Genomic DNA, 115,343 nt, shown 5'->3' on the forward strand with positions numbered 1-115,343 from the left:
ATTCATTTACCATCGGGTGGGCAAATGGAATTAAATTATGAATCGGATGATTATGGCAAGGTGCAGAATAAGGATGCCATGCAAATGTTTAAAGTAGTGGGTAGTGGCGATAAAGATGGACTTACCGCAGAAAATGTTAGTAGTACTGATAATACATTGAAAAATTTAGGTGAATATATTTATGTCGAGTTAGACCATAAAATCGTAGATAAGACTTCCAATAGTAATAAATCTATCTCAGAAATTTTTTACAATCAGTATTTAAAATCAATTGGTGACGAAGGTAATCCCCTATATTTTCGATTTATGCTTAATATGGTGAATCCTAATCCTTTACCGGGGATTAATGGGACGGATAAATACGATTATGTTACGGGGTATACCAAGCTAAATCTAAATAAAAAAAAGAAGGACGATTGTGTTTTTAGTATAATTAATGGAAAACAATATGTGGCCATACCACTTGAATACGTAGGAAAAGGAGATGGTTTTAATGGTAAAGCAGAAGTAAATCCCATCCAAAAAGCCGGTTGGAATTTTGGAAGGCATAATTTGAATAGGTTGGTGTATAGTATGTATAATGAAGAGGACACTAAAAACCTAAAAGGAGTGGTTATGGAGCTTATTGGTATGTTTCCTACATTACTTGATATTTTTAAAAGTCCTAATGGCAAACTAAGGGAAACAGGAATTGCCAGTAAATTTGTTACGGGTAAATCGTGGATACGTTTAATGCAACCTGATGCCAAGAAATTGGGTGGTGGTAGCAGAGTAAAAGAGATCAGTATTTATGACCAATGGGACGTAATGACTGGACATAAAGATAATGAGGTTTATAAACAACATTATGGTCAAAAATATGCTTATAATACAGTCGACAGAAATGGGAATCCTACAGAAAATTCTTCAGGAGTAGCTACCTATGAACCTCTAGGATGTAAGGAAAATCCATTTGTAAAGCCTTTTTATGATGTTAATAAACCAGATTTATTACTAGGACCTGATTCTGATAATTATGTGGAAGAACCGTTTGGTGAATCTTTCTTTCCTGCTCCAAAAATCACATACAGTAGAGTGACTGTTAGTAATTTGTCTAGAAATAATAATGAAAATGTTTCAAATCCATTAATTATAAAAAAACATGCTACAGGTACAGTTGTAACAGAGTTTTACACATCTAGTGAATTTCCTACAATAGTGGATAGAACTGTGTTATCTGGAGGTCATAAATCATCATCTGCCCTTGCAAGTCTTGTAGGGTTGCAGGTGAAGGATAATTTAACCTGGTCTCAAGGGTACTCTATTCATACTAATGATATGGATGGTAAAATGAAAAACCAAAGGGTATATGGTGAAGGACAAAAAGAAGCAATATCCGGAGTAGACTATAATTATAATACTGTAGTCAAAAACGGTAATATAAATCAGGGGTTGCTAAACAATACCATACAAACAGTAGATTCCAAAGGTGCTATTTCTGAGAGGTTAGTTGGTGTTGACTATGATGTAATTAATGATTTTAGGGAAAGTAAGACTACAAGCACTTCAGGAGGAATTGCTTTTAATTTAGCAACTTTACCTTTTACTCTTGTTGTTATTGTTGTACCAACCATAATTCCTAGTTATTCAAAACACGAGAGCCAGATACGTACTGCTGTAACTACAAAGGTGATTCACACTTCAGGAATCCTTTCGGAGAAAGTGGCTTATGATCTAGGGTCAAAAGTTTCAACCAAAAACCTAGCTTGGGATGCTGAAACAGGAGATGTATTGCTTACCGAAACGGTGAATGAATACAATGATAAATACTTTAATTTTAATTTCCCAGCGTATTGGAGTTATGACGGAATGAGTCAGGCAGCCAAGAATATTGGTTTGGAATGGAACGTTGCCAAAACGGGAAACAATCAGTATCAGTTTACTGGAGCTTATAACGCATCAGATTACTTAATTGATGGTGACGAAGTGTATTTAAGTGGTATTGGAACTGATGGTAGAACCAAAAACGCACTTAAAGCTTGGGTAGTAAAAGTAAATGCAGCTACTTTCCAGTTGTTGGATAAAGATGGTTTATTAATTAAAGGGAATATTGTTAATACAGGAACCATAAAAGTAATTCGTTCCGGTCACCGCAACCTGCAAATGGCTTCGATGGCAAGTGTGACCTCTATGCGTAATCCGTTGTATGATTATGATGCTAATAATAAAATAACGACAGTAAAAAAGAATATAGGAGAAAACCCTTTCTTTTCCACCTCTGCGAGTGATCGAATTGTAAATGCTTCTGCGATTGAATACAATGATATTTGGCCTTCACAATGTGAGTGTAATTTGCCTAGAATGTTTTTTTCAAACGGTAAACTGCAATTTGAATACGAAAAAGACAATAGTCTGGACGAACAAGAAGATATTATCAAGCGTTCTTACAATCCATATTTGTACAACATCCTTGGAAACTGGAGAGCCAATAAGTCCTATGCCTACCTAACAGGAAGAAACTACACTATTGACCCAACACCTCGTAAAACAGGATATTTTGCAGATTTTGCACCTTTTTATATACTTACAGGAGGCAAATGGGGGATTACGGTCGATAATTATAAACGATGGACGTTTGCCTCACAGGTTACCCAATACAATCCTTATGGACAAGAGGTAGAGAATAAAGATGCTTTAAACCGTTATTCTGCCGCTTTGTATGGGTACAACAATCGTTTCCCTGTGGCAGTTGCTTCCAATACCAAATACAGTGAGCTGGCCTCGGATGGTTTTGAGGATTATGACTCTATTGCCTGTGCCAAACAATCTCATTTTGACTTTAAAGCGCAACTAAAAGTCAATGAAGTAAGTGTCTCTAACAAACAATCCCACACCGGAAGAAAAAGTTTGAAAGTAGAACCGAGTAAAAAAGCAGTATTAAAAAAACAAGTTGTTAGCTGTAACGCAGCGGGAGTAACCACTAAATAAGAAGTAAGACCAAGATGAAATTAAAATATACATTAGTTTTTAGTATTATAAGTTTTTTTATTACAACGGGGGTGTTTTCTCAGGAACTTTCTGATCAAGAGATTGGATTTGATGTAACTGCAACTAGTCTCATGCTTAAGGAGCATGGGGTAAAAGACCAGGATCTTGCTCGTGAGATTACTTTACAGCGGGAGATGCAACTATTCCAGTATGTAGAAATGAAAAAGGTTGAGAACGGTATTTTGCAGAAAATTATGGATGAGCAAAGTGCTCAGGTCAGTACAAGTCATGTTGCTAATACTGCAAAAACAACATTTGTTGATATCCCACTAACAGAGCGGGACGCACTTATTGCTTTTTACAACAGTACAGGAGGGCCAAATTGGACAAATACTCAAAGTAATAATAGGGTCTGGAATATCACTAATCCTAGCTCTGATGTATCGACATGGTATGGAGTTAGTGTAAGTAATGGACATATTGTCTCATTAAATCTTGATAGAAATAATCTAAAGGGAAAATTGTCAGATTTGAATGCTTTAACTTTCTTGAATTCTTTAAGCTTAAATGGTAATTATAATAATTTTGTTGGTAACAGTATGCCGTCTTGGTTTACAACAATGATTGGTTTAAACGTTTTAAGCATTCAGGGCTATGGTTTTACTGGACCAATACAAGATTTATCTGCCTTAATTAACCTTCAGTACTTGGATTTGATGGATAATAATTTTGGTGGAGGGACGGCAACTATGCCATCTTGGTTAACTGGGATGGTTAGTTTGAGAAACTTGAGCCTTGTTCGTTGTAAATTTATTGGACCATTACCCAACTTATCTACATTAACAAATTTAGAATACCTGGCTTTGGCTGGTAATACTTTTGGTGCTACCATGCCTTCTTGGTTCAATACCATGCTTAGTTTGAGATATTTGTTTCTTTCAAATTGTAATTTTACGGGAAAAATACCTGATCTGTCTCCATTAACTAATTTATTGTATTTAGAGTTAGGAAATGATTTTACTTTTGATATTCAACCTATGCCTTCTTGGATTAGTAAAATAGTTACGTTGCAATCTTTGTTTATTGGATATTGTAATCTTACAGGACCAATAGCGGATTTATCTAGATTAACAAATTTGAAATTCTTAACTTTATCTGGTAATAATTTTAATTCAATTATTCCTTCTGAGTTGTATAATTTAAAAAAGTTGGAAAATATTAGTTTGAATAGTTGTAATTTAAAAGGGGAAATTTCTGTTAATATAGGAAATTTAACAATGCTTAGATATCTAGCAATTTATAATAATAATTTAGAAGGTTCTGTCCCACTAGAAATTAACAAATTAAAAAACCTTAACGGCTTTTATTTACAAAATAATAAATTAAGCGGAGTTATACCCAATTTTACAGCTTTGCCGTTACAGCAATTTATGATTAATGATAATAAATTTCGTTTTCTAGATTTTGTAAATGAATTTTTGGCATACAAAGTAAAAATGCCAAATACTAATAATAATCCTTTTTACTACTCTCCCCAAGCTAAAATTAATACCCTAGAAACTATCACTAAACCATCTGGACAGCCAGTAGATCTCAAAATGTATGCTGAAGGTGATACACGCTATTTGTCAGATGACACCTATCAATGGTTCAAAAATGGTACTGCGATTGCTGGCGCAACCAGTCGTATATATACCATACCTAGCCTGCTGGCAACAGATGCTGCTACTTATTTATGTAGATCTTATCATGCTTCAAACCCAGACATGTCTCCATTAGTCTTAGAAAGAGAGCCAATTACACTAAAAGTAATTAATTGCACCCCAGTTGCAGGAACCCTCAAAGCATCTGCTGAGAGTCCACCTGTAAATGCTAGTGCTATATTTTCGTTAGAGACAGCAACAACAGGCTTAACCTATAAATGGACATTTTACGACGACACAAGTGGCACTATTGTAAAAGATGGTACTCAAACCGCTGCAACAGCATCACAATCCTATAGCGTACCTGGAAGCTATTTAGTAAGACTAGAGGTTACCGAGGCTAATGGTTGTACGACAAAGTTTGATAAAATAGTGAATGTAATTAATAGTTGTGTTGATTCCTATTCTCCAAATCGTAATGGCAGTATAAAAAGTCCTTATCCTTATGGAGATTATTCTGGTGTAATACTTAATAAATTAACCAATTTGTCATTTTACAGTTCGTCAGGAAGTACAAGCTTATCTTATCAATGGAATTTATTGGACTCTAATAATTTAGTAATAGCGTCTGGTAATCAAGCTATATTTCCTATTACTCTAACACTTGCAGGGGATTACAAAGTAACTTTGCGTGTTTCGGATGCTACGGGATGTTCTTCTTTTGTAAAAAATCTAAAGACTAGAGATGCCAATGCGTGTATTGTTCCTATTGACGAGCGTAATGGATATATCTCAGATGTTAATAATAGTAATAAACTTTTAGTTAATTCTGCAACTTCTATTGCACTTGTTCCTTCTGGTTACACTCCTTCTGGTTTTACCTATAAATGGGATTTTGTTAAACTAAATGGAGAGATAGTTCTTTCTGGTAATCAAGATACATTTTCTGTAACTCCTAATGAAATAGGGGATTATAAAATTAATTTGCAAATCAAGGATCCAAACGGTTGTACTACAGATTATACAAGAGATTATAAAGTTATGGATATATGTAGTTTTAGCGCGGATGATGAACAATTTTCGATTACTACATCAGATGAATATAATTTATCTAACACTTATTTTGTCCAAATAAATGAATCAAAAGATTTTTCCGCTAATGAGTATTCTGGAGCGAATATAGACAATTTTACTTTTAAATGGAGTTTGTTAAATCCGAGTGGAGAATTAGTAAGTACAAGTACAAATGATACATTTTCAGCAGCTTTTACGATTCCAGGTTATTATAGAATTGCATTAGAACTTATAAATAAAATCACTGGATGTAAAAGGCTTTCTGCTAAAGAAGTTGGTTGTTTAATAGGGAACAGTTGTACAGAATTGAATCCAAAATCAGTAGTGGTTAAAGATTTATTAAAAAATCTGATAAAAAAATTGCTTACAAGAACAATTAAAGGTGAAACAGACGCTCAAATCAATGCAAGTCCAACTTCTCCCGAATTTTTGGCACTTAAGCAGTATATAACAAAGGGTGTAGGAGATAATATATATAATTATAAATATTCAAAAAATGAAGTAAGTTCTGTTCGGCCATATGCAGAAACGATTGATTTTTCTTTCTCCCCAGATAGATTATCGGATATTCATCTTGACTTTTATTGGGGGATATCTAGTTATGCTACTTATGAATTAAGCGACGAGGAATTATCCAATAGATTGGATTATGATGTTTTTATTGATTTGACTCAGTATATATCGTCTAATGACTATCTTATTTCCTGTAGGGTAGATATGGGAGGGAAAAATGCACAATCTGCCGTACGTCCAAATGAATGTCGAGAAGAATCCGAAGTTCGCTATATTGATTTTTGCCCAACAGATTGTACTCTTGCAGAAGGAGCCCTAAAATCGACTCCACAAGTTCTAAATGCAAACGTAAATGCGAGTTTCTCTCTGGAAACGGTTGCAACAAATTTAACTTACGACTGGACTTTTTATAATTTAGACAATACTACAGCATTAGCTAAAGCGACAACTGCTCTTGCAACACAATCTTTCACTGCAGCAGGAAGATATCGCGTGGTCTTAAAGGTTAAGGATGACAAAGGTTGTGAGACTCCATTTGAAACTTTTACAACAGTGCTTCCAGCGTGTACACCTATAACAGGAGTTATTAAAATGAGTTCTGGAGTTACACCAACGCCAACACCAAATCCGACGCCAGTTCCAACACAATCGTATTGGTATCAAGCAGTGCATCCTATTAATCATTCTGGTACTGATTATGTAGTTTATATTGACGGCAATGGGATAAAACAAACCTATACATTAACTAGGACTGAATCTGGAGATAATGCTCCGTGTGCCGAAATTATTGCATCGAGTATAGTCAATCATTCAGGCGCAGTACCCTGTGTTTTGAGTTGCAATGAGTACGAAATTGCTGGAGGAACCAATGGTAGGACAGTATCTTTTACAAACTGCGATGGTATGAGCCAGACGGTTATTGTGCCAGCAGGAGATTCTTTACCAGTTTGCTCAAGAATGGTTATTGGCGGTGCAACTTTAATAGGTCCTTGTGATGCGGGTTCTGTGGTTACGCCAACGCCAACGCCAACCCCGACGCCTGCACCAACCGCACTAATTGGCTTCTCAAAAGTAGGTGTATCAGAAAGTTTTCCAGGTAATTTATACCCCAATGGTGGAAATTTCTTGTATGCTATAGGACACGCAGATATCCAATTGGATGGTTTAGGAATTGTAAAAGGGGATTCAGTTACAATAGAATTTCAATATTATTCTAGTTTTACACCAACTCATTATTATAATATAAGCTATCCAGGGATAAATAGCGCTTTTGTTCCATTACCACTTTACACACCTACAAGGATTACTATTGTTTATAATGGTATTGATAAAACTATTGGAATCAATCTTTTATCTCCATTTTCACAATTCTTAAAATCCAATAAATCTGGAACGGCATCGCTTAGTATTGTTTCTGTAAATGGTGCATCTATGCAAATTGATACAAATAATAATTCTTTACAATTAATATCTCCTGCAACAGCTGGTATTGGTGTTACTTTTAAAAAATAAATGAGACAAAATACGATTCTATTAAAAAAATACTCCCATAAAAATGGTAAACAATATTAAAATAAAGAAATACTGGATCCTTACTTTTTGTATGGTACTGTGTTCGTTGGCAACTTTTGCACAGGATTTGAGCGATCAACAAATTGGTTTTGATGTAGCTCGAGTAACCACATCACTAAAAGAACATGGCGTAAAAGACCAAGATCTTGTCCGTGAAATTGCAATGATGCGGGAGATGCAAAAGACCCAGTATACAGAAATGAAAAAAAGTGAAGAGGCTGTTTCACAAAAAATAAAATCGGAGCAAAATGCAAAAGGAACTAATAATCGTTCCCTTGCTGTTACTGATATTCCTGAAAATGAGAGAGCTGCACTTATTGCTTTATATAATAGTACTGGAGGAGATAATTGGACAAATAAAACTGGTTGGGACATTAACAATACTAATTCAGATGTATCAAAGTGGTTTGGGGTTTGGGTTAGCAATGGGCATGTTATAATGCTAAATTTATCTCAAAATAATTTACAAGGTTTCCTTCCTGATTTAAGTGCTTTATCGAATATTACAGGTATTTATTTTGGAAATAATAATTTTGAAAATACTAGTATTCCTTCATTTTTTAATTCCTTAATTAATTTAAAAAATTTGAATCTTTATAACTGTGGTTTTATAGGTGATATTCCTAATTTATCTTCTTTAAATAAGTTAGAATATTTTTATATAGATAATAATAAAGGGCTCACTCTTCATAGTTTTCCTTCATGGTTATTTAATTGTCTTAATTTGCAATTTATAGGTATGCATAATACTAATTTAACAGGTGTATTTCCGATGGAAATAACATATTTAACTCAACTTCGTGGACTTATGTTAGGTAGTAATAAATTAAATGGTCCTATACCTCCACAAATTGATAAATTAATTAAACTTGAACAACTTTTTTTAGGTTTTAGCAATCTAGAAGGTGATATTCCTCCTGAAATTGGAAATTTATCTAAGCTTACTCATCTATATTTAAACGGGAATAGATTTAGTGGTAAAATACCTATTCAAATTGGGCAATTAACCAATCTTAAAGTACTTTGGCTTCACCATAATTTTAATCTTGAGGGAAATATTCCAGATTTAACAAAATTAATTTCTTTGAAAGATTTATTGTTGTATAATAATAAATTCCGTTTTGTAGATTTTGCTACTGAATATTCTATATATAAAACACAAATAACAAATCATTTTATTTATTCTCCTCAGGAAAAAACAGATTTAGAAAAAACAGTTTCTGGTGTTTCGGGTGGACCTATAAAGCTATCAATGTGTGAGGATAACAGATATATTCCTAATGTTGATACTTTTCAGTGGTATAAGAACGGACAAATAATTACTGGTGCAACAGCCAGACAATATACTATTTCCAATTTATCAGCTGTAAATGCAGGAGATTATTATTGTGTTTCTAATAATCCTCAAATCACAGACCTTGTTTTGCAGAGGAACACTATCCATCTGAAAGTAATCAATTGCACCCCAAAAACTGGAGAACTAAAAATTTTGTCCGAAAAACTGATTGTTAATGAAACCGTTAATTTTTCGTTTCTGGAAATAGTGGCAGCAGTTGCTAATAAAACAAAAAGTAAAATAGCCGGTAAAGACAGTTTACCAACCACAAATTATACTTGGACCATAACAGATGAAACAGGTAAAGAGGTAAACAAACAGGTGAGTACATCAGCTGCTTATTCCTATGTTTTCAATACATCGGGTAAATATTTTGTAAAACTAGATATTGTGGATGTAAATGGTTGTCCAGCCAGTTTTACTAAAGAAGTTATTATAAAACCTGAGGTACAATGTCTCAACGAGAATATCTCCTTTTCATTTGAGACCACAGCTCCCAACTTAAGTTATGTTTGGACCAGTACCAAAGCTACTGGAGAAGTTGTAAATTCTTCAACGGCCAGTGCATCGAGTCTTTATAATGTATCGTTTTCAGTTCCAGGGGACTATTCCATTACAATGGTAGCAAAAGATACGGTAACACAATGTTTTGAAACGTTTACTAAAAAAGTGACTATAGAATCTTGTGCCCCTACCAATTGTATGGTTCATTTCAATTTCAATTTTAAAATTCCAGATACAGGCAAAGGCTTTGGGGGATTAGTTTTAAACTTAGATTCCAGAATGAATATTGCCAATGGCGTAGTAGATTTCTTGAAAGCCAAAAGAAATAAAAAGTTGTTTGCGACCACATTTGACATGACCAATAAAGGGGTAAATGCAGTTATAGTCAATAAAGAAATTACGGTAAGTCCAGGCGATGTCTACAAAGTAGGAACCGCCAATGAGATTTCTAATACTACACCAACGGTAATACGAATTCAAGACAACAGTTACAGTAATACTTTTTCGACTTTGATTAGTAGTGGTATTTTGAAGAACACTTCATTAAAAAAGGACGATCTTGATGTTTCGTTCTTCATTATTTCCGAAGATAACTTTACTTCTACACTCGATGGAGCCAAAAATGCTTACCAAGATTTATTGGCTTCTGGTAAAGCCAAAAAAATATTTTTTGTTTTGGTGAACGAAGGGAAGTTTAGCTATGTAAGAAATATTGCTGGAATAAATAGAAAAACTATTATTTCACCGATACAATTTTTAACTGAAATTATGGGTTCAATACCGGTTAATTATTCAGCGACAAATTCGATTTTAAATTCTGATTTTGTTCAATTTTCAAAAGCGGATATTGCCAATGTTGGGTTTAAAAAAGTACTTAGCGATTTCTTACAAAAAGGATATGATGATGTGTCATCAATGTGTGAGGATGTCGAATCCTGTACTAAGAAAAATGTGAATGCACCCGTACTTAAAGGTTTGTTTTTAACCTTGGCAAATAAGTTAAAAGATACTCCTGCCGGTGTGGATGCTAATATTTATGCAAGCAAAGAATTAGCTGCCTTATCACCATATACGGTTGAATTAAAACCAATAATTTATAATTTCATTAATACTAGTAGTACCATAAGTTTCTCCTTTTCGAGCACAAGTTCAGAAAATGATGTGCAGTTGCCAAAACCTCTTTCGGGTAGCATTTTGGATATCGATTTAAAAGAATATACAGATGCTGCTACTATTACACCTGTTAAAACTATTTTTAGTAATGGCAAAGTTGATGAGTTAAATGGATTTGTCAGAAATATTGATTTTTGTGTTGAGAAATTATCTTGTGTGTCTCACGTGGCACTTGTGATCGATGAATCAGGTTCAATTGATTTAACAGAAATTAATAAAATCAAAAAACAATTAAAAGGATTTGTTTACCAACAAGCTTTGACTAATGAAAAAATAGGGTCTAATATTTACATTTCATTAACTGGAATGTCTGATAGCGATGCTGATACCAGAACAGATTTTATTGAGCCGATTAAAGTTTCTACAGATCCATCCGTTTTAAATAAATTCTACACTTGGATCGATGATCTTGGAAAAAGAAATGGACAAACAGGAGTTAGTGCAGGATCAGATTATTGGAACAGTGGACTGAATAAAGCATTAAGTTATACATTGAAACCAAATGCAGTTATTATGATTGCAGATGGTTGTCAAACGGCAAATGCTACTCAACTTCAAACCACTATGAAGAATTTTAATAATGCTAAAGGAAGTAGCCCAGACTTACCGCATTTATATGTTATTGGTATTGAAAATGGTTTTTATGTAGATAAGCCATCAACTGGAAAAATTCTGGATCGTAACGAAGATCCAAATTATAATACGGCATTGCAAAAAAGAAGTTTGACTGCAAAAGTAGCAGCTAGATTAACTAAGTCTTTGCAGTATTTATTAGGATTTAGCGATACTGAGTTTCCGGTATCAAGTATAAGTGACTTTAAAAATGGAACTTATTTTGGTCATGATAACTTTAGCTTATTGGCTTCAGATGTAACCTATATTTCAGACAAAATAGCAGATAGTCAGATTGTATGTGGTGTTTCGGCTGTCAAGGATTTTTGCGATGATTGTTTTTCTTTCAAACCAGAACCGGATCATGAATATTTATTGAGTGCATGGGTTAAAGAGGAATCTTTTGTTCAAGTTAAGTCTTATACAAATTCTGCAATTAATATTGTGTTTTATAGACAAAAAGAGGCTTTAGACGTTCCAGGGCAAATAATAGCTACAATAGTTGCTGATCCATCAGGGGAAATTATCGATGGTTGGCAAAGAATTGTGAAAAAAATTAAAGTCCCACATGATGCTATAACAATTGGTTTTGTTTTAGATAACAAAAGTCCCAGTATTCCAGTTTATTTTGATGACATTAGAATTCATCCCCTAAATGGTAGCGTAAAGTCATTTGTGTATGACCCTGAAACTTTTAAACTGATGTCAGAATTGGACGAAAATAATTACAGTACTTTCTACGAGTATGATAACGAAGGCGGGTTAGTTCGTGTGAAAAAAGAAACTGCCAAAGGGGTTAAAACAATTCAGGAAACACGTTCAGGAAGCGTAATTAATACAGATAAATAAGGTATGTTTTGCAAAAAAATATTCAGTGTTTGGTTGGTGTTTTATTGTTGTTTTGGCCATGCACAAACGGTGAATGCCGTTTTTAAAAAATTAGGGCAGCAATACAGTGTTGCCAAGCCGCTTCAATATCAGTCAAAATATGTTTTGTATAAAGATTTTGATTCTAAAAAAATTGAGGAAAGTTATAAAGGTGTTTTTTATAAAAACAGTCAAAATGAAATCTATATGAAAATTGGGGAAACAGAAATTTTGAATTCCAAATCGGTAAATCTTAAGATTAGCCATCCGGAAAAAGCTATTGAGATTTCTAATCCGATCCCCACTTATTTTGGTGATTTTGATATGAAGCCTTTATTAGAATTGTGCAAAATTGATAAATTCATTGATTACAAGTCATATTGGGAAATAACAATGACTGCAAAGCCTTTTTCGAGTCTTCCCTATTCGAAAATCATAGTTAGAGTATCTAAAGCTTATTTTTTACAAAAACAGGTTTTTTATTACAACACAGCTACTAATTTTTCGCAGGATTTTAGAAAACCAGATGTGCATTATCCGAGATTAGAGGTGATTTATGCAAATTATAACAGAAATGCAATTAATGCTTCGGTTTTTAAAAACAGCACTTATTTTACTACTTCAGGTAAAGGTGGTATTGTTTTGTCCCAGAGGTTAAAGAAGTACGAGATTGTAGATCAAAGAAATAATTCCAATAATTAAAATAAAAAATAGATATATGTATATCAATAAAAGTATAATAGTATTTGTATTTACATTTTTTTCATTGTTTGCCTTTGGACAGCATGAAGAACCTGTAATTGATTCTAAATCTGGAAACAATTTAAAAGTTGGAGCAATATTAAAAGTTGTTGATTCTAAGTATAATGATTTAAATAAGCACGATTTATTTGCTTCTATAAATCCTAATGTGACCATTCATTTTGGATTTGATAATACTAATAAAGACGCCGCTGACTTTAAAGATGTTTATACTTGTACAATTGTGTTAAGCGTAACTTCTTCTTATGACAGTAAAGGAGATGGTATAAATCCAAAAACAGTATCACTTACTATCGTACATGATAATAGTTCGAAAGGTTTGGAGTTTAATGATTACGCCGTTTATAGTCTTCCAGGAATTCATAAAGCGGATGTTAAAGTAGTATCTATAACTTATTCTAAGCCTGTTCCTGCTTCAACGGCGTATTTAGCATTGAAATTCAATACAGAGCGTTACTATAATTTACAATTGAGTGGTTCAAACTCATCGGTATTGCCTATAAGTTATAAATTGGTTAAATATAGCGGGGTTAATGAGGTAATTGTCTCTAAAGTTAGTGACGGAGCCGAAGAGTTGGTGATTAATTGGACAAAAGACACCAAAGCTCCAGCAGTAGAGTATGAATTGGAATGGACTTGGATTGATAATTACAAAACGGATGGCGGTAAATTATTACCCAATGAAATTGCTTTAACCGAGCAGGATTTTAAATTAAACAGTACGAGAATACAAACTAAAGATCTTACCTATAGAATTCCTTTAGTGTTTTCTAATGGTTATTTGGTTTATAGAATTAGACCAGTTGGACGATTCCTTGACAACACCTCAAAGAATTATTATGGAGTATGGTCTTCAGGGATAGCAGATAAATATAAGCTAGTTAGTGATTGGCCGTATAGTGTAGAGATTAACCAAGCTCACGAATTAGGCGAAAAGAACTGGCAGTATCAAGCGTCTTTTGCCGAAGACGGTAAGAAGAAAGAAGTGGTAAGTTATTTTGACGGTTCTTTACGCAATCGTCAAACAGTAACCAAAGTAAATTCAAATAATAAAGCAATTGTTGGTGAGGTAATTTATGATACTCAGGGTAGAGCAGCGATAGAAGTACTGCCAACACCGATTGAGTCTTCTGGAATACGGTTTTATAATGATTTAAATACCAATGAAGCGGGATCATTATATTCTCATAAAGATTTTGATTGGGACAATGCTAGTGTAAAAGATTGTAACCCAATTCCAGTTCCTAAAATGTCCAATAAAGCTGGAGCTGGCAAATATTATTCTCCAAATAATGATCCACTGAAAAATTATCAGGATTTTGTCCCAGATGCTATTGGTTATCCTTTTTCTCAAGTAGTCTACACTCCTGATAATACGGGAAGAATTAAAAGTAAAGGAGGAGTAGGACTTGACCATCAAATAGGTTCAGGACATGAAATGCAATATTTTTATGGTCATCCCAAACAGGAAGAATTAAATCGTCTTTTTGGTTATAAAGTTGGCGATTATTCTCATTACAAAAAGAATACGGTTATTGATCCTAACGGGCAAGTGAGTGTGAGTTATTTGGATCCGCAAGGAAGAACTGTTGCAACGGCTCTTGCAGGCGATAATAAAGGAAATTTGGTTTCACTAGATGATGAAAAGAATCAAGCCTTGCACCTCATGACCACAACTGACTTATTATCAAATAATGATAAATATGTGTCTGGCGAGAATGGTGTTATTGAAGATGGAATTAAATTGAGTACTCCGATTACTGTAGTTAAAGAAGGAGACATTAAATTTGAATATTCTTTTGTTAAAACTAAAGGTGCCTATGCTGATTCTTGTTTAAATACTAAGTTTTATCCTTTTGTATATGACTGGTCTATTAGTTTAAAAAATGATTGTGCTTTGGAATTGCTTACAGGCAATAATCCAATAAGTTCAAAAATTGGTGCTTCTAGTTTAAATGGCACTAACGCAACTGAATTGAGTTTTAAGAATAAAGTCTTTAATGCCAAAGACGGAGCAAATTTTTTGAAGGTTGGTTCCTATCCTTTGAGTAAAGATCTGCGTATAGACCATGATGTTTTAGATGAATATGCTGAGGATTACATCGCAGAATTAAAAAAGAGTACAAAATGTTTGCCAGATCTCTCTTCATTAGAGGCCGAAATTACTGTGACCGATTGCAACATAACTTGTAAAAGTTGTGAAGAGTCGTTAGTGCGTGAAAATTTAACTACAGAAGAGTTTACAGCTTTTCAATTGTTACTTTCTGCAGAGCCAAATAAACTTGGTAATGTTGCTGCAAGAGAATCTTATATTGTTAAAGCGGAAGCGAATTATGTTGAAAAAAATATACTGACGGTTCTTGAACTTGAAAATTCAGAGCGACCAGATTATGAAAAACGTTTCAAAGCTCAATTCAGAAGTTTGCTTACGGGATGTAGAGATTTATGCGAGCAACCCATAAATGTGTGTGACCTTAATTTGGACATACTTTTAGGAGATGTTAGCCCGCATGGTCAGTACGGTTCTGTTGATGGAATTGAAACAGAAGATGAAAACGAAGATACTCCTTCAGCAAAAGTTATTGATCCATTAAGTCTTTTTAATGAGAACAATCAATTATTATACGGTGGTTATACAACAAATACCTATTTTGATGAGGATATAAAACAAAATGTAACAGAGAATATTTCTAACTACAATTGGAAAAAACCATTTGGTGGTTCCTACAAAGAAGAAGATGGTTCAGTATCAAAAATTAGAGTCAAACTAATTAGCGAAAATCTTGAACACCCAGAATTAAATATTTACGAGCCAGCTTTGGATGGTGTTATTTTGAAGGCATTGGATCGTGATCCTGAAAGTGATGATGTTAATGATTACTTGGTTCAGCCACAATATTTGCGTGATGTGGCTCAATTTATTACTATATGGAAAACCAGTTGGGCCAACTCATTAGTGCAGTACCATCCAGAATATCAATATTATGTTTATAATTCAAATTTGTGTACTAAAACAAATGGGGATGGGTTAAATTCTGACGGATTTGATGAGCAATTGCGTAATAAAGAGTTTTATGATGCTGATAAAAAACAGATTGACAACACTATCTTTAGTAGTACAGGTACATTAGCTCAATTGCTAACTATTGATAGTAACAATAACACTGGCGACCCCTTTTATAATTCTAAAAACGATAAAGAAACCGTAGCTGATTATAATGTTCGAAAAGCTTTAATGAAAGAAGCATTAGAAGTAAATTTTGACGGTATGGCTTTGCCATCAGGTAAAAAACTAAATATGCTTCAGGCTGCCTGTTACTTTGCTGCTTTCTCAAATGGAATTGCACCTGAATCTGCCTATTTTGATTTCATGAAACTTAATCAAGTGGATTTGTTAAAAACGATTGATAATTTTGGAAAAAACGGAAATATTGCAGAGTTAAATATAAAACAAAGAATATGGTCTAATTTTAGATCCTATTATACCGCTTTAAAAGAAAAAACCCGTACTGTTTTTTCTCATATTGATGCTATTAAAAACAATAATTATAATGATTGTATTGGGAACGCAGAGAGTAAAGATACTTTTGTGACTTTATTCAAAAAATATAGTGTAGTAAATTATGGAGAACTATTAAAACTTATTGATTCAATTCCAGAAAATCCAACTGTACCTGTTACAACCCCTGTGAGTACAGGTGTAGAATTAGCATGTTCTAATGTAACATCAGGTTTGTATAGGGATAAAGTAAAACGTTTTGTGCCTGCAGATTATGGATATGATTCCTCTATTGGTGACATGGAATTCTTGGCTGAGACTAAAGCAATTATAGAATCTAAAATGTATGTTGAAACGGGAAGATGTCCAATATCTTTCGATTTGGAAAATTTCCTAAAAGGACTCGTAGATACTACTATTCAAGATAAAGGGTTGTTAATTAATGGTTTTAATACTTCAAGTATGCCTTTTTTAACTTCAAGTATATTCAATGCTCAATTAAACCCTGGATTTAATTTGGAGGCATCCGCAAATATTCCGAAAATTACAGCACGTGAAGTTGGACGTACACTAAATATTGTTTTTACTCAGGATGGAAATGATATTTCTAGTCCAATTGAATTAAGTTTTGCAAAGAATTTATCAGACTATTATAATCCTTGCGGGGCAAAAGTTGATCCTCCAAAATGGGCGGATGTTACAGGATTTAAAAACTTTTATGCAGTGCCGGGTTCTTACAACAGTACTTCAAAGACATATAGATTTCGTATTGTTGCTATTATAAATAGAAAAGGAAGCGTGTCAAGTTGTACTACTCCAGAAGAAATACTTGTTGATGGAATCACAAAAGCAAATGTTTCAGACTGTTCTTCACTCATAATTGCTCCGTGTGATAAAAAACAAAAATTCAGTGATGCATTCAATCAATTAGTACTTCACTTACAAGCCAATGCTACTTTGAAAAGTGCAGATTTGAATATTTCAAGTGATGATACTTTTGTAAATGGATACTTGTATGAATATTTTGGAATCAAACAAGGAGATATTGTAAAATGGCATAATATTCCTGAGGGAGTTGACATTACCGTAAATGATGTAAAGCGTGTTTCAGTCAATCTTGGATCATACAGTTTAGGAAGAGATATAATAAAAAGTGTATTTATTAATGGTTTAGAATCAGGGAATAAAAGTACTTTATTAAGTGTAAGAATTAAAACCCGATTTTTTAGAAATAGCCAAATCACGGGTATAATCAGATCGGGTAGTGGTAATATGCCATTGTATTTCACCTGTTGTTCACCTTGTGGTGAAACCGATTATAATGGAGATGGATACGGAGATTTATGTGGTCCAGGTGGTCCAGGAAATTGCGGTACTGTTGATACGGATGGTGATGGTATTTTTGATTTGTGCGATACCTGCCCTACAATTCCAAATCCTAATAATGAACCTTGTGAAGCAAATCCTCCTTACACACGTGTCACTTCCTGTAATGTAGTGGCAAATGAAGAGCTTGCTTATGAGGATCGAGTAAAGGATATTCTAAATGATATGTTGGGTAATTTTAATTATACCATAAATGATGATGGGGATTTTTATAAAGCAGGGAATATTTCAGACTATTCACCTGTTAAAAATTTGGTTGATCAATCTAGGTTAGCTTCTCATTTTCAGGCTGAAAGAACACGTTATAGAGTAAATAATTTGAAGAGTGTTGTCATGGATCGCTATTCTGTTGTTATAGAGAATGGTTTGTTGAGTATTACTTTTGATGAAAATTCTGGAAGTGTAAACAATAAAAACTTCATCAATTTTTACGACGTAAATTTAAAGAACGCTAAAAAGATTAATTATATTGATGTAATAAGTGATTTGAGTTTTGTTATTAATTTTACAGATAACCAAGGTAAAATTGTGAATCAGACCGGTAGTGCAATATCGCATTATACCTTTGTAGAAATATCCAAATACGAAGCAAGAGCTATAGCAGTACCTTACTGTCAATTTGCCTCAGAGGTTTATCCTCCAAAATTAACAGCGAAGAATGCTTTGGCTGGATCTGGTGATATTTATGTTGCTATTTCACAAGATGGAAAAATTGATTACAACGATAATACTTCTCCCTCTTCTTTCATGAGCAAAAAATCTGCTTCCGGGAAGTTACTTACCATGCGTGACGCTATTCCAACTTCAATTCCAACTTCCAGTTGTTCCGATATTTGTATTCCGCCAACAGTAGCTCCGATTGTATGCGGTGATAAATGGGTAGCTTTTAAGTTAAATATGAAAGCACAGGTTCCTGATTATGAAATTCCGGATAATTTAGTAAAAGACGGAATCTTTTTCTGTGAAGCTAATTTTGGATACATCAGCGAAGAGTATAATTATTATTTGAATAAGTTCGGTATATCAAGTGTTACAAATCCATTGTTTTTAACCATTAGCGAATTTGGTTCTACTAAGTTGCATTATGGAAACAGTAAGACTCAATTGGTAGTTAATTACTATTTCAATTATTTGGAGGCTCAAACCAAAACACCAACTGAAGAAGCTTTGACTTGGCCACAATTTGCAGATAAATATGTTTTAGACAATAAAGAATGTGTTCCAGGTGTGATGGTTCCAACTTTTAGTTTAGAAGTTGAAAATCCTAGTACATTAACTCCATGTGAGTTATTGGCAGCGTCAATAAGAGCATCCAATAAACAACAACTGGAAGATTCATTTTATGCAGACAAAAAAGAAGAATTCATCCAAAACTATTTAAAAGAAGCACTAGAAGGGATAACAGAAACGTTGACCGAAACGTCTTTAGACAAAGAGTATCAGTATACTTTGTATTATTATGATCAAGCTGGGAATTTGATACAAACTGTACCTCCAGAAGGAGTTCACAGATTGACTCCCAACTCCAATACAACTATAAATACTGTTCGGGCAAAAAATAGGGAGAAAGAGGATTTAACTTTAGTTGATGGAGTTGCCGTTGTTCCAGCAAATACTTTGCAGACACAATACCGTTATAATTCGTTGAATCAGTTGGTATGGCAAAAAACGCCAGATGGCGGAGAAACGCAATTTGCTTATGATGCTTTGGGTAGAATTGTGACGTCTCAAAATGCAAAACAAAAAGCAGGAACCCAATTCAGTTATACCCGATATGATGAATTAGGCCGAATTACCGAAGCGGGTCAGATAAAAGCAACTACAGCCGTAAGTATTAATGATAATGGAAGGTTAGTATATGGTAATGTTGTGCCTGTTCCAGTTAATGCCAAAGAAGTGCCGGTTGATGCTATTGCAGATAAATTTCCATATAATATTGGAAAAGATACCCAACAAGTTACCAAAACGCTTTATGATACGCCTTTGGCCAATACAACGAGTTGGTTCACCTCTTATGGATCTGATAACAACCAAAAAAGAGTTACGGCTGTGATGTATTTTTCAGCAATGACTAGTAAGACTCTTTTGTCTGCTTATGATAATGCCATTTTATACGATTATGATGTGCATGGGAACGTAAAAGAATTATTGCACCATACCAACAACAGCAAGGACTTAAACACAATAAACCAGCAACTGAAAAAAGTGGTTTATGATTATGATTTAATAAGCGGAAACGTAAACAAAGTAACCTATCAGCCTGCAAAAACGGATCAGTTTATACACCGATATGAGTATGATGCCGATAATAGAATTAATCAGGTTTATACCAGTAAAGACAATATAATCTGGGAAAAAGAAGCCAATTATTTGTATTATGACCATGGACCATTGGCGCGTGTAGAAATTGGAGATAAGAAAGTACAAGGACTCGATTATATTTATACCTTGCAAGGTTGGCTCAAAGGTGTCAATTCAGAACAATTGAATACTGCTTATGATGCTGGGAAAGATGGACTGAATGTAGCCAAAGACGCCTTTGGTTTTGCCTTGAATTATTATACAGGAGATTATAGATCCAGAATTACAGGTTCGAATACTGCAAATGTGTTCAGTCTTAGTAAAGAAGGAAAAAATGAAGGCAATGCTAACTTATACAACGGAAACATCAAAGAGATGGTTACGTCATTGTTAGATGTTACTCAAATGCCAGTTCCTACACAGTTTAATCGTTATTCTTACGATCAGCTGAACCGTATTAAAGGAATGTCAAGCTTAAGTTTTAATTCTGCAAGCGGAATTACTGCCGGAAAGGATTCGTATGGTTCGAGTTATTCTTATGACAGAAACGGGAACTTGGTAAATCTGACACGATCTGGTTTAAATGACAAGTTTGCGATTTCTCCAATGGATGATTTGAAATATACTTACGCTAAAGATGCAAAAGGTCAAATAACGAATAATAAACTGGTCAGTGTAAACGATATATTAACAAATTCTGGGGATTTTGCAAATGATCTTGAAGGAATTAATAATTATACTTATGATCAAATAGGACAACTAGCTAAAGATTCAAAAGAAGATCTAAACATTAATTGGCGTGTTGATGGAAAAGTAAGTTCGGTAATTAAATATAAAGGAAAAGCCAATCAAACGACTATTAGTTTTGAATATGATGGTTTAGGAAACAGAACAGCTAAAAAAGTGGTGACTCCTACCAATACAAAAATCACCTATTATGAGCGTGATGCACAAGGTAATGTTTTGAGTACCTACGAGATGGAAACACCTTTGGGTCAGTCTCCTGTCTATTATCTTGTTGAACAAGAGATATACGGCAGCAGTCGTTTGGGTATCGAACAAGGCCGTAAAGTAATCACAAAAGATACTTTTGCCGCATTTGCTAAAAATGCAGAGGAATTAAATGCCTCAACGGCACGAAGTATCTCAAGCAAAGAAGCTACTGCGTCAACTGAAATTTCAGGTTTGAAGTTTAGCGGAACAAACAGTACGAGTTGGAATGCAGATAATTCAAAATTAAATTTATTTTCGGATGTGCCTCAAAGAACACAAATAATAGAGATTGCAACACATCTTAAAATTGATGATGTAATTTTTAAAGTCAATGAAGAAAGAAAAATTATTCAGTTACAAACTCAATATGAAAAAATCCCTGGATCAACACATGCTTGGGGTTCCTATTCTCAAAGTACTGCTAGTATTAAAGTGGTAAAAATAGATAATAACTATTATAAACCAATTTTAGAACTAAAAACACATAGGGTTTCTTATAGAAATAAGAAAAAAAATCATTTTATAAAGGATATTTCGATTATCACTACACAATATGTTTTGAAGAATGTAAATTCTTCTATTCCAGAAAAAGAATGGGACATAAAGTATACCGTTACCTTAAATACAGTGACTAAAAAATATGTGCCTACTTTGATTATAAATGGGAATGTTTATAATGATTTGAAAGAAGTAGCACTTCCTACGTATACAAGACATGAAGACTATCAAAAAGGGAACGATTTGCCTAAATCTGTAAATGAATTAGGAGCAACTGTTTTAGGAGTTCCGGCAGAAATGTGTGATTTCTCATATACTATTAACAACGGAGAAGATCCAGAAGATATTAAAGTGAATAATTTCTTGTTTGACGAAGGACCAGGTACAAGAATTGCCAAATCCACTACAGGTCTAGAAATGGCGTTGGGCAGTGTTGGATTTGCTGCTACCTATTGTGGTTCTTCTGAAGGAGATAAAGATGGAGATGGGGTAAAAGATGCTTTAGATAGTTGTCCAGAAATATTTAATCCTAAGCAAGAAGATACTAAAGAAATTGCACTTGGTTTTCCAGCAGATGGAATTGAGGATGCATGTGACAATTGTGATTATCCAAATAAAGATCAAACGGATACCGATGGAGATGGCCGAGGCGATGATGTGATTATTAATGGAGCAGTTAAACCATGCGATAATTGCAAATTAATTGCTAACTTTGATCAAAGCGATGTAGATAAAGATGGTATTGGTGATGTTTGTGACAACTGTTTAACGATTAATAACCCTGATCAAGCCGATGTTAATAAAAATGGCGTAGGAGATCTTTGTGAAGGCTTGGATCAAGGATCAGGTGTAGCGGCTGCAATTGGCGTGCCTAAAGAGTATTATCGTTTTGTAGGAGACAAACGTTATGAGCTTTCCAACCATTTAGGAAACGTGCTTTCTGTGATTTCAGATCGTTCTCTTGCTGATGCAAATGGCGGACTTACTCCTGACGTTCTTAGTTACTCAGATTACTATCCTTTTGGAATGCTAGTGCCAAACCCTGGAAAAGTGGTTACTCCTAATGATTATCGTTATGGGTTTAACGGCAAGGAGATGGATAATGAAATAAAAGGAAAGGGAACTCAATATGATTATGGTTTCAGAATCTATGATCCCAGAATTGGAAAATTTTTATCACAAGACCCATTATTTAAATCTTTTCCATGGTATACACCTTATCAATTTGCTGGAAATAAACCAATCGCAGCAATTGATTTGGATGGTTTAGAAGAAAGAATTGTTATTATGCATACAACAGTTTCGGGCAAAATTCGAAGAGAAGTTTTAGATGCTAAAACGCTACTAAAGACAACTGACTATGTTGGAGTAAAACATTCTGCCCTATATGAACCTATAAGTATTAAAGAATTTATGCAATACAAGAAACAATTTTGGGATGCATTTTCAAGCACTCCTGAATTATTTGCATCAGGGTATAAATCATATACTATAGGAGGAATGAATGCTGAGAAGTATAAAAATAGCGGATTTATAGGTTTAAATAGAGGGACACTTACTATCGGCTCTAGCGAGCTTGGAAGTACTATTTCGTATGACCCGACCCCTATAGATAGAACAACCCCTAGTAGTATGAAAATAATTAGGGAAGCACCGAATAATCCTGAAATGGCTAGAGGTATTAATACAGCAAAGAATTATGTAGCTGGGGTCAGTTTAGTTGTTTCAGGACCATCATTATTATTAGGAACGGCTGGTAAAGCTGGTTATGTAGGAGCCATTTATGATGTTGACCAATTAACAGGTGCGTCAGAAAAATTAACAGAAGGTCATCCTAAAGTTGCACTATTAATTGGAGTAGCTGAAATAATGGTTGATTTAGTTTCTTTAAAATCCGCTCCACTAGAAATTATCGATATGTTTAAAGGAACAAATAAAGCAACAGAAGTCGTTCCATCAACAATTGTAGGAGTAGCCGACACAATTGGTGACGTTGATTCTACAATTACCACACAACCAAACGAATAATAATATATGGAAAAAGTTTTGTTTATATATAAAAATAAGTTAGATGTTTTGTCTCTTTTTTTCTATGCTTTTATTGCTTTTTTATTAATTTCTTTTATTAATAATGATTTTGATTTTGAAATTTTATTTGGTGCGGAAATTTTTGCATTAGTTATGGTTTATTTAACTAGATATAATGCTGTTAATATAGATTTTCATGAAAAGTATATGTTGATAAAATTTTATATTCTAAAAAAGGAAATAATTATAAATTATAATCAAATTATTGAAATACGCGATTGTTATGATAGATATATTGGTTCAAATATTAGATTTAAAATTAAACATGTAGATAAGTTAATTGTCTTTAGAATAAAAACTTCTGATAATGAATTAAAAAAGTTTTTAAGATGTAAAGTATCTAGCTCTCCCAAGACTCCCTGAAGGCAGTTTTGCAAACCGTGTCCCCAACGATGAGCCATAAAGTTTACTTACAAAACAAAAAACTGCAACTCGAATTCATTTCCTGGTTGCAGTTTTTTATGTTTAAATACCAAAATAGTTTTTTTATCATTTAGATTATACACTCTTTATAAAGCTTTCGGACACATAACAAGCATCTGGATTCTGCTTATCATGTATTCTCAGCACCTTATCCAGCATCGTATCGTTTTTGCCAAATTCAATCACCGCATCAACAAAAACTCTCAAAGGCTCGGATATGTCGTCGCAACGATAGCGCGGATTTGCAATCCGTGCCCAGAAAGTAAAGCCACACAGCTTATCATTAAAATAAAAATAAAAACGACAACCCTCAAAAAGTTGTAGTTTTTCCATTATGAAAATCGTCATTTCTCAACTAAAATTGTATTTTTGAGGCAAAACCATTTCATGAAAAAGACGAGTCTCCTAATTCCTATGTTCAAACAGTTTATAAAAGAAACCGAAACAGGGAAACGGCTCAAAAAAAACGGTGAAAAGATAAAGCCGGGTTCCATACAGAACTACTATTATGTAATGAACAATCTGATTCAATTTTCTAGCGATGCCAAATTTGAATTACGCATTTGCGATGCTTCCAAACTGGACAAACGCGAACTCCAATCTGAAAAAAGTTATTGGAAAAAATTCTATCAAAAATTTACGGAATTCTTATATAAAAAAGGATGTCATGACAATTATGTTGGAGCAAATATCAAAGTGATTCGGGTGTTTTTTAACTATTTAAAAAACGACAAAGACCTCTTTACAGGTGATTTTCAGCGATTGTTTTATGTCCGCAAAGAAGAAATAGAGATTTTTGTACTTTCCCCTGAGCAACTCAAGTTCCTAATTCACGATAAAGAGTTTGAAGCTTCACTGATACCCAGCCACAGACGCATAAAGGATATTTTTGTTTTTGGCTGTACCACGGGATTACGTTATTCTGATATTTTTTTGCTGACCAATAAAAATTTTGAACAAATGGAAGGCGAATGGTACTTGAAACTCAAATCCAAAAAAACAAAAACATTCAGTTTTATCAAGCTCTCTGCCTATGCAGTTGCCATTTTCCTTCGGTATCAATCTCAGAGCAATAAGGCAACTCTTTTTGGCAATACCAGTTTGTTCAATTTTAACAAAAGTCTAAAACAAATAGGTGAACAGGCAGGTTATACCACTCCTATTGAAGTTTCTCGAGAGAAACAGGGAAAAACACAGCGCCTTACCAAAAAGACAGACACCTCCAAAAACCGGTTTTGTGACAAAATGAGTTCTCACATGATGCGTAGAACCGCTATAACGACCTTATTAATTTTGGGAATGCCAGAGCATCTTGTTCGTAAAATAAGCGGACACAGTAGCGCCAGCACTTCTTTTAATCGATACGTACATTACGCGCAAGCTTACATGGATAAAGAAATCGAAAAAGTACACAGTAAGTTGGAGAGTTATTAAATAAAAAAACTACAACCCGAAAATGAATTCGAGTTGTAGTTTTTTGTTTTTTAGATTAGCTGTGTGGCTTTACTGTGTGGGCACGGATTGCAAATCCGCGCTATCGTTGCGACGACAGATCCGCACCATCCTAGAGATTTACAAAGTAGTTTTTTAATCGCATTTTCTATGATCTGGTAAATCAAAATTTAAAATCATTGAATCTTTATCAAATCTTAAGCTTAAATATTGTTCATAACCATCAAATTTTGCTTTAAAGTAAAGAGCAACTAATTTACTATTGACAAGTTTTACTCCTGTAAAAATAATATCACAAACCTCCATAAACTCAATACTTCCTTTTTTATTTTTTACAAGATCTTGCACATAGATTTTCTTTTGTAGTTTATTAACAGACGTAAGTGTTTTGAACTTAAATTTATCTGAAAAATAAATCTTCTGTATGTATTTACTTTTTTTTATGAAAACATAAGTACTATCTATTTTATAGTCAACTGTATCGCCTACGAATTCTTCAGGTAAAGTATGATATCTTATTTTCTTGTCCTTTTTTATAATATCAAATACACTCCTTGAACAATAATCTTCACCTCCAATGTTTACACGATCTATTTGACCTTGCATAAAAAATGGAAATAATAAAAAAAACATTAAATTCTTAAGGCTTTTTAGCCTGAACTGGTTTTGCAACACTTCTTTCTTTTTCATACTCTCTTTGTTCAAGTTCTACTTCGACTGGAGCTTTCTTACCGTGCTCTTCAATCTGCATTGCTTTTGCTTTTTCAACAGCATCTCCAAATCTTATCATTTCATTATTAGAATAAGCTTTTATACTTTTCAAATCATCGTATAAATCAGGTGTTTCAACCTTTTGCACTTGAGAAGGATCAACAATTCCATAACATCCGAAAGTCCCTCCCAATATCGGTTTACCATCTGGTGTTTCATACCAGCCACTAACATGAAATTTGCAATACTTTGCGAAATCACCTTTTCTTGTTGCTTCAGGACCTAAATCACTCATAATATTACCTTTGACAATATAAGAATTTAATCGTTCTGACAGAGGTGAAAATATCGGAGATATTGTATATGAAGGCAAACCAGAACCATGATCGTTTGATTTTGAACTTTCGATTATTAATTTCCTACTATCTGCCTGATCTGATGAATGATTTGACAAAATAAAATTTCCTTTTTTATTAGTTCCAATTTCAATAAATCCATCTCTTGTTGCATTAAACTTTCCAATCTCGGTTTCAACACCTTGTCCATTGGTATACAATACTTGAACTTCATATACCTTAACTTTCAAACTTGTAAAAATATTTGAGACTCCATATATTGCAACTTTAGTATAACCAACTTCGACGTCTGTCACTTTAATTTTAGGTTCTTGTCCTTCTATTTCAGTAGCATCTATGACTCTATTTCCGCTAAATGCATAAGAAGAATAATAAGGATATTTTCTAAATAATGGATCAACACTAAAAAACCTTCCCACCCTCGGGTCATGCATCCTAAAGGTATAATTCAACGAATTTCCTTCGCCTTTGAGCTCGTTATCTTTCTCCTGTCCTTGGAAGCCATAACGATAATCATTAGGAGTAACCACTTTTCCAGGGTTTGGCACTAGCATTCCAAAAGGATAGTAATCCAATCGTTAGTTTGGTCAATGAATACAGGGGTTGATTTGTGTAAGAACGCATGTTAAAAATGCGTTTTAAGGCAATTTTCGCCTTTCAAAAGTACAAAAAAAGAGCAGGTTATTTGTCTAAAATAATCAATTTTGTATCGTTGGTCTGCAATTTATGAACACCCTGCTCTGCGATTCTGAAAGCTTTCGGAACCCGACTTCGAAATTTTTTAAATTTTCTTGTAAGATGTAAATCTAGTAAAAGTCTCCCGACTTTTGCTATGAATTTTTTTAAGAATTAAAAATAGTTCAGAGATTTTAAAAATAAACGATGATAGAACACAAATTTTATTTGGTAAAAGAAATAGGGTTCAGAACATCACAATTGGGCTTTTAAGAACATTTTTTAAAAAAAGTGCAAGTCGGGAAACTTTACATCGCGGGGAAAATGCGATGAAAAAAAATGAAAAGAGTGTAGCTGCTATTAAAATTTTAGGGCAATTTTTTTATCGGGTTGGTAGAGAATTTCAGTAAGATAGGATTTTATTGTTTTTTTAACCCGTTGGGTGAAATTATTTTTTACCACATAGAAACATAGAATTTATACTTTTTAAAAGAAAGAAAGAGACGTTTTACTATTCACATAGCTATTCTATGTGTGAAATAGTGCTATTTCTATTTATTCTTTGCGTATTTAGCATTAATCTATGATTCTATGTGGTTAATTTTTTATTTTATTTGAATTTCACCCAACGGGTTTTTTTAATTTGCTTTGAACTGTTTTAGATATAATAGTATAGTTCGTAAAACGGTCTTCTTAGTTAGCGCAATGCTAAAAAAAAACAGCTGCAATATTCTTTCTGTTTGATTTTTTTATGGTTCAATACAGAGGTTATAATTTATTTTGCAGCAAAAAATACATTTTTTTATAATGCAGCAATATTTACGGTAACGGATTGAGTACATAAAGAGTTTGAAACTTGATTTGAAGTGAAAGGAGTTTTATTAAAAGTTGAAAGTTGATAAATTGATTTGAAAAAAAGTAAAAACTTCTTTTTCTCCGCTCGATAAATGTTGTGTTTGAAAACGTTCAAAAATAGTAATCCTTCAAAAGTCGGCACCATTCGGAAACAAAAAACCCTTAAACAATTGATGTTTAAGGGTTTGTTCTTGTAGCGAAGACGGGAGTTGAACCCGTGACCTCAGGGTTATGAATCCTGCGCTCTAACCGACTGAGCTACCTCGCCATATTTGGGATATTTTCTATCCCTGAATGCGGGTGCAAATATAAAACAATAATTAGAGTTTGCAAGTAAAAAATAACTAAAAAAAATTTTTTTTGAAAACGTTTTTTTTTTGAAGTAATAATCTATATATTTCGCAAAAATTAAACGATATTCATGGATCTAAAAGTGCGTTACGAAATCGAATTCCCCATAAATTCCTCCCCTCAATTATTGTATCAATATATTTCAACTCCATCTGGCCTGTCAGAATGGTTTGCAGATAATGTAAATTCACGGGGTGAGTTTTTTACATTTATTTGGAACGACTCCGAAGAAAAAGCGAGGCTTGCTTCCAAAAAATCTGGTGAGAAAGTCAAATTTAAATGGGTTGATGACAGCAATAAGGATACGGAGTATTTTTTTGAATTGAATATTTTAGTGGATGAACTAACAAAGGATGTTTCTCTAATGGTGGTTGATTTTGCTCAAAAAGACGAAATTGAAGAAGCTACGCAACTATGGGAAAACCAGATTTCAGATTTGAAGCATGTGATTGGTTCAGTCTAGTAAAACTGCATTTTATAACTTATATTTGTCACGCTTTTTAGCGTGACTTTTTTTTTAAAATAGATATGATAAATTTTAATGGAACAATAGTATCTGAGGATACAAATATAGTAGTGCAAAACCGTGGATTTTTATATGGGGATGCCGTTTTTGAAACAGTTAAAATATTGAATTCTAAAATCTTATTCTTAGAAGATCATTATTTCAGGTTGATGTCTTCAATGCGGGTTGTCAGGATGGAAATTCCGATGAATTTTACAATGGAATACCTAGAAGAACAAATTCTGACTTTAGTGAAAGAGAGCGGTCTGGAATCGTCTTCTCGGGCAAGAATCACGGTTTATAGAAACGATGGAGGATATTATATGCCAAAAAACAATACAGTTTCGTTTGTAATTCATGCCGACTCGCTTGAAAACACTGTATATTCATTTGACAGTAAAGAATATGAAGTTGACTTATACAAGGATTTTTACGTTACAAAACATTTATTGTCATCAATAAAAACCACAAACCGATTGATCAATGTCACTGCCAGCATTTATGCAAGTGAAAACGGATTGGATAATTGTATTTTATTAAACGACAGCAAAAATGTAGTAGAGGCCTTACAGGGAAATATCTTCATGCTGGCGGGCAACAAACTTATTACACCTCCTATTTCTGAAGGATGTTTGAACGGAGTGATGAGAAAACAGATTTTGGGATTGGCCAAAAAAATAGAAAACATAGAAGTGGTTGAAGAAATAATTTCTCCATTTGATCTTCAAAAAGCAGATGAATTGTTTATAACAAATGTAATCAAAGGAATACAGCCTATTACCAGATATCGAAAGAAAGAGTTTTCGACAGAATTGTCCAGGAGTTTAGTGTTGAAATTAAATGATTAAGTGAATTAGTTTAAATAAGGATTTTCGGGAGCGTTTGACCAGATGAGATACTCACCGCCAAGTTCCATGATTTGTTCTTTCCAAAAATGAGTAGTTGATTTACCAATTATTTTATTTTCATAATTATTTCTGGTAATAATCCAGGAATTGCCTTCCATTTCTTTTTCAAGTTGGTGTTCTTCCCAACCGGTGTAGCCCAAAAAGAAACGAATATTTTCCTTTTTTATCTGGCCATTATTGATGAGATCTTTGGTTGATTCAAAATCACCACCCCAATAGATCCCATTTGAAATTTCAATGCTGTTGGGTATCAATTCGGGGATATTATGAATAAAATAGAGGTTGTCTTGTTCTACAGGACCACCATTGTAAATTTTGAAAGTGGCTTTAATTTCTGGTATTAAATCGTTTATGGAATATTTCAGTGGTTTGTTGATGATGAAACCTACTGATCCATCTGCGTTATGATCTGCTAAAAGTATTACGGATCTATTAAATGACAAATCGCCAATGATAGAAGGCTCTGCAATAAGTAAATATCCTTTTTTTAATTTTTCTGAAATCATAAGGCTATATTTTTTATTAAATTTAATGAAAAAAAAATAAAATAACCAAATTAAATCGTTGAAAAGCAAAAAAAAACCTTCCAGTTGGAAGGTTTAATTATATGAGTTAAACTATTAATTAGTTTACTGCTCCTTCTAAATCTGCTCCAGCTTTGAATTTCACAACATTTTTTGCAGCGATTTGAATAGTTTTTCCAGTTTGAGGATTTCTTCCGTCTCTAGCAGCTCTAGCAGAAACAGACCATGATCCGAAACCTACTAAAGATACTTTACCACCTTTTTTCAAAGTTCCACCTACATTTCCTAAAAATGATTCTAATGCCAATTTTGCAGCAGCTTTTGTAATTCCTGCATCAGCAGCGATAGCGTCGATTAATTCTGATTTGTTCATAATAATTTGATGTTAATTGTTGGTTAAAATAATTGTTAATAGAACAAAATTAACAGGAAATGCGGTCTTTGCAAGTATTTTGTGAAATTTTAACGAGTTTTGTTGATAACTTACTTTTATTGTTCATAAAGCAGGGTAAAATCCCCGCAAAAAAAGAACTTAACTCCCGTTTTTATTGGTCTTAATACGCTTTTGCATTTTCAGAAAAAGCTATTCCGTTCAATAATTCATTTGCATTCATTTTCTTTTTCCCAGGGAATTGCAAACTCAGTATTTGAATATAACCCTTTTCTACTGCTACTTTTATTTCTTTTTTGGTGCAAATTAATTGACCAATTGGATGGGAATGTTCTTCGAAAATGATTTTAGATTCGTAGATTTTTACATTCCAGTCTTCATTTTTATCATTAAAGAAGCACCAAGCTGCTGGATAAGGACATAATCCCCGAATGAGATTATTAATTTCCAAGGCAGATTTTGTCCAGTCAATTTTGCAATTTTCCTTATTTAGTTTGTAGGCCGTTTTTATGTCTGGAGATTCGTTTTGAATTGTAGTGGCTACTTTACCGTCTTCTATCAATCTAAGGGTGTCTATAACAGTGCCACTTCCTAAATGCATTAAACGGTCGTGAAGCTGTCCTGCATTTTCAGAAGCTTCAATAGCTATTTCTGCATTCAGGATCATAGCGCCGGTATCTATTTTATCATCGATAAAAAAAGTAGTTACTCCGGTTTTTGTTTCTCCATTTATTATTGCCCAATTAATTGGTGCTGCCCCTCTATAATTTGGCAATAATGAAGCGTGAAGGTTGAAAGTGCCCAACGAAGGCATTTCCCAAACTACTTTTGGTAACATCCTAAAAGCCACAACTATTTGCAAATTGGCATTTAACGATTTCAATTCGGCAAGAAAATTTTCGTCTTTTAGATTTGTGGGTTGCAAAAGTTTCAAATTATTTTCCAAGGCATAGTCCTTAACCGCCGAGTACTTTATTTTTTGCCCACGGCCTGCTGGTTTATCTGCTGCGGTAATGACTCCGACTATTTCGTAATCGTTTTTGATGATGGTATCAAGGATGCCAACAGCAAATTCAGGAGTTCCCATAAATATGATTCGTAACTTTTCCATTATTTTTTTAAGGTGTATTTATTGTTTTTTTGAATGATTACAATATCATTTTCTAATAATTCTTGCAATGCAAAGATAATATCGTCTGAAGAATCTTTGATCTTAATTTGAATTTCTCTTGAACTTAATTCTTCGGTTTGCAATAAGGCAACAATTTTTTTATAAAGAACAGCGCTATTTTTTTGGTATTGGTTTTGGTGATACAATAAGAACAAATGCCACAATCTGTTTTTGTTTTTTCTCCAAAATAGGCCAATATCATTTTGCTTTTGCAAGTGTTCTTGTCTTTTATATAATGCAATACCGATTGCAGTTGCTCTTTTTTTAATTGATTTTGTCTTTCCAGATATTTAGAAACTCTGCTGATTGTTCTTTCATCTTCCCGAATTTCATTAAAAATCAAAGTGGCATCATTGTCTTTAGAGTGGTAATCAATAATGTCTTTCTCTCTTAATTTGTTTAAAACGGTTTGAACCTCGGTTTCTGTATGATTCGCTTTTTTGGCAATCAGTTGAATGTTAAAAGAGGTTTGCATTTCGTAAATACCAGGATATGTCCTTAAAATTGCCAAAATAATTTCTTCATCGTTAGGGTTTAAACTGGTGTATCGAATGACTTCTTTTGACGAAATTAAAAATTGTAAAGTAATTTTCTCTGAAAATTCCTGAGATAAGGAAATAACCCCCTGACCGTCCAAAAACCGCAAGGCATTGTAGGTTTTCAGCGTCGGAAAACCATATTTTAAACAAAAATGATGCAAATTAAAAGGAAACTGTTCGTCAATTCCTTCTCCATAAGCAATCTGAAAATAATTGCAAAGTTTGACATACATGCTATTCAGAAAAGCTTTGTCGGGAAGAACTTGTATAAATTGGTTTTCGGTCTGAATAATATCAGAAGGACTTGTCAATAAAACAGCAAAAGCTTTTTCTCCGTTTCTGCCGGCACGTCCTGCTTCCTGATAATAATTTTCAATGTTTTCTGGAAGTTGTACGTGAATTACCGTTTTTACATTGGCTTTATCAATCCCCATTCCAAAAGCATTGGTGGCCACAATAACCTGAACCTTTTCATCCATCCACAACTGCATGTTTTTGTCTTTTTCTCTAGAAGAAAGTCCACCGTGGTAGTACGTTGCCTTAAAACCCAATGCTTGTAATTGACTGGCAATATTCAAACATGATTTTCTGTTTCTAACATATATAATGGAAGGTTCTGGATTTTTTTTAAGGATTTGCTCTATCCTGAAAATTTTATCTTCTACTTCAAAAACCATATAGGCAATGTTATCTCTTGCAAATGATTTTTCAAATTGTTTGGGATTGTGCATTCCCAATTCGGCAATAATATCTTCTTTTACTTTTGGAGTTGCCGTTGCTGTCAGCGCCAAAAAAGGAACTTTTGGGAAATGTTCTTTTAGGTTTGATATCTTTAAATATGCAGGCCGAAAATCATGTCCCCACTGCGAAACGCAATGTGCTTCGTCTATCGTTATTAAATTTATAGGAAGATTTTTGATACGTTCCAAAATCCAATCCGATTGTAAACGCTCTGGAGAGACATACAAAAATTTATAATTTCCAAATTGACAATTGTCCAATAAGTCAATCATTTCGTCAGATTTTATTCCTCCTGTCAATGCAATCGCTTTGATATTCAGTTTCTGCAAATTGGTCACTTGATCTTTCATTAAAGCGACAAGAGGCGAAATCACCAAGCATATTCCATCTTTCATTATTGCAGGAACTTGAAAGCACACCGATTTTCCTCCTCCAGTAGGCATCAGCGCAAAAGTATCCTGGCCACTTAAAACCGAATCAATAATTTCTTTTTGAAGGGATCTAAATGTGTCGTGTTTCCAATATTTTTTAAGAATGGCTAATGCTGCTGGCATTATTTCTGATTTAGATTTTTAATAATTTTGCAATTTTGAATTTCAAAAATTGGCTAAATTTTATCTAATATATAAAGAATTCTGTTATCTACACTATCTTTTGGCACTTCAATTAGTGTATAGCCATATTTTTGATACGTTTCTGTAAGGTGTTTGTAAATGGTTTTTGCCTGTTCAAAATTTTCATAACGCTCACTATCGCTTTCGTAAATTTCCTCCCAAGGCGGAAGAATAAAAATTTTATTGTACTTATTTTGGCGACAAGCCAAGTCAAAATGTTCGGGATACGAATCACCAATATAATCCAAATACGCCACAACATCGGGAATCCCACGATCTATAAAAACAAATCGATGTGTCTCACTCAGAGCATTTTCAAATTGCTTGATTCGCCCATCAAGAAGCATCTGGCTAAACAGTAACGGGTCTTCCAGAAACAATTGCTCAATCCCCTGTTTTTGAGCCTCAAGAGTCACTTCGCGAGAGATTTCGGGATAACAGCAATAGCCTTGGGTTACCAAACTATTGATAATAGAACTTTTTCCTGTACCGGGACCACCAATAATAACAATAATTTCTTTCTGCACTTTTCTCAATTAAACGGCGAAATTACTTAAACTTATCGTTATTTAAAAGAGATTATATAGGAATTAAGCAGAAGATTCAGGAGCGAATGATAGTTTTTTCCAGTAAGCAAGATACCTGCTGTACACTTCAATCTCCTCTCGTTTGGTCACGAGAGGAGGATTTTCATTTCCATCAGGGCTAAAGGAAAGGCATAGAGTGTTTTGGGTTTATTGTAAAAAAAAGAACGCATAAACAGTTGAAAATACAGCGTTCAACTTCAAATTTGATAAATCTTAAATCCAAGATTATAATTCCTAAATCTAAAATCTAAAATCTAAAATCTAAACCGTATATTTGCGTTTATTTTAATTTTAGTATGGATAAAGATAAAGAAAAGGAAACCGCAGAATTTTACGAAAGATTGAAGGTAGAATTAGACAATAGTAATTCATGGCCTGCAGAATATTTGTTTAAATTCATAGTTCCCACAACCGAAGAAAATATCAAAAAAGTCGAAGAAGCTTTTGATTGCATGGGAGCGGTAATAAAAACAACAAAATCAAAAACCGGAAAATTTACCAGTATATCAGTAGATTTGTTGGTCAAAGATTCTCAAGAAATAATTGATAAGTATCAAGAAGTATCTACAATAGAAGGTATAGTTTCTCTATAATTATGGTCGAAAAATATAAAAAAGAAATCGCAAATGATGTTGTTTTCAATCTAGAATATAATTCTGAAAGAGCACATTTAATCATTCCGGAATATGGTCGTCATTTACAAAAATTGATTGACCAAGCTACTATTATTGAAGATGATGTAGAACGCAACAAAGCTGCAAAATACATTATACAAGTAATGGGCAGTTTGAATCCTCATCTTCGGGATGTCCCTGATTTTCAACACAAATTGTGGGATCAACTATTCATCATGTCCGATTTTAAATTGGTGGCAACTTCGCCATATCCAATACCTTCCAGAGAAGTTTTGCAACTCAAACCGGATATTTTAAAATACCCTCAAAATTTTCCAAAATACAGGTATTACGGTAATAATATCAAATACATGATTGATGTTGCCAACAAATGGGAGGAGGGCGAAATGAAAAATGCATTGGTAAAAGTTATTGCCAATCACATGAAAAAATCCTATTTGAGTTGGAACAAAGACACTGTAAAAGACGATGTTATTTTCGAACATCTTTACGAGTTGTCAGACGGAAAATTGAATTTAATTCAAAGCAGTGAGGAATTATTGAACACTACTGATTTGTTGCGAACAAACAAAAGGATTTCAAACAAAATTACTCCTGCAGGACAACCGAAAATTCAAAGCAATAAAAATACCAAAACGGGAAAACCAAAACCGTTTATCAAGAAATAATTTATTTAAAAAGAAGCTAAGAGACTAAGATTCTAAGTTGCTGAAGTGTTGAACTAAAGTTCATAGAAATCTTAGAATGTTAGAATCTCAGAAATTTAGAATCTCAGAAACTCAGAACCTTAAAATAAACACATGGGAATTTTTAAAATTGAAGGAGGCATTCGTCTAAAAGGTGATATCACACCGCAAGGAGCCAAAAACGAAGCATTACAAATTTTGTGTGCAGTACTTTTGACGCCAGAGAAAGTAACAATCAATAATATTCCCGATATTATTGATATCAATAAACTGATAACACTGTTAGGAAATCTGGGTGTGAAAATTGAAAAAATTGGTTCTGGCTCTTATACTTTTCAGGCTGATGAAGTAAATGTTGGTTACCTAGAAACTGAAGCGTTCAAGAAAGAAGGAGGTTCGCTTCGTGGTTCAATTATGATTGTGGGACCATTATTGGCCCGTTTTGGTAAAGGATACATTCCAAAACCAGGAGGTGACAAAATTGGACGTAGAAGATTAGATACCCACTTTGAAGGATTTATTAACCTTGGAGCCAAATTTAGATACAACAGAGAAGATCATTTTTATGGAGTAGAGGCTCCTGATGGCCTTGTTGGAGCCGATATGTTACTTGACGAAGCATCGGTAACAGGAACTGCAAATATTGTAATGGCGGCCGTTTTAGCCAAAGGTAGAACTACGGTTTACAATGCAGCGTGCGAACCGTATTTGCAACAGCTTTGTAAAATGTTAAACTCAATGGGAGCCAAAATTACGGGTGTTGGTTCCAACTTATTAGCCATAGAAGGAGTTGAAAAATTAGGAGGATGCGAACACAGAATCCTTCCCGATATGATCGAAATAGGTTCTTGGATTGGTCTTGCGGCCATGACAAGAAGCGAAATTACAATCAAAGATGTAAGTTGGGACAATCTAGGGGTTATCCCAAGTACCTTTAGAAAATTAGGAATCACTCTCGAAAGAAGAGGCGACGATATTTATATTCCGGCACACAATGATGGATATGAAGTAAGAACAGACATTGATGGTTCTATACTAACAATAGCCGATGCACCTTGGCCAGGATTTACTCCCGATTTATTGAGTATTGTTTTGGTTGTAGCCACTCAAGCCAAAGGAGATGTTTTGATTCACCAAAAAATGTTTGAAAGCCGTTTGTTCTTTGTTGATAAATTGATTGATATGGGTGCAAAAATCATGTTATGTGATCCACACAGGGCTGTAGTAATTGGACATGATTTTAAATCAGTTCTAAAAGCAACCACTATGTCTTCACCAGATATTCGTGCGGGAATTTCATTATTAATTGCAGCACTTTCAGCAAAAGGAACCAGTATAATTCAAAATATTGAACAAATCGACCGTGGATACGAACGTATTGATGAGCGATTAAGAGCTATAGGAGCCAATATCGTTCGAGAAAAACAATAAATAATCAATTTTTAAAATCGCTTAAATAAATTTAATTTTCACTCGAAAACAGTTTATTTAAGCGATTTTTAGTACAATAAAGGGAAACATGAGAGATAAAGCCAACGAGTTAACAGCAATAAAAGCTACCTATTTTAGTATTATCGGGAATACTTCTATGGCAATTATAAAAGGATTAGCTGGTTTTTTTGGAAATTCTTACGCATTAATTGCCGATGCCATAGAATCAACTACCGATATTTTTGCTTCCTTTTTGGTTTTATTTGGTATAAAATACTCCAATAGACCAGCAGATGAGAATCATCCTTACGGACATGGTCGTGCAGAACCGTTAATTACCTTTTTGGTAGTTGGTTTTTTAATTACTTCAGCAACAATTATTGGGTATGAAAGCATTATAAACATTCAAACACCTCATAATTTACCAAAATCATGGACACTTTATATACTGGGAGCTATCATCGTTTGGAAAGAATACTCCTTTCGATTAGTAATGAAAAGAAGCAAAGAAACCAATAGTTCTTCTCTCAAAGCCGATGCATGGCACCATAGAAGCGACGCATTAACATCTGTGGCAGCATTTATTGGAATTTCTATAGCTTTGATTTTAGGGAAAGGTTATGAATCTGCAGATGATTGGGCCGCACTTTTTGCTGCCGGATTTATTTTATATAATAGTTACCTTATTTTTAGACCGGCATTGGGTGAAATCATGGATGAACATTTGTATGATGATTTGGTCGAAGAAATTAGAAAAGTATCTCAGCATGTTGAAGGTGTAATTGATACTGAAAAATGTTTTATCCGAAAAGCTGGAATGAAATATCATGTTGATCTACATGCTCGGGTAAGTGGCACCATATCGGTGAAAGAAGGTCACGATATCTCGCATAGACTCAAAGATGCTTTACAAGAAGAAATTCCGGAATTAGGACAAGTTTTAATTCATATTGAGCCTAATTAAAAGAAAATGCAAGCCAAAAGCAAAACCAATACAATTAAAAAGAGTATTGGTTTTTTTATTAGTATGAACCCAGATTTAATTCAAAAATTTCAGGCCAACAATCACCCCATCATTTTGATATCCATTTTGGTAGGAACGAACATAATCCAGACGGAACATCTTGAATTTCCCAAAACCAAGATTGTCTAATCCTACACTGTATTCGGCATACGGACTTGTCTTAGGAACAGCCAATAAATGATAGCCAATAACCAGTGTAGATTGCAACTTGTTTAAGAGTGGTATTTTATTCATAATATAGCCTTTGTCATTGTGTTCTGTATGCAGTTCAAAATAGCTGTTGTTGGTACTATTAGAATAATAAGGCATTAAATTAAATACATTCAAATACCGATCAGAAAGCCCGATATAAGTTTGGTTCCCGTTAAAATGTTTGTAATCTACAAAGGCAATATTGTCTGCATTAAAGAATTTGCCTCCCATCATATTCAAGGCTAGAGTGCCTTTGTTTCCTGCCTTTACTTCATAAAAGATTCGGGCATCTATTTTGTCATACTCATACTGTTTTTCGCTTGCAGCAAATCCTTTTTCAATTCCTAAATACAAAGTGGGGAATTTGTCATCTGGAATATTAAATTTACCGTCGGGGCGTGTCCAATATTTTTGACCAAAATTAATTTTTGCATTTAAGGAGCCTCTCACAATAGAATAAGCATCAAAAGCGGCTGTCGTATAATCATTTGGCGCCAACGGATTATTGGAAGTATACAATTTACTTTTCTTAGAAAAACTGTAATCAGTAGTATTGAATAAAGGTTTGTTTTCGGAATAATCCACTTTGGCATCCAGGAATATGCCGTTTGTAATTTCTCTTTTATATAAAAATGTTGCAAAATTGCGCTGATACAATTTCATATAATTGTCTTTGAAAAACAAAGTAAATGCCGAGTTCAAAATTCCGCCAATAGGATTGGAACTGTTGTATTGCGCAATGCTGCTTCCTCCAGAAAGTTGTATTTCACTTTTATTTAGATTATTAAATTTGTGAATGAAACTACCCGTGACTCTAAATTTATCTTCCGAAAAGCCATAATCAAAATCAGCACCAAAACGGGTATATTTGCCATTTTCACGGTCGTTTTTTGTATAAGAAAAACCAGTTGTGATTTTCCAACCTTGTACAGTATTAAAATTAATACCCGTTAATACACCCTCATAATTGGCAGACCATTTTTGGAAAGTGTTCTTATAAGTATAACCGGTAATAATATCAAAAACACCGAATTTATTGCTCTTTTTATCAATTGAATCTTGATAAACTTGAGATTTTTTCTTGGTTTGTAAAATGTCTTTCTTACTATAATCTGTGGTTTCTTCAATAGTCAATGGGACTGGTCGAATGGTATTCCAGAACTCATCTCCTTTTTTGTTGGCATTTTCCTGAAAAGACAATACTTCTTTGGTAAATGTTTTTTTGTCAAATTTCGGTTCAAATTCAAAGTTGGAATACACATAGGTAAATTTCCCTGAAATATTAACGCCCATCATCCCTGCAGAAAAATCAATTGTTTGAGTGTTCTTTACCCATATTTTGGTGTTTGTATTGAAACTGAAGTTTTGTTTGATTGTCAGTAAAGTCAGAAAAGGATTTTGTATTTGTTCCCCTTTTATGTTTACATCAACAGCATAAATGGCCCAGCTGTCTTCTACAATATAAATGTAACCTTCAAAAGCGGGTTCTGTATTTCTTTTTGGGGTTACTTTTATTTTGTTGATTTGCTGGTTGTTGTCATCATAGAAAGAGCCTTCAAATTTGTATTTGTAATAATTGAAAGCATTGTCCGCGATTGGAGAAATTACATTAACATCAAATGTTAAATAATTGTCGTAAAAGTCAAAATTGGCCGAAGCTGCATTGTTGAAACTGAATCCATTATCATTTCCGCTAACTTTGGAGGCGATAATGGTTTCTTTCATTTTATCGGGTTTTTGAAAAGTGATTTTAGAAACCGTTTCAGATAAATAAAGAATACCACTTCTTGTAGAATCGAGAACTTCATCAAACATATCCAGTTTTTGCCCTAAAATCTTTTCTGGTGCATCTTTAATTCTAAAAATACCACGGGAATAAAAATCGGCTTTGTAGCGAGCGGTTTTTTCGATGTTCCCTTTTTTATTGGCAATAGCATTTCTTATAATTTTATTGGCAGGATTGTCTTTAGGATTAATCACAACTTCATTTAAAGAAAAACTTTCTTCAACCAATTTTATATCCAAATTATAAGGGAAAGCGTTTATTTCTATGGCTTTTTTTTGGGTTTTAAAACCTAAAAATTGAAACACAATCGTATGTTTTCCTAATTTTTTAGTGTTTAATTCAAAATATCCTTGTTCGTTGGAAGTGGTTCCATTATAGGTATTGTCTTCGTATATCGTTACCGAAGGTAATGGGTTTCCTTTTTCGTCGGTTATTTTACCTTTTATTTGTGCAAAACCAAAAAGGCCTGTTAATAAAAAAAAGAACAAAAAAGCATTTCTCATAATTAGGATTTTGATGTTTGACGCTATTTTGTAGGGGATGTTACATCAAAAAATGTAATGTTTTTTATAAACAATTGTTAAAATTGGTTTTATAAAAAGGATTGAATAGCTAAATCATAACTTTTCAGGCCAAAGCCTAGTATTACTCCTTTTGCATTTCCAGAAATATAAGATTGGTGTCTAAAGCTTTCGCGGGCATACGTATTTGAAATATGAACTTCAATTACTGGAGTGGTAATTGCTTTTATGGCATCTCCAATCCCAATAGATGTGTGGGTATAAGCTCCTGCATTGAGGATTATTCCATCATTTATATAGCCAAATTCTTGAATTTTTCCAATTAATTCTCCTTCAATATTGCTTTGATAATAAATGAAATTAACTTGGGGGAATTTGTTTTTTAAAAGCTCAAAATAATCTTCGAATGTTTGGTTTCCGTAAACTTCAGGTTCTCTTTTTCCCAAAAGGTTTAAATTCGGTCCATTTATGATGGCTATTTTCATAGGTGTTTTATTTTTTTAAGTTGTAAAAAACATGTTTCATTTGTATTTATTTATACGCGCAATAAATAAGGTGTCATGTTTATTTCGCAATTCTAGCTTTTGTAAAAATAAAAAAACGCTTCTTATTATTAGTCTTCTTTTTCTTTAAAATTTAATTATTTTCAAGGAATGAACATGTTTGTGTTTTATTGTTAAGAAAAAACACTTATTTATGAATGATTTTTAAATATATATATATAATTTTTTAATTTTTAATTGTTTAACTATAAGGTGTTTATGGGAGTATTTGTTTGGATATTTTAATGTTAAAATTCTCTATAATTAAGATTAATTTAAGTTTTGGTTAACGTAAAGTGATTAGTATTTCGTACATTTACGAGCGTATTAACAAACAAAAAACAAAAAAAATGAAAAAAATTATTTTATTACTGGTAACAGTATTTGCTTTTAGTTATGCAAATGCTCAGGATTCTGAAATGCGTAAAGCTACGTTCTCTAAAGGGGATATGTGGATTGAAGGTGGTATTAAACTTACTACTGGCGACAGCAGTGATGATTATTTTGCTTTTACACCAAAAGTGGGTTATTTTTTGGATAAAAGATTTGCAGTTGGAGGTGATTTTAACATTTCTTCTGTTTCTTATTTGCCCAATGCAAACAATTTAGACCAATCAAATTCTTATGGAATTGGAGTTTTTGCAAGATATTATTTCTTGAGTTTAGGTAATTTTAAGGCTTATGGTGAAGCTGGTTTAGGCTATAATCATACAAAGCTGGAATATCTAAACGGGACTACCAATATGAATAACGGAATCAAAGCTAATATTGATTTAGGTTTGAATTATTTTTTCACACCAAAGTGGGCGGCAACGTTTACTTTGGCCAATATTTTAAGCTATAATAATGCTAATCCGGAAAACGGACCAAATTCAAGTGATCTTGAGGTGAATATTAATTTGTTTAACAACATTTTTGCACAACCTCAATTTGGATTATTGTACAAATGGTAGTTTAAAAGCAAAAAAAAATGCTTCTTAATTTGAGGAGCATTTTTTTTGAAATAATTTTTATAATTTAAATAACAAAAAATCATAACATGAAAAAACAGATACTAACACTCATAACTATTTTAATTATTGCAGTTGGTAACGCTCAAGAAGCAAAATTTGGAGTAAAGGCGGGTTTGAATATAGCAACCCTTTCGGGAGATCGTTATCCGGATTCTCAAATTTTGCCTGGTTTTGTAATTGGTGGTTTTGCAGCTGTAAAACTTTCTGAGAAGTTTATTTTCCAACCCGAATTGCTTTTTTCTTTTCAGGGAACTGCTTATAGAAACTATTATGATCAAGGATATAATGATTATTATTCACAAGAGAATATGAATTTAAATTATCTTTTGATTCCTCTTATGGCAAAATGTTATGTGGCCAAAAAGTTTAGTTTGGAATTTGGCCCGCAGTTTGGTTTTTTATTAGCGGCCAGAACTAATTCTTTCAATTATACAACTATCGGAGATGGTGCTTATGATACCAATTCTGTAAATATAAAAGACCAATTCAAAACTTTTGATTTTGGACTGAACGTAGGAGCAGGATATGATTTTACAGATAAATGGGGAATAAATCTAAGGTATAATTTTGGCTTAAACAATATAGCTCAGAATGAAAACACAAATTATACTTCTAACAATCAGGTTTTATCTGTAACGGGCAGTTATAAATTCTAAGTATTGATTAGGTTAAATATCAAGCCTCCCATTTGGGAGGTTTTTTTATGCACAAAAAAGGTTTACTTTGTAGCTATGAATTGGCAATCGTATATAAAAAGTTATCAGTCTTATCTTAAGATTGAAAGAGGTTTATCAAAAAATACCATTGATAATTATTCTTTTGATATTGAGCGGTTATGCGTTTTTTTGGGAGAAAATGATATACAGGTTTCTCCTTTAGCTATTAAGGAAGAAGTTGTGCAACAATTTATTTATAGTGTGTCAAAGGAAGTAAATCCCAGATCGCAAGCCAGAATAATTTCAGGGTTAAAAAGTTTTTTTTCGTATTTGATATTTGAAGATTTAAGAAATGACAATCCCTTAGAATTAATAGAAGCTCCCAAAACCGGACGGAAATTACCCGATACATTGGCTGTGGAAGAAATTGATGCGCTTATTGCGGCAATTGATTTGAGTTCGAATGAAGGAGAACGAAATCGGGCTTTACTTGAAACTATGTATGGATGCGGACTTCGAGTTTCTGAACTTGTAGCTTTAAAAATATCAGATTTGTTTTTTGATGAAGGTTTTATCAAAATAACAGGAAAGGGAAACAAGCAACGATTTGTTCCCGTTGGGGATTTAACTCAAAAATATATTGAAATTTATAAAAATAACATTCGAATACATCTAAATATCCAAAAAGGATTTGAAGATACTTTGTTTCTTAATCGAAGAGGGAAACAATTGACTCGAGCTATGATTTTTACAATAATCAAAGATTTGGCAGTCAAAATAAATTTAAATAAAAGCATAAGTCCTCATACACTCAGGCATTCTTTTGCAACACATCTTTTAGAAAATGGCGCCGATTTGCGTTCCATTCAATTGATGCTCGGACACGAATCGATTACAACAACAGAAATATACGTTCATTTGGACAGAAGGTATTTGACAGAAGTGATAAATGCCTTTCATCCAAGGAAGTAAAAGATAATGTTGTCTGATTATTTGTCTTTTTTTTAAAATTAAATTAAATTTCTTTAGTGTTTTAACAGTAAGATTCAATATTTTTGTTCTAAACTTAGTTATTTCCACAATGATCTTTACAGCTAATAAAAATCCAAAAGACTTAAATAAATTATATGAAAGTTTAATTAAACAACTTCCGAATATAATTTTTCAGATACGAGTTGATACTCAACGGCAAATTGCAGTAGATTTTTTAAGCAAGCCAATAGAATTTTTAAATGAGTTTTCTTTTAATGAATTTCTGGAAGACTCCTATAAATTGTCAAATTATAAAATCTACGAACCGGATTTAAAATTTTTTATAGAATCGTATGAAAAAGCATTAACCAGTAATGAAAAATGGGAGATAGATTTTAGGCTTCTTTTGCCCGAAAGTGGATATAAGTGGCTACGAATTGATGCAACGCCTAAAAAAAATGAAAATGATGAAATTATTTTTTACGGTCTAATTTCTGATATTACGATTGTAAAAGAGCAAGAAATTAGAATAAGAGTTGCTGATGAAAGATATCATTTTGCGGTTCAAGCATCAGATAGAGGCGTTTGGGATTGGGACTTAATTACAAATAAAGTATATTATTCATCCGAATCCATGAAAATTCTGGAACTTACCGATTCAGATTTAGTCGCTGCTCCAGAAGAGTGGGATGAAAGAGTACACCCAGATGATAGAGAAGAGTATTATGGAAATATTAACTTGCATTTTGACAATAAAATTCCGTTTTATGAAACCTGTCATCGTGTTTTATGTTCTGGAAAGTATAAATGGATTCTGGATAGAGGTAAAGTTATTGAAAGGGATGTCGATGGAAAACCATTGCGTATCGTAGGAACCCACACAGATATTTCAGAACAAAAAGAAAAAGAAATTGAATTAGGAAAAATGCTTGAAATAGTAAATACCCAAAACAATAAGCTGTTGAATTTTGCCCATATTGTTTCACATAATTTACGAACGCATAGTGGGAATATAAAATCTTTATTGGATTTGCATAGGGAAACGCTTTTGTCGGATGCTGACACATTAACCAATATTCAAATTGTTTCGGATGAATTATTTTCGACCATTGAAAATTTAAATGATTTGGTTAGCATTTATGCCGAGAGAGAAAATAAAATGCAACAATTGAATATGAATAGTTTTATTGATAAAGTATTGGATGTTTTACGGGAATCCTTAAAACTAAAAGAAATTCAGGTTTTAAATTATGTTCCAAGTTCTATTCAGGTGGATTGTTTGCCCGCTTATTTAGAAAGTATATTGTTGAATCTGGTTACCAATGCAATTAAATATTCGGATCCCAAAAAAGAACCAAAAATCATTTTTACAACAGAAATAAATGAAAACTTTGTTGTTTTAAATGTGAAAGATAATGGTTTGGGGATTGATTTAAATATGCATAAGGATTCCATTTTTGGCTTGTATAAAACTTTTCACAAAAACAATGATGCTAGGGGAGTAGGCTTATATTTAACCAAAAATCAAATCGAAAATATGGGCGGAAAAATTGAAGTTGAAAGTACGTTAAATTTTGGAACGACCTTTAAGCTTTATTTTAAAAAAGGGTAATTAATTTCCAAAAATAAATAGTCAAAATAAAAATTCCAAATTCCAATTGTTAGATTCTAACTTTTGGAATTTGGAATTTTAGTATTTATAATTATTCACTAATAATTGAAAAAGTGAAAGTTATTTAGCAATATTTACCGCTCTGGTTTCTCTAATTACAGTAACTTTTACTTGACCAGGATAAGTCATCTCGGTTTGTATTTTTTGTGAAATTTCAAAAGATAAAGTAGCAGCATTGTCATCTGAAACTTTCTCACTTTCTACGATAACACGAAGTTCTCTACCGGCTTGAATTGCATAGGCATTTTTCACTCCATTGAATCCATAAGCCACTTCTTCAAGATCTTTTAAACGTTGAATGTAGGAGTCTAATACTTGTCTTCTTGCGCCAGGTCTAGCTCCCGAAATAGCATCACATACTTGAACAATAGGAGATAATAGTGATTTCATCTCTATCTCGTCGTGGTGAGCTCCAATGGCGTTACAAACTTCTTCTTTTTCACCAAATTTCTCAGCCCATTGCATTCCTAACAATGCGTGTGGTAAATCACTTTCGGCATCTGGAACTTTACCAATATCATGAAGTAATCCAGCTCTTTTGGCCAGTTTAACGTTCAATCCTAATTCAGCCGCCATAATTCCACAAAGTTTAGAAACTTCACGGGAGTGTTGTAATAAATTTTGTCCGTAAGAAGAACGGTATTTCATTCTACCAACGACTTTTATTAATTCAGGATGTAAACCATGAATTCCTAAATCGATTACTGTGCGCTTTCCAACTTCAATGATTTCATCATCAATTTGTTTGGTTGTTTTGGCAACTACTTCTTCAATACGAGCAGGGTGAATACGTCCGTCAGTTACTAATTTATGCAGTGCCAAACGGGCAATTTCTCTACGAACAGGGTCAAAACAAGAAAGAATAATAGCTTCCGGAGTATCATCAACGATAATCTCAACACCTGTAGCGGCTTCAAGAGCTCTAATATTTCTACCTTCACGGCCAATAATTCTACCTTTTACATCATCCGACTCGATGTTGAAAACAGAAACACAGTTTTCTACTGCTTCTTCGGTACCCACTCTTTGGATCGTGTTGATAATGATTTTCTTCGCTTCCTGTTGAGCAGTTAATTTTGCCTCTTCAATCGTTTCTTGAATATGTGACATTGCCTGACTTTTGGCTTCTCCTTTTAGTCCTTCAACTAATTGACTTTTGGCTTCGTCGGCAGATAATCCAGAAATAACTTCTAGCTGTTGTAATTGACTTTTATGCAGTCTGTCAACTTCTAGTTGTTTTTTGTCTAGAAGCTCAATTTTTGCAGTATATTCAATTGTTTTTGCTTCAAAATCATCATTTACTTTTTTAGCTTTTGATAATTCATTTGAAATTTGAGATTCTTTGTCACGAACTCTTTTTTCTACTTCAGCAACTTTTTTGTCTCTGGCTAGAATTACTTGTTCGTGTTCAGATTTTAATTCGATAAATTTTTCTTTCGCTTGAAGGATTTTATCTTTTTTGATGTTTTCGGCTTCAAGATTGGCGTCTTTTAAGATTGATGCCGCTTCTTTTTTAGCGCTTTTAATTAAATTAGAGATATTGCTTTTTTCTATTACTTTGGCTATACCAAATCCTGCCGCTATACCTGTAATTCCTGAAATAATTATTGTTAAGATGTCCATGTTTGTTAAAATTTATATATAAAAAAGCCTACATTAGGTGTTTGTATAAACTCGAAAAGACAAGTTTTGAGCTAACTCACTGTTCAAGTTTCCTCGCCGAAGCGTGGCATGCTTTAGTAGTGATGATTTGCTCATTCTAAATTGTTAGTGTTGAGTTTACCAATATGAACTAATGTAGGCAGTATCTTAGTTTGTGTAAAGAACGTTTAATTATCGAGATATTGATCTAAAAGCGTATTGATTTTTTTTATCCTTTCAATGGTTTCAACACCATCAATAGCATTGTCAATTTGCTTTTGTTCCGCTTGAGAGGCAAATTGTAAAGCACACATCGCTAATACATCTTGTTTATCCCGAACAGCATAATTTTTTTCAAATTGCTTTATCATAGCATCAATTTTTTTGGAGGCACTTCGAAGGCCTTCTTCTTGAGCAAAATCCACTGTTAATGGATAAACTCTGTCTGCAATTGATATTTTAATTTTAAGCTTTTCGTCCATTTTTTTTACTAATCTGATAGCTGTGCTATACAGTAATCAATTTCACGAATTATTGAATTTATTTTAAGCTTTGTATCTCTTTTATTATCGTCACTGCCTAATAATGCATTGGCTATTCTGAGTGTTTCTAATTGTGTTTTTAAAATCTCAATTTCTGAAGATTGTGTTTGTATCAACACTGCAGCTTTTTTTAACTCTAAATTTAATTCTTGATTGTTTTTTTCTAAACCTTTCATTTTATAAAAAAGTTTTTCAATCTTATTTTCAAGAGTATCAATTATTTCTGCAATCACACTCATTATAATTCCTATTCATTACTTAATCTTACAAAGTTAGTATTCCTTTTTATTATTACAATATTTTATCGCTTTTTTTACATTAAAATAATCAATTATTTAAAAATCAGTTTATTATATTTTGCATATATTTTGTCTTGTGGGGTTTGCTTCCTTTTTTTAACTTAGCCAAAATGTAATTTATGAAAATTTCTTTTTTTTTATTCTTGCTTACTGCTTCTCTTTTTGCACAAAGTGAGTACCCAAAAAAATATTTTTGCTCTCCATTAGATATTCCAATGCAATTATCTGGGAATTTTGGGGAGTTAAGACCCAATCATTTTCATGCTGGTTTTGATATGAAAACACTTCAAAGAGAAGGGCTGAATGTCTATGCCGTTGCAGATGGATACGTATCAAGAATAAAAATTTCAACGTTTGGAAATGGAAAAACCATTTATATTGATCATCCAAATGGATTTACATCGGTATACGGACATTTGCAAAAAGCAACCGATTCTATCGAAAATTTTATAAAGAAAACTCATTATAAAGAGCAGTCTTTCGAAATTGAAATGTATTTTAAACCAAATCAAATGCCTGTTAAGCAAGGACAATTAATTGCTGTCTCCGGGAATACAGGCGCTTCTGAAGGACCGCATCTGCATTTTGAATTTAGAGACACAAAAACAGAATATATAATAAATCCTATGTTTTTTGGTTTTGATGCTTTTATGAAAGACAGAAAGAAACCGATTGTGTCCAATTTATATGTTTATCCTTTAGATTCAAAAACAACTGTTAATCATTCACAACGACCAATAACGATCAATTTGTCTTTGCAAAAAGACGGAACTTATCTGGCAGATAAAGTGGTTTCAAATGGGAAAATTGGTTTTGGTATTGCAAGTTTCGATTATGATGATGTTTCGTTTAATAAAAATGGAGTTTTCAATGTGGATTTGGCTTGTAATGGAAAATCAATTTTTGGTTATCAATTTAATACCTATTCCTTTGACGAAATGCGTTATGTAAATGCATTTATCGATTATCCGCTTTATAAAAAAACAGGGCAACGGGTTCAGAAACTGTTTATGAATCCGCCTTATAATTTAAGTATAATTAAAACGGACGGAAGCAAAGGTGTTATTGCGGTACTTCCAAATTTGACTTCAGTTTGCCGTCTGGAGGTTTCTGATTTTTTTGGAAATAAAACTACAATTGCCATACCAATAGTATACGATGCACTTTCTACTATAATCGAAAAAGAACCAGTTGTATCAAATTATTTTGTAAAAGCTTCGAAAGATTGTTTTTTTGAAAAAGATAGAACGTCTGTTTTCTTTCCGGCAAATACTTTTTACAGTGACTTTAATTTGAATTTTGATGTCAAAAACGGTGTCATTACCATTCACGATGATACAGTTCCCGTTCATTCGAATTTCACAATCGCCATAGAAAATGACAATTATAAAGAAGACCAAAAAGATAAAGTTTTTATTGGACTGGTTCAAGGCGAAAAAATAAGTTACAATACCACACGCCGAAAAGAGGCTATTTATGAAACCAAAGCTAAAACATTAGGACAATACAAATTGGTTTTGGATACGATTCCGCCTATTATTACCATCTCTAAAACTATTGAGGGTAAAGATTTGTCCAATCAGAAAAGACTTGAAGTAAGTATCAGAGATAGTTTATCGGGAATAAAAACATATAATGGCTATCTGAATGGAAAATGGATTTTGATGGAATATGACAATAAAACAAGAGTTTTGACACATAATTTTAGCGACGGAATTGTAGAGGAAGGCAATAACGAATTAAAAGTAGTTGTAGTAGATAATGTTGGGAATTCTTCTATCTTTGAAACTCATTTTTATAGAAGCCAAAAATAATAAACACACACCATTTGTATACCTTAAGAATTCTATATTGTTTCCTTTTTTTTGGATTAGGGTTTGTGTCTGATGCCCAAACGGCTTTTGTAAAAGGAATTGTTTTAGACCAAAATAATCACCCTATAGAAAATGTAAATATTAGCTGTTTGAATGCTAAAGCCCTGACGAACGAAACGGGTTTTTATCAAATTGCAATACCTGCCAATCAAAAAGTCACAGTAGAATTTACCCACATTTCATTAAAAAAAAGTTCTCTTAAAATTTCTTTAAAGCCTAATGAAGTTTATGTTTTTAACATGAATATGAATGAGCAGGAGGAACAAATGGGGGAGGTTGTTATTAATAATAAAAATAAAAAGGCAGTTCAGGGAATTATCACTTTTGACGCCAAGGATATACATTTTATCCCAGGAGCGAATGCTGGAATAGAAAACGTTTTGAAAACATTACCGGGTGTAAATTCAAATAATGAACTGAGTACCCAATATGAAGTACGAGGCGGGAATTATGATGAAAATTTGGTTTACGTAAACGAGGTCGAAGTTTATCGTCCTTTTCTTATTCGATCGGGACAACAAGAAGGATTGAGTTTTATCAATACTGATTTGGTTCAAAACATTGATTTTTCAGCGGGTGGTTTTCAGGCAAAATATGGAGATAAAATGTCTTCTGTTTTAGATATTACCTATAGAAAGCCAGTACATTTTGGAGCCAATCTAGAATTAAGTTTTCTTGGAGGAAGTGTTTCTGTTGATGCTGTTTCAAAAGACAATAAATGGTCTGCAATTACCGGAATTCGATATAGAAACAACAGCTTGCTAGTCAATAGTCAGGAAACCCAAACCAATTACACTCCAACTTTTGCCGATATTCAAACTAACATCATTTATCAGTCTTCGACTAAATGGCAATGGAGTTTTTTGGGTAATATTTCTCAAAATAAGTATTTATATCAGCCGCTTACCCGTCAGACCAATTTTGGAACAGCGGATGCTCCTATGGCTTTATCGGTTTATTATGAAGGACAGGAAAAAGATAAATACGATACTTATTTTGGGGCTATAAAAACTACTTACGAAGTAAATGACAGTTTTACGTTAAAGTTTATTGGATCGCTTTTTCATACTGTAGAACAAGAAAATTTTGATATTTTGGCTCAATATCGTTTGGGCGAAGTCGATACGAATATTGGTTCAGATACCTATGGAGATGTTACTTTTTCGAGAGGAATTGGTTCACAACTTAATCATGCCCGAAATAATTTGGATGCGTTAATTGCCAATTTAGAAATAAAAGGATTCAAGAATTGGAAACAAAACCAAATCGAATGGGGTGTGAAATACACGAAGGAATCGATTCGGGACCGAGTGTCAGAATGGGAAGTTATTGATTCTGCAGGGTTTTCGATAAATCCTCCTCTTATGCTGCCTAAAAATGATCAGCCCTATCAGCCTTATACTGGCCCTTTAGCGCCATTTCAATATGTATATGCTACTAATTTTACTGATATTAACCGATTTTCGGCCTATGCGCAATGGGGTAGAAAAGATAATCTAGGAACAAACGAAATTTGGTATAATTTGGGTGTTCGAATGCAAAGCTGGGAAGTTACAGGCGATAATTTGGCTAGTAATTTTCAAACGGTTTTTAGTCCCAGAGCTCAATTTGCCATAAAGCCAGATTGGAAGAAAGATATGCTGTTTAGGTTTACCATTGGAGTATACAATCAGCCACCATTTTATCGGGAGTTGAGGGATTATGATGGAGTGGTTCAGCCTGATACCAAAGCGCAAAAAGCAATAAATGTGGTTTTGGGAAATGATTACAGTTTCAAAATGTGGGAACGACCTTTTAAACTCGTAACCGAAGCCTATTATAAAACATTATCTGATGTAAATCCATATACGGTTGACAATGTCAGGATACGTTATGCGGCTGCCAACAACGCAACTGCGTATGCACAAGGTCTGGATGTGCGGCTTAATGGTGAATTTGTTCCTGGAACCGATTCCTGGATTAGTTTTGGCTATCTAAAGACTGAAGAGAATATCGATAACAAAGGCTACATTGCCAGACCAACCGATCAGCGATTAAAATTTGGTCTTTTGTTTCAGGATTATATGCCAAAAATTCCAAGCCTGAAATTGTATCTTAATCTAGTTTACAATACAGGATTGCCGGGCGGTTCTCCAGCTTATGCCGATCCGTATTTGTACCAAAACCGATTGAATGATTACCGTCGGGTAGATGTCGGGTTTTCTAAAGTGTTCATCGATCAAAAAGTGGGAATGTCCAATAAGAAATTTTTTAAAAATCTAAAGGAACTATCGCTAGGTTTTGAGATTTTCAATCTCTTTGACAATCAAAATGCAATAACCAATACTTGGGTTCGTGATGTGTACACCAAAACAGAATATGCGATTCCCAATTATATGACTACCCGTGTTTTTAATTTGAAATTAAGTGCGAGGTTATAGTGCTTTTTAAGAAAGCTGAAATTGAAGTTTACACAAATGAATAAATCTGCTGCATATTTACTTTTCCATTTTTAAAAATGATTACATTTGAGTTTATTTTTTAATATTAAAATTATTATGAGAACATCACCTTTTGTCTGTATTGGAATTTCGCTTTTACTTTTAGCAAGTTGTAAAGAAGAATCAGAAAAGCCGAAAGTGATTTATGATGCTTCTAAAAATAGTAGAGAATTGACCAAAACGGACTCAACTCAAATAAAAATTGCCGATTTGCCAATTCAAATGCAAGGAACAGATTATTTGATACATCCTGTAGGTGATTTGAGTGTTTATGAAAAAGGTACTAAAAACAGATATGGTTCATCGAGTGTGAATGATTTGAGTTTTACAATATCAAATACATCCGAGTATGAAATCACGGGTTATTTGCAAAACCTTAAATTTCAAAAAATTGGTTCTGATTCTATAAAAGCATTAACGGATAAACCTGTTTTGATTCAAACAGCCACTTATTTGAAAGCAGTCTCCGATAAACTCAATAAGCAAATTATGGTTTATACGATGATGGATATGGACACCAATAAAGACGGAAAACTCGATGTAAGTGATATTACAACATTATATTTAAGTAAAATTAGCGGGGATAAATTCACAAAAGTATCGGTTGATTTCCAAGAATTGATTGATTGGAATTTAATTGAATCGCAAAATCGTCTCTATTTTAGAACTGTAGAGGATACCAACAAAAACGGAAAGTTTGACAGCAAAGATGTCGTACATTACAATTACATCGATTTGGCAAATAAAGACTGGAAAGTAGAAAGTTATAATCCGATATAAATCTTAAATTAAAATGTCACTTTCCAAGTCTGATTTTTCGATTTCAAAATCAAATCCCAATTGCGCGACTAATTGAATAACAAGTTTTTTATACCAATTCTCAGATTTGGGATGGATGTAGATTTTTTCTATCAATTGACTAATGTCTACATTTATTTTTAATCCATCATTTAATTTGATAGGGTTTTCAGAAACATCGGTGATGATTCGTACTTCACGTTCGTATTGAAAACTTTTTCGTTTGAATAAAAATGGAAAAAACATATCGTCAAACGGAATGTATTCTTTTTTGTAATCGATATAATTAACCTCGCCAATGAACTGTTTGTAATTTGTTTCGGGTACCAAAGCCTCCTGAAGTCTTTTTACAGTAGATTGTATGGCCAATCCTTCACTATTTTGCGTGAAAATCTGCCACATAGCAAATGATTCGTATTCATTGATGTGCCAACTGCTGATGGCTACTTTCTCCCGATGTGTTTTATAATAATTTAAGAAATCAGGATTGTCTATGGAAAGTTTTTTGATTTCTTCAAATGTAGGTTCACTAAAAGTACCTTCGTATTGGTCTTCAAATTTATCTGACCTTGACATGAATAGTTTTTGCGAAAGCAATAAATCCAAAAACTTCGACAAGTCCAGATATTTCCATACGATGGTATCTGGATCTTGCGGAAGTTTTATGTTGGGATTATTCAGGTACATTTAAGGTTTATGAATTTAAAGGTTTAAAGTTTAAAAGGTTTAGAAGTTTAGTTTTTATTGAATTTTTAAGCTATCTTATACTTTTAAACTAATTTATTCAAACGACTGCATTGTTACCAATTTGTTATAAGTGCCATTCATGGCAATAAGATCTTCGTGTTTTCCTTGTTCAACGATTTTCCCTTTTTGCATTACAACAATCAAATCGGCTTTTTGAATGGTAGAAAGACGATGTGCAATTACAATAGAAGTTCTGTTTTGCATCATATTTTCAAGTGCCACTTGTACAAATTTTTCGCTTTCTGTATCTAGAGCTGATGTGGCTTCGTCCAGAATCATAATTGGAGGATTTTTTAACACGGCACGGGCAATAGATAGTCTTTGCTTTTGACCTCCGGAAAGTTTGTTTCCGCTGTCGCCAATATTCGTGTAAATGCCTTTTGGAAGGTCTTTTACAAATTCGTAAGCATTGGCAATTTTTAGAGCTTCGATGATTTCCTCGTCAGTAGCGTCCAGTTTTCCTAATGAGATATTGGCTTTTATGGTGTCATTAAATAAAATACTGTCTTGTGTTACCAATCCCATTAAGCCACGGAGAGAATGCATTTCCATATCTTTTATGGAAATTCCATCTATAGTAATGCTTCCTTCATTTACATCATAAAAACGAGTCAGTAAATTGGCAATAGTACTCTTCCCACTTCCAGATTGTCCTACAAGAGCAATAGTTTGCCCTTTTTTGACTTCAAGCGAAAAATCTTTTAAAACATTTTCTTTTTCATATCTGAAATTGATGTTTTGGATAGTGATAGAATCGTCAAAAGTATTTTTCTCAATAGCATTTTCTTTGTTGGTAATTTCATTTTCTACCTCCAATACTTCAAATACACGTTGAGCAGCTGCTAATCCATTTTTTACAGCATAAGAAGCTTTTGAAATCGATTTTGCTGGGGTAAGAATGTTATAGGCTAATGTTAAGTAGACGATAAAAGCGGAGCCGTCTAATGTTTTTTGTACTAAAACTAGATTACCGCCATACCATAGTAATACAGCAATTGTTGTTATTCCCATAAATTCACTTAGTGGCGATGCTAAATTATTTTTATTCCCTATACTGTTTGATAATTTTAGAAGTCGGGTAACTGAATCGTTAAATTTATTTTTAAAATTATTTTCTGCATTATAACTTTTTACTACTTTTAGACCGCTTAAACTTTCTTCAACAATTGAAATTAAGTGTCCACCTTCGTTTTGAGCAAGTAAAGATTTTGCCTTTAAATTTTTTCCGATTTTAGAAATAATTAATCCTGAGATTGGAATAAAAATTAACACGAAAACGGTAAGTTTTACACTGATTGCAAACATTGTAATCAATGCAAATAGAATAGTTAAAGGCTCTTTTACAATAAGTTCTAATATTGAGAAAAAAGAATTTTGAACTTCTCCTACGTCACCAAGCATTCTCGCCATGACATCACCTTTTTTCTTTTCAGAATAATAGGAGATAGGCAGTTCAATTATTTTATCATACATTGTTTTTCTTAAATCTCTTAACACACCATTTTTAAGATGCATTATGTGAAAAGAGGCTAAATAGTTAAAAAAGTTTTTTAATAAAAAAGTTGTGATAACTAACGATACAACTAATAATAAAGCAAATTGTGGGCCACTTTCTTTTGTTAATTCGGAAATATTATAATAAAGTAAATCTTTTCCATAACGCATTATGCCTCCAATTCCTTTGAAAACTGGTTCTTTTGGTATAGATTTTGTTTTACTAAAAAGTACTTCCAACATTGGGAGTAGCGATAGCATCGAAATGGTGCTAAATAAAGCGTACAATATGTTGTATATTATATTCCAAACAATATGGCTTTTATATGGTTTTGTGAATGGAATTAATTTGAGTAAATTAGAGTCTATCATTTTGTTTGATTGTATTGAAATCAATTTAATTTGCTTGATGTATGCGAATAGAACTGATTCTTAATGCAAATTAATTAGCTCAATTGCATTGCAATAATTATGTTTTTAATCTTTTCGTTCAACACTTCTTCTACTTTAGTAAAATTAGCAACGCTGTCTAATTCGGTTTTTACGCTGATGTAAAATTTGATTTTTGGCTCCGTTCCGCTTGGTCTGGCGCATATTTTAGACCCATCTTCCGTGTAATAAATTAAAACATCGGCTTTGGGCATATCCAAAATTTCTTCTTCGTCTGTAAATAAGTTTTTGGCGATAGATGATTTGTAATCTTCCACCATTATTACTCTCTGACCGTTGATTTCTTTCAAGGGATTTTCTCGTAAAGAAACCATCATCTGATTGATTTCAGCAAGTCCTTCGATACCTTTTTTGGTAAGGGAAACCAGGTGTTCTTTGTAGAAACCAAAATCAACATAATGTTGCAGTAATTCATTGTAAACAGAACTTCCTTTGGCTTTGGCTTGAGCCGCAACTTCACAAATTAATAAAGTGGCCGCAACAGCATCTTTGTCACGAACCGCATCACCAACCATATATCCAAAGCTTTCTTCTCCACCACCAATAAATTCTAGCTCTGGGAAATCTTTAATCATTTTGGCAATCCATTTGAAGCCTGTCAATCCCACTTTGCATTCAACGCCATAAGCTGTTGCCAACTCCATAATCATTGGAGTAGAAACGATGGTAGAACCCACAAATTGTTTTCCGTTTATTTTACCTGCTTTTTTCCATTGTTCCAATAAGAAAGCGGTCATTAAAATCATCGTTTGGTTTCCGTTCAACAAAATCATTTTGCCTTCGTTATTTCGAACAGCAACTCCCAAACGATCGCAATCAGGATCGGTACCTACAACAATATCCGCATTCAATTTATCGGCCAAGGCAAGTGCCATTGTCAATGCTTCTGGCTCTTCTGGGTTTGGTGATTTTACGGTTGGGAAATTTCCATCTGGTTTGGCTTGTTCGGGAACGATGTTCACATTGGTATAGCCCGCTTTTTCCAAAGTTGCAGGAACAGCCGTAATCGAAGTTCCGTGCAAAGAAGTAAATACAATATTCAAATTGTCTTTGGCTTCCTTTAGAGTGTTGAAACTGGCATTTTCAACAGACGATTTTACAAAAGCTTCGTCAATTTCGGTGTCTATATATTTAATCAAACTTTCATCTGCTGAAAATTTGATTTCATTGTAATTTAAATTTTCGATAACATCAATAATGGCTCCATCTTGAGGAGGAACAATTTGTCCGCCATCTTGCCAATACACTTTATATCCGTTATATTCTGGCGGATTGTGTGAAGCAGTAAGTACGATACCGCATTGACAACCTAAATATTTAAGGGCAAAAGACAATTCCGGAGTCGGTCTCAAGTCCGAAAACAAATACACCTGAATTCCATTTGCAGAGAAAACATCGGCAACCACTTTGGCCAAAGATTGGCTGTTATGACGGCAATCGTAAGCAATTACAACCTTCAAAGCCTCTCCTGGGAAAACAGTATGTAAATAATTAGAAAGTCCTTGAGTATTTTTTCCAAGCGTATATTTGTTGATGCGGTTGTTTCCAACTCCCATTACACCGCGCATACCACCCGTTCCAAACTCCAAATTCTTATAAAAACTCTCTTCCAGTTCTTTTGGCGAAGTCGTCATCAATTCTTTAATGGCTACTTGTGTTTCATTGTCAAACGTTGGAGTTAACCATTCGTTTACTGCGTCTAAAATGTTTTGTGCTATGTGCATTTTATATTTAGTTTAAGTTGTTAATCTGTTTTGTTAAAGCAAGAAATAAATTCTGTCACCCTGAGCGTAGTCGAAGGGAGGAGCTATTTCCTGCTATCCGCTACAATCTTTTTCTCTTAAATCTTTTTTCTAAGAACTGTCAGGAGCTTCCTCTGGTCGCTCTGCCCGTTCAAGAAAAAATAGATTTATTCAAAAAAGGATTTCCGCTACTATCAGGGCTAGACCCGTAAAGCGAGAAATTCAGTTCATATAACTTATTTTAATTTTATTTTTAGTTCAGCAAATTGCTTTTATATAAAAAAAATATTAAAAATTCACTTCACTAGAAACCTTATACCGTTCTTCATTATTTTTTGTTCTCAAAATAATTTCACCTAGAAATCCTGCCAAAAATAATTGCGTTCCCAAAACCATTGTTGTCAATGCAATAAAAAACCAAGGATTGGTGGTGACTAGATTGTAATGCATTCCCATATACATGTGGTACAGTTTCGAAACTCCAATGTATCCAGCCAATAAAAAACCAATGATAAACATCAAGGAACCAATCGCGCCAAATAAATGCATTGGTCTTTTTCCAAATCGGGAAAGAAACCAAATCGTGATTAAATCCAAAAAACCATTGATGAAACGTTCCATTCCAAATTTGGTTTCTCCATATTTTCTCGCTTGATGTTGTACTACTTTTTCGCCAATTTTTCCAAAACCAGCATTTTTTGCCAAAACTGGAATGTATCGGTGCATTTCACCAGAAACCTCAATGTTTTTTACTACTACATTTTTGTAGGCTTTCAGTCCACAGTTAAAATCATTCAATTCCACTCCAGATGTTTTCCTAGCGGCCCAATTAAATAGTTTTGAAGGAAGATTTTTTGCCACAACAGAGTCGTAACGTTTCTTTTTCCAGCCCGAAACCAAATCGTATTTTTGAGTGGTAATCATTTCGTACAATCCCGGAATTTCATCTGGACTGTCCTGTAAATCGGCATCCATAGTGATAATCACATCCCCTTTTGCTTTGGCGAAACCAGCATGCAAAGCTTGAGATTTTCCAAAATTTTTCATGAATCGAATTCCTTTTACATTAGGATTCTCAGCAGCAAAACCTTCTATAATGTTCCAGGATTCATCTGTACTTCCGTCATCCAGAAAAATGATTTCGTAACTATAATTGTTCGATTTCATAATCGAAATAATCCAAGTATATAATTCTTGTAGGGATTCCTCTTCGTTAAGAAGTGGTATGAGTATTGATAAATTCATTAATTAGAAGCTTTGTGGTTTTTCATTTTTCACTATTACACCAACAATTAAGGAGTAAATTAGGCCAAAGAAAGAATACATAGCCAATGTTACTGGTAAAACAATTAGAGGGTTCATAAATTTTTTCACCATTGAAAGCCCCATTTCAACTTGTTCACTTGTCATGTTTGGGTTTTTTGCAAGCATGCCTTCTTTAGTAATTGCTATCATTTCATCAATAAACTCTGGAAAAATGAAATTGAAAATAACATTGAAAAGGGCATATATAAGTGCTGCAATAAAAGTTATGGAAATTCCTGTTTTGAGACTCTCGGTAAGTGATATAAATCCGTTATTAATGTTTTTTTTGTAATTTGTACAGCCAATATATATAAACAACAGAGGTAATATCATGTAATTGGCAATGTTTACAATTGTTCCAACACTGGTATTAATTAATGATTTCATTCCGACCAAATACATGATTACGAATTCCAATACCATTATAATACCGAATAAAACACCATACAAAACACCAGACTTTGCTGGCGATACATTATTTTCCATAGAGACTATTTTTATTAGTCTACAAATATAGCAATTCCCAATATAATGGCGTGTAAAAAATGATTTTTACGTCCATATAAAAAAAGTTGCACAAAGGTTTGTATATTGAAAAATAAGTGTAAATTTGCAAACTCAAAATAATATTGTAAAACAAAAAGTTATAGTGCGTTTATACCTTTTCTGTTAGAAGAAAAGCTTCAAGACAAGTTATAATTAACAAATAAAAAAGATTCAAGATGAAAAAAGGTGTACACCCAGAAAATTACAGATTAGTTGCTTTTAAAGACATGTCAAATGAAGATGTTTTTATCACTAAATCTACTGCTGATACTAGAGAAACGATTATTGTTGATGGTGTTGAATATCCAGTTGTAAAAATGGAGATTTCTAGAACTTCTCACCCTTTTTACACAGGTAAATCTAAACTTATCGATACTGCAGGACGTATTGATAAATTCAAAACTAAATACGCTAAACACGTTAAATAATTTTAACTGTTTTCAATACATAAAAAGCCTCGCAATTTGCGGGGCTTTTTTTTATGGAATTTCGTCTCATATTCTTTTAGAGTGTAATTCCTTACTTCTGTAAACATTTAAAAATAATTGTAACTTTGCGGTGATAACCAAATCACATTTTAACAATTTATAATTTAATTTATGAACTACATACTTTTTGACGGTCCCGCTCGAAATGCCTTGTTACCCTTTACTTTTACCCGTCCTGTTGCCGATATTTTGGTTGGTATTATGACGATTCGTCAAAAATGGGAAGCGCATTTGGGGTCTACCACAACAACAGTAACCGAGGAATATTTATCGGAGAAATTTCCGATGGTCGAATTGGAAGAAAATGTAATGATCAATGCCTCTTTTTTGCCAAATGCAGTTTTGGTAGAAATGGTTAGTAATCTTGGACCTAATCAAGCTATTTTCAAGGGAGATGATGTTATAGCTTTTTATACCAATGACGAACAGGAATCAGTAGATTTTGATACTTATGAAATTTTGGAATACAATGAGGATTGTATTACTATTGAGCATACTTGGGATATTTTTTCGAAAAATGATGCATCAATTCGGGAAGATTTCGAATTTTTAACCGAAGACAGAAAGTCGCAACCTATTCCAAAAAGTGTTAATGTGATTTCGCCTTCAGCTATTTTTATTGAAGAAGGCGCCAAATTGGAGTTTGTGACCTTAAATGCTTCTGAAGGGCCCATATATATAGGTAAAAATTCAGAAATAATGGAAGGATCTATCATTCGTGGACCTTTTGCTTTGTGCGAAAATGCACAAGTAAAAATGGGAGCCAAAGTCTATGGAGCAACAACCGTTGGGCCTTATTCCAGAATTGGTGGGGAAGTCAAGAATGCAGTTCTTTTTGCCTATTCCAATAAAGGCCACGATGGATTTCTTGGAGATTCGGTCTTAGGCGAATGGTGTAATATTGGAGCCGACAGCAATAATTCGAATTTAAAAAACAATTATGAAGAAGTAAAATTGTGGGATTATGAAACCGAAAGTTTTGCCAAAACAGGTCTGCAATTTTGCGGATTAATGATGGGGGATCATAGTAAATGTGGTATCAATACGATGTTTAATACCGGAACGGTAGTAGGAGTGAGTGCCAATATTTTTGGAAGTGGTTTTCCTCGAAATTTTGTTCCGAGTTTTTCTTGGGGTGGAGCAACAGGATTTACTACTTATGTGACCAAAAAAGCTTTCGAAACGGCAAGATTGGTAATGAGTCGCAGAAATGTTGATTTTGATGAAAAAGAAGCCGCAATCTTGGAACATATTTTTGAGGAATCAAAAAAATGGAGGAAAGAATAGTTTGAACGTTCATAAATTATAATTCTATTTTAATTCGATAATTTGCTGTGTAAATTATCGAATTTTTAGTTTTGATAAAAATCTAAAATGTCTAAAAATCTAATAATCTATTTAACCTATCTTTGCACCTTCAAAAATCGGATTAACAATTTCAACGATTAACCGAATAAACAAATAAACAGACGAATGATTACAATAAACGATATTTCGGTTCAATTTGGAGGAACAACTCTTTTTAGTGATGTTTCTTTTGCTATAAATGAAAATGATAAAATTGCCCTTATGGGTAAAAATGGTGCGGGTAAATCAACATTGTTGAAAATTATTGCGGGACAAAGCAAACCTTCTACAGGAAATGTATCGGCGCCAAAAGATGCCGTTGTTGCTTATTTGCCTCAGCATTTGTTGACCACAGACGGTGCCACGGTAATGGAAGAAACTTCAAAAGCGTTTGGTGAAATTTTCAGTATGAAAGCCGAAATCGATGAAATCAATGAGCAATTGACAATTCGTACCGATTATGAAAGTGATGCGTATATGAAATTGATTGAAAGAGTTTCTGATTTAAGTGAGAAATTCTATGCGATTGAAGAAGTGAATTATGAGGCTGAAGTAGAGAAAATTCTAATAGGTTTAGGTTTTGAAAGAGAAGATTTTACACGTCAAACTTCTGAGTTTTCGGGAGGTTGGAGAATGCGAATTGAATTGGCCAAAATCCTTTTACAAAAACCAGATTTGATTTTATTGGATGAGCCTACCAATCACATGGATATCGAAAGTATTCAATGGTTGGAAGATTTCTTGATCAATTCGGCCAAAGCGGTTGTGGTGATTTCGCACGATAGGGCTTTTGTAGATAATATTACCAATCGTACTATTGAAGTGACAATGGGACGTATTTATGATTATAAAGCTAAGTATTCCCATTATTTAGAACTAAGAAAAGACCGTCGTATGCACCAGCAAAAAGCATACGATGAACAACAGCGCATGATTGCCGATAACCGAGCTTTTATTGATCGTTTTAAAGGAACATTCTCAAAAACGGATGCTGTTCAGTCTCGAGTTAAGATGTTGGAAAAACTAGTTATAGTTCAAGTTGATGAAGTAGACACTTCGGCATTGAAATTGAAATTTCCACCAGCAGTTCGCTCTGGACAATACCCGGTTATTGTAAAAGAAATGTCCAAGTCTTATGGAGATCACGTAGTTTTCAAAGATGCTAATATTGTAATTGAAAGAGGTCAGAAGGTTGCTTTTGTTGGAAAAAATGGGGAAGGAAAGTCAACAATGATCAAAGCTATAATGAAAGAAATTGGCGTTGATAGTGGTTCTGTTGAAATTGGACATAATTCTCAGATTGGATATTTTGCTCAAAATCAAGCGGCTTTATTAGACGAAAATGCTACTATTTTTGAAACTATTGATGATATAGCAGTTGGTGATGTTCGTACTAAAATTAAAGATATTTTGGGAGCTTTTATGTTTCATGGCGATGATGTGACCAAGAAAGTAAAAGTACTTTCGGGTGGTGAGAAAACCCGTTTGGCGATGATTAAATTATTGCTTGAACCAGTAAATTTATTGATTCTGGATGAGCCTTCGAATCACTTGGATATGAAAACCAAAGATATTATTAAGGATGCTTTGCGTGATTTTGATGGGACTTTAATTTTGGTTTCTCACGATCGTGATTTCCTTGATGGATTGGCAACAAAGGTTTTCGAATTTGGTAACAAGCGTGTTGTTGAGCATTTTGAAGATATTGCTGGTTTCTTGGCGCACAAGAAAATGGATAGTATGAAAGAAATTGAAAAATAAATTTCAAATTCTTTTAATGATTAAAACAAAGGCAAGAGTTTCATTCCTCTTGCCTTTGTTTTTTATAGGTCACTTTTTAGAACTGATTTTTTCTTAAAGTACAACGCAATATAGGAAAGTATGGCACAGATTGTTCCAATGATAATCAAATTGAAAATCGACTGGTAAGTTTGAGAAAGAGTCCCATTTTCTACGCTTAAAATTCTAAATATTTTTAAAAAATGGGTTAAAGGAATTACATTTGCTATGCTTTGTACCCAAATTGGCATTTGGCTTAACGGCCAGGTAAATCCGCTCAAAATAAAACTCGGGGTTGCAATTATCATTAATATTTCAGTTGCTTTTAATTGATTTGGAATGAGAATGCTTACTAATATTCCGATAAACGAAACGGATAAAACAAAAATACCTGCAACTAATGTTAAAGCTCCCAGATTGGTAAAGAAAGGTATTCGAAACCAAAAGGCAAACAGCAAATATAAAATCCAAACACCAACACTCATAATCATATAGGGAATGATTTTTACCGCCATCATTTTTATAATGGATGGGGATCGCTTCACTAAATCGATGAAAGTTTTATTTTCAAATTCCGAAGCAAAGGAAAGTGCTAGCGCAAGAAGTAGTACTTGCTGCAAAACTGTTGCTAGAACGCCTGGCCACAGGAAATACATATAATTGGTGCTGCGGTTGTATTTTTTTAGGAAAGTTGTTTTAAAAGGTTCGTATTGTTCTTGAAGTAGTTTTTCGGGTGTTCCTTGTTTGCGTAAAGTTTCTAATTGAACGCCCGCTTTTAAGGTTCCGAGACAAAGTTGTATGGCTGAGGAGGCATAATTTGCGGTTAGAACATTGGCAGTATTTACAATTGTAATAATTTCGGGGTATTTTTTGGTAAATACCATTTTTTGAAAACCTTTTGGGATGATCACTACACAATTTGCTTCTTTTTCGATTGCAATTTCAGAAAGATTATTTTGGTCATACAAAACGGCTGCAATAGAAATTACTTCATTGTCGTCAAACATTTGAATTGCTTTTGCGCTCATTTCGGTTCTGTCCTGATCGACAATAATAATTGGTAAATCGGTTACTTTTCCTTTCCCATAAACATAACCCAATAAAACACCGTACAGAATTGGAGCACCAATGAAAAGCATTCGGAGGATTTTATTTTGCCAAAAGAATTGGAATTCTCTTTTTAGCAACAGGAGAAAATTTCGCATATTTTAAAGAGATAAAGTTACCGTAGTTTTTGTAATCAAATCTTTGGTTTCGCTATTATTGTTAGGTGCTATTTTTACTTCAAATAAACTTTCCTGCATTTCGTAATCAGGATAAGCGGTAGCTATTGTGCCATAAGCACCCAATTGTTTAATGGTTGTAACATGTCCTTTAATGCTCTTATCTGTAAATGGAACCGAAACGGTTATCTGTTGGCCTTTTTTTATTTTGTTTAATTTACTTTCGGGTATTGTAAATCGGAAATAAGTCCCATCGCTGATAAATCCATTAAATAAGGTATATCCTGGCAATGCTAATTCTCCCAAATTAAGAGTGATGGTTTCAATACTCATGTCTTGAGGAGCTATAATATAGCGTTCTTTGTTGGCCGTTTCAACTTCTTCTAATGCGCCTATTGCTCTTTCTTGTTGACCCAAAGCCATATTTTGTTGTTCAATTCGGCCGCCTTTTTTGGCATCGTCCAATTCTGCAATAACGGCATTGTATTGAGCTTGGGCTCCTTGGTATTTTGCAAATGTTTCATCGTAAGTTTGTTGGGAAACCAACGAGTCTTTGAGCATATTACTTAGTCTCTTGATTGATTTTTGCGCAAATTCATACTGTTCTTTTAATCCTTGTTTTTTGGCTTCAAGTTGTAAAATTTGATTGCTAGTTGCTCCTTTTACCGCCATCGTATACTGAGCTTTTGCAGATATGAGTGCCCCTTCTGCCTGGCTCTTCTTCGCATCTACTTCTGGAATATCAAGAATAGCAAGCGTATCTCCTTTTTTGACAAAATCTCCTTCTTTTACCATTATTTTTATAATTTTTCCGGGAATTTTGCTTACCACAGCAATTTGTTCGTTCTCAACTTTACCTTGTATTATAGAATCTTTTTTGGGATTTTTACAGCAAATTACAATTGATGTCAGTAACAATATGACGAAAACTCTTTTCATGATATAAATTTTTATTTGGATAATTTATTAGATAATTCTCCAGTAGTTATAATTGTTTCAATAGCTGCTAATCGTTCTTCTATTATTGTGTTTAGTTTGGTATTTGTAACCTTAAACAAGTCATTTTCGGCTTCCAAAAGCTCGGATACATTTATAAGCCCTTCTTTGTATTGTTTGGAAGCTAAGTTCAGATTATTGTTGGCTACTTTTTCTTGCTGGGTGGCGATATCAATTTTTTTTAATAGAACAGTATAGTTTATTAAGTTGTTTTCAAGGAGTAATTGTAGTTTTTGTTTGGCGTCATCAATTTGATTTTGAACCTGTTCAATGTTTAATTTGGCTTCATGAACCTTATGTTCTCTTTCGAAACCAGCAAATAGCTCCCATTTAAATGCTGCTCCAACCATCCATAATGGACTCAATGAAAATTCATTTAGGCCTAAATTTAGAGGTTGGTTTATAATAGGAACTACCGAAGTTGTTCCGTTTAAATCAAATAAACTCGAGTAAACTATCCCTCCAAAAGCACCTACAGTTGGAAGATAAGTACCTTTTTCTTTTTTCAAAAGGTACTCACTTGCCAATTTAAAAGACTCTAAAGCCTTTATTTCCTGTTTGTTTTCAGTATTTAGTTTTTCTTCTGAAATTAAATATGGAATTAAATCGTATTGCACATTATTAATTTCAGAATCTGAATAGCCTGTAAGATATTGTATTTTTTTATAAACTAAAGTCCGTTTTCCAGTGAGTTCAATTTTTTTGGATTCCAGTTCCAATAGCGCTAGTTTTATTTTATCCCGATCATAAGGAATGGCAAGTCCTTGTTCAATAGCTTTTGTAACTCTTTTGGTCTCTGTTTGCAATCGTTTATCACTGTCATTGATGAGTTTTTCTGTTTCATTGATGAGTTTTAACTGATCGAATGTGTTGATTACATCTTTGATGATTGCGTCTTTTTCGGAATCTTTTAAGTAAGCCGTCCCAATCGCTTTTTGTTTAATGGCATTGGCTCCATTTGGAATTTGCATACCGCTAAATAAGACCGTTTTTGCCATTACACTTCCTATGAAAAAATTACCGGAATTAGCATAAGTTGCTTTGTCATTGAACAACGGGATATTTACAATTGGTATTGTTGATGCTGGAAGATCTAAGGTTAAATTGCTATCAAAATAGGAGTAAAGTGCATTTGCGTCAACAGTTGGAATGTATTTATTGCGAACTCCTTTTTCTTGCAGGTTTAATTTTTCGATTTCAATTGTTTTGTTTTTAATTGAAGTATTTTTATCGATGGCTTTGTAGATCGCATCATTTAATGAAGTAGATATTTCTATTTGAGAATAGCTCCGTGCAATAGAAAAAAAGAAGACAATTGAAATCAAATTGTATTTTATCATCTTGTTTTAAGTTTCAAATTATAAATGAAAAACTATTCTGTTTTAAGTTTGTTTTGGCAAAGAAGAGTATTGTAAAGATAAGCCTTTCATTTTGTATTTAACAAAAAATATAGTTGAAATTAAGTTTAATAATAGAGAAAAACAAGTTATAGAATCAGTGTTTTATTTAAATTAATATTGTGTTAAATTAAATTTCATTATCTATGTTTAGGTATGGTTTTTGTTATATTGCAATTGAATTTATTAATTTAATAAAAAAACATGAAAAATAGAATTTTAATACTTTTGGTTTTGATAACCTCCTTATTTGGTTTCACCGCTTTTTCTCAAAATGAGCAGGAACCAGAATCATTGGGTTTGCCAGGTGATAATTTAAATTTGTATGCAGTTTTAGATATTTTTCAAAATTCAAAGACTATTGAAGATTTTGAAAAATCATTGAATGAAGAAAATACTAAAATCAATAACTTGGATTTAGACAATGATGGAAAAGTTGATTTTATTAAAGTAACGACAAAAAAAGATGGAGAAAATTTTATGTTTATTCTTCAGGACGAAGTCGCTAAAAATGACATACAAGACATAGCTGTCGTTTTTGTGAACAAAGACAAAGACAAGAGAATTACAGTTCAAGTAGTTGGAGATGAAAACTTATATGGAAAAAATTATGTGGTTGAACCGGTAACTGCAAAAACTACTTCAAGTACCATAAATCCTGGTTATAATGGGAGTCAAACTGTAACAACGACTTCAACTACGACTACTGTTAATGTTGTTAATGTGGCTACAAGTCCCGTTGTTGTTTACTTGTATTCGCCTGTATACGTACCTTATTATCCACCTTATTATTATGGGTATTACCCATCCTATTTCCGTCCATGGGCACCTATTTATTTTAGTGTGTATTATCACAATCATTACCATTATCACAATCATTATTATAGACCACCTTACTACCATTATCCACCGCATTATGCACATTATTCTTCCAATAGAAATACTTCTGTTGTAGTCGTAAATAATACGAGAAACGGTAATTATAAAGGGACTTATAACGGCAATAATTATAGAAAGCCAACTAATCCAACTACTAGACCGTCAACACGTCCTAGTACACGTCCGACATCGCCTTCAGCAAAACCCGAGACACGTCCTTCGAAGCCATCAACAAGACCTGAGACATCTTCTTCTAGACCTTCGAAGCCAACTGAACGTCCCGTAACGCCATCGACAAGACCCGTGGCGCCAACAACCCGTCCATCAACACCTTCAACACCTTCAACACGCCCTTCAACGCCGTCTACTAAACAGACAAATACGTATAATTCCAATCGTCAATCAACAACAAAACAGTCAACGCAAAGGAGTAGATAAAACAAAAAAATTTAGTTTTTTAATAGAATAGCCAGTTTAAGTAGTAAACTGGCTATTTTGTTATATGCGAATTCCAGGAGGAAGTAATTCTTTGTAAATTGGGTTTTTTTTAAAAAAAGAACAATTTTTGGAAGTATAGGTACAACCTTTAATTTTTTTTCGATTGCAATTTCCATAATGTTTTTGAGAAAATTTGAAATAAATTCTTCATTGTCAAATAGTTCTGGAGTGTTTATTTTTGTTAGGAATATTTTTTTTTCCTGAAAAGAATATTCTACCGAAACCATTCCCATATCCACTAATGTTTCAAATTGTCTTGCAAATGCATTGTCTTTAATTTCTATTTTGATTGATGAATCCATGATTGTTTTCTTTTATTGCTATAGATAGAGATATCTTTTCGTTTTTAAATATGTTAATGATTTAATTTTTTAAATTTTATAGGATTTGTAGATTTAAAATCCATAATTATCTAAAATAAAATTTAGCTGATTGTATTTAAAAAGAGGCTACTACAAAGGTAATGTTTTGATATCCAACGGCAAATGATTTTCTATTGTAAATTAATCTTTTGGAATTATGAGTTGGTATGTCTTTGAAGTAAAAGTGAATTGTGTACTTGAAATCTTAGAAAATCAAAAGGCAAAAAAATATTTTTTAAATCAGCATAAGTGAAATTTATGTCAATTAAAAAAATTAAATTAGTCTCAATTTTCGTTGTCTAAATTGAGATAATATTCAAACCAATTATGAGTAAAATTCCAGTCTATTTTATGCCGGGTCTAGCAGCGAGTGTTGCAATTTTTGAAAGGATAAAACTTCCTGAAACAGAATTTGAAGTTGTATTTCTTGAATGGGAAATTCCTCTAGAAAAAGAATCCTTGTTGGCATATGCAAAGCGAATGACAAAAAAAATTAAACATGAAAATCCCGTTCTAATTGGTGTTTCTTTTGGAGGTATATTAGTCCAAGAAATGGCTGGTTTTTTAAAAACCAGAAAAGTGATTATTATTTCCAGTGTAAAAAGCAATCTTGAATTTCCCAAGAGAATGCTTATTGCAAAAAACACTAAGGCATATAAGTTAATTCCGATAGGTTTGGTTCAGAATATTGAAAGTTTAGCTAAGTTTTCTTTTGGTAAAAAAGTAAATCAGAGGCTTAAGTTGTACGAAAAATTTCTTTCTGTTCGAGATAAGCGATATTTAGATTGGGCAATAGAACAGGTAATTTTATGGAATCGTATTGTTGTTGATGAGAATGTTATCCATATACATGGGGATTTGGATGATGTTTTTCCTATAAAATATATAAAAAATTGTATCGTTGTGCCTGGTGGAACACATGTTATGATTCTTAATAAATACAAATGGCTTAACGCTAATTTGCCTCGAATTATAAAAGAAGAAATGGTGTAAAAGTTAATTAGAAAATGCCAATTTTGAAACTATTTTGATTCAAAGAAGTGCGGACAAATTAATTAGTGGTAAAGCTTTTGTTTTTGGTTACCGCGTTTACTAGGTTCTCATTAATGTCTTTGCTGAAATAGTTGTAACTAATAATAATTGCCTGTTTGATTGGAGTTTTAATTTTAACGGTGTTTTCAAAATGTTTAATGTTGACTACATTTTTATTTTCATCCAAAAAGATTGATGTAGGAAAACCCAGAGTGTGTTTTATGGTAGCGACTATGTGGGCATCTTTTGAATAGTTTTCATTGGCATAGCAAACTTTAATGTCATCGTTAAATTTATAAGCAATATTTTTTAAGTCACTTTTCTTGTCCCAGAAAATAACAATAAATTGCATGTCATCGCGATGTTCTTTTGCTAATATGTTTAATGCGGGAATTTCTCCTTTTGGAATAACAAGCCACGAGGCATACGTGATTATAAAAATAGGTTTGTTAATTCGGTTTATTTTTACATTTTTTTCTTTGTAAACTTTCAAATTGAAATCGTCAAATTTTGTACCGATAAGTTTATTTTTTACCAAGGAATCAAATAGATTTTTTCCTTCTGTAATATCCCTTTTTTCGTAGGCTAGATTACTCGCTTTTTTATATGGATTTATGTTTTCTTTTATTGCGTCAGACAGGTACGTAATTGTGTCTTGGCAGTATGAAACTGTTAAAGATAAGGTGAAAATTAATGTAAGTAAAAATTTATACATAAATCATTAATTATAAAACGATTAGCTAAAATATCTACTTTGTTTTTAAATGAGCAATAATAACGTTGAATAACACATTAATCCGATGTAATACTTCCGATGTAAAAAAAGTCATCCTAAATATGGGATGACTTTTTTGAATTCCGTAAAAATAAGGTATTTAAATTGTAAGATTTATATTTTTTTCATTTGTTCTTTCATCATTGCAATTTGATCTTTCAGCATGTTTTGCTTATCTAATTTTTTTGCTTCGTTTAATAACGTGGTGGCTTCTAGTTTTCTTCTGCGACTCATTGCAACTCCTGCAAGATTTAATTTTGCGACAGCCAAATCCATATCCATAGTCAAACCAAGTTCAATAGCTTTTTTAAAATATTTTTCGGCTTGATTGATATTGGTTTGTGAAAGCATTATTCCATGCAGATAATTGAAATACCCTTGTTGTTTTCTAACCAAGGCCGTTTCGGGATTCTTGATGTGTGCTAGCCATTTTTTGGCACCTTCAAAATCTTGTTTTCTTAATTTCAAGAAGGCAAGTAAGATAAATTCGTTTTTGTAATACAAAAATATAGGGAGTCCAGATAATAAAATAAGGAATATTCCGTTACCAATATTGCTTTCAGTGAATTGCCAAATGCCAGTAACTATAATAAGTCCAGCGATAATAAGTTTGATATTTTTGTGAAACATAATGTATAAAGATTTAAGATTGCAAAGATAGTAAAAGGAATTAAAAATATTTTTTAAAAACTACTTGCCAGAAAAAAAAGTCTTTGTATATTTGCACTCGGTTTTAGAATAACGGTTATTCAAAAATAAATAGATACTTAATTAAGATTTTTAAACATACAAAGCAATGAGCAAAAGAACATTTCAACCATCGAAAAGAAAAAGAAGAAATAAGCACGGATTTATGGATAGAATGGCTTCTGCAAATGGAAGAAAAGTTCTAGCGCGTAGAAGAGCTAAAGGAAGACATAAATTGACTGTTTCTAGTGAACCAAGACACAAAAAATAATGTTTGAATAAACATAAATAAGGCGTTACTTTTTTTTAGTATCGCCTTTTTTTATACCCAAGCGGTACTTAAATTTTAAGGTTATGAATTGAAGTATTTAACAAACTTCAATTTTAGAGTGATAAAAAAAACAACTACAACACTAAATAAAATGCCAAAAGATACATCCATAAAATCGGTTTTAATAATAGGTTCAGGTCCAATTGTGATTGGTCAAGCATGCGAATTTGATTATGCAGGATCACAATCTGCCCGTTCAATCCGTGAAGAAGGAATTGAAGTAATCTTAATCAATTCAAACCCTGCAACAATTATGACTGACCCAACGATGGCGGATCATGTTTATTTGTTGCCATTGACTACTAAATCAATTATACAAATATTGAAAGAACATCCACAAATTGACGCGGTATTGCCAACCATGGGAGGGCAAACTGCGCTGAACTTGTGTCTCGAAGCAGATGAAAAAGGAATCTGGCAAGATTTTGGAGTAAAATTGATTGGAGTTGATGTTAATGCAATCAATATTACCGAGGACAGAGAACAATTCAAACAATTATTAGAAAGAATTAATGTTCCTACGGCACCTGCAAAAACTGCCACTTCTTACTTGCAAGGTAAAGAAATAGCTCAGGAATTTGGTTTTCCATTGGTTATTCGTCCTTCATTTACTTTGGGAGGAACTGGAGCAGCAATTGTTTATAAAAAAGAAGATTTTGATGAGCTTTTAACCAGAGGTTTGGAGGCATCACCAATCCATGAGGTTTTGATTGATAAAGCTTTAATGGGTTGGAAAGAATACGAATTGGAATTGTTGAGAGACAAGAATGATAATGTAGTTATTATCTGTTCTATTGAAAACATGGATCCAATGGGAATCCACACTGGAGATTCCATCACAGTTGCGCCGGCAATGACTTTGTCAGACACGACTTTCCAAAAATTACGTGATTACGCTATCTTGATGATGCGCAGTATTGGAAACTTCGCGGGTGGTTGTAATGTACAGTTCGCTGTTTCGCCAGACGAAAAAGAAGATATCGTGGCTATCGAAATCAATCCTCGTGTGTCTCGTTCTTCTGCTTTGGCATCAAAAGCAACCGGATATCCAATTGCTAAGATTGCTTCTAAATTAGCATTAGGATATAATCTTGATGAATTGCAAAACCAAATTACAAAATCGACTTCGGCTCTTTTCGAACCAACTTTGGATTATGTGATTGTCAAAATTCCACGTTGGAACTTTGATAAATTTGAAGGAGCTGACAGAACTTTGGGACTTCAAATGAAATCGGTTGGTGAGGTTATGGGAATTGGACGTTCGTTCCAAGAAGCATTGCATAAAGCCACTCAATCATTAGAAATAAAAAGAAACGGTCTGGGTGCCGATGGAAAAGGATATAAAAATTACGAACAAATTATCGAGAAACTGACTTTTGCCAGTTGGGATCGTGTTTTTGTAATTTATGATGCAATCGCAATGGGAATTCCGTTGAGTCGTATTCATGAAATCACAAAAATTGATATGTGGTTCTTGAAACAATATGAAGAGCTTTATACTTTAGAAAAAGAAATTTCTAATTATAAAGTAGAAACATTGCCAAGAGAATTGTTGCTGGAAGCCAAACAAAAAGGTTTTGCCGACAGACAAATTGCTCATATGATGGGTTGTCTTGAAAGCCAAGTGCATACGTTGCGTTCTACAATGAACATCAACCGTGTATTTAAATTGGTTGATACTTGTGCTGCGGAGTTTAAAGCAAAAACACCTTATTATTACTCTACTTTTGAAGCTGAAATAGAAAAAGCCGACGGAACACGTTATGTAGACAACGAAAGTATTGTAACCGATAAAAAGAAAATAATTGTTCTTGGTTCAGGACCAAATAGAATTGGACAAGGAATTGAATTTGATTATTCTTGTGTGCATGGAGTGCTTGCCGCGAAAGAATGTGGGTATGAAACCATCATGATTAACTGTAATCCGGAAACGGTTTCGACTGATTTTGATACAGCCGATAAATTGTATTTTGAACCCGTATTTTGGGAACATATTTATGATATTATTCAGCATGAAAAACCAGAGGGAGTTATTGTTCAATTGGGTGGGCAAACCGCTTTGAAATTGGCTGAAAAATTATCGAAATATGGCGTAAAAATTCTTGGAACCAGCTTTGATGCACTGGATTTAGCCGAAGACAGGGGTCGTTTCTCTGATTTGTTGACTGAGTTAAAAATTCCTTTCCCACAGTTTGGAATTGCCGAAACAGCAGACGAAGCTTCAGCATTGGCAGATACTTTAGACTTCCCACTATTGATTCGTCCTTCTTATGTGTTGGGAGGTCAAGGAATGAAAATCGTAATCAACAAACAAGAACTAGAGGAACATGTAATCAATTTATTGAAAACAATTCCAGGAAATAAATTGCTTTTGGATCATTATTTGGATGGAGCGATAGAAGCCGAAGCAGATGCAATTTGCGATGGTGAAAATGTATATATCATTGGTATCATGGAGCACATCGAACCTTGCGGAGTACACTCTGGAGACAGTAATGCCACTTTGCCACCATTTAACTTGGGTGAATTTGTAATGCAACAAATAAAAGACCATACCAAACGAATTGCTTTGGCACTTAAAACGGTTGGTTTAATCAATATTCAATTTGCCATAAAAGACGATACGGTTTATATTATCGAAGCCAATCCTAGAGCTTCGAGAACGGTGCCATTTATTGCCAAAGCGTACGGAGAACCATATGTAAACTATGCTACCAAAGTAATGTTGGGACACAATAAAGTAACCGATTTTACTTTTAACCCACAGTTAAAAGGATATGCGATCAAGCAACCGGTTTTCTCTTTCAGTAAATTTCATAATGTAAATAAAGCATTGGGGCCTGAAATGAAATCAACTGGAGAAAGTATTTTATTTATTGACGACTTGAAAGACGATCAATTCTACGAATTGTACTCAAGAAGAAAAATGTATTTGAGTAAATAATCTCGAATTTAGATATTGAAAAAGCCCCGTTTGGGGCTTTTTTTTATAAGATATTTTATGGAATCCGAGTTTAAATCAATAATCATTCTTGATCTCAATTTTCACGCATAAATTCAAATGCTCCTTTGCGAAGTTGTATTCCGTATTCGAGATAAGCTTTCATGCAGGCGAGAAAATTGGCCCAGCCTTCTGTATTTCCAATAACCCATTTCAGGTTGTCTTCGTTATATTGTTTTCCGTCTTCAGTCACTTTTACTACGGTATTTTTGTCGGTTTGCTCTTCAAGTATAATTTTTACTACAGTTTCTTCGTCCCAAACAAATGAGATCGAACGATTGATTTCGGTTGTAATCTCTTTAATGGGAACTTCTGTGGGGAATTCGGGGAATTTCCAGATCAATTCTTTTCCAGTTTCCAATCGCCCGTTGCTTTCTGAAATAAAATAATTTGTCATCTTTTCGGGATTTACAATTCCTTCAAAAACTTCATCAATCGGTTTTTGAATTTGTATCGTTGCTTTGGCTATCAATTTCATAAAATTAAATTTTGTAATTATTTATTTTTGAGTTTCTCCTTAAAAAAAGCAATAGTTCGAGTCCAAGATAAAGTGGCAGCAGCTTCATCATATCGCGGAGTGGTATTGTTATGAAAACCATGATTGACTCCAGGATAAAAATAAGCGGTATGTTCTACTTTGTTCTTTTTGAGTATCACCTCGTAAGCTGGCCAGCCCTCATTTACCCTAGTGTCTAATCCCGCATAATGCAGCAAAATAGGAGATGTTATTTTTTCGGCTTCATCGGCAGTGGGCTGACCTCCGTAATATGGAACTGCTGCGGACAAAGTTGGTATTTTGACTGCCATCATATTGGCAATCCAACCTCCAAAGCAAAATCCAACTACACCTACAGAACCATTACAGTCTTTGTATGATTTTAAGAATTCGTAACCGGCAATAAAGTCTTCGAGCATTTCTTCTCGGGTGCGTTTCTTTTGCAATTCTCTTCCCGCGTCGTCATTTCCGGGATAACCCCCAAGTGGGGATAAAGCATCAGGAGCCAAAGTAATGAATCCTTCCAGAGCAGCTCTTCTTGCTACATCTTCAATATAAGGATTTAGTCCCCGATTCTCATGAACAACAATTATTCCGGGTAATTTTTTTTTGGTTTTGGTTGGTTGGGATAAAAGTCCTTTGATTGCGCCACCACCTTTTGGAGATTGATAGGTTATGTATTCCGATTTTATTCTTGGGTCGTCGGGTTTTATCAAAATAGAATCCAAATAATTAGGAGTCATAAAACTAAGGAGTGACGGAACGGTTAGGCTCCCTATTGCAAACAGGGACAATTTTTCTATAAATTGCCTTCTCTCAATTTTATTATGGGCATAATCGTCATATAAATCAAAAATTTCCTGACTGATATCTTCTTTGGTTAGCTTTTTCATAATTTTAATTTGAATAGTACTAAATTAGAAAAAAAGAGATTGATTTTGCACTAATGAAATCGCTTTGTCATGATTTATAATCGTATTTATGCTTATGCTTTTATGCAATATTTTCTAATCCGCCAGGAAAAGGTCTATAAGCGTAATAATGCAATACCTCTTCGATTGCCATTTTTAAGGCCTCGTTGATGGGGAGAAGTGTTGTGGCAAGTCTATGATCGATTGAGGTCAGTCGCATATAATAGTCTGAAAAAACAGGTACATAGAGTCCTTTGCCAATGGCTTCTTCTGTACTATTAAAATTTTCTTGTTGGTTTTCTTTTATTATTTTGCAAGTGTTTAATCGTAGTTTTCCATATTTGTCTCTGCTGGCGGCGTACCCAAAAAGCCTGCAAATTAATCCTCTGTATTTGTAATTGGAACATCGGCCATTTGTATTGTCAACTGTAGAAAGGGATTGATATAAATGACAAAAGGAATTCGTTTTGGAATTGAGTTCTTCTAAAGTAGCTTCGGCTTTACCATTTAAATATAGATAAAAAGCCCATGGTAAGAATTCCAATGGAGAAGCGTCGATGTTGGGTTTTGAACAACACTGTCCACAACCGCTATTGCAATGTAAACTAGTTTCAGATTTGAAATTATTTATTTCATGCTCTAGTTGGTCAAATAATTCTTCTACCAAAAGAACTTTGTGTTCTATAGACATTGTTTTTTGTCTAATGTACACTATTAAAAACCTTTAGATGGATAATCTGGTTTTACTTACTATTAATTTAATTTTCTGATCAGAATAGACGAAATATGCTACGGAATAAAGGTGTTTTTATGTTCATTTTATTTCTTAATTATCTTGAATGTTTTTTTGGTATTTCCGTATGTTGCAATAACAATATAGATTCCGGTTGCGAGCTGATCGCCGAAGGTTAAGGTTTGATTGGTGTAAAAGGCATTGCTCGAAATACAAACATTCCCTTTCATGTCAATTATTTTGAGGTTTATTTTTTCTGTATTTGCACTTTTAATCTTAATTGTGGCTTCGTTTGTAAAAGGATTTGGAAAGAAAATATCAGAAGTAGTAACTAAATTTTCTTCTTCAAGGCCAAGGCTATTTTCATCAACTGCATCAATATAATTAAAGTTGAATTTTGATTTATAATGAAGTTTAATGTAATTTTCTCCTTGTGGTAGATTGATTCCCGAAACTGTTTTGTCTGCGTAGGTTTGTAAACCTCCAGTGGCTTCAAAAGTTTCATCCGTTTTTACAATTACACCATTTACACTGATGTCAAATTTGCCAGTAATTAATGATGCTACGCGAAAAGTCATTGAGTAAGAACTGGTTTTGGCCACATTTATCATGTATTCATTCCAATCTCCCGCATCGGTAAAACATACATTTTGCGTAGTGCCTCCATCTGTTGTATTTTGCAAACCGGTTCCTTTGCGACGGTAATGTTTGTTTGCAATAATTCTGCCTGGTACATTCATTTTTTTGGTTGTGTATGGAACGTTAAGATAAGCTGTCCCAATCGGTCTTATTTCTCCGCTATTGGCACCAAGCAATTGCCCTTCTATCATATCAGTCCAGTCTGAGGGAACTCTGCATGTAAACCATGAATAACGATAAATATCGGGATCGTTTTCAAAAGCAGTCACGATATCCTTCATAAAATTAGTTTTCTCTGTAGCCGATTGGGTAACTCTATTGGCAAATTCGGTTACCCAAATCGGAATATTGTATTTCTTCAATCCTTCTGTAACTCCAATTACAGAGCCTGATGTAGCATCATAAGTATGAAAAGCGATGTAGTCTACTTTGCAAGTTGGACAAAGACGAAAGAACTCATCATGCCAAGCAATCGGACTTTGGTAACCTCCATAATTCGAAGGACCATTATAGGCGGGGGAGGCACTTACTATTTCCAGTCCTTTTGCAGCGGCTATTTTTTCAATGTTGGGCCACGCATCAACTGCTTCCTGAGGTGTTAATCTGGCACCATCATTAAAATTCGGTTCATTAAAAGCCAATAGGTATTTGGCTCCGGGTTTTATAGTTGCAATAAAAGCATCAGGATCGTTAATTTTTCCCCAAGCCATGGGAACAAATTCTACTCCCAAGCTTTCGTAGCTTGCATTTACAGTAGATTCTGGAACGGAGGACCAATTGTACCACCATGAAATCCCTGATTTTAATGTATTTAAATCTGAAACAGTATGATTTCCATAGGCAACTCCTCTTTTCGGACTTACTTGAGCGTAAACAGATGCGTAAAAAAGGGAACTAATCCACAATATGATAAGGGTTATTATTTTTAACATAAGTAGAATTATATTTGGTTTAAATTATGAATTCCAAATGTACTTCAATGAGGTTTTACTTTGTAATTGAAAAATCCCATCAAAAACACATCATACGTCAATTCCATTATTGCTAAAAGAATATTTATAACAAATTGTTTTTGTAATTAATTGATAATCAGTTAATTTGTTTTATTGACATATTTGTTTTTTTGACTAGATTTACATTCCATTTCTATAAAAGCTTAATCCGATATTTTGACCGTTTAAATATTTTTAAAAGTATAGGCCACAAAAAAATATACTCCAAGCAATAAATATAGCTTTCCCGAAATTAAATTTAATTGTTAATTGGTTCGTTGGAATAAAAAGTGATGCAATCGTGTCGTTTTTTATTTTTTTTGCTTTGATAACGTTTGCTTTTAAAAGTGTTTTTTTGCTCGATAAATTAACAATTGAATTGCTTATAGCACTTTTTTATGCCTAAAAACTAAAAACAATTCTTTACTTTTGTGGCAATCAATATTTGAACTATGTACAAGATTTTTATACGCCCAATCCTTTTTTGTTTTGATCCCGAAAAAGTGCATTATTTTACTTTTTCCTTAATTAGAATTGTATCAAAAATACCTGGATTTTCTACTATTTTTAGATTATTATACGAGGTCAACGATAAAAGATTGGAAACCGAAGTTTTTGGTTTAAAATTTAAAAACCCTGTTGGTTTGGCAGCTGGTTTTGATAAAGATGCCACTTTATACAAAGAACTTTCCAATTTTGGTTTTGGTTTTATTGAAATTGGAACGCTAACTCCAAAAGGTCAGCCAGGAAATGAGAAAAAAAGATTATTTCGCTTAAAAGAAGATTCTGCTATCATTAATAGAATGGGTTTTAATAATGAAGGCGTTCTTCAAGCTGTTGAAAGATTAAAAAATAATAACGGTGTTCTGATAGGTGGAAATATCGGAAAAAATAAATGTACTTTAAACGAAGATGCCACTTCCGACTATGAGATTTGTTTTGATGCATTATTTGATTATGTAGATTATTTTGTTGTCAATGTAAGTTCTCCAAATACTCCAAACCTTCGTGCATTGCAAGAAAAAGAGCCACTAACCCAATTATTGCAAACGTTACAAAATAAAAACTTGGCTAGACCAAAGCAAAAGCCAATCCTACTTAAAATAGCTCCGGATCTTACGGATGAACAATTGCTTGATATAATCGATATTGTAAAAGAAACTCAAATTGCGGGTGTAATTGCAACCAATACTACTATTTCCCGCAAAGAACTTATATCCGAAGATAAGACAGAGCTAGGAGGGATGTCTGGAAAACCACTGGCAAATCGCTCGACTGAAGTGATTCGTTTTTTATCTCAAAATAGTAATAAGGCTTTTCCAATTATAGGTGTGGGAGGAATACATTCTGCTCAGGATGCCATAGATAAATTAGATGCTGGAGCAAGTTTGCTACAGTTGTATACTGGTTTTATATATGAAGGACCGGCTATAGTAAAGGCAATTAATAAAGCAATTTTGGCTAGAAAATAATCGTATTGATTTTTTTTACTTTGTAACTCAAAACCTTTTTTATATATTTGAAAGTTATGAAGGATATAAAAATTATCGAATGTCCACGTGATGCAATGCAAGGTATAAAAGCCTTTATTCCTACCGAAAGAAAGGTGGCCTATATTCAATCTTTGTTGCGTGTAGGTTTTGATTCTATCGATTTTGGTAGTTTTGTTTCTGCAAAAGCCATACCTCAAATGCAAGATACGGCCGAGGTTTTGGAACAACTTGATTTATCAAAAACAAAAAGTAAATTATTGGCCATAATTGCCAATACGCAAGGAGCCACTCTGGCTTCTGAGCATGCTGCCATTCAATATTTGGGTTTTCCTTTTTCGATTTCGGAGAATTTTCAAATGCGGAATACGCATAAAACGATTGCCGAATCCCTAATCACATTAAATGAAATACTAAACCTTGCTGATAAAACCAATAAGGAAGTTGTTGCTTATCTTTCTATGGGTTTTGGAAATCCGTACGGAGACCCATGGAATGTAGAAATAGTAGGAGAGTGGACTCAGAAATTGGCTGCTATGGGAGTGAAAATTTTGTCACTTTCAGACACAGTGGGTAGCTCAACACCTGAAATGATAGCATATTTGTTTTCGAATTTGATTCCACAATATCCCAACATTGAGTTTGGGGCCCATCTTCACACTACACCAGACAAATGGCTTGAGAAAATAGATGCTGCTTATAAAGGCGGCTGTCGACGTTTTGATGGCGCCATTCAGGGCTTTGGCGGTTGTCCTATGGCTACCGATAATTTGACTGGCAACATGCCAACGGAGAAATTATTGTCCTATTTTACAGTTCAAAAAGAAAATACCAATTGCAGTCCAATGAGTTTTGAAAGTGCTTACAACGAGGCTTCTAAATTATTTGGTGATTTTCATTAATTTCGGTGTTTCTTCAAAAATGCTTTAAATAAACGGGTTAAACCTTAATAATTTAGAATTTTTATCGTTACTTTAGTTTGGGGTTTTATATAAATAAAATTCTATCTAAAATTAAACTGGCAAAAGTATGGGTTATTCTTTTTTTAATAGAATTTTAGGTATCGTATCAGTTGCAGTATTTTGTTTTTCCTGTACAAATGACGTAGATTTTAATCAAGTTGATGAGTTCAATGCACAACCGGTCTATACAACAAATTTGGCTTACTTTGACCTAATCGCCAGTGACTTTATTGTTAATGGAACAGAACAAAGTGTTTTTTCACACGTCGCCGTTCTGGATTTATTTAATTCTTCTTTTTTTGATGAAAATTTAGTTGGAGCCGATTTATTTTTCAAGGTTAATAATACCATAAATAGGGCCTATGTACTTAATATGACATTTTTTGACAACCAAAATCAGCCACTTTATAATGTGAATTTATCGGTGCCTTCTTATACAGGAACGGATGATACGGTAACAAAAACAGTTGTGTTCGATACTACAAATCTTGACGTTTTGAAGAATTCAACAAAAATAAATTTTGTACTCATTATGCTTCCTGGTCCACCATTAACTGCAAATAGTACTGGGCATATTAAGTTAAGTTCAAGTGTAACCGCCTATTTAGATATAAAATGAGAAAAATAATAATCGTTTTATGTCTGTCAATGTCGTTCTATTGTTCTGCTCAAAACAAAGAAATCCTATATAATTTCACACCGCAACCCCAGTCTTTATTGACAAATCCAGGAGCCGATGTAAAGTATAAATGGTTTTTTGGAGTTCCGTTATTATCTGGAATTTCGGCGAATGTAGGTTCAACAGGATTTAATGTTTATGATTTATTTGCCAATAATGGAGTGAACTTCACCACCAAAGTTGAGAATGTGGTAGCATCTACCAACAGGAATGATTATGTCACTGCCAATCAGCAATTAGAATTATTTACTGGCGGTTTTAGGGTAGGTGGTACCGAGAGTAAATCCTATGTTTCTTTTGGAATGTATCAAGAACTTGATTCTTTTATATATGTTCCCACAGATATTGCTATTTTATCTTTGTACGGGAATAATAATTATATTGGAAAGTCTTTTAATTTGGGTGATTTGGATCTAAAAACAGAATTGTTGTCTGTTTTTCATGTTGGATTCAACAAGCAAATTAATGAAAAACTTATATTGGGAATTCGAGGCAAAATTTATTCGAGTATTTTCAATGCTACGTCAACGCACAATTCAGGATATTTGTATACCCAACAAGGTTCAGATTTGATTTATGATCAGGCAATAAATTCCAATTTAGAACTTAATACTTCTGGTGCTGCTAAGTATTTAGACGAAAATTATGATGGAGATGCCGGCAGTGATATAGTTGATGATATTAAGGAGAAAGCCTTTTTTGGTGGGAATTTAGGGCTAGGATTAGATCTAGGATTAACGTATTATTCCCAAAAGAATATTCAAATAACGGCAAGTTTGGTTGATATCGGATTCATCAAACACACACAAGAAGTGGAGAGTTTTACTTTCAAGGGGAATTATGTTTTTAAAGGACTTAATGCAGATTTCAATAATGGCGGAAATATAAGCGATGCTTACGAGGATTTTAAAGATGCTGTTCCTTTAGACACTATTTATAATAATTATGCCACGCAACGACCATTAAAGTTTTACTCTTCCTTTCAATATTCATTTGAGGAAGAAAGACAAACAGAATGCAATTGTGAAACCGATGAAGATTCATGGTACAGAAGCGCCGTTGGAGCCCAGCTTTTTGCGATGTCGACACCAAGAGCACCAATGCTGGCGCTAACTGCTTATTACAGAAGAAGAATCCTAAAGGGATTGCAAATGAAAGCAACATATACTATTGATTCTTATTCGTATAAAAATATTGGTTTGGGATTGTCAACGAAAATTGGAGTCGTAAATTTTTATGTTCTAGCCGATAATCTTCTGGCTTATTCAGATCTCGCCAAGGCAAATGCACTCTCGTTTCAAGTAGGGTTTAACATTATTTCTGGAGGCAGCAGAAAATAAAATTCAGTTTAAAAAAGCTTTTTTAACCATTAAAATTAAGTTTCATTTAGTGAAAAGTGCTTAATTTTAATGGTTTTTATTTTAGTGAATTCCTTTTTTTCTTTTATAAAGTTTATAAAATTCTACCCAAAATACAGAAACAAAAGCCACTAAAATACTCAAACCCACTTGTGAAAGAGTAATTATATCAAACATAAAAAAAGTTCTAAAAAGCGGAATGTATAAAATAGCTGCAGTAAGTAAAATGGTCATTCCGATAATCATTATGACCAAATTGTTTTTGTATTTTAAAGTTGTAAGCACTGAATAATAAAAGGAACGATTGGCCAATGTTAGAAAAATATTGGAAGCAATTAATGTTAAAAAAATAATAGTTCGAGTTACGTTTTCGGTATAACCCCATTTAACTCCATGTTGATAAACAAGTAAAAGCCCTAGTGTGATTACAATTCCTTGAATTATACTAATTGCGATTTCTTTTAGATTGAAAAAAGTATTGGTAAACGGACGAGGTTTTTCTAACATTAAATTACTTTCCATGGGTTCATTTTCATAAATTATAGAACAAGTTGGTCCCATAATTATCTCTAAGAAAATAATATGAACAGGGGAGAAAATATTAGGATATATCCATCCTAAAACCAAAGGAATAAAAACAATTAAAATAATGGGAATATGAATGGATAATATGTATCGAATGGCTTTTTTTAGATTAATATAAATTTTTCGTCCCATTGCAATAGCGTCGGTCATCTTTGCAAAATCGTCATCTATCAAGATTAAGTTGGCTGCTTGTTTGGCTATTTCAGTTCCTTTTTTTCCCATTGCAATTCCAATATGAGCAGATTTCAAGGCCGGTCCATCGTTTACACCATCACCAGTCATGGCTACAATTTGGTTGTTGTCTTTTAGGGCTTTTATAATTTTGAGTTTGGCTTCAGGAAACATTCTGGTAAAAATGGTTGTTTCCATTACTTTTTCTTTCAAAGTGGCATCATCCATGGTCATGAGTTCGTCGCCATTTAATATTTTTTCTGGGTTTTTGAAACCAATTTGTTTGGCAATTGTTGCAGTGGTTAGTGCATTATCTCCAGTAACAATTTTTACTAAAATCCCAGCTTTATAAAAAGTTTCTAAAACTGCTTTTATATTTTCTTTTGGTGGATCATAAAAAGCGACGAGTCCTTTAAAATCAAATTTAAATTCTTGTTGTGTTTTTGGGTAATTGGTTCCTGAGAAATTGGCAACTCCAACGCCTAGAACGCGAAACCCTTTTTCAGCCATAGTTTGAACCGCTTTTAGGATTTTTTGAGTCTGTTCATCAGACAAATGAGAGCTGGCTATCAAAGCTTCGGGGGCACCTTTGGCGGCAATAATTCGGTTTCCATTTTTATTTTCGAAAATATGGGTCATCATCGGTGGTTTTCCGCTCAATGGGTATTCATGGACCAAATTATAATTGGGACGTTCATCTTTGATTTCCATTTTTGTATAAGCATCATGGAGCGCCATTTCCATTGCATCAAAGGGAATAGGTTCGCTGGACCACATCGAAAGGCTTAGTAATTCTTGCTCTTCGGTAGATAATTGAATTTTATTTTTATTGCTGTTGTCATTTAAAGAATCGGTTTCAAAAAGATACCATTGCGCCAAACTCATTTTATTTTCGGTAATTGTACCTGTCTTATCGGTGCATATTACTGTTGCGCTTCCTAGTGTTTCTACCGTTTTGGTTTGTTTTACAATAACCCCCATTTTCATTAAACGATAGGCGCCCAAAGCCATAAAAGTAGCAAAAGCTACCGGAATTTCCTCTGGTATAATGCTCATCGCCAAGGTCAGGGCTTTTAATAAACTGTCGAGCAAAACTCCGGAATTATAGAAATTTATTCCCCAAACAATAAGGAAGACGACCAGTCCGATAAGGGACATTTTGGTAACAAAATTGGAAATCTGAATTTGCAGTGGTGTTTTTTCTTCAGCGATACTTTCTAAGCTTGTGCCTATTTTTCCCAATCGGGTTTGGTTTCCAATTGCGGTTACTTCACAAATAGCCAATCCAGAAGCCACTATAGTGCCTTGAGAAACGTCTTTATTGTCGCTTTTTTCATTTTTAAAAACGGCCAAAGATTCTCCGGTCAGTATGGATTCATTTACCGAAAAATCGTTGGACTGAATAATAATGCCATCAGCGGGAATGAAAGTTCCTTCTTCACATTGGATACTATCTCCCAGAACAATTTCCTCAGAAGGAATTTCAATTAGTTCACCATCTCGAATCACTTTGCTTTTTGGCTGTGTTAATTTATGCAAGGCTTCAATAGCATTACGACTCTTAGATTCTTGATAAAGTGAAATGGTAGATACCAATAGAATTGCAGCTGCCATGAATATTCCGTTGCCATATTCACCAGTAATAAAATAGATACTGGTAGCAGTTAATAATAACAAAAACATGGGCTCTTTTATCATATCAATAATAGAAGACAGTACATTGTTTTTCTTTTGATGTTCTAATGAATTGCTACCATTTTTGATTCTGGATTGTTCGACTTCAATTTTGGTTAATCCTGATATTGAGTGGTTTGTTGGTGTCATAATTGAAAAGTGATGTTATAAAAAAAAGAAGGTATCATTCTTTTTTCACCATGCAATTTAAAAATAAATTAGGGGAGTTAGGTGTTTTTTAGCTTAAGATTGTCTATATTTGCACGCAATTCAACTAGAAATTGCAACATGAAAGCACATATCTCCAAGATTGTCGGTGAGGGTTTAACCTACGATGATGTATTATTAGTTCCCAATTACTCAAATGTTCTTCCACGCGAAGTGAGTATCCAATCCAAATTTTCAAGAAATATTACATTAAATGTTCCTATTGTATCTGCAGCTATGGATACAGTAACCGAAAGCGCAATGGCAATAGCTATGGCACAGGAAGGTGGAATAGGTGTTTTGCATAAAAACATGACGATCGAACAACAGGCAGCCAAAGTGCGTAAAGTAAAACGTGCTGAGTCTGGAATGATTATCGATCCTGTAACTTTGCCAATGTCTTCTACTGTAGCTGATGCAAAAGCGGTTATGAAAGAATATGGTATTGGAGGTATTCCGATTGTTGATGAGAATAGAATTCTAAAAGGAATCGTTACCAATAGAGATTTGCGTTTTGAAAAAAATGGTTCAAGACCTATTGTTGAGGTAATGACAAGCCAAAATCTGGTAACCGTTGCCGAAGGAACTTCATTGGAACAGGCTGAAGTAGTTTTGCAAGGACATAAAATTGAAAAACTTCCTGTAGTAAATGACAAAAAAGAGTTGGTTGGTTTAATTACTTTTAGAGATATTACCAAACTGACTCAAAAACCAAATGCCAATAAAGATAAATTTGGTCGTTTGAGAGTAGCAGCCGCTTTGGGTGTTACAGCCGATGCTGTTGAAAGAGCAACGGCTTTGGTAAACGCTGGAGTTGATGCCGTAATTATTGATACTGCTCACGGTCATACCAAAGGTGTGGTTGATGTATTGAAAGCCGTAAAAGCCAAATTCCCAAACCTAGATGTAATTGTTGGAAATATTGCCACTCCAGAAGCTGCCTTGTATTTGGTAGAAAATGGTGCCGATGGTGTAAAAGTTGGAATAGGACCTGGTTCTATTTGTACAACCAGAATCGTTGCAGGTGTTGGTTTTCCTCAATTTTCTGCAGTGCTGGAAGTAGCTGCGGCTATAAAAGGAACTGGTGTTCCCGTAATTGCAGATGGTGGAATTCGTTATACAGGAGATATTCCAAAAGCGATTGCTGCTGGTGCTGATTGTGTTATGCTAGGTTCATTATTGGCAGGAACAATGGAATCTCCGGGTGAGACTATTATTTTTGAAGGAAGAAAATTCAAATCGTATAGAGGAATGGGGTCTGTTGAAGCGATGCAGGAAGGATCGAAAGACCGTTATTTCCAAGATGTGGAAGACGATGTGAAGAAACTGGTTCCAGAAGGAATTGTGGGTCGTGTACCGTATAAAGGAGAACTTAACGAAAGCATGCAACAATTCATTGGTGGTCTTCGTGCCGGAATGGGGTATTGCGGTTCAAAAGATATTGCTACCTTACAGGATACTGGTCGCTTTGTTCGAATCACTGCCAGTGGTATCAACGAAAGTCATCCGCATAATGTGACGATTACAAAAGAAGCTCCGAATTATTCGCGATAATAATAATTTGATGAATTTAAAATTTAAATTAAAAGAAATAGTTGAGGTCGAAATCTATTCTGGTTTTTATGAGATATTTGTTTTAGGAGGTTTTTATGTTGAAGCAAATCCTGATTTTTTTGTGCAAATACAAAATATTAAAACAAATGATGTGATTCTTTTAAAGGAGAAATCATTAAAAGCAAGAGATTATAAAAATGGCTCAAGGGCAGTTAAATTTTTTGGTTTTGAAGTTACTGAATATGGGAAATATAATATATCAGTTCATAATTATGAAGATATAATTGTTAAGTATAACATGCCGATGTTGTTTTCGTTTATTTTTAATTCTTTATTTTTTAGATTATTAACTTGTAGACCAGCACAAAAAACGATAGAATTGGATGAGATAGAAATACTAATATCTTAAATATTTAGTTTAATACACTTAAAAGGTGCAAGATTCAGTTCTTGCACCTTTTTTGTTTGCTTTATCTATGGGCACGAGCGGGGCGCTCGCGGGGGTTATGTGATCACCCCTTTTTTTGGTGCAGGTTTATTCATCAATTTGTTTTCGTTTGTAGTGGTTATTTTAGTACTAATTCGGTCAATATTTGTTTAATGTTTAAATGTTTTGCGTCTTGAATTTTTTTAGCGTGTTCTGCAACCAAGTCAATCCAATCGAATAGTTTGGTTTTGTCAGTTGTTTTGGTTTCCCAATATTCAGAAAGTTCAAAAGCTGATGTTTGCATAATAGTTTCAACAATAGTAGGAATATTGTCAAACAAGTTTAAAAATATTCGTGGAACTTTCGGATAGATTTCATTTCCAACTGTGTAATCTCTTTTTCCTCCTGCAGTAAATAAATCTCTAACATTAGGGCAAATAACAGCTTCACGTGTTACTAGCCAAATTGCAAGTCTTCCAAATTTGTCGCCTTTATTTCCAAAAAGTTCGGGGAAATAAACCATAGCTCGATTTTTCAGTTCTTGCTTTTCCTTTAAAGATAAATTATTCCAAATTTTGATAACAATATTACTTGGTTTACTGTCGTTTTCTGCATCCATCCACCAAAGTTCTTCTCCTGGTTTTAGTTTGCTTTTGTAGTAGTCAACAATTGGTCTGATTGGGTTTTCATTTTTTCTCAAACTGTCGTAAGGCGTTTTGATTTTATCAAAAATGGTGTTACCTTTTTCCAAATTCATATCAATCAAATAACGTGGTGAATGTGTTACCACAACTTCGGAAAGTACTTCTTCATATGGACGACAACGAAATTCTATCGGACTTGCTAATTTAGCAAACAGCATAAAAATACGTTCAACACTATCAACTCTTGTGCCTTCTAAAACACTATTTCCTGTAGTTTTCCAATGATTTTGGGTTGTTGTTTTTACTTCAATTCCATAATATTTTTTCGCAACAATATCGGGGAATTTTTGCCCACCAATTAACTCAATTGAATTTTCAAAGACCGTTCCTACAGCTAAATCTGTCATTACATCTCTCACATAAGGTTCTAAATTTCTACCTAAAAGAGTAGCTACTTTTTGAGAAGATTTTTGAGCGTGTACATTAAGTTCTGAAATTGTTGAATTAAGCAACAAATCAAATTCACTTCTGTTTGGGTCCGAATTTACTGAAACTATCATTCTTGCTTTTTAAAATATAAGTCCCAAATATCTTCAATTCTTTTAGCCAAATTGAATGCTAAAAGTGGTGGAACTGCGTTACCAATAATTTTATATGCTTGTGATGGACTTACCAAAAAGGAACCTTTTCTCCCATTTTTGTTTTCAATGACAAAATCGTAGTCTGGCGGAAAAGTTTGTATTAAACCGCATTCTCGTACGGTCAATCTCCTTTCTTTTAATCCTTTGTTTAATTCACTTTCTATTAGTCCGCCATTTTCTTTTGAAAGTCTTCTAAATTCAATATTTCCGTGATGTTCGGAACGAATTGTTGGTGATATGCTTGGAAGTTTAATTTCAGTTTGTCCTTGGCAATGTTTACCCATAAATTTGGCTTTTGAGTAAAATCTTTGGGATAAATCTTCTGTTTTTTCTGGTTCTTCTAAATGTTTGAAAACATCTTTTAACTGAACAAAATGTTTTAAATTCTCTCCTTCAACTGTATAAGAATGAGTAGGTTTTGGGTAAGGATTATATTGCTCCGAAATGATTTCTTTTTCTAATTCTGCTAATGCAGATGCTTTCAATGCAGATTTTTTAATTCCAATAAATATTACTCTTTCTCTTGATTGAGAAACTCCAAAATCTGCCGAATGTAAAACTTGTGGATTCAGAACAATATAACCGTTTCCGTTTGCTGATGAAAAATCATTTTGGATTATTGATTTTACATCGCCAAGATTTACAAGTCCTTTTACATTTTCAGCAATAAAAATTTTTGGTTGAGTAATTTCAATCACTTCTTTCATCCACATATAAAGTTGTCCACGTGTTTCATCTGAAGCTATTTCTTTTTCTGAAGCGGTTTCTTCTTCTATAAGTTCTCCTTTGTGATTTTTGTGTGAAGTAAAGCCCTTTCTTTTTCCTGCAATGCTAAAGTCTTGGCAAGGAAATCCGCCCGTAACGATATCTACGTCTTCTGGAAAAACATTTACGCCATTACGATACATTTTTACTAGATCAACAATACTTTCTTTATAAAAATCTTCTGCATTATGGCCTTTTTTTACGAAATGATTTACCCAAGCATTTCTTGCGTCTAATAATATATCGTTTGCAAAAACAGTTTTAAATTTTGTTTTTTTTAGTTGAACAAAACCGTTTTTTAATTTTCTGTCAATAAAATGTGGTGTTAGAATTTCGTTAACTGATTGTTGTAAAACAGAAAAACCGCCTTCAAAACCTAAGTCCATTCCTCCACAGCCTGAAAAGAGCGAAAGAACATTTAATGTTTCTTTTTCTCCTTCTTTAGTTGTTTTTAGACTTGTTTTCGGATAATATAAAAAATCTAATTGTGGTTCTTGTACTACGCTTAATTCTGCTTCTATTGTTTCTGTGTGCATAGTTTAGTTTTTTACAATGTTAGACTTTAAATACCTTATTTTTTGTTCGGCAACTTTTAAGACTTTACTTGCACAATCTTCATCTGCTATTTCGTAAGCAATTCGGTCACTAATAAACTGAATTAATAAATCTTCTTTATCAAGTTTAAGTATTTCAGCAAGTTTAATAATATTTTCCTTAGTTGGTTTACGTTCGTTACGTTCAATTTTGCTTAAAATAGCTTGGTCAATGTCGAGATAAGACGCTACTTGTCGAAGTAGCAAACCTAAACTTTCTCTTTTTGCTCTGATTATTTGTCCGACTGTTTTCATATGAATAATTTTACTTGACAATATTTGTCAAATGTAAGTTGTCATTTTTAATTATGCAAATTTTGAGTATCGCTTTTCTGTGGTTAAGAACAAATATGCTTGAATTTACGTTTTTCAGGGGTGTCACATAACGTCAGTCTGTGAAAAAACTAAAATCAACCTCTTGAGAATCTCATATTTGAGTTTTTTCTTTGGTAGCCGTCCGAATACTTTCTAAATTTGAAGAGCTTTTTCCCAGCCTGACGTTCCCGCGCTACAAGCAGTTTGGGACTAAATTAAGCCCATTATTCGGATTTGCCAAATCATCCAAATACAAAACCGACTTTCCATTAAGCTGATTGCTCAAATCCGTTGTAGCTGTTATAAGCCGTTTTTTATCTTTTTGATCTGGGTTTGTTTTTTTGCACTATTTCAAAAGCACGTTCGTGTATATTTTGTTGATTTTTGTGATAAACATAATCTAAAATTAATTCAAGAAATTCATATGCATCAATTATGTCTTCCAAAGCAACTTTTCCTATGTGACTACCCTCATTTCCAATGATTTTGATTGCTAACAACAAATTAGATATTCGCTTATTTTTTGATTTATTCTGATAGTTCAGTATTCTAGCGTGTAATGTTCTAAAATCTTTTAATTTATTGTTGTGCCTATATCTTTTTGGCGCTTTTAAATCATCTAATATTAACTCGATTGAGTTTCTAATTCTGTTTGCGCATGATGACAAATCATTAAAGAAATGAGAAAATGAAAGTTTTAATTGTTCTTGGACTTCTTTGGGAACATTTTTTCCGATAGGAATTATTGCTAAATATGGATAAAAAAACTTTGGCTTATAATCATGATAACAAAATTCAACATATTGGCCATCTGAATCCTCATAAGCATCTTGAATATCTTTAAGGACAATACCTGAAACCGAAACTACTTCTCCGCAGTTTTTATTTTTACATTCTAATATTCCGCTAAAAACATATGATATGCCATAAGGATAGCTATACTTTATCATCTCCTCTTGACCAGGCATAAGTTTTGATTCTAATATTTTTATAGCAAGTATTCCAATATTACATTTTGGGCAAGTGTAATCTATGGGGTTATTGTTAGTAAATGTTCTTTTATGCCAAAGGTCTTTGTTCATATCGGTGTTTTAGAATGGCTTATAACGTGTATATATACGAAACAAACCTTCGTCAATCACTCCCAAAAGGTCGATAAACGAAGGTTTGTTTCGCTTTCTAGTCTCTCAAAAATAAGAAAAAAAAGATTACAAATCGATAAAAAGTGGTTTATTTTAGTGGATACTTTTTCGTACGTATGGCAGTATGCCTTTTGGATTTATTTGTTTGTGTTTTTTTAAATAGCAGTTGCTATTTTTCGCAAAGTTCTTTCAGCTTTTCGAGTGCTTCTGGGTAGGTGTTGTTCATGTACTCTATGAAATCATCTGTGGTGTCGAGGTCTACAGTAACGGTTGTTGTACCATTGTTTTCTTCGAAGGTGTAGTTTTCGTATCCGTTTGCCCATTTTTCGACTTCTGGTCCTTCTGTAATTTCGTTACCGGCTTTTAGAAGTCCATAATGTTGTATCGAGACAAATTGGTTGGGAATGTTTTCGGCTATCCTGGAAACCATGCCGCCCTGTTCTCCTTTGTCATCTACTCCGAAAAATAGAATTTTGTTTCCCTTGTCCCAAACTCCTTCATAGGTAGAGGTTGGGTTAAACAATGCTGTCCATTGCTCATACGTTGATTTATTGCTAATGCCAAGCATAGTATCGTATATCTTGGTTGCAGGTGCATTGATGCTTACTTTGTATTGTAACTTTTTCATACTTTAAATATTTAAATTAGCTTTTAGCGTTGTTACTTTCTATCGTACTTGGCAGTACTATGCGCTTGTTAAAATCCGACCAATCAAAACAAAAAGGGGATGCTGTGTTTGGTGACTACTGGAGTTTAATTGTTCTCAAATGTATAAAAAAGCACTATAATTTTATATTTTGTAAATATGAAAATAAAGTTAAAATACTGAAAACAAGTGTTTTGAAATAGTTGTTGTAAAGATAAAATGGCCTCGCTAGCCCCGATGGAAGCGATATCCTTTTATTCTGGGGTTCAGAATAAAAGATATAGTGTACAGCGGGAGTGAAGCCGTACTGAAAAACTAGGGTTGTGCTACTAGGTTGTATTCATAAAAAAATTAGCCGAAAATCACATCAATTTACACCAATTACTTAGTGCTCATTCCTGTAATTTGGGGCTAATAATGAGTTTAGTTTTATTCGAATGTTTTAATCATGACCCAAATCCGCCAATAGTTTTTTGTCACCAACGATCCATAGAATATCGTCTTTTTCCAGAATGACATTCGATTCGGGGTTCAAAGTTCGTTTGCCTCGTTTTTCAATTCCTACAATCAATCCTTGAGTTTTCTCCCTCAGTTTGGATTCTTTGATGCTTTTTCCTAAAAAGGTGTGGTTTTTTAATTCGATTTGGCGCAAAACAATATCGGGTTCAACGATTTCTGGTGAAACATCCATTTCGTGCTGGTCTAAATATTTTTTAAATTCCTGCACTTGGGCATCGGTGCCGATAACACAAATTTCATCACCTGGGAAAACACGTTCGTTCCTATTGGGAATATGTATCGTTATGTCACCCCGCTTTATCGAAACAATATTAATTCCTAAATTTTCCCTCATTTGGAGGTTTTTTAGAGATTCACCGGCTATATTCGATTCTGCTGCGATATCAAAGATGGCCATGTGACCGTCCCATGGAGACAAATGACTTCTGCTTCTTTTGGCTCTCGTAATCTCTCTATCGTTTAAATTGGACAAAAAATGATTTTCAATTTTATGGTATTGAATGTGTAATTTCTTTTGAAAAATCAAATAAATTACCACTGCAATTATCAATGTAATCAAAGCTATTATAGGAGAGAAAAATATATTTAATAATAAACCAATAAAGAAAATTGACAAGAGTATACGAATAAAGAATAACATTGTCAATGGGCCACGGGATTTACGGTCTTCCATTAATTGTTCGACTTCGGCAGTCGCTACTCTTCGGAAAGCGAGCGCCCACAAAAAAGGAGCGACTATGGCTAATGTGATTAATGCTCCCATTGTATTTCCCAGATGGTAATCGTCTACCAAAGGCAATAGGAATCGAGAGGACAGCAAAATGACAGCAAGAATTATCACAACAAGAATTATCACCTGAATCAAAAAAGCATTAATAACCGTTTGCCATAAACTGACTGTTTTTATGGCCTGGGTACTGGCAGAATAGCGTTCGATACGTTTGGTCCATTTTCGAGGTAAGTTATGCGCCAAATATTCAGAAAACGGAAGCGAGTATTTAATCATAAATGGAGTAGTAAACACCGTTACGGCAGAAACGGCCACTACTATTGGGTATAAAAAAGAATTTGTCGCTTTCAAAGTCACTCCCAAAGTGGCTATAATAAAAGAGAATTCACCAATTTGAGATAAACTCATTCCTGTACGAACAGAATCTTTTAAGGGTTGACCCGACAATATAGCGCCAAAAGTAGCACTAATGGATTGACCAAAAATGGTAACAAGCGAGAGAATTAGTACCGGAATGGCATGTTGGTACAGCGCATCGGGGTCAATTAACATCCCAACTGATACGAAAAATACAGCACCAAATAAATCTTTAACCGGTTTTACCAAATGCTCAATATGTTCGGCTTGGGTGGTTTCGGCAATGATCGAACCCATGATAAAAGCGCCAAGTGCTGGAGAAAAGCCAACATTTGCAGCAAAAATTACCATAGTTAAGCAGAGTGCTAATGATATGATAAGCAATGTTTCATCTGTGAGTAAATGTTTGGTTTTTTTGAGCACTGTTGGAATGATAAAAATGCCTCCTAAAAACCAAATTACAAGAAAAAAGACCAATTTTAAGACCGACATCAAAAGATCACCTCCAGAAAACTGATTGCTCACAGCTACTGTCGATAATAAAACCATCATTAATATGGCAAGAATGTCTTGAACAATTAATGAGCCAATGACGATTCCGGCAAATTTTTGAGTCTTAACACCTAATTCATCGAATGATTTTAAAATAATTGTGGTCGAAGAGATCGAGAGGATTACACCTAAGAAAACACTATCCATCTTGGGCCAACCCAGCCATTGTCCAACAGCATATCCCAAAATACACATGCTTACAATTTGTACTCCTGCCGTTATTGATGCGGTTCCGCCTACTTTCATTAGTTTCTTGAAACTGAATTCCAAACCCAAACTGAATAATAAAAAAATAACACCAATTTCGGCCCACACTTCGACACTTTTGATGTCTTTTACAGATGGAAAAAAATCAAAATGGTTTCCTGCAAGAAATCCGGCAATCAAATAACCCAATACCAAAGGTTGTTTGAGTTTTCTAAATATTAAAACAGCAATAGTCGCAGTCATTAAGATAAGACCCAAATCGCTGATTAATGGATTTAAATGGCTTGTGGTTTCTGTTACTTCGGCTAATAGACTCATAAATTAGATATTGCGGTTTATTAAACTGTTTGTGTAATAAATCAATTATGGCTAATTTACAAAAAAAGAAAATTCTTTCTGTCTTAGTAGTTTCGATATTTGTTTTTCAAAAAAAAAGCTACCCTAAAAAAGATAGCTTTTGTAAAAAAATAGTTCTTGTTTTTTAAATTCCCAAGAAATTACTTGGAGTAATTTGCATCAATTCAGCTTTAATATCATCCGAAACATCTAGCGTTGCAATAAAACCGTGAATCGCATTTTTGTCAATGGCTTCATTGGTTCTGGTCAATCCTTTCAAAGCTTCATACGGATTTGGATATCCTTCACGACGTAAAATTGTTTGAATGGCTTCGGCTACAACAGCCCAGTTTTTTTCTAAATCTTCGTGAAATTTGGATTCGTTCAATAATAATTTATTCAAACCCTTCAATGTCGCTTCAAAAGCGATTATCGTATGGCCCATCGGAACTCCAATGTTTCTCAAAACCGTACTGTCTGTAAGATCACGTTGCAATCTAGATAAAGGTAATTTGGCTGATAAATGTTCGAAAATAGCGTTGGCAATTCCTAAGTTTCCTTCAGAATTTTCGAAATCAATCGGGTTTACTTTGTGTGGCATAGCCGATGACCCAATCTCTCCCGCTTTTATTTTTTGTTTGAAATATTCCATTGAAACATACGTCCAAATGTCTCGGTCCAAATCAATAATGATGGTGTTAATTCTCTTTAAAGCATCAAAAAAAGCTGCAAAATGATCGTAATGTTCGATCTGTGTTGTTGGGAACGAATGGTGTAGCCCCAAGTTTTCTTCAACAAACTTACTTCCAAATTGTTTCCAGTCAATTTGTGGATACGCCACATGATGGGCGTTGTAATTTCCTGTAGCTCCGCCAAATTTGGCTGCAAATGGAATATTGAATAACAAACGCATTTGCTCTTCGAGACGCTCTACAAAAACAGCAATTTCTTTGCCCAAACGAGTAGGAGAAGCTGGTTGCCCGTGTGTGCGGGCCAACATTGGAATGTCCTTCCATTCTTGACTCAACTCTTTTAATTTTGATATCAATGTGATTAATGAAGGCATATATACTTTTTCAAAAGCATCTTTTGTCGAAAGCGGAATCGCAGTATTATTAATGTCTTGAGAGGTAAGTCCAAAGTGGATAAACTCTTTGTATTCTGATAAACCCAGTTTTTCAAAAGCATCTTTGATGAAATACTCAACTGCTTTTACATCGTGGTTGGTTACTTTTTCGGTCTCTTTTATCCAAAGGGCATCTTCGGTTGAGAAGTTTTTATAAATAGCACGTAAACTGTCAAATAAATTAGAGTTTACGTTTTTTAGTTGTGGTAAAGGGACTTCGCATAAAGCAATGAAATATTCGATTTCAATTAATACACGGTATTTTATTAAAGCTTCTTCAGAGAAAAAAGGAGCTAGAGACATTGTCTTATTTCTATAACGACCATCAATTGGTGATATAGCATTCAATTCGTTTAGAGTAGTCATTTTTTTGTTGTTTTTTCGAAAGGCACAAATATAAAGAGAATTTAGCGATTAGAAGACAGAAATTTAAGGTTTGACAAAGAATTTAGTTATAAAAAAGCGATTAAATTCATTCAGATTTTCAGTTTAAATAGCAAAAAAACATTAAATTAAAAGAGTATAAAATAAATAAGTGTGATTTTGTTTAAACAAATTTAAATAAATAGTATATTTGTTTAATAAATATAGAGTATTGATGAACAATGTAAAAAATATCTTTAGCATTAAAGATCTAGAAAATCTTTCTGGTATAAAAGCGCACACTATAAGAATTTGGGAAAAAAGATACAATGTATTGCAACCCATGAGGACGGATACCAATATACGTCTCTACTCATTAACAAGCCTCCAAAAGCTTTTGAATATTACCTTGCTGCACGATTATGGGTATAAAATTTCTAAGATTTCTACTTTTTCTGAAGAAAAAATTTCCGAATTGGTCAAAGGAATTATCTCCAGTAAAAATGCAAAAAATCATGCTATTAGTGCATTTAAAATGGCTATGATGAACTTTGATCAGGAACTTTTTTCCAATACATACAATTGGTTATTGGAAGAAAAATCTTTTAAGGAAATATTCCATCAAGTATTCGTACCTTTAATGGAAGAGATTGGTCTGCTATGGCAAACGGATACTATTACACCGGCCCACGAGCATTTTATCAGTTGTTTGATCATAAAAAAAATACTCGTCAACACCGAAAAAATTGAAAATAAAATACCAACAAAAACTGACAAAGTATTTGTTCTTTCCCTTCCTCTCAATGAGATTCACGAATTGGGTTTGATGTATTTGAATTATGAAATTGTTTCTAAAGGATATAAAGTAATCTATTTGGGAGAAAATATGCCTATTGATAATTTAAAAGATCTAAAAAAGCATTTTAATCCGATTGTGTTTTTGTCTTATCTAACGATACAGCCCGAAAGAGCTATCGTTAATGAATTTGTTGCGGCCATGAGCAATGAGTTGCTCGGGAACAATGCTGAAATTTGGTTAATTGGCAGGCTAACAGAACATATAGATCTAAATTTAATTGCTACTGATGTTAAAGTTTTCAATTCTATTTCAGATTTAGTCGAAAAGATTTGATATTCTGTTTAATCTTTTTGTATATTTGCTGAACAAATGAAAAAAACTATCTCAATAATTGGTTCTGGATTTTCAGCAATGGCTGCGGCATGCTATTTGGCAAAAAGTGGGCATAAAGTAACAGTTTATGAAAAAAATACATCAATAGGAGGAAGAGCCCGGCAATTGAAAGCCGAAGGTTTTACTTTTGATATGGGACCCAGTTGGTATTGGATGCCCGATGTTTTTGAGCGATTTTTTGCTGATTTTGGCAAAAAAACAACCGACTATTATGAGCTAATTAAACTTTCTCCAGCCTATCGTGTGTATTATGGAATAGATGATTTTATTGCTATTGCCGATAACTTGCCTCAAATCGTGTCCGATTTTGAAGCTATCGAAAAAGGGAGCGGTAAAGTCTTAATGGAATTTATGTTTGAGGCCAAAAGTAATTATGATATTGCTATAAAAGAATTAGTTTATCGCCCGGGAATTTCTCCGTTGGAATTGGTAACAGTTGAAACAGCAAAAAAAATTGGTCAGTTTTTTAGCAATATTAGTAAAGACATTAGAAAGAAATTCAAAAACGAGCGACTCATTCACATACTTGAATTTCCTGTTCTGTTTCTTGGTGCAAAACCATCCGATACGCCTTCATTTTATAGTTTCATGAATTATGCCGACTTTGGTCTGGGAACTTGGCATCCCAAAACAGGAATGTTTGATGTGGTTCGCGCTATGGAAAGCTTGGCGAGAGAATTAGGCGTAACTTTTGTAACCAATGCCAATATTGAAAAAATAAATGTTGAAAATAAAATAGCCCGTTCGATTACAGTCAACGGAAAAACAGTACCTTCCAATATTATTTTGAGTGGTGCCGATTACCATCATACCGAAACTTTATTAGATTTGGCCCATAGAGCCTATTCCGAAGCCTATTGGGACAGTCGTGTTTTTGCTCCGTCCTCTTTATTGTTTTATGTTGGTTTCAACAAAAAAATAAAAAATATTTCACATCATGCTTTGTTCTTTGATGTCGATTTTGAACAGCATGCCAAGGATATTTATGACGAACCGCAATGGCCCAAGCAACCTTTGTTTTATGCTAATTTTCCATCGTTGACAGATAAAACAGCTGCTCCTGATGGTATGGAATCAGCCTTTTTCTTAGTTCCGTTAGCTCCTGGAATCGAAGATACTGAAGCTTTGCGAAATGAGTATTTTGATAAAATAATATCCCGTTTCGAAATTTTGACCCAGCAAACGGTGAAGAAAAACATCATATTCCAACAGTCTTTTTGCAAAAATGATTTTGTATCCGAGTACAATTCATACAAGGGCAATGCCTACGGAATGGCCAATACACTTTTGCAAACTGCTTTTTTGAGGCCAAAACTCAAAAGCTCCAAAGTGAAAAATTTATATTTTACGGGACAATTGACCGTTCCGGGTCCTGGAGTTCCTCCTGCATTAATTTCAGGAAAATTAGTATCAGAATTAATAGATAAACAACTTTTAAAACAATAGAGATATGAAGCAGTTATTTGATGATGTATCCTTCAAGTGCAGTAAATTGGTTACCAAAAATTACAGTACTTCATTTTCTATGGCGGTTTATATGTTGGCGCCCAGCATTCGCGATGCCATTTACAGCATCTATGGATTTGTACGTTTTGCAGATGAAATTGTAGATTCCTTTCACGGGTATGACAAAGAAAATCTAATAATTGATTTTGAAAACGAGTATTATAAAGCAATGAAATCTGGCATCAGTTTAAATCCGATCCTGAATTCTTTTCAGCAAACAGTTAGGGAATATAATATTACGGATGAAATGATTCAATCGTTCCTCACAAGCATGAAACTCGATTTAGTTAAATCTGATTACCACAGCAAAGAGGAATACAACGAATATATTTACGGTTCGGCCGATGTAGTAGGATTGATGTGCCTCAAAGTTTTTGTCAAAGGAGATGAAGCCAAATACAATCAGCTAAAAGACCAAGCCATGCGATTGGGTTCTGCTTTTCAAAAAGTGAATTTTCTTCGCGATTTAAAGGACGATAATTTACTGTTGAACCGCAATTATTTCCCTGGAATCGATTTGAAATCTTTCGATGAAAATTCCAAAAAAGCAATAATTGAGGAAATAGAGGAAGATTTTAGGGAAGCCTATCAAGGAATCATAAAACTGCCTTTGGAAGCCAAATTTGGTGTATACACCGCTTATGTTTATTACAAAAAGCTGCTCAAAAAATTGGAACACACTCCATGTCACGAAATAGGGAACACAAGAATTCGGGTTTCCAATTATTCCAAAGCAGGGTTATTGGCGCAATCATTCGTATCTTATAAACTGAAATTGGTATAGCACTAAACGAATGAATTTTTAATTTAATAAAAAGAATATGATTTCCTTTTTGATATTTTTAGGTGTTTTTTTATTCATGGAATGTGTCACTTGGCTTACGCATAAATATGTCATGCATGGACTTATGTGGTATTTTCACGCCGATCATCACCAGCCCAAATACGCACATACATTTGAGCGCAACGACATATTTTTTGTCATTTTTGCGTTACCAAGTATCGTGCTTTTTTATTTTGGTGTGCAAGGCGGAATGAATTATTTGTTTTTCATCGGTCTTGGCATTACTACCTATGGCTTTTGCTACTTCATGATTCACGATGTATTGATTCACCAACGTTTCAAATGGTTCAAAAACACCAACAATAAGTATTTGATTGGCCTTCGAAAAGCCCACAAAATGCATCACAAACATCTCGGGAAACAGGATGGAGAATGCTTCGGAATGCTGTTTGTACCTTTTAAATACTATAAAATATAATAATAATTTGGGCATGACCGCGCTAAATAAAGTGGCTTAATTATAGGGAGCTTATAAAGCCACTTTATTTAGCGTGGTCGGGCTATCCGTTCCCGCTTTTTAGTATTGGGCAAGAAAAATGCCCAATACTAAAAGAGCTCCACTTTTATCCCTCATGCGAAAAACATGACGAATTTCGGGAAGATGTTTTGTTACAATTCACCCCATTATAAATCAATACAAAAAATGAAAGTATATAAAAAAGAAACCGTTCAACATGTCAATGCTTCGCTTGAGGAATGTTGGGCTTTTTTCTCCAGTCCCGGCAACTTGCAAAAGATAACACCAGAAACCATGGGGTTTCAAATCACCGATTTTGACAATCAATCAATGTATGCCGGACAAATTATCCAATACAAAGTGTCACCTCTTTTGGGTATAAAAATAAGTTGGACTACCGAAATTACCCAAGTCAAAGACAAATCCTATTTTATAGACGAACAACGTTTTGGTCCTTATAGTTTTTGGCATCACAAACACTTTTTTGAAGCCTCAGGAAACGGCGTAAAAATGACAGATGTAGTACATTATGCATTGCCTCTGGGTTTTTTGGGACGAATCATGAATTTTTTAATGGTCAAAAACAAACTGAAAGAAATCTTTGATTACCGTTGCACAAAAGTGGATCAGCTTTTTAATTCAAAATAATGTCAAAACAACAAGTATCTATTTTTTGGTTGCGTCGCGATTTGCGTCTCGAGGATAATGTGGCATTGTATCATGCTTTGCAATCCAAAGATCGAGTGATTCCGTTGTTTATTTTCGACAATGATATTTTGAATAGCTTGCCCAAAAATGATGCTCGTGTTGGTTTTATACATGAATCGCTTCAAAAAATAAACACACAACTCAACGCTATTGGAAGTTCTCTTTTAATCAAAAACGGAACTACAAAAGAAGTTTGGGAATCTCTTTTTGATGAATTTGACATTTCGGAAGTTTTTTTCAATAAAGATTATGAACCTTACGCTATAAAGAGAGATTTAGCAATTGATGCACTGGTAAAAGCAAAGAATGCACTGTGTTTTTCGTTCAAAGATCAGGTCATTTTTGAAGAACTCGAAATTACCAAAGCCGATGGTCTGCCTTATACTATTTATACACCATATAAAAATAAATGGTTGGAAAAATACAAATTGATGGCGCCACTTGTAGAATACGATGCCCAAAGTTATTTCTCGAATTTTTACAAAAGCAATTTTGATTTTCCTACTTTAGAGCAAATAGGTTTTGAGCAAAGTATCATTAAAGTACAGCCTCATAATCTCACACAAATAAGTAATTACCACGAAACAAGGGATTTTCCTGCTGTTGACAGTACATCGTATTTGTCACCTCATTTGCGTTTTGGTACAGTTAGCATTCGTAAATTAGTCAATTGGGCAGTTCGTAAAAACGATGTTTTTTTGAGCGAATTGATATGGAGGGAATTCTTTATGCAAATTCTGTTTAGCTTTCCCAAAGTTGTCAGTCATAATTTCAAATCAGCATATGATGGTATTGAGTGGCGCAACAATGAGGAAGATTTCAAGCGATGGTGTACAGGAACTACTGGTTATCCTATGGTCGATGCAGGAATGCGTCAGCTCAATGCAACGGGTTATATGCACAATAGGGTGCGTATGGTAGTGGCCAGCTTTTTGTGTAAACATTTACTGATCAGTTGGCAATGGGGCGAGGCCTATTTTGCCGAAAAACTATTGGATTATGATTTGTCTGCCAATGTGGGAAATTGGCAATGGGCTGCAGGAACAGGTTGTGATGCAGCACCTTATTTCAGGGTTTTTAATCCCGATATCCAACTCAAAAAATTTGATGAAAAAGGAATTTATATTCGCAAATGGATTGCCGAATTTGATTTAGGTTATAACTATCCAATGGTTGACCATGCTTTTGCAAGAGACAGGGCGGTTGCTGTTTACAAAGCCGGTATCTTGAAGTGATTTGCTGAATTGATTTAGGCTACCAAAAGTATACAGCAAGGCTTTATTTAATGCTTAATTACTAAAACGTACATTTTCTATTTAGGTAACTGTGCATTTCCATCATTACTATGAATGGAATGACTACAGGAAAAACAACAATTGTTACCAATAGCTGCGTATTCCAGCCATATTCATTTTTTGCTTTACTATAAGCAAATCCTAATGCTACAAAATAAGTGAAGATAAAATATAAGGCTACAAACATAATTTTAAATTTAATTATTTATAAAGGCCTAAGTGTCATTCTGTTGGAAGTACAATTTGGCGTATTTTTGATTTACGTTAAAAGTACAACAATAATCGACTAAGTACACATTATTTTACTTTTTATAAGTAATTACTTTTTCAAAAAACGTGCCGCAATTGTTCTTTTTGACTTTATTTTAGCTTTATTATTTTTTAATATATTCATTTTCAGGTATTTAAAAATGAAAGACGTTTATATCTGAGTGTTTTATTGTTGTGACTGGAGAATTTTTTTTAACACGTTTATTCAGCTATATTTCTCCATTCCAGAAGATTATCTAACTGAGGAACGATATGTTCTATGTTATTCATCCTCTGTCGAAATAACAAAACGGTTCTCCTCACTCTTTCTTTATAAAAAAAATCGTGTCGTTTCTTTGAAGTTGGGTGAGGGATGGAAATAAGCTACCAAAGAAGCATGTACAGCCCGACCCCATTGCGTAAAGGGGCTCTGTAAGCGTTGCTATAAGTAAGCCCCTTTGCGAAATGGGGGCACCTCCAAATTATCTTTTTTTGAAATGAAGGTATAAATTATTTTTGAAAATAGATATTTGCTTTAAACTCAATAAGGCAATTATTGTATCAACTTATTGAGCATCCCTTTAAAAATAAACCCGTGAAATGGCAAAACGGAATACCAATACAATTTTCCCCAAATGCCTGCAGGTTTAAAAGTGGCCGACTGATACAAAGTGTTGTTGATAATTTTGAATTCGAGCCATGCTTCGCCAGGTAGTTTCATTTCGGCGTATAGAATGAGTTTGCCTTCGATTTTGTCGGCATACAAAACCCGCCAAAAGTCTAACGCATCACCCGCGTGTATATCGTGTTTGTTGGTGCGTCCTCTTCGGGAACCGACACCTCCAAAAAGCTTATCGATAAATCCACGCAAATCCCACAACCAATCGCCGTAATACCAACCCGTTTCGCCGCCAATAGACCAAATTTGGTTGATGGTAAATGCTCGGTCTTGGATTTCCCTTTTTCTTCGGTCAATAAAACAGTCTTTCTTGGGAACTTTGAGATAGTCGCTTACGTTGCCTACAAATTGACCACTGATCATGGCGTCTTTCCAGCTCGATGCAATGGTGTCATTGTCAATTTTTACCAAGGCTTTGGAAAGTGACAGTTCATAAGGCATGGGAGTGATATTCAAAATGGAGTTGATGCTGTTGTCACGGCAAATAACTTCGACTTTCATACTGCTTACCAATGCAGATGCTAATTTATAAGAGGTTGAGGTTACAAAGTACAACCAATAGGATGATAATTTAGGCGTCATTACAGGTACAGTGTAAATATATCTTTTGAGATGGATTGCTTTGGCAAAGCCCAAAAGCATTTCTTTGTAAGTTAGAATGTCGGGTCCACCAATGTCAAAACTTTGATTATAAGTTAATGGATTGAATAATGATTTTGTCAAGAAATTTAAAACATCTGTTATTGCTATAGGTTGGCATTTGGTATTGAGCCATTTTGGGGTAACCATGATAGGTAATTTTTGGACTAAATCCCGAATAATTTCAAAGGAAGCACTTCCGGAACCTACTATAATTCCCGCCCTCAATGTGGTTGTGGCAAAGGTTCCAGTATTCAAAACGGCTTCCACGGCTTTTCGAGACGAAAGGTGTTTGGAGAGCGATTGGTCGTTGACAATTCCACTCAAATAAATGACTTGTTTTGCATTGGTCTGATTAATTCTGTCAACAAAATTTTCAGCCGAAAGATGTTCCAATTCATCATAATTACTGGCCGAACCTGACATAGAATGGATTAGATAATAAGCGGCATCTATGTCTTTGGGGATATTTCCCAACGTTTCTTTTTTTAAGAAATCAACTTCAATAACTTTTACCTTTTTTTCAAATTCTTTTGGGCAAAAAAAGCGCTGTTTGTCTCGTACACAACAAATAACGTCATGGCCTTGTTCTACCAAAATCGGTAAAAGCCGCTTGCCTACATATCCTGTTGCTCCTGTTAAAAGAATTTGCATGTTTTTACAATTTAAAACTTACTATTCCGTAATCCATTTCAAAAACTTGGCCCGAAATGGATTTAGCATTTTCGGAGATTAAGTAATTCGACATTTCGGCAACTTCACTAGGTTTGAGATAACTTTTCATTGGGTGGCGTTCCATCATGTTTTCTTTCATACGATCGTTTCTAAGAATATTTGCCGAAAGCGAAGTTTCGGTGATGGTAGGAGCAATGGCATTTACGCGAACCACTGAAGCCAATTCGGCACCAAGGGATTTTACCAATCCTTCGATTCCTGCTTTTGCGGTAGCGATACTGGCATGAAAAGGCATTCCTAATTTGGCCGCAACGGTGCTGAACAATACAATCGAAGGATTATTTCCTTTTTTTAGCGCAGGCAAATATTTCTGAATCGCTTTTACCGCGCCAATTACATTAATTTCAAAATCATTCCTAAAATCGTCAAGATTCAAACTCAAAATCGGTTTTAGCGTAATCGAACCGGGACAATAAATGAGAACATCTACCGCTTCAATTTCGGGCAAATCATCCTCAAGAATCGAAATAGGATAATGAATTAAGTTGGGATGGGTGATGTCAGGAGTAGTTCGACTGATGTTGTACACTTTGTTGTTTTCCAATTGCTGCAATAGGATAGCGCTTCCAATTCCTTTGCTTCCGCCAATGATTACTATGTTTCGCATATTTATGTTGGTTATCTTTTTGAGATTTTATTGTTATTTATTTGTCGTTGTCTCGAACATTTGAATCGGCCTTCTTGAAAGTTTCTTAATTTCTCGTGTTTTGTTTTTCGGCCTTGTACTCGTTCGCGCCACATTTTGAAACTGGATGGTTTCATTTCGGCGCGCATAAGGTTGATTACTTCCTGTTCTTTTAGACCAAATTGAATAAAAATCGCATCAAAAGTTGTTCGGTCTTCCCATGCCATTTCTATGATACGGTCTCTTTCTATTGGTGTTAGAGTAATTTTTGAATTCATATAAATCGATTTTTGTTGTAGTTGTGAATTTTTAGTCGCTATCTCCAACATCGGCCATAGTGTGTAATTTTAATATTCTGTTGTTTTCTTCTTTCACAAGAGGATTTTTCTTCATGTCCCACAAAAAATCACTTGCATGTTTTCTAGTTCGGTCAATATTCACAATTGGTTTTGGATAATCTACACCCAAATCAAAATTGCAAAATTTTTGATCCAAAAAAGTCATTTTTGATGGATTGTGAATGAATGGGATAGGTAGATTTTCTAACTCCGGAACCCATTTTTTTATAAATTCTCCATTAGGATCGTGTTCTAAACTGTTTTTTAACGGATTGTAAATGCGCAGCATATTGATTCCGGTTTCTCCAGCTTGCATTTGCAATTGCGGAAAATGAATTCCGGGTTCAAAATCCAGAAACATTTGAGATAAATGTTGGGTTGCTTCCTGCCAAGGCTGCCAAAGATTATGGGTAAAAAAGGAAACTACCATAGCCCGCATTCTGAAATTCAAATAGCCTGTTTGATTCAAGCATCGCATACAAGCGTCTATTATCGGGAATCCTGTTTGTCCTGTTTGCCAAGCTTGGATGTAAGAATCGTTTATTTTCTTTTTTAAAGTATGATAGCCTTTGTTGACGCTTTCAAATTCCATGATTTCTTCCATTTCAAATTTTTGAATGAAATGAGCTTGCCATGTTAATCTGGAGACAAAAGAGTCAATTTGTTTTTTGTCAGTACTGATAAATCGAAAATTGGCAGCTTTTTGTAAAACTTGTCTTGAGGATAAATTGCCCCAAGCAATATAAGGCGATAAACGGCTGCAACTTTTTCTGGCCAATAAAGGCTTCGAAATATTGCGGTTGTAATCTAAATACCGATTGGCAAAGAAACTTTCCAGATATTTATTGGCCATAGAACTTCCGCCTTTCTGAAAAGCATCATTTGAATTGGTTTCCAGAGGTATTGTTTCGAAATTGTTTTCAAGACTTACTATATCTTCCAAAGACATAAAATTTTGTGATTTACCCTCAAAAACAAATTGTTTGGAATTCATATAATCTTCCCAAAGACTTACCCAATTTTTTCTGTTTTCTAATTTTCTAAAGATGCCATTATTGATGTTCTCTTGCCAATGGATGACATTGTTTTTGCAAAAGCGTTTAAAGGATTTGTCTCTTTCATAAGTAGTTTTGATACCTGTCTCCTGATGGGAAAAAACAGTATCAATTTTGTAAATTTCTTGAATCGAATTGATAATCGAAATCACTTCGCCAGAAACGCTTAGGATTTTTGTATTGAAAGGAACAAGTTGTTGGTTAATATCTTGAATGGATTGTTTGATAAAGTTCCAATGTCTCTCGCTATAATGGCCATCATTTTGTAATGAATTTTCAAAAACATACAATAATAAAGTAGGCTTATTGGACTGAATGGCATTGAATAGGGCTTCGTTATCTTGCAAACGAAGATCTCTTTTGAACCAAACGATATTGATGTGACTTTTATTTGTGCTCATTTTTTTTGCTAATGATTTTGTTTCTCCTGCATTTTTCGCTACAATATTTCACGTCATCCCAAATATGTTTCCATTTTTTACGCCAATTAAAAGGACGTTTACATACCACACAAATTTTTGACGGCAGCCCTGATTTTTTCAAACTGCTATTCGTATTTTTTATACTGATTCACCACAATATTGGCTTTCAAATCAAATAACAAATTGTACAGCCCAAAAAAGGTTCGGTTCATATAAATAAAATGCTTCGAACCACGATTACCGTTCATTTTTTTCAAGTTGGTGTCTTTCGAGAATCGTTCTCCGAGTTGGGCAATATTTCCAAAAAATTCCGGATCCGAAAAATCAAAGGTTTCTCCCTGAAAAGGTTGAGTGAAAAGGGATAATAAATCATAAAACATTTGAGTGAAATAGGCAATCTCTTCCTCAGAATCATCCGCTCTTAGAATTTCCAATTCAAAAAGTTTTTTGTTGAACAATTGTTTGTTGTCAAGGATTTTTGGGTCTACCAATTCAAAATACGGAATGTAAAAATCATTTGGAATTTTCTTCATGCAACCAAAATCCAAAGCAACCAATTGAAGGTCATTATTAACCAAAAAATTACCAGGATGCGGGTCGGCGTGTACTTTCTTTAAAATATGAATTTGATACATATAAAAATCCCATAATGCTTGTCCCAGTTGGTTTCCTAATTCGTGATTTTTGTTTTTGGCAGTGAATTCAGAAAGATGAATTCCTGTCATCCAGTCCATCGTGATGATTTTCTCGGAAGAGAACTCCGGATAATATTCGGGAAAAACTAGATGCTCTATTTTTTTGCAAGCGGCAACGACTTCCTGACTTTGCTGAAGTTCGAGTATATAATTGGTTTCTTCAATCAATTTGTCTTCGACTTCTTTAAAATACTTATCGGAGTCTTTTCCTTGAAGATTAAACATTCGAATAGCAATGGGTTTTACCAAAGCCAAATCTGAAGAAATACTATTGGCAACACCAGGATATTGAATTTTTACGGCCAGTTTTTTACCATTTTTCATGGCAATATGCACTTGTCCAATGCTCGCTGCATTAACCGAATTGGCATTAAATTCGTCAAAAACTTCATAAGGTGTTTTTCCCAAGTTGGATTTAAAGGTTTTCAAAACCAAAGGTGCAGAAAGAGGTGGTACAGAAAACTGCGACAACGAAAATTTCTCTACATAGGCCTGTGGTAGGAAACTTTTGTCCATGCTCAGCATTTGGGCTACTTTGAGGGCACTTCCTTTTAAACTCTTTAGACCATCATAAATATCTTCGGCATTGTTTTCATTGAGTTTGTCTCGGGTCAAATCAGAGTTGACCATTTTTTCTCCGTAATATTTCAAGTAGTTCACACCTACTTTTGCACCGGTTTGCACCAGTTTTGATGCTCTTTCAATTTTGGAAGTTGGGATATAGTCTATCGTTTTCATTATTTGTTGTTTATTTTTTCTTTGAAAATGAATTTTCCAAAATCAATTAAGCTATCAATAGGTGTAATGGTTATTAATTCGAAAGAAACTTTAACTGATTTTTCGATGTAGATATCTGTTTTCTCAAATGAAGGGGATGAATCTTCCATCCAAAATTTTAGGGTTAACAGAAATTGAACCCAAAATGATTCGGTTAAAACTTTTTCTTGGTATTGTTGTAGTTTTTCAATTTTAATTCGAAAGTCATCTGTAATTATTTCGGAGATATAGTCTTTGAATTTGGTTCTAAACTCAGACAGAATCATTAGGTTTTTCAGTTGATTTTGGTGCTGTTTCAAAGCCATGATTGTATAGCTTCTATTGGCGGTAATTAATTCGAAGAAAGTAAAGTAAAAACTCAGCAGTTTGGTTTTCATGTCGTAACTTTCGTAATTATCGTCCTTCTGCAAGAGTTCAATTGTTTTGTCAAAAAACATATTGAATATTTCTTTTTCGATACTTTCCAATGTGCCAAAAAAAGTATAGAATTCAGCTTCTGTAAAATCATTCACTTTGGAAAAATGAAATACAGATTTCGGTTTTTCATTATGTTCTAAAGTATAGTTCATATACATTGACACAATAAGGTCTTTGGATAAAGGGGATTTTTTAGTTGCCATGATAATAGATGTTTAATTTGATTGTAAAGATAACGATGTTTAACTTATTATTAATAATGTTAAACAAAACATTAACTTATATTTGCATAATCATAATTGATAGCCCTAATTTATATAGTAATGAAAAAGAATGTTTTAATAACAGGAGGAACAGGATTTATTGGAAAGTATCTTACAGACGAACTAGTGCAAAGAGGGTTTTCTGTTTCAATACTTACCAGAAACAGTAAAACGAATACAAATGATATTTCTTATTATATTTGGGACGTATCGACTCAAAATATTGAAGAGGCAGCAGTGCTCAATGCTGACTATATTATTCATTTGGCTGGTGAGAATATAGCCGATAAAAGATGGACAGCCAAGAGGAAACTTGAAATTATCGAAAGCAGAACACAATCGGCGCAATTGATTTATTCTGTACTTAAAAAACACAATCATAAACTTGAAGCTTTTGTATCGGCCTCCGGTATTGGAATTTATGGTGCAATAAACGGAGAAGGAATCTGTACTGAAAACACATTGCCTGCCAATGATTTTATTGGAACTGTATGCCAAGAATGGGAAAAATCGGCTGATTTAATTGCTAGTTTAGGAATTCGAACCGTAAAAATAAGAACGGGCTTGGTTTTGGGAAAGAATGGGGGAATATTAAATAAACTTACTCCGATTTTTAAAAATAGCTTTGGGAGTGCTTTGGGGTCAGGAAAACAATACATGCCTTGGATACATATTTATGATTTGTGTGAAATGTATATAGAAGCCATTAAAAACGAAAAAATGGTTGGTCCTTATAATGCTACAATCAATGACAGTACTACTAACTCAACTTTTTCAAGAGCATTGGCCAATAATTTTGGTTATTCTATTTGGCTTCCTAATGTGCCGACTTTTTTAATCCGATTAGGAATGGGAGAAATGGCCTGTATTGTTTTGACAGGTAGGAGAGTTTCTTCGGATAAAGTCAAAAGTTTGGGTTTTAGATTCCGATTTAAGAGCCTAATGAGTGCACTAAAAAATTGTTTGAATTAATGTTTATTTTAAAATACATTCAATTTTAGTATTTACATTTTTTGAAACTTTGGCAATTACAATACTTGGGATTACAATTTTAAAATCATCTGTATTCAAATTAAAATGAGATTCAATTTTGATACCGTCTAATACTCTTTTAATTCTTGCTGTAACAGTGATTAACTTGGTTTGACCATGTATTTGTATTTTTCCTTTTATTTGGTATTCTTTCTCTGTTTCAGTAATGTCTTTCAAATCAAATTTTTCAATAATGCCTTTAAAAATGGCTTTTGAGTACTGATCACTTTCCATGTAATTGTTGTTGAAATGCTCTTTCATCAAATCTCTTTTGAATTCAAACTTTTTGATGATGGCGACAAACGTAATCTGACTTTTATCGGGTATTAAAACACAACTGACTGCATCGTTTTGTGCTTCAACTTCTTCAAACAAAGGTACTGAAGCTTCAAAATGGATAATACATTTTGAAGTAGTCAACTTTTCCTGAGCTTCGATTGCTGAAATAGATAAAATGAGAAATAATAGAGTAAAACTTTTCATGATTTTTTCTATTAAGGATTCTATCTAAAGTTACATTTTTTTGAGGACAATTATATCAAAATTTCGAAAAAAAATAGAAAAGGAGAAGGATTACTCTGGATAAAAACTAATCTAAATTAATTTGGACATTATATTTTTTTAGCCCTTCCAATGTTTCTTTTGATGTATAATTGAAAACCTCTTCATGCAGATCGCGCTCTTTTTTCAGCGCTATTTGTTTTAAAGAATTGCAAAAACGTTTTACATCTTCAAAATTCGATAAAATTAAACCGGGAACCGCTACGCTATTGCCTTCATTGTCTTTGGCTACCATTGTAAAATAGGAAGAATTACAATGCTTTTTGTAACCGGTCTGAATGTTCTCTGCTTCTACACGAATGCCTACAATCATTGAACTTTTTCCAACATAATTTACCGAAGCTTTCATGGTCACGAGTTCGCCCACTTCTATGGGTTTTAGAAAATTTACGGTATCTACAGATGCCGTTACACAATAATTTCCCGAAAATTTGGAACCACAGGCAAAAGCAATTTGATCCAGAAGTGATAAAATATAACCACCGTGAATTTTTCCGCTAAAATTGGTATGTGAAGGCAGCATCAATACCGAAATGCTGACATGAGATGAAACAACTGTTTTGTATATTTTCTCCATAGGTTTATCTTTGGTCAAAAGGCGATTTTTCCTTTTGAATTGATGTTATAAAATACCTGGTTTCTCCCCACCAGACAAAGGTTCTGTACTTTTCGACATAAGTAAGCTTGACGTATTGTCCTTGTAAATCTTTCATTTTTTCTATTACCTCTTTGTCACTGTCCAAAACTGAAAATTTAAAAATTTGAGCGCCAGAAATCCCTTGGCTTAATTCCCCTTCCCAAGTTTTGATGACAACACCTTTATGACTTAATCGAATCAATTCGCCAGAGCGTATGCCTTCGCTAACAGGAACATAATAAATAAATGCAAAATAACTTAGAAAACCAATAGTGATTAATACTAAAATAAGGGCTAGAAATTTTTTCATGTATTGTTAATTTAAAAGTGAATTTTCGTCTGTTTCGGCTCTTTTCAAAATATTTTCGGGAAGTGCTTTTTTGGCTTTGGCTCCCATTTTTTTGAGTTTTTCAACACTGGTAATCAGGTTTCCTTTTCCATCGACCAATTTGTTCATGGCACCTTGGTATTCTACTTTGCTCTCGTCTATTTTTTTTCCAATTTTTATTAAATCGGTTACAAAACCTTCAAATTTATCATACAATGCTCCAGCTTGTCGTGCAATCTCAAAAGCATTTTCCTGTTGTTTTTGGTTGGCCCACATGCTGTCAATCGTACGCAAAGTTGCCAATAGGGTAGATGGGGTAACAATCACTATATTTTTTTCGAATGCTTTGTTGTATAGTGAGGTGTCTTCATTGAGCGCTATCGCAAATGCGGGTTCCATAGGTATGAATAACAAAACAAAATCGGGACTCTCTATTTGGTACAAATCCTGATAATTTTTGTTTCCCAATTGTTCTACGTGCAGTTTTATCGAATTCACATGCTCTTTTAAATAGCGAGTTTTTGCAGCTTCATCATCATCTTCATTAATATACTTTTCATAAGCAACCAAAGAAACTTTAGAATCGACAACCATCTTTTTTCCGTCAGGTAAATTGACAACAACGTCTGGGAATACACGATTGCCATCCTCAGTGGTATGGCTTTGTTGCACTTCGTATTCGCGTCCTTTTTCCAATCCCGATTTTTCAAGTACACGTTCCAAAACCAGTTCTCCCCAGTTTCCCTGCATTTTACTATCGCCTTTTAAGGCTTTGGTCAAGTTGATGGTTTCCTTGCTCATTTGAATATTCATTTCGCGCAAGCCCAATATTTGTTGACGCAAAGCAGCGTGGTAATCGATGCTTTCTTTGTGGGTGTCTTCGACTTTTTTCTCGAATAATTGAATTTTATCCTGCAATGGAGTCAGGATATTTTTCATATTCTCCTTGTTTTGCTCTGTAAATTTATTTGATTTCTCTTCTAATATTTTATTGGCAAGATTCTCAAATTCTTTGGTGAATTTTTCTTGAAGTTTCTCGACTTCTTCTTTTTGTTCTTTGTTGCGTTCCCAAAGATTTTCAAAATCAACTTCTTTTTTAGAAAGTTGTATAGCCAAGCTGTCTTTCTCGTTTCTGATATTTTCTTTTTCTGCATTGGATGTTTCCAATTGTTTTTCGAAAGTATTTTTATCGAGTAAAAACTGCTCTTTTTGTTGGTTAAATTGTGAATTTAGTGCAATTAGTTTCTCTTCTAGGCTCACTTTTTCAGACTGAAAGCGTGCCGAAAAAATGAGTTTTCCAATAAAGATACCGATTGCAAGAGCAATAATAAAAACCAATAATAGAGGAAGAATTGTTAACATAGATTTTCTTTTTTAAAAAAAGTAAAAGTACGCATTAATACGTAGTACTTAATTTTTAAAATTTAAATTTCACTAAATTTTCTGAATCTAATACTAAATCAACAATTTTAAAAACAAGTGACGCAACCTTTTTCTTAAAGGCACATCTTATAGATATAACTTAACAAAATAAAGTAATGAAAAAAATAATTTTAGTATTGTTCATAGCATTTGGCTTTTATTCGTGTACAGATACTCCGGATTATAATACTCCCAACTGTGGAAATGTAACAAATCTTGCATACGAAAGTTTTAGCTATTGCGGTACTTTAAAAGAAAGCCCAAAACAGCCAGTATTTGTCGTTTTAAATTCGAAAGAAGAGTTTGATAAAATATTCACAAGTTGTCCGACATTCGCAGCTATTGATTTTCCTGATTTTACCCAAAAAAGAATATTGGGACTTTTCGCCGGACCAAAACCAACGAGTGGGTATTCTATAAAAATCCAATCGGTTAAACAGGATGATTGTCAGATTGTAGTTGAATTTTTTGAAACTGAACTTACAGGCGATGCAGTGACCCCAACAGTAACATATCCTGCCGATTATATAGTGATTCCAAAATCGAGTAAGCCTATTTTCTTCCAAAAAGTCAATCAGATTAAGGACTATGTGGTTATAGGAACATATTTTGGTTTATGTTCTGGGACTGATTGTCAGCAATTTTATAAAATAGACAGTCAAAAAGTACTTCATTATTTAAAAGTGAATTATGGCTCATATGATTTTAATCAGTACGGTTTTAAAACATTGGTTTATAAAGATGATTTAGCTACTTTTTTGCAAAAAATCCCAACCGAAATTACAACTTTAAAAGGACAAACAAAAACGTTTGGTGAGCCAGACTCCCATGATCAGGGTGGTGTTTATTTTGAATGGAATCAAGGAGGTGTGATTACTAAAATATATTTAGATACTGATAATACAACCGATCAAAGTCAAAATGTTATCCTTTTTAAGAAAGCAATTCAAGATAAAATTGCCGAATTGAAAACTAAATCTTAAATTTTTTAATATTGAAATAGCATCATAATTCTAAAATAAAAGCACATGAAAAATTTAATTTTTATTATTTCTTCATGGGCTTTTTATAATTTGAGAGGTAAACAAATTTCCATGAAAGAAATTATGAACAGTGAGCCTGAAAAATCTTTATTTTTACAAATGAGGGAGAATTTATTTCTGTTGAAACAGCTCAAAATTATTTTGAAAATGCTATAAAAGTTAGACCTACTTTTGCAGAGAGTGTTTGGGAAATCAATACTAATGACGGTTTGTTTTTGACTAATCAAAAAAGTGTATTCAAAGGCGAAATGGATAATGCCGATTAATTGAAATCAAAACTAAAATAACAACAAATTCAATATCATTTTTTTGAAAGAAGACGTAGAACAATATATTAAAAGGTGCGCCGAAAACGACCGAGAAGCACAACTGAAATTATATCAGTTGTTTTCTCCTGTTTTGTATGGACTGTGCCTTAAATATATGAGAAACGAAGATGATGCAAAAGATGTTTTTCAAGAGGCTTTTGTTATTGCTTTTCAAAAAATAGGGCAATACAAATTTGAGGGAAGTTTTGAAGGTTGGATAAAACGTATTTTCATCAATAAATTATTAGAAACATTAAAGAAGAAGAAAAAAGATATTTTGTTTTTGGATATTTATGATATTGATGAAGAAGTAAGTGATGAAGACGAATTGGTAATGGAGCCTATTCCACAAGAAAAATTATTGGAATACATACAAGAATTGCCAGACCAATACCGAATGGTCTTTAACTTGTTCGTTTTCGAGAAAATGAAACACAAAGAAATCGCAGAGTTGCTTCAAATAACAGAAGGAACTTCTAAATCGAATTTGAACAGGGCAAAAGGGATTTTGCAAAAAAAAATTTTGGCGGTATTAAATTGTAAAATAGCATGAAATTGATGAAAAATAAAGAAACTAAAACTATTTTTTCTTCATTGGAAGACTTCTCCAGTATTCCACCTCCCGAGTTGTGGGATAAAATTGAAGCACAATTAGACGAACCTAAAAAAAATAAGCGAGCCATTATTTGGTGGACGATTGCTGCTAGTTTGGTAGTTGGACTTTCTGTTCCGGCTATTTTGTATTTTAATTCAAATCAGCAAAGTGTCATTGAATTAAATATGGAAAATAATGCAGATGGAGTTGTTTTTGAAAAGAATTTGGAAGACAATACCAATATAGATAAAGGCAGGCATTTTAATGGCAATG

General features: G+C 33.7%; 90 protein-coding genes, 1 tRNA gene and 2 pseudogenes (2 of these 93 cut by a window edge). 44 read left to right on the forward strand and 49 right to left on the reverse strand.

What is annotated here, in order from left to right; all coding sequences use genetic code 11:
* The 6 genes in view from OLM57_RS08915 to OLM57_RS08940 are tightly spaced (at most 43 nt apart) and all read left to right on the forward strand, a layout consistent with a single transcriptional unit that may run on beyond the window.
* On the forward strand, nucleotides 1-2,967 hold the 3' portion of the coding sequence (locus tag OLM57_RS08915; protein WP_264566849.1) for a hypothetical protein. 2,655 nt of this gene lie to the left of the window's left edge; only the last 2,967 of its 5,622 coding nucleotides appear in the window; the start codon falls outside the window, past its left edge; the stop codon is at nucleotides 2,965-2,967.
* A 14-nt stretch (nucleotides 2,968-2,981) separates the two neighbouring features.
* On the forward strand, nucleotides 2,982-7,709 hold the full coding sequence (locus tag OLM57_RS08920; protein ID WP_264566850.1) for a PKD domain-containing protein: 4,728 nt from the start codon (nucleotides 2,982-2,984) through the stop codon (nucleotides 7,707-7,709).
* Nucleotides 7,710-7,752: 43 nt separating this feature from the next.
* Nucleotides 7,753-12,243, forward strand: a complete 4,491-nt coding sequence (locus OLM57_RS08925) for a hypothetical protein (RefSeq protein WP_264566851.1) — start codon at nucleotides 7,753-7,755, stop codon at nucleotides 12,241-12,243.
* A gap of 3 nt (nucleotides 12,244-12,246) precedes the next feature.
* Nucleotides 12,247-12,963, forward strand: a complete 717-nt coding sequence (locus OLM57_RS08930; RefSeq protein ID WP_264566852.1) for a hypothetical protein — start codon at nucleotides 12,247-12,249, stop codon at nucleotides 12,961-12,963.
* Nucleotides 12,964-12,979: 16 nt separating this feature from the next.
* A complete protein-coding gene (locus OLM57_RS08935; RefSeq protein ID WP_264566853.1) occupies nucleotides 12,980-23,728 on the forward strand; it encodes an RHS repeat-associated core domain-containing protein in 10,749 nt (3,582 codons plus the stop codon).
* A 6-nt stretch (nucleotides 23,729-23,734) separates the two neighbouring features.
* The gene (locus OLM57_RS08940) at nucleotides 23,735-24,151 is read left to right on the forward strand and encodes a hypothetical protein (RefSeq protein ID WP_264566854.1); all 417 of its coding nucleotides are present in this window, start codon (nucleotides 23,735-23,737) and stop codon (nucleotides 24,149-24,151) included.
* Between the two features lie 135 nt (nucleotides 24,152-24,286).
* Here OLM57_RS08940 and OLM57_RS08945 read toward each other — a convergent pair whose 3' ends face one another.
* On the reverse strand, nucleotides 24,287-24,544 hold the full coding sequence (locus OLM57_RS08945) for a hypothetical protein (protein WP_264566855.1): 258 nt from the start codon (nucleotides 24,542-24,544) through the stop codon (nucleotides 24,287-24,289).
* A 54-nt stretch (nucleotides 24,545-24,598) separates the two neighbouring features.
* On the opposite strand from OLM57_RS08945, the gene OLM57_RS08950 reads away from it, so the two are divergent.
* Nucleotides 24,599-25,645 (forward strand): tyrosine-type recombinase/integrase, encoded by a 1,047-nt coding sequence (locus OLM57_RS08950; protein ID WP_264566856.1) that lies wholly within the window; start codon nucleotides 24,599-24,601, stop codon nucleotides 25,643-25,645.
* A gap of 153 nt (nucleotides 25,646-25,798) precedes the next feature.
* Here the strand turns inward: OLM57_RS08950 and OLM57_RS08955 are convergent, their stop codons facing one another.
* From OLM57_RS08955 to OLM57_RS08965, 3 genes are all read right to left on the reverse strand, one after another.
* Entirely contained in the window at nucleotides 25,799-26,353 is a 555-nt protein-coding gene (locus tag OLM57_RS08955) for a hypothetical protein (protein ID WP_264566857.1), read from the reverse strand.
* Nucleotides 26,304-27,305, reverse strand: coding sequence for an RHS repeat domain-containing protein (locus OLM57_RS08960; protein ID WP_264566858.1), 1,002 nt, complete (start codon nucleotides 27,303-27,305; stop codon nucleotides 26,304-26,306). The genes OLM57_RS08955 and OLM57_RS08960 overlap by 50 nt, the downstream gene beginning before the upstream one ends.
* Before the next feature lie 1,149 nt (nucleotides 27,306-28,454).
* A tRNA-Met gene (locus OLM57_RS08965) sits at nucleotides 28,455-28,528 on the reverse strand.
* Nucleotides 28,529-28,681: 153 nt separating this feature from the next.
* On the opposite strand from OLM57_RS08965, the gene OLM57_RS08970 reads away from it, so the two are divergent.
* Together OLM57_RS08970 and OLM57_RS08975 are read left to right on the forward strand one after the other, a co-directional pair.
* Nucleotides 28,682-29,074: an START-like domain-containing protein gene (locus OLM57_RS08970; protein WP_264566859.1), complete on the forward strand. Its 393-nt coding sequence runs from the start codon at nucleotides 28,682-28,684 to the stop codon at nucleotides 29,072-29,074.
* 65 nt (nucleotides 29,075-29,139) lie between these two features.
* A complete protein-coding gene (locus OLM57_RS08975) occupies nucleotides 29,140-29,964 on the forward strand; it encodes an aminotransferase class IV (RefSeq protein WP_264566860.1) in 825 nt (274 codons plus the stop codon).
* A 5-nt stretch (nucleotides 29,965-29,969) separates the two neighbouring features.
* Here the strand turns inward: OLM57_RS08975 and OLM57_RS08980 are convergent, their stop codons facing one another.
* The 5 genes and pseudogenes from OLM57_RS08980 to OLM57_RS09000 form a co-directional block, all read right to left on the reverse strand.
* Nucleotides 29,970-30,530, reverse strand: coding sequence for a YqgE/AlgH family protein (locus tag OLM57_RS08980; RefSeq protein ID WP_264566861.1), 561 nt, complete (start codon nucleotides 30,528-30,530; stop codon nucleotides 29,970-29,972).
* 118 nt (nucleotides 30,531-30,648) lie between these two features.
* The gene (locus OLM57_RS08985; protein WP_264566862.1) at nucleotides 30,649-30,921 is read right to left on the reverse strand and encodes an HU family DNA-binding protein; all 273 of its coding nucleotides are present in this window, start codon (nucleotides 30,919-30,921) and stop codon (nucleotides 30,649-30,651) included.
* Nucleotides 30,922-31,102: 181 nt separating this feature from the next.
* A complete protein-coding gene (fmt, locus tag OLM57_RS08990; protein WP_264566863.1) occupies nucleotides 31,103-32,050 on the reverse strand; it encodes a methionyl-tRNA formyltransferase in 948 nt (315 codons plus the stop codon).
* Nucleotides 32,050-33,944, reverse strand: a pseudogene (locus OLM57_RS08995) (ATP-dependent DNA helicase RecQ). The gene fmt and the pseudogene OLM57_RS08995 overlap by 1 nt, the downstream one beginning before the upstream one ends.
* A gap of 53 nt (nucleotides 33,945-33,997) precedes the next feature.
* Complete coding sequence (locus OLM57_RS09000; RefSeq protein ID WP_264566864.1) at nucleotides 33,998-34,531, reverse strand: ATP-binding protein; 534 nt, start codon at nucleotides 34,529-34,531, stop codon at nucleotides 33,998-34,000.
* 356 nt (nucleotides 34,532-34,887) lie between these two features.
* Here OLM57_RS09000 and OLM57_RS09005 point away from each other — a divergent pair, with 356 nt between their 5' ends.
* The 4 genes from OLM57_RS09005 (at nucleotide 34,888) to OLM57_RS09020 (ending at nucleotide 38,307) form a co-directional block, all read left to right on the forward strand.
* The gene (locus tag OLM57_RS09005; RefSeq protein ID WP_264566865.1) at nucleotides 34,888-35,184 is read left to right on the forward strand and encodes a DUF493 domain-containing protein; all 297 of its coding nucleotides are present in this window, start codon (nucleotides 34,888-34,890) and stop codon (nucleotides 35,182-35,184) included.
* A gap of 2 nt (nucleotides 35,185-35,186) precedes the next feature.
* A complete protein-coding gene (locus tag OLM57_RS09010) occupies nucleotides 35,187-35,894 on the forward strand; it encodes a DUF4290 domain-containing protein (RefSeq protein ID WP_264566866.1) in 708 nt (235 codons plus the stop codon).
* A gap of 132 nt (nucleotides 35,895-36,026) precedes the next feature.
* Nucleotides 36,027-37,343 carry a UDP-N-acetylglucosamine 1-carboxyvinyltransferase gene (gene murA / locus OLM57_RS09015; protein ID WP_264566867.1) on the forward strand — a complete coding sequence of 439 codons (1,317 nt, stop codon included), beginning with the start codon at nucleotides 36,027-36,029 and terminating at the stop codon, nucleotides 37,341-37,343.
* An 88-nt stretch (nucleotides 37,344-37,431) separates the two neighbouring features.
* Complete coding sequence (locus OLM57_RS09020) at nucleotides 37,432-38,307, forward strand: cation diffusion facilitator family transporter (RefSeq protein ID WP_264566868.1); 876 nt, start codon at nucleotides 37,432-37,434, stop codon at nucleotides 38,305-38,307.
* A gap of 75 nt (nucleotides 38,308-38,382) precedes the next feature.
* Here the strand turns inward: OLM57_RS09020 and OLM57_RS09025 are convergent, their stop codons facing one another.
* Both OLM57_RS09025 and OLM57_RS09030 read right to left on the reverse strand, forming a co-directional pair.
* Nucleotides 38,383-40,848, reverse strand: coding sequence for a DUF5686 and carboxypeptidase regulatory-like domain-containing protein (locus tag OLM57_RS09025; RefSeq protein WP_264566869.1), 2,466 nt, complete (start codon nucleotides 40,846-40,848; stop codon nucleotides 38,383-38,385).
* A gap of 89 nt (nucleotides 40,849-40,937) precedes the next feature.
* Nucleotides 40,938-41,351: a type II 3-dehydroquinate dehydratase gene (locus tag OLM57_RS09030; protein ID WP_264566870.1), complete on the reverse strand. Its 414-nt coding sequence runs from the start codon at nucleotides 41,349-41,351 to the stop codon at nucleotides 40,938-40,940.
* 407 nt (nucleotides 41,352-41,758) lie between these two features.
* Between OLM57_RS09030 and OLM57_RS09035 the strand changes: the two genes are divergently transcribed.
* From OLM57_RS09035 to OLM57_RS09050, 4 genes are all read left to right on the forward strand, one after another.
* Nucleotides 41,759-42,361, forward strand: coding sequence for a porin family protein (locus tag OLM57_RS09035; protein ID WP_264566871.1), 603 nt, complete (start codon nucleotides 41,759-41,761; stop codon nucleotides 42,359-42,361).
* Between the two features lie 86 nt (nucleotides 42,362-42,447).
* Entirely contained in the window at nucleotides 42,448-43,077 is a 630-nt protein-coding gene (locus OLM57_RS09040) for a porin family protein (RefSeq protein WP_264566872.1), read from the forward strand.
* Nucleotides 43,078-43,152: 75 nt separating this feature from the next.
* Nucleotides 43,153-44,049: a site-specific tyrosine recombinase XerD gene (gene xerD, locus OLM57_RS09045; RefSeq protein WP_264566873.1), complete on the forward strand. Its 897-nt coding sequence runs from the start codon at nucleotides 43,153-43,155 to the stop codon at nucleotides 44,047-44,049.
* A 109-nt stretch (nucleotides 44,050-44,158) separates the two neighbouring features.
* Nucleotides 44,159-45,661, forward strand: coding sequence for a PAS domain-containing sensor histidine kinase (locus OLM57_RS09050; RefSeq protein WP_264566874.1), 1,503 nt, complete (start codon nucleotides 44,159-44,161; stop codon nucleotides 45,659-45,661).
* A 120-nt stretch (nucleotides 45,662-45,781) separates the two neighbouring features.
* On the opposite strand, the gene rny is transcribed toward OLM57_RS09050, so the two are convergent.
* The 3 genes from rny to OLM57_RS09065 all read right to left on the reverse strand — a co-directional run bounded on the left by rny (nucleotide 45,782) and on the right by OLM57_RS09065 (nucleotide 48,143).
* Complete coding sequence (gene rny, locus OLM57_RS09055; protein ID WP_264566875.1) at nucleotides 45,782-47,344, reverse strand: ribonuclease Y; 1,563 nt, start codon at nucleotides 47,342-47,344, stop codon at nucleotides 45,782-45,784.
* A 206-nt stretch (nucleotides 47,345-47,550) separates the two neighbouring features.
* Nucleotides 47,551-47,844, reverse strand: coding sequence for a cell division protein ZapA (locus OLM57_RS09060; RefSeq protein WP_264566876.1), 294 nt, complete (start codon nucleotides 47,842-47,844; stop codon nucleotides 47,551-47,553).
* An 8-nt stretch (nucleotides 47,845-47,852) separates the two neighbouring features.
* Nucleotides 47,853-48,143 (reverse strand): hypothetical protein, encoded by a 291-nt coding sequence (locus OLM57_RS09065; RefSeq protein ID WP_264566877.1) that lies wholly within the window; start codon nucleotides 48,141-48,143, stop codon nucleotides 47,853-47,855.
* 179 nt (nucleotides 48,144-48,322) lie between these two features.
* Here OLM57_RS09065 and OLM57_RS09070 point away from each other — a divergent pair, with 179 nt between their 5' ends.
* The 3 genes from OLM57_RS09070 (at nucleotide 48,323) to OLM57_RS09080 (ending at nucleotide 53,337) form a co-directional block, all read left to right on the forward strand.
* Nucleotides 48,323-50,017 carry a M23 family metallopeptidase gene (locus OLM57_RS09070; protein ID WP_264566878.1) on the forward strand — a complete coding sequence of 565 codons (1,695 nt, stop codon included), beginning with the start codon at nucleotides 48,323-48,325 and terminating at the stop codon, nucleotides 50,015-50,017.
* A 14-nt stretch (nucleotides 50,018-50,031) separates the two neighbouring features.
* Nucleotides 50,032-52,497 carry a TonB-dependent receptor gene (locus OLM57_RS09075; RefSeq protein ID WP_264566879.1) on the forward strand — a complete coding sequence of 822 codons (2,466 nt, stop codon included), beginning with the start codon at nucleotides 50,032-50,034 and terminating at the stop codon, nucleotides 52,495-52,497.
* Nucleotides 52,498-52,614: 117 nt separating this feature from the next.
* Nucleotides 52,615-53,337, forward strand: a complete 723-nt coding sequence (locus OLM57_RS09080) for a hypothetical protein (protein WP_264566880.1) — start codon at nucleotides 52,615-52,617, stop codon at nucleotides 53,335-53,337.
* A gap of 3 nt (nucleotides 53,338-53,340) precedes the next feature.
* Here the strand turns inward: OLM57_RS09080 and OLM57_RS09085 are convergent, their stop codons facing one another.
* The 5 genes from OLM57_RS09085 to OLM57_RS09105 form a co-directional block, all read right to left on the reverse strand.
* Nucleotides 53,341-54,042 (reverse strand): hypothetical protein, encoded by a 702-nt coding sequence (locus tag OLM57_RS09085; RefSeq protein ID WP_264566881.1) that lies wholly within the window; start codon nucleotides 54,040-54,042, stop codon nucleotides 53,341-53,343.
* 93 nt (nucleotides 54,043-54,135) lie between these two features.
* Nucleotides 54,136-55,968, reverse strand: a complete 1,833-nt coding sequence (locus OLM57_RS09090) for an ABC transporter ATP-binding protein (protein ID WP_413614344.1) — start codon at nucleotides 55,966-55,968, stop codon at nucleotides 54,136-54,138.
* 74 nt (nucleotides 55,969-56,042) lie between these two features.
* Nucleotides 56,043-57,770: a phospho-sugar mutase gene (locus tag OLM57_RS09095; RefSeq protein WP_264566882.1), complete on the reverse strand. Its 1,728-nt coding sequence runs from the start codon at nucleotides 57,768-57,770 to the stop codon at nucleotides 56,043-56,045.
* Nucleotides 57,771-58,076: 306 nt separating this feature from the next.
* The gene (locus tag OLM57_RS09100; protein WP_264566883.1) at nucleotides 58,077-59,033 is read right to left on the reverse strand and encodes a glycosyltransferase family 2 protein; all 957 of its coding nucleotides are present in this window, start codon (nucleotides 59,031-59,033) and stop codon (nucleotides 58,077-58,079) included.
* A 3-nt stretch (nucleotides 59,034-59,036) separates the two neighbouring features.
* The gene (locus OLM57_RS09105; RefSeq protein WP_264566884.1) at nucleotides 59,037-59,579 is read right to left on the reverse strand and encodes a DUF4199 domain-containing protein; all 543 of its coding nucleotides are present in this window, start codon (nucleotides 59,577-59,579) and stop codon (nucleotides 59,037-59,039) included.
* A gap of 236 nt (nucleotides 59,580-59,815) precedes the next feature.
* Between OLM57_RS09105 and OLM57_RS09110 the strand changes: the two genes are divergently transcribed.
* The 3 genes from OLM57_RS09110 (at nucleotide 59,816) to OLM57_RS09120 (ending at nucleotide 63,235) form a co-directional block, all read left to right on the forward strand.
* On the forward strand, nucleotides 59,816-60,067 hold the full coding sequence (locus tag OLM57_RS09110; RefSeq protein WP_111410657.1) for a type B 50S ribosomal protein L31: 252 nt from the start codon (nucleotides 59,816-59,818) through the stop codon (nucleotides 60,065-60,067).
* Between the two features lie 171 nt (nucleotides 60,068-60,238).
* On the forward strand, nucleotides 60,239-61,414 hold the full coding sequence (locus OLM57_RS09115; RefSeq protein WP_264566885.1) for a GlmU family protein: 1,176 nt from the start codon (nucleotides 60,239-60,241) through the stop codon (nucleotides 61,412-61,414).
* 186 nt (nucleotides 61,415-61,600) lie between these two features.
* Nucleotides 61,601-63,235 carry an ABC-F family ATP-binding cassette domain-containing protein gene (locus OLM57_RS09120; protein ID WP_264566886.1) on the forward strand — a complete coding sequence of 545 codons (1,635 nt, stop codon included), beginning with the start codon at nucleotides 61,601-61,603 and terminating at the stop codon, nucleotides 63,233-63,235.
* Nucleotides 63,236-63,297: 62 nt separating this feature from the next.
* Here OLM57_RS09120 and OLM57_RS09125 read toward each other — a convergent pair whose 3' ends face one another.
* Genes OLM57_RS09125 through OLM57_RS09135 form a run of 3 tightly spaced genes read right to left on the reverse strand, consistent with a single transcriptional unit; the run spans nucleotide 63,298 to nucleotide 66,812 of the window.
* Complete coding sequence (locus OLM57_RS09125) at nucleotides 63,298-64,458, reverse strand: ABC transporter permease (RefSeq protein WP_264566887.1); 1,161 nt, start codon at nucleotides 64,456-64,458, stop codon at nucleotides 63,298-63,300.
* A 3-nt stretch (nucleotides 64,459-64,461) separates the two neighbouring features.
* Nucleotides 64,462-65,415: an HlyD family secretion protein gene (locus OLM57_RS09130; protein WP_264566888.1), complete on the reverse strand. Its 954-nt coding sequence runs from the start codon at nucleotides 65,413-65,415 to the stop codon at nucleotides 64,462-64,464.
* An 11-nt stretch (nucleotides 65,416-65,426) separates the two neighbouring features.
* Entirely contained in the window at nucleotides 65,427-66,812 is a 1,386-nt protein-coding gene (locus tag OLM57_RS09135) for a TolC family protein (protein ID WP_264566889.1), read from the reverse strand.
* 261 nt (nucleotides 66,813-67,073) lie between these two features.
* On the opposite strand from OLM57_RS09135, the gene OLM57_RS09140 reads away from it, so the two are divergent.
* The gene (locus OLM57_RS09140; protein ID WP_264563396.1) at nucleotides 67,074-68,186 is read left to right on the forward strand and encodes a hypothetical protein; all 1,113 of its coding nucleotides are present in this window, start codon (nucleotides 67,074-67,076) and stop codon (nucleotides 68,184-68,186) included.
* A 60-nt stretch (nucleotides 68,187-68,246) separates the two neighbouring features.
* Here the strand turns inward: OLM57_RS09140 and OLM57_RS09145 are convergent.
* Nucleotides 68,247-68,530, reverse strand: a pseudogene (locus tag OLM57_RS09145) (GNAT family N-acetyltransferase).
* A 405-nt stretch (nucleotides 68,531-68,935) separates the two neighbouring features.
* Here OLM57_RS09145 and OLM57_RS09150 point away from each other — a divergent pair.
* Nucleotides 68,936-69,601, forward strand: a complete 666-nt coding sequence (locus OLM57_RS09150) for an alpha/beta hydrolase (RefSeq protein WP_264563397.1) — start codon at nucleotides 68,936-68,938, stop codon at nucleotides 69,599-69,601.
* Nucleotides 69,602-69,659: 58 nt separating this feature from the next.
* Here the strand turns inward: OLM57_RS09150 and OLM57_RS09155 are convergent, their stop codons facing one another.
* Nucleotides 69,660-70,355 (reverse strand): TlpA family protein disulfide reductase, encoded by a 696-nt coding sequence (locus OLM57_RS09155; protein ID WP_264563398.1) that lies wholly within the window; start codon nucleotides 70,353-70,355, stop codon nucleotides 69,660-69,662.
* A gap of 174 nt (nucleotides 70,356-70,529) precedes the next feature.
* A complete protein-coding gene (locus tag OLM57_RS09160; RefSeq protein ID WP_264563399.1) occupies nucleotides 70,530-71,045 on the reverse strand; it encodes a DUF2892 domain-containing protein in 516 nt (171 codons plus the stop codon).
* Between the two features lie 166 nt (nucleotides 71,046-71,211).
* Between OLM57_RS09160 and rpmH the strand changes: the two genes are divergently transcribed.
* Together rpmH and carB are read left to right on the forward strand one after the other, a co-directional pair.
* On the forward strand, nucleotides 71,212-71,373 hold the full coding sequence (rpmH, locus tag OLM57_RS09165) for a 50S ribosomal protein L34 (RefSeq protein ID WP_008464848.1): 162 nt from the start codon (nucleotides 71,212-71,214) through the stop codon (nucleotides 71,371-71,373).
* A 151-nt stretch (nucleotides 71,374-71,524) separates the two neighbouring features.
* Complete coding sequence (carB, locus tag OLM57_RS09170; protein WP_264563400.1) at nucleotides 71,525-74,377, forward strand: carbamoyl-phosphate synthase large subunit; 2,853 nt, start codon at nucleotides 71,525-71,527, stop codon at nucleotides 74,375-74,377.
* 94 nt (nucleotides 74,378-74,471) lie between these two features.
* Here carB and OLM57_RS09175 read toward each other — a convergent pair whose 3' ends face one another.
* The 4 genes from OLM57_RS09175 to OLM57_RS09190 all read right to left on the reverse strand — a co-directional run bounded on the left by OLM57_RS09175 (nucleotide 74,472) and on the right by OLM57_RS09190 (nucleotide 78,145).
* On the reverse strand, nucleotides 74,472-74,912 hold the full coding sequence (locus OLM57_RS09175) for an SRPBCC domain-containing protein (RefSeq protein ID WP_264563401.1): 441 nt from the start codon (nucleotides 74,910-74,912) through the stop codon (nucleotides 74,472-74,474).
* A 17-nt stretch (nucleotides 74,913-74,929) separates the two neighbouring features.
* Nucleotides 74,930-75,823, reverse strand: a complete 894-nt coding sequence (locus OLM57_RS09180) for a dienelactone hydrolase family protein (RefSeq protein ID WP_264563402.1) — start codon at nucleotides 75,821-75,823, stop codon at nucleotides 74,930-74,932.
* Nucleotides 75,824-75,923: 100 nt separating this feature from the next.
* Nucleotides 75,924-76,532: a YkgJ family cysteine cluster protein gene (locus tag OLM57_RS09185; protein ID WP_264563403.1), complete on the reverse strand. Its 609-nt coding sequence runs from the start codon at nucleotides 76,530-76,532 to the stop codon at nucleotides 75,924-75,926.
* Nucleotides 76,533-76,660: 128 nt separating this feature from the next.
* A complete protein-coding gene (locus OLM57_RS09190) occupies nucleotides 76,661-78,145 on the reverse strand; it encodes a glycosyl hydrolase (protein ID WP_264563404.1) in 1,485 nt (494 codons plus the stop codon).
* 512 nt (nucleotides 78,146-78,657) lie between these two features.
* On the opposite strand from OLM57_RS09190, the gene OLM57_RS09195 reads away from it, so the two are divergent.
* The 4 genes from OLM57_RS09195 to OLM57_RS09210 all read left to right on the forward strand — a co-directional run bounded on the left by OLM57_RS09195 (nucleotide 78,658) and on the right by OLM57_RS09210 (nucleotide 82,676).
* Nucleotides 78,658-79,677 (forward strand): quinone-dependent dihydroorotate dehydrogenase, encoded by a 1,020-nt coding sequence (locus OLM57_RS09195; protein ID WP_264563405.1) that lies wholly within the window; start codon nucleotides 78,658-78,660, stop codon nucleotides 79,675-79,677.
* A gap of 56 nt (nucleotides 79,678-79,733) precedes the next feature.
* Nucleotides 79,734-80,597, forward strand: coding sequence for a hydroxymethylglutaryl-CoA lyase (locus tag OLM57_RS09200; protein ID WP_264563406.1), 864 nt, complete (start codon nucleotides 79,734-79,736; stop codon nucleotides 80,595-80,597).
* Nucleotides 80,598-80,724: 127 nt separating this feature from the next.
* Nucleotides 80,725-81,276 (forward strand): hypothetical protein, encoded by a 552-nt coding sequence (locus tag OLM57_RS09205; protein WP_264563407.1) that lies wholly within the window; start codon nucleotides 80,725-80,727, stop codon nucleotides 81,274-81,276.
* A complete protein-coding gene (locus OLM57_RS09210; protein WP_264563408.1) occupies nucleotides 81,273-82,676 on the forward strand; it encodes a DUF5723 family protein in 1,404 nt (467 codons plus the stop codon). The genes OLM57_RS09205 and OLM57_RS09210 overlap by 4 nt, the downstream gene beginning before the upstream one ends.
* Before the next feature lie 81 nt (nucleotides 82,677-82,757).
* Here the strand turns inward: OLM57_RS09210 and OLM57_RS09215 are convergent, their stop codons facing one another.
* Nucleotides 82,758-85,274, reverse strand: a complete 2,517-nt coding sequence (locus OLM57_RS09215; RefSeq protein ID WP_264563409.1) for a cation-translocating P-type ATPase — start codon at nucleotides 85,272-85,274, stop codon at nucleotides 82,758-82,760.
* 138 nt (nucleotides 85,275-85,412) lie between these two features.
* On the opposite strand from OLM57_RS09215, the gene guaB reads away from it, so the two are divergent.
* Together guaB and OLM57_RS09225 are read left to right on the forward strand one after the other, a co-directional pair.
* Nucleotides 85,413-86,885, forward strand: a complete 1,473-nt coding sequence (gene guaB / locus OLM57_RS09220; RefSeq protein WP_264563410.1) for an IMP dehydrogenase — start codon at nucleotides 85,413-85,415, stop codon at nucleotides 86,883-86,885.
* 10 nt (nucleotides 86,886-86,895) lie between these two features.
* Nucleotides 86,896-87,294: a hypothetical protein gene (locus OLM57_RS09225; protein ID WP_264563411.1), complete on the forward strand. Its 399-nt coding sequence runs from the start codon at nucleotides 86,896-86,898 to the stop codon at nucleotides 87,292-87,294.
* Nucleotides 87,295-87,451: 157 nt separating this feature from the next.
* On the opposite strand, the gene OLM57_RS09230 is transcribed toward OLM57_RS09225, so the two are convergent.
* The 7 genes from OLM57_RS09230 to purB form a co-directional block, all read right to left on the reverse strand.
* Nucleotides 87,452-88,516, reverse strand: coding sequence for a hypothetical protein (locus tag OLM57_RS09230; protein WP_264563412.1), 1,065 nt, complete (start codon nucleotides 88,514-88,516; stop codon nucleotides 87,452-87,454).
* Nucleotides 88,513-89,898, reverse strand: a complete 1,386-nt coding sequence (locus tag OLM57_RS09235) for a DNA cytosine methyltransferase (RefSeq protein ID WP_264563413.1) — start codon at nucleotides 89,896-89,898, stop codon at nucleotides 88,513-88,515. The genes OLM57_RS09230 and OLM57_RS09235 overlap by 4 nt, the downstream gene beginning before the upstream one ends.
* Before the next feature lie 3 nt (nucleotides 89,899-89,901).
* Nucleotides 89,902-90,210: a helix-turn-helix domain-containing protein gene (locus tag OLM57_RS09240; protein ID WP_264563414.1), complete on the reverse strand. Its 309-nt coding sequence runs from the start codon at nucleotides 90,208-90,210 to the stop codon at nucleotides 89,902-89,904.
* A 374-nt stretch (nucleotides 90,211-90,584) separates the two neighbouring features.
* Nucleotides 90,585-91,352 carry a DUF4145 domain-containing protein gene (locus OLM57_RS09245; RefSeq protein WP_264563415.1) on the reverse strand — a complete coding sequence of 256 codons (768 nt, stop codon included), beginning with the start codon at nucleotides 91,350-91,352 and terminating at the stop codon, nucleotides 90,585-90,587.
* A gap of 229 nt (nucleotides 91,353-91,581) precedes the next feature.
* A complete protein-coding gene (locus tag OLM57_RS09250; RefSeq protein ID WP_264563416.1) occupies nucleotides 91,582-92,040 on the reverse strand; it encodes an SRPBCC domain-containing protein in 459 nt (152 codons plus the stop codon).
* 460 nt (nucleotides 92,041-92,500) lie between these two features.
* On the reverse strand, nucleotides 92,501-94,741 hold the full coding sequence (locus tag OLM57_RS09255) for a cation:proton antiporter (protein WP_264563417.1): 2,241 nt from the start codon (nucleotides 94,739-94,741) through the stop codon (nucleotides 92,501-92,503).
* Nucleotides 94,742-94,904: 163 nt separating this feature from the next.
* On the reverse strand, nucleotides 94,905-96,251 hold the full coding sequence (purB, locus tag OLM57_RS09260) for an adenylosuccinate lyase (RefSeq protein WP_264563418.1): 1,347 nt from the start codon (nucleotides 96,249-96,251) through the stop codon (nucleotides 94,905-94,907).
* A gap of 232 nt (nucleotides 96,252-96,483) precedes the next feature.
* Between purB and OLM57_RS09265 the strand changes: the two genes are divergently transcribed.
* The 6 genes from OLM57_RS09265 (at nucleotide 96,484) to OLM57_RS09290 (ending at nucleotide 102,190) form a co-directional block, all read left to right on the forward strand.
* Nucleotides 96,484-97,380, forward strand: coding sequence for a MerR family transcriptional regulator (locus tag OLM57_RS09265; protein WP_264563419.1), 897 nt, complete (start codon nucleotides 96,484-96,486; stop codon nucleotides 97,378-97,380).
* Between the two features lie 36 nt (nucleotides 97,381-97,416).
* Nucleotides 97,417-98,886 carry a phytoene desaturase family protein gene (locus OLM57_RS09270; protein ID WP_264563420.1) on the forward strand — a complete coding sequence of 490 codons (1,470 nt, stop codon included), beginning with the start codon at nucleotides 97,417-97,419 and terminating at the stop codon, nucleotides 98,884-98,886.
* Between the two features lie 4 nt (nucleotides 98,887-98,890).
* Complete coding sequence (locus tag OLM57_RS09275) at nucleotides 98,891-99,730, forward strand: phytoene/squalene synthase family protein (protein ID WP_264563421.1); 840 nt, start codon at nucleotides 98,891-98,893, stop codon at nucleotides 99,728-99,730.
* A 37-nt stretch (nucleotides 99,731-99,767) separates the two neighbouring features.
* Nucleotides 99,768-100,208 carry a sterol desaturase family protein gene (locus OLM57_RS09280; protein ID WP_264563422.1) on the forward strand — a complete coding sequence of 147 codons (441 nt, stop codon included), beginning with the start codon at nucleotides 99,768-99,770 and terminating at the stop codon, nucleotides 100,206-100,208.
* Between the two features lie 225 nt (nucleotides 100,209-100,433).
* A complete protein-coding gene (locus tag OLM57_RS09285; protein WP_264563423.1) occupies nucleotides 100,434-100,895 on the forward strand; it encodes an SRPBCC family protein in 462 nt (153 codons plus the stop codon).
* The gene (locus OLM57_RS09290; protein WP_264563424.1) at nucleotides 100,895-102,190 is read left to right on the forward strand and encodes a cryptochrome/photolyase family protein; all 1,296 of its coding nucleotides are present in this window, start codon (nucleotides 100,895-100,897) and stop codon (nucleotides 102,188-102,190) included. The genes OLM57_RS09285 and OLM57_RS09290 overlap by 1 nt, the downstream gene beginning before the upstream one ends.
* Before the next feature lie 61 nt (nucleotides 102,191-102,251).
* Here the strand turns inward: OLM57_RS09290 and OLM57_RS09295 are convergent, their stop codons facing one another.
* The 8 genes from OLM57_RS09295 to OLM57_RS09330 all read right to left on the reverse strand — a co-directional run bounded on the left by OLM57_RS09295 (nucleotide 102,252) and on the right by OLM57_RS09330 (nucleotide 109,084).
* Entirely contained in the window at nucleotides 102,252-102,437 is a 186-nt protein-coding gene (locus OLM57_RS09295; RefSeq protein WP_264563425.1) for a hypothetical protein, read from the reverse strand.
* Nucleotides 102,438-103,052: 615 nt separating this feature from the next.
* Nucleotides 103,053-104,471, reverse strand: coding sequence for an SDR family oxidoreductase (locus OLM57_RS09300; protein ID WP_264563426.1), 1,419 nt, complete (start codon nucleotides 104,469-104,471; stop codon nucleotides 103,053-103,055).
* 4 nt (nucleotides 104,472-104,475) lie between these two features.
* On the reverse strand, nucleotides 104,476-105,159 hold the full coding sequence (locus OLM57_RS09305; RefSeq protein ID WP_264563427.1) for an SDR family NAD(P)-dependent oxidoreductase: 684 nt from the start codon (nucleotides 105,157-105,159) through the stop codon (nucleotides 104,476-104,478).
* An 11-nt stretch (nucleotides 105,160-105,170) separates the two neighbouring features.
* Nucleotides 105,171-105,455 (reverse strand): TIGR03643 family protein, encoded by a 285-nt coding sequence (locus tag OLM57_RS09310; protein ID WP_264563428.1) that lies wholly within the window; start codon nucleotides 105,453-105,455, stop codon nucleotides 105,171-105,173.
* A gap of 31 nt (nucleotides 105,456-105,486) precedes the next feature.
* Nucleotides 105,487-106,971 (reverse strand): cryptochrome/deoxyribodipyrimidine photo-lyase family protein, encoded by a 1,485-nt coding sequence (locus OLM57_RS09315; protein ID WP_264563429.1) that lies wholly within the window; start codon nucleotides 106,969-106,971, stop codon nucleotides 105,487-105,489.
* A complete protein-coding gene (locus tag OLM57_RS09320; RefSeq protein WP_116797443.1) occupies nucleotides 106,958-107,113 on the reverse strand; it encodes a DUF2256 domain-containing protein in 156 nt (51 codons plus the stop codon). The genes OLM57_RS09315 and OLM57_RS09320 overlap by 14 nt, the downstream gene beginning before the upstream one ends.
* A gap of 4 nt (nucleotides 107,114-107,117) precedes the next feature.
* On the reverse strand, nucleotides 107,118-108,425 hold the full coding sequence (locus OLM57_RS09325) for an ABC1 kinase family protein (RefSeq protein ID WP_264563430.1): 1,308 nt from the start codon (nucleotides 108,423-108,425) through the stop codon (nucleotides 107,118-107,120).
* Nucleotides 108,425-109,084, reverse strand: coding sequence for a TetR family transcriptional regulator C-terminal domain-containing protein (locus OLM57_RS09330; protein WP_264563431.1), 660 nt, complete (start codon nucleotides 109,082-109,084; stop codon nucleotides 108,425-108,427). Before OLM57_RS09330 ends, OLM57_RS09325 begins: the two co-directional genes overlap by 1 nt.
* A gap of 120 nt (nucleotides 109,085-109,204) precedes the next feature.
* Here OLM57_RS09330 and OLM57_RS09335 point away from each other — a divergent pair, with 120 nt between their 5' ends.
* Nucleotides 109,205-110,116 carry a TIGR01777 family oxidoreductase gene (locus OLM57_RS09335; RefSeq protein ID WP_264563432.1) on the forward strand — a complete coding sequence of 304 codons (912 nt, stop codon included), beginning with the start codon at nucleotides 109,205-109,207 and terminating at the stop codon, nucleotides 110,114-110,116.
* A gap of 3 nt (nucleotides 110,117-110,119) precedes the next feature.
* Here OLM57_RS09335 and OLM57_RS09340 read toward each other — a convergent pair whose 3' ends face one another.
* The 4 genes from OLM57_RS09340 to rmuC all read right to left on the reverse strand — a co-directional run bounded on the left by OLM57_RS09340 (nucleotide 110,120) and on the right by rmuC (nucleotide 113,064).
* Nucleotides 110,120-110,659, reverse strand: coding sequence for a YceI family protein (locus OLM57_RS09340; protein WP_264563433.1), 540 nt, complete (start codon nucleotides 110,657-110,659; stop codon nucleotides 110,120-110,122).
* A gap of 106 nt (nucleotides 110,660-110,765) precedes the next feature.
* Nucleotides 110,766-111,314 (reverse strand): acyl-CoA thioesterase, encoded by a 549-nt coding sequence (locus OLM57_RS09345; RefSeq protein ID WP_264563434.1) that lies wholly within the window; start codon nucleotides 111,312-111,314, stop codon nucleotides 110,766-110,768.
* Between the two features lie 4 nt (nucleotides 111,315-111,318).
* Nucleotides 111,319-111,684: a 6-phosphogluconate dehydrogenase gene (locus tag OLM57_RS09350; RefSeq protein WP_264563435.1), complete on the reverse strand. Its 366-nt coding sequence runs from the start codon at nucleotides 111,682-111,684 to the stop codon at nucleotides 111,319-111,321.
* Between the two features lie 6 nt (nucleotides 111,685-111,690).
* Nucleotides 111,691-113,064, reverse strand: a complete 1,374-nt coding sequence (gene rmuC / locus OLM57_RS09355) for a DNA recombination protein RmuC (RefSeq protein ID WP_264563436.1) — start codon at nucleotides 113,062-113,064, stop codon at nucleotides 111,691-111,693.
* A 176-nt stretch (nucleotides 113,065-113,240) separates the two neighbouring features.
* Here rmuC and OLM57_RS09360 point away from each other — a divergent pair, with 176 nt between their 5' ends.
* From OLM57_RS09360 to OLM57_RS09375, 4 genes are all read left to right on the forward strand, one after another.
* Entirely contained in the window at nucleotides 113,241-114,107 is an 867-nt protein-coding gene (locus OLM57_RS09360; RefSeq protein WP_264563437.1) for a protease complex subunit PrcB family protein, read from the forward strand.
* 45 nt (nucleotides 114,108-114,152) lie between these two features.
* Nucleotides 114,153-114,323: a hypothetical protein gene (locus OLM57_RS09365; protein ID WP_264563438.1), complete on the forward strand. Its 171-nt coding sequence runs from the start codon at nucleotides 114,153-114,155 to the stop codon at nucleotides 114,321-114,323.
* 153 nt (nucleotides 114,324-114,476) lie between these two features.
* Nucleotides 114,477-115,028 (forward strand): RNA polymerase sigma factor, encoded by a 552-nt coding sequence (locus OLM57_RS09370; RefSeq protein WP_264563439.1) that lies wholly within the window; start codon nucleotides 114,477-114,479, stop codon nucleotides 115,026-115,028.
* Nucleotides 115,029-115,033: 5 nt separating this feature from the next.
* Nucleotides 115,034-115,343, forward strand: the start of a protein-coding gene (locus tag OLM57_RS09375; RefSeq protein ID WP_264563440.1) for a hypothetical protein. The gene runs 1,328 nt beyond the window's last position; the window shows 310 of its 1,638 coding nt (coding positions 1-310); its start codon is at nucleotides 115,034-115,036; its stop codon lies off the right edge, out of view.

Origin of the sequence: Flavobacterium sp. N3904 (assembly GCF_025947305.1) — a bacterium.
Lineage (GTDB): Bacteria > Bacteroidota > Bacteroidia > Flavobacteriales > Flavobacteriaceae > Flavobacterium.

Excerpts from the sequence above, each read along its gene's own strand:
- OLM57_RS08920 (WP_264566850.1), top strand. The coding sequence starts at position 2,982 with ATGAAATTAAAATATACATTAGTTTTTAGTATTATAAGTTTTTTTATT.
- OLM57_RS08925 (WP_264566851.1), top strand. The coding sequence starts at position 7,753 with ATGGTAAACAATATTAAAATAAAGAAATACTGGATCCTTACTTTTTGT.
- OLM57_RS08930 (WP_264566852.1), top strand. The coding sequence starts at position 12,247 with ATGTTTTGCAAAAAAATATTCAGTGTTTGGTTGGTGTTTTATTGTTGT.
- OLM57_RS08935 (WP_264566853.1), top strand. The coding sequence starts at position 12,980 with ATGTATATCAATAAAAGTATAATAGTATTTGTATTTACATTTTTTTCA.
- OLM57_RS08940 (WP_264566854.1), top strand. The coding sequence starts at position 23,735 with ATGGAAAAAGTTTTGTTTATATATAAAAATAAGTTAGATGTTTTGTCT.
- OLM57_RS08945 (WP_264566855.1), bottom strand. The coding sequence starts at position 24,544 with ATGGAAAAACTACAACTTTTTGAGGGTTGTCGTTTTTATTTTTATTTT.
- OLM57_RS08950 (WP_264566856.1), top strand. The coding sequence starts at position 24,599 with ATGAAAAAGACGAGTCTCCTAATTCCTATGTTCAAACAGTTTATAAAA.
- OLM57_RS08955 (WP_264566857.1), bottom strand. The coding sequence starts at position 26,353 with ATGAAAAAGAAAGAAGTGTTGCAAAACCAGTTCAGGCTAAAAAGCCTT.
- OLM57_RS08970 (WP_264566859.1), top strand. The coding sequence starts at position 28,682 with ATGGATCTAAAAGTGCGTTACGAAATCGAATTCCCCATAAATTCCTCC.
- OLM57_RS08975 (WP_264566860.1), top strand. The coding sequence starts at position 29,140 with ATGATAAATTTTAATGGAACAATAGTATCTGAGGATACAAATATAGTA.
- OLM57_RS08980 (WP_264566861.1), bottom strand. The coding sequence starts at position 30,530 with ATGATTTCAGAAAAATTAAAAAAAGGATATTTACTTATTGCAGAGCCT.
- OLM57_RS08985 (WP_264566862.1), bottom strand. The coding sequence starts at position 30,921 with ATGAACAAATCAGAATTAATCGACGCTATCGCTGCTGATGCAGGAATT.
- fmt (WP_264566863.1), bottom strand. The coding sequence starts at position 32,050 with ATGGAAAAGTTACGAATCATATTTATGGGAACTCCTGAATTTGCTGTT.
- OLM57_RS09005 (WP_264566865.1), top strand. The coding sequence starts at position 34,888 with ATGGATAAAGATAAAGAAAAGGAAACCGCAGAATTTTACGAAAGATTG.
- OLM57_RS09010 (WP_264566866.1), top strand. The coding sequence starts at position 35,187 with ATGGTCGAAAAATATAAAAAAGAAATCGCAAATGATGTTGTTTTCAAT.
- murA (WP_264566867.1), top strand. The coding sequence starts at position 36,027 with ATGGGAATTTTTAAAATTGAAGGAGGCATTCGTCTAAAAGGTGATATC.
- OLM57_RS09020 (WP_264566868.1), top strand. The coding sequence starts at position 37,432 with ATGAGAGATAAAGCCAACGAGTTAACAGCAATAAAAGCTACCTATTTT.
- OLM57_RS09025 (WP_264566869.1), bottom strand. The coding sequence starts at position 40,848 with ATGAGAAATGCTTTTTTGTTCTTTTTTTTATTAACAGGCCTTTTTGGT.
- OLM57_RS09030 (WP_264566870.1), bottom strand. The coding sequence starts at position 41,351 with ATGAAAATAGCCATCATAAATGGACCGAATTTAAACCTTTTGGGAAAA.
- OLM57_RS09035 (WP_264566871.1), top strand. The coding sequence starts at position 41,759 with ATGAAAAAAATTATTTTATTACTGGTAACAGTATTTGCTTTTAGTTAT.
- OLM57_RS09040 (WP_264566872.1), top strand. The coding sequence starts at position 42,448 with ATGAAAAAACAGATACTAACACTCATAACTATTTTAATTATTGCAGTT.
- xerD (WP_264566873.1), top strand. The coding sequence starts at position 43,153 with ATGAATTGGCAATCGTATATAAAAAGTTATCAGTCTTATCTTAAGATT.
- OLM57_RS09050 (WP_264566874.1), top strand. The coding sequence starts at position 44,159 with ATGATCTTTACAGCTAATAAAAATCCAAAAGACTTAAATAAATTATAT.
- rny (WP_264566875.1), bottom strand. The coding sequence starts at position 47,344 with ATGGACATCTTAACAATAATTATTTCAGGAATTACAGGTATAGCGGCA.
- OLM57_RS09060 (WP_264566876.1), bottom strand. The coding sequence starts at position 47,844 with ATGGACGAAAAGCTTAAAATTAAAATATCAATTGCAGACAGAGTTTAT.
- OLM57_RS09065 (WP_264566877.1), bottom strand. The coding sequence starts at position 48,143 with ATGAGTGTGATTGCAGAAATAATTGATACTCTTGAAAATAAGATTGAA.
- OLM57_RS09070 (WP_264566878.1), top strand. The coding sequence starts at position 48,323 with ATGAAAATTTCTTTTTTTTTATTCTTGCTTACTGCTTCTCTTTTTGCA.
- OLM57_RS09080 (WP_264566880.1), top strand. The coding sequence starts at position 52,615 with ATGAGAACATCACCTTTTGTCTGTATTGGAATTTCGCTTTTACTTTTA.
- OLM57_RS09085 (WP_264566881.1), bottom strand. The coding sequence starts at position 54,042 with ATGTACCTGAATAATCCCAACATAAAACTTCCGCAAGATCCAGATACC.
- OLM57_RS09090 (WP_413614344.1), bottom strand. The coding sequence starts at position 55,968 with ATGATAGACTCTAATTTACTCAAATTAATTCCATTCACAAAACCATAT.
- OLM57_RS09095 (WP_264566882.1), bottom strand. The coding sequence starts at position 57,770 with ATGCACATAGCACAAAACATTTTAGACGCAGTAAACGAATGGTTAACT.
- OLM57_RS09100 (WP_264566883.1), bottom strand. The coding sequence starts at position 59,033 with ATGAATTTATCAATACTCATACCACTTCTTAACGAAGAGGAATCCCTA.
- OLM57_RS09105 (WP_264566884.1), bottom strand. The coding sequence starts at position 59,579 with ATGGAAAATAATGTATCGCCAGCAAAGTCTGGTGTTTTGTATGGTGTT.
- OLM57_RS09110 (WP_111410657.1), top strand. The coding sequence starts at position 59,816 with ATGAAAAAAGGTGTACACCCAGAAAATTACAGATTAGTTGCTTTTAAA.
- OLM57_RS09115 (WP_264566885.1), top strand. The coding sequence starts at position 60,239 with ATGAACTACATACTTTTTGACGGTCCCGCTCGAAATGCCTTGTTACCC.
- OLM57_RS09120 (WP_264566886.1), top strand. The coding sequence starts at position 61,601 with ATGATTACAATAAACGATATTTCGGTTCAATTTGGAGGAACAACTCTT.
- OLM57_RS09125 (WP_264566887.1), bottom strand. The coding sequence starts at position 64,458 with ATGCGAAATTTTCTCCTGTTGCTAAAAAGAGAATTCCAATTCTTTTGG.
- OLM57_RS09130 (WP_264566888.1), bottom strand. The coding sequence starts at position 65,415 with ATGAAAAGAGTTTTCGTCATATTGTTACTGACATCAATTGTAATTTGC.
- OLM57_RS09135 (WP_264566889.1), bottom strand. The coding sequence starts at position 66,812 with ATGATAAAATACAATTTGATTTCAATTGTCTTCTTTTTTTCTATTGCA.
- OLM57_RS09140 (WP_264563396.1), top strand. The coding sequence starts at position 67,074 with ATGAAAAATAGAATTTTAATACTTTTGGTTTTGATAACCTCCTTATTT.
- OLM57_RS09150 (WP_264563397.1), top strand. The coding sequence starts at position 68,936 with ATGAGTAAAATTCCAGTCTATTTTATGCCGGGTCTAGCAGCGAGTGTT.
- OLM57_RS09155 (WP_264563398.1), bottom strand. The coding sequence starts at position 70,355 with ATGTATAAATTTTTACTTACATTAATTTTCACCTTATCTTTAACAGTT.
- OLM57_RS09160 (WP_264563399.1), bottom strand. The coding sequence starts at position 71,045 with ATGTTTCACAAAAATATCAAACTTATTATCGCTGGACTTATTATAGTT.
- rpmH (WP_008464848.1), top strand. The coding sequence starts at position 71,212 with ATGAGCAAAAGAACATTTCAACCATCGAAAAGAAAAAGAAGAAATAAG.
- carB (WP_264563400.1), top strand. The coding sequence starts at position 71,525 with ATGCCAAAAGATACATCCATAAAATCGGTTTTAATAATAGGTTCAGGT.
- OLM57_RS09175 (WP_264563401.1), bottom strand. The coding sequence starts at position 74,912 with ATGAAATTGATAGCCAAAGCAACGATACAAATTCAAAAACCGATTGAT.
- OLM57_RS09180 (WP_264563402.1), bottom strand. The coding sequence starts at position 75,823 with ATGAAAAAGCTAACCAAAGAAGATATCAGTCAGGAAATTTTTGATTTA.
- OLM57_RS09185 (WP_264563403.1), bottom strand. The coding sequence starts at position 76,532 with ATGTCTATAGAACACAAAGTTCTTTTGGTAGAAGAATTATTTGACCAA.
- OLM57_RS09190 (WP_264563404.1), bottom strand. The coding sequence starts at position 78,145 with ATGTTAAAAATAATAACCCTTATCATATTGTGGATTAGTTCCCTTTTT.
- OLM57_RS09195 (WP_264563405.1), top strand. The coding sequence starts at position 78,658 with ATGTACAAGATTTTTATACGCCCAATCCTTTTTTGTTTTGATCCCGAA.
- OLM57_RS09200 (WP_264563406.1), top strand. The coding sequence starts at position 79,734 with ATGAAGGATATAAAAATTATCGAATGTCCACGTGATGCAATGCAAGGT.
- OLM57_RS09205 (WP_264563407.1), top strand. The coding sequence starts at position 80,725 with ATGGGTTATTCTTTTTTTAATAGAATTTTAGGTATCGTATCAGTTGCA.
- OLM57_RS09210 (WP_264563408.1), top strand. The coding sequence starts at position 81,273 with ATGAGAAAAATAATAATCGTTTTATGTCTGTCAATGTCGTTCTATTGT.
- OLM57_RS09215 (WP_264563409.1), bottom strand. The coding sequence starts at position 85,274 with ATGACACCAACAAACCACTCAATATCAGGATTAACCAAAATTGAAGTC.
- guaB (WP_264563410.1), top strand. The coding sequence starts at position 85,413 with ATGAAAGCACATATCTCCAAGATTGTCGGTGAGGGTTTAACCTACGAT.
- OLM57_RS09225 (WP_264563411.1), top strand. The coding sequence starts at position 86,896 with ATGAATTTAAAATTTAAATTAAAAGAAATAGTTGAGGTCGAAATCTAT.
- OLM57_RS09230 (WP_264563412.1), bottom strand. The coding sequence starts at position 88,516 with ATGATAGTTTCAGTAAATTCGGACCCAAACAGAAGTGAATTTGATTTG.
- OLM57_RS09235 (WP_264563413.1), bottom strand. The coding sequence starts at position 89,898 with ATGCACACAGAAACAATAGAAGCAGAATTAAGCGTAGTACAAGAACCA.
- OLM57_RS09240 (WP_264563414.1), bottom strand. The coding sequence starts at position 90,210 with ATGAAAACAGTCGGACAAATAATCAGAGCAAAAAGAGAAAGTTTAGGT.
- OLM57_RS09245 (WP_264563415.1), bottom strand. The coding sequence starts at position 91,352 with ATGAACAAAGACCTTTGGCATAAAAGAACATTTACTAACAATAACCCC.
- OLM57_RS09250 (WP_264563416.1), bottom strand. The coding sequence starts at position 92,040 with ATGAAAAAGTTACAATACAAAGTAAGCATCAATGCACCTGCAACCAAG.
- OLM57_RS09255 (WP_264563417.1), bottom strand. The coding sequence starts at position 94,741 with ATGAGTCTATTAGCCGAAGTAACAGAAACCACAAGCCATTTAAATCCA.
- purB (WP_264563418.1), bottom strand. The coding sequence starts at position 96,251 with ATGACTACTCTAAACGAATTGAATGCTATATCACCAATTGATGGTCGT.
- OLM57_RS09265 (WP_264563419.1), top strand. The coding sequence starts at position 96,484 with ATGAACAATGTAAAAAATATCTTTAGCATTAAAGATCTAGAAAATCTT.
- OLM57_RS09270 (WP_264563420.1), top strand. The coding sequence starts at position 97,417 with ATGAAAAAAACTATCTCAATAATTGGTTCTGGATTTTCAGCAATGGCT.
- OLM57_RS09275 (WP_264563421.1), top strand. The coding sequence starts at position 98,891 with ATGAAGCAGTTATTTGATGATGTATCCTTCAAGTGCAGTAAATTGGTT.
- OLM57_RS09280 (WP_264563422.1), top strand. The coding sequence starts at position 99,768 with ATGATTTCCTTTTTGATATTTTTAGGTGTTTTTTTATTCATGGAATGT.
- OLM57_RS09285 (WP_264563423.1), top strand. The coding sequence starts at position 100,434 with ATGAAAGTATATAAAAAAGAAACCGTTCAACATGTCAATGCTTCGCTT.
- OLM57_RS09290 (WP_264563424.1), top strand. The coding sequence starts at position 100,895 with ATGTCAAAACAACAAGTATCTATTTTTTGGTTGCGTCGCGATTTGCGT.
- OLM57_RS09295 (WP_264563425.1), bottom strand. The coding sequence starts at position 102,437 with ATGTTTGTAGCCTTATATTTTATCTTCACTTATTTTGTAGCATTAGGA.
- OLM57_RS09300 (WP_264563426.1), bottom strand. The coding sequence starts at position 104,471 with ATGCAAATTCTTTTAACAGGAGCAACAGGATATGTAGGCAAGCGGCTT.
- OLM57_RS09305 (WP_264563427.1), bottom strand. The coding sequence starts at position 105,159 with ATGCGAAACATAGTAATCATTGGCGGAAGCAAAGGAATTGGAAGCGCT.
- OLM57_RS09310 (WP_264563428.1), bottom strand. The coding sequence starts at position 105,455 with ATGAATTCAAAAATTACTCTAACACCAATAGAAAGAGACCGTATCATA.
- OLM57_RS09315 (WP_264563429.1), bottom strand. The coding sequence starts at position 106,971 with ATGAGCACAAATAAAAGTCACATCAATATCGTTTGGTTCAAAAGAGAT.
- OLM57_RS09325 (WP_264563430.1), bottom strand. The coding sequence starts at position 108,425 with ATGAAAACGATAGACTATATCCCAACTTCCAAAATTGAAAGAGCATCA.
- OLM57_RS09330 (WP_264563431.1), bottom strand. The coding sequence starts at position 109,084 with ATGGCAACTAAAAAATCCCCTTTATCCAAAGACCTTATTGTGTCAATG.
- OLM57_RS09335 (WP_264563432.1), top strand. The coding sequence starts at position 109,205 with ATGAAAAAGAATGTTTTAATAACAGGAGGAACAGGATTTATTGGAAAG.
- OLM57_RS09340 (WP_264563433.1), bottom strand. The coding sequence starts at position 110,659 with ATGAAAAGTTTTACTCTATTATTTCTCATTTTATCTATTTCAGCAATC.
- OLM57_RS09345 (WP_264563434.1), bottom strand. The coding sequence starts at position 111,314 with ATGGAGAAAATATACAAAACAGTTGTTTCATCTCATGTCAGCATTTCG.
- OLM57_RS09350 (WP_264563435.1), bottom strand. The coding sequence starts at position 111,684 with ATGAAAAAATTTCTAGCCCTTATTTTAGTATTAATCACTATTGGTTTT.
- rmuC (WP_264563436.1), bottom strand. The coding sequence starts at position 113,064 with ATGTTAACAATTCTTCCTCTATTATTGGTTTTTATTATTGCTCTTGCA.
- OLM57_RS09360 (WP_264563437.1), top strand. The coding sequence starts at position 113,241 with ATGAAAAAAATAATTTTAGTATTGTTCATAGCATTTGGCTTTTATTCG.
- OLM57_RS09365 (WP_264563438.1), top strand. The coding sequence starts at position 114,153 with ATGAAAAATTTAATTTTTATTATTTCTTCATGGGCTTTTTATAATTTG.